This is a genomic window from Pseudarthrobacter sp. lyk4-40-TYG-27, assembly GCF_030209295.1.
Lineage (GTDB): Bacteria > Actinomycetota > Actinomycetes > Actinomycetales > Micrococcaceae > Arthrobacter.
On sequence record NZ_JARVSH010000004.1, the window covers coordinates 1 to 114,795 of the forward strand.

110 protein-coding genes (1 of these 110 only partly in view) are annotated in these 114,795 nt (G+C 64.4%); 42 read left to right on the forward strand and 68 right to left on the reverse strand.

All coding sequences use genetic code 11. The annotated features are described in order from the left end of the window. Positions 1-161 precede the first annotated feature (161 nt). Together guaB and QRM96_RS07600 are read right to left on the reverse strand one after the other, a co-directional pair. Entirely contained in the window at positions 162-1,673 is a 1,512-nt protein-coding gene (guaB, locus tag QRM96_RS07595; RefSeq protein ID WP_018760372.1) for an IMP dehydrogenase, read from the reverse strand. Positions 1,674-1,875: 202 nt separating this feature from the next. Continuing rightward, the gene (locus QRM96_RS07600) at positions 1,876-3,948 is read right to left on the reverse strand and encodes an acyltransferase family protein (RefSeq protein ID WP_285319072.1); all 2,073 of its coding nucleotides are present in this window, start codon (positions 3,946-3,948) and stop codon (positions 1,876-1,878) included. A 170-nt stretch (positions 3,949-4,118) separates the two neighbouring features. On the opposite strand from QRM96_RS07600, the gene QRM96_RS07605 reads away from it, so the two are divergent. Beyond that, complete coding sequence (locus tag QRM96_RS07605) at positions 4,119-5,042, forward strand: DUF389 domain-containing protein (protein WP_285319073.1); 924 nt, start codon at positions 4,119-4,121, stop codon at positions 5,040-5,042. 38 nt (positions 5,043-5,080) lie between these two features. On the opposite strand, the gene QRM96_RS07610 is transcribed toward QRM96_RS07605, so the two are convergent. Continuing rightward, positions 5,081-6,604: an ATP-dependent DNA ligase gene (locus QRM96_RS07610; protein ID WP_285319074.1), complete on the reverse strand. Its 1,524-nt coding sequence runs from the start codon at positions 6,602-6,604 to the stop codon at positions 5,081-5,083. Between the two features lie 68 nt (positions 6,605-6,672). Here QRM96_RS07610 and QRM96_RS07615 point away from each other — a divergent pair, with 68 nt between their 5' ends. After that, positions 6,673-7,275, forward strand: a complete 603-nt coding sequence (locus QRM96_RS07615) for a dihydrofolate reductase family protein (protein ID WP_109044405.1) — start codon at positions 6,673-6,675, stop codon at positions 7,273-7,275. A gap of 74 nt (positions 7,276-7,349) precedes the next feature. Here the strand turns inward: QRM96_RS07615 and groL are convergent, their stop codons facing one another. The 3 genes from groL to QRM96_RS07630 all read right to left on the reverse strand — a co-directional run bounded on the left by groL (position 7,350) and on the right by QRM96_RS07630 (position 9,959). Continuing rightward, positions 7,350-8,960 (reverse strand): chaperonin GroEL, encoded by a 1,611-nt coding sequence (groL, locus tag QRM96_RS07620; protein ID WP_018760377.1) that lies wholly within the window; start codon positions 8,958-8,960, stop codon positions 7,350-7,352. A 79-nt stretch (positions 8,961-9,039) separates the two neighbouring features. After that, positions 9,040-9,333, reverse strand: a complete 294-nt coding sequence (groES, locus tag QRM96_RS07625) for a co-chaperone GroES (protein WP_003805290.1) — start codon at positions 9,331-9,333, stop codon at positions 9,040-9,042. 245 nt (positions 9,334-9,578) lie between these two features. Continuing rightward, complete coding sequence (locus tag QRM96_RS07630) at positions 9,579-9,959, reverse strand: hypothetical protein (RefSeq protein WP_285319076.1); 381 nt, start codon at positions 9,957-9,959, stop codon at positions 9,579-9,581. Between the two features lie 53 nt (positions 9,960-10,012). On the opposite strand from QRM96_RS07630, the gene QRM96_RS07635 reads away from it, so the two are divergent. Continuing rightward, positions 10,013-11,269 (forward strand): THUMP-like domain-containing protein, encoded by a 1,257-nt coding sequence (locus tag QRM96_RS07635; RefSeq protein ID WP_285319077.1) that lies wholly within the window; start codon positions 10,013-10,015, stop codon positions 11,267-11,269. Positions 11,270-11,295: 26 nt separating this feature from the next. Here the strand turns inward: QRM96_RS07635 and QRM96_RS07640 are convergent, their stop codons facing one another. Further along, complete coding sequence (locus tag QRM96_RS07640) at positions 11,296-12,126, reverse strand: shikimate 5-dehydrogenase (RefSeq protein ID WP_269208823.1); 831 nt, start codon at positions 12,124-12,126, stop codon at positions 11,296-11,298. A gap of 40 nt (positions 12,127-12,166) precedes the next feature. Then, positions 12,167-13,618, reverse strand: coding sequence for a glycoside hydrolase family 3 N-terminal domain-containing protein (locus QRM96_RS07645; protein ID WP_285319600.1), 1,452 nt, complete (start codon positions 13,616-13,618; stop codon positions 12,167-12,169). A 368-nt stretch (positions 13,619-13,986) separates the two neighbouring features. Here QRM96_RS07645 and QRM96_RS07650 point away from each other — a divergent pair, with 368 nt between their 5' ends. Further along, positions 13,987-15,138, forward strand: a complete 1,152-nt coding sequence (locus QRM96_RS07650) for a glutamate--cysteine ligase (protein WP_018760383.1) — start codon at positions 13,987-13,989, stop codon at positions 15,136-15,138. Between the two features lie 117 nt (positions 15,139-15,255). Here the strand turns inward: QRM96_RS07650 and tsaD are convergent, their stop codons facing one another. The 6 genes from tsaD to QRM96_RS07680 are packed head-to-tail and all read right to left on the reverse strand — an operon-like array spanning position 15,256 to position 20,525. Beyond that, the gene (tsaD, locus tag QRM96_RS07655) at positions 15,256-16,347 is read right to left on the reverse strand and encodes a tRNA (adenosine(37)-N6)-threonylcarbamoyltransferase complex transferase subunit TsaD (RefSeq protein WP_285319082.1); all 1,092 of its coding nucleotides are present in this window, start codon (positions 16,345-16,347) and stop codon (positions 15,256-15,258) included. Continuing rightward, positions 16,344-16,850 (reverse strand): ribosomal protein S18-alanine N-acetyltransferase, encoded by a 507-nt coding sequence (gene rimI, locus QRM96_RS07660; RefSeq protein ID WP_043423681.1) that lies wholly within the window; start codon positions 16,848-16,850, stop codon positions 16,344-16,346. The genes tsaD and rimI overlap by 4 nt, the downstream gene beginning before the upstream one ends. 5 nt (positions 16,851-16,855) lie before the next feature. Further along, positions 16,856-17,527, reverse strand: coding sequence for a tRNA (adenosine(37)-N6)-threonylcarbamoyltransferase complex dimerization subunit type 1 TsaB (gene tsaB, locus QRM96_RS07665; RefSeq protein ID WP_285319084.1), 672 nt, complete (start codon positions 17,525-17,527; stop codon positions 16,856-16,858). Beyond that, positions 17,521-18,144, reverse strand: a complete 624-nt coding sequence (gene tsaE, locus QRM96_RS07670; protein ID WP_285319085.1) for a tRNA (adenosine(37)-N6)-threonylcarbamoyltransferase complex ATPase subunit type 1 TsaE — start codon at positions 18,142-18,144, stop codon at positions 17,521-17,523. The genes tsaB and tsaE overlap by 7 nt, the downstream gene beginning before the upstream one ends. Beyond that, a complete protein-coding gene (gene alr, locus QRM96_RS07675) occupies positions 18,141-19,379 on the reverse strand; it encodes an alanine racemase (protein WP_285319087.1) in 1,239 nt (412 codons plus the stop codon). The genes tsaE and alr overlap by 4 nt, the downstream gene beginning before the upstream one ends. A gap of 54 nt (positions 19,380-19,433) precedes the next feature. Continuing rightward, entirely contained in the window at positions 19,434-20,525 is a 1,092-nt protein-coding gene (locus QRM96_RS07680; protein ID WP_026264285.1) for a carbohydrate kinase family protein, read from the reverse strand. A 91-nt stretch (positions 20,526-20,616) separates the two neighbouring features. On the opposite strand from QRM96_RS07680, the gene QRM96_RS07685 reads away from it, so the two are divergent. The 4 genes from QRM96_RS07685 to QRM96_RS21005 all read left to right on the forward strand — a co-directional run bounded on the left by QRM96_RS07685 (position 20,617) and on the right by QRM96_RS21005 (position 26,335). Then, entirely contained in the window at positions 20,617-22,071 is a 1,455-nt protein-coding gene (locus tag QRM96_RS07685; protein WP_285319089.1) for a 6-phospho-beta-glucosidase, read from the forward strand. Between the two features lie 64 nt (positions 22,072-22,135). After that, a complete protein-coding gene (gene mshA, locus QRM96_RS07690; RefSeq protein ID WP_018760391.1) occupies positions 22,136-23,401 on the forward strand; it encodes a D-inositol-3-phosphate glycosyltransferase in 1,266 nt (421 codons plus the stop codon). A 120-nt stretch (positions 23,402-23,521) separates the two neighbouring features. Next, the gene (locus QRM96_RS07695; RefSeq protein ID WP_285319091.1) at positions 23,522-25,198 is read left to right on the forward strand and encodes a formate--tetrahydrofolate ligase; all 1,677 of its coding nucleotides are present in this window, start codon (positions 23,522-23,524) and stop codon (positions 25,196-25,198) included. An 813-nt stretch (positions 25,199-26,011) separates the two neighbouring features. Then, positions 26,012-26,335, forward strand: a complete 324-nt coding sequence (locus QRM96_RS21005; RefSeq protein ID WP_350224061.1) for a putative endonuclease domain-containing protein — start codon at positions 26,012-26,014, stop codon at positions 26,333-26,335. Between the two features lie 216 nt (positions 26,336-26,551). Here the strand turns inward: QRM96_RS21005 and QRM96_RS07705 are convergent, their stop codons facing one another. The 8 genes from QRM96_RS07705 to glmS all read right to left on the reverse strand — a co-directional run bounded on the left by QRM96_RS07705 (position 26,552) and on the right by glmS (position 39,429). Then, positions 26,552-27,637 carry an inositol-3-phosphate synthase gene (locus tag QRM96_RS07705; protein ID WP_285319093.1) on the reverse strand — a complete coding sequence of 362 codons (1,086 nt, stop codon included), beginning with the start codon at positions 27,635-27,637 and terminating at the stop codon, positions 26,552-26,554. Between the two features lie 184 nt (positions 27,638-27,821). Continuing rightward, complete coding sequence (gene mgrA / locus QRM96_RS07710; RefSeq protein ID WP_285319095.1) at positions 27,822-28,862, reverse strand: L-glyceraldehyde 3-phosphate reductase; 1,041 nt, start codon at positions 28,860-28,862, stop codon at positions 27,822-27,824. Between the two features lie 96 nt (positions 28,863-28,958). Next, positions 28,959-30,725 carry a malto-oligosyltrehalose trehalohydrolase gene (treZ, locus tag QRM96_RS07715; RefSeq protein WP_133830297.1) on the reverse strand — a complete coding sequence of 589 codons (1,767 nt, stop codon included), beginning with the start codon at positions 30,723-30,725 and terminating at the stop codon, positions 28,959-28,961. Continuing rightward, positions 30,722-33,049, reverse strand: a complete 2,328-nt coding sequence (treY, locus tag QRM96_RS07720) for a malto-oligosyltrehalose synthase (RefSeq protein WP_285319096.1) — start codon at positions 33,047-33,049, stop codon at positions 30,722-30,724. The genes treZ and treY overlap by 4 nt, the downstream gene beginning before the upstream one ends. Then, on the reverse strand, positions 33,046-35,352 hold the full coding sequence (glgX, locus tag QRM96_RS07725; RefSeq protein WP_018760398.1) for a glycogen debranching protein GlgX: 2,307 nt from the start codon (positions 35,350-35,352) through the stop codon (positions 33,046-33,048). The genes treY and glgX overlap by 4 nt, the downstream gene beginning before the upstream one ends. Positions 35,353-35,421: 69 nt before the next feature. Further along, the gene (locus QRM96_RS07730) at positions 35,422-37,017 is read right to left on the reverse strand and encodes an NAD(P)H-hydrate dehydratase (RefSeq protein WP_285319098.1); all 1,596 of its coding nucleotides are present in this window, start codon (positions 37,015-37,017) and stop codon (positions 35,422-35,424) included. Positions 37,018-37,032: 15 nt separating this feature from the next. Then, positions 37,033-37,380 carry a holo-ACP synthase gene (locus QRM96_RS07735; RefSeq protein WP_018760400.1) on the reverse strand — a complete coding sequence of 116 codons (348 nt, stop codon included), beginning with the start codon at positions 37,378-37,380 and terminating at the stop codon, positions 37,033-37,035. A 156-nt stretch (positions 37,381-37,536) separates the two neighbouring features. Then, a complete protein-coding gene (gene glmS, locus QRM96_RS07740) occupies positions 37,537-39,429 on the reverse strand; it encodes a glutamine--fructose-6-phosphate transaminase (isomerizing) (RefSeq protein ID WP_285319100.1) in 1,893 nt (630 codons plus the stop codon). A gap of 105 nt (positions 39,430-39,534) precedes the next feature. Between glmS and coaA the strand changes: the two genes are divergently transcribed. From coaA to QRM96_RS07760, 4 genes are all read left to right on the forward strand, one after another. After that, positions 39,535-40,530 (forward strand): type I pantothenate kinase, encoded by a 996-nt coding sequence (gene coaA / locus QRM96_RS07745; RefSeq protein WP_285319101.1) that lies wholly within the window; start codon positions 39,535-39,537, stop codon positions 40,528-40,530. 5 nt (positions 40,531-40,535) lie between these two features. Then, entirely contained in the window at positions 40,536-41,378 is an 843-nt protein-coding gene (locus QRM96_RS07750) for a M15 family metallopeptidase (RefSeq protein WP_285319103.1), read from the forward strand. 93 nt (positions 41,379-41,471) lie between these two features. Then, entirely contained in the window at positions 41,472-41,876 is a 405-nt protein-coding gene (gene mscL, locus QRM96_RS07755; RefSeq protein WP_018760404.1) for a large conductance mechanosensitive channel protein MscL, read from the forward strand. A 109-nt stretch (positions 41,877-41,985) separates the two neighbouring features. Next, positions 41,986-43,155 (forward strand): glycosyltransferase 87 family protein, encoded by a 1,170-nt coding sequence (locus tag QRM96_RS07760; protein ID WP_109044384.1) that lies wholly within the window; start codon positions 41,986-41,988, stop codon positions 43,153-43,155. Here the strand turns inward: QRM96_RS07760 and glmM are convergent. Continuing rightward, complete coding sequence (gene glmM / locus QRM96_RS07765; RefSeq protein ID WP_026264289.1) at positions 43,145-44,506, reverse strand: phosphoglucosamine mutase; 1,362 nt, start codon at positions 44,504-44,506, stop codon at positions 43,145-43,147. The genes QRM96_RS07760 and glmM overlap by 11 nt on opposite strands. 146 nt (positions 44,507-44,652) lie before the next feature. On the opposite strand from glmM, the gene QRM96_RS07770 reads away from it, so the two are divergent. The 3 genes from QRM96_RS07770 (at position 44,653) to QRM96_RS07780 (ending at position 49,185) form a co-directional block, all read left to right on the forward strand. Beyond that, entirely contained in the window at positions 44,653-45,756 is a 1,104-nt protein-coding gene (locus tag QRM96_RS07770) for an acyltransferase family protein (RefSeq protein ID WP_018760407.1), read from the forward strand. A 112-nt stretch (positions 45,757-45,868) separates the two neighbouring features. Beyond that, positions 45,869-47,107: a bifunctional glycosyltransferase family 2/GtrA family protein gene (locus QRM96_RS07775; RefSeq protein WP_285319106.1), complete on the forward strand. Its 1,239-nt coding sequence runs from the start codon at positions 45,869-45,871 to the stop codon at positions 47,105-47,107. A 152-nt stretch (positions 47,108-47,259) separates the two neighbouring features. Continuing rightward, a complete protein-coding gene (locus tag QRM96_RS07780; protein WP_285319108.1) occupies positions 47,260-49,185 on the forward strand; it encodes an ArnT family glycosyltransferase in 1,926 nt (641 codons plus the stop codon). A 130-nt stretch (positions 49,186-49,315) separates the two neighbouring features. On the opposite strand, the gene rpsI is transcribed toward QRM96_RS07780, so the two are convergent. Further along, positions 49,316-49,819, reverse strand: a complete 504-nt coding sequence (gene rpsI, locus QRM96_RS07785) for a 30S ribosomal protein S9 (RefSeq protein ID WP_018760410.1) — start codon at positions 49,817-49,819, stop codon at positions 49,316-49,318. A gap of 38 nt (positions 49,820-49,857) precedes the next feature. Continuing rightward, positions 49,858-50,301: a 50S ribosomal protein L13 gene (gene rplM, locus QRM96_RS07790; RefSeq protein WP_015937805.1), complete on the reverse strand. Its 444-nt coding sequence runs from the start codon at positions 50,299-50,301 to the stop codon at positions 49,858-49,860. A 293-nt stretch (positions 50,302-50,594) separates the two neighbouring features. Here rplM and QRM96_RS07795 point away from each other — a divergent pair, with 293 nt between their 5' ends. The 20 genes from QRM96_RS07795 (at position 50,595) to QRM96_RS07890 (ending at position 66,930) form a co-directional block, all read left to right on the forward strand. Continuing rightward, positions 50,595-51,260: a prepilin peptidase gene (locus tag QRM96_RS07795; protein WP_285319109.1), complete on the forward strand. Its 666-nt coding sequence runs from the start codon at positions 50,595-50,597 to the stop codon at positions 51,258-51,260. Positions 51,261-51,538: 278 nt separating this feature from the next. Beyond that, positions 51,539-51,739, forward strand: a complete 201-nt coding sequence (locus QRM96_RS07800) for a Flp family type IVb pilin (protein WP_026264290.1) — start codon at positions 51,539-51,541, stop codon at positions 51,737-51,739. Between the two features lie 153 nt (positions 51,740-51,892). Further along, on the forward strand, positions 51,893-52,093 hold the full coding sequence (locus QRM96_RS07805) for a Flp family type IVb pilin (RefSeq protein ID WP_018760413.1): 201 nt from the start codon (positions 51,893-51,895) through the stop codon (positions 52,091-52,093). Positions 52,094-52,220: 127 nt separating this feature from the next. Then, entirely contained in the window at positions 52,221-52,559 is a 339-nt protein-coding gene (locus QRM96_RS07810; RefSeq protein ID WP_255414760.1) for a TadE family protein, read from the forward strand. Then, entirely contained in the window at positions 52,547-53,563 is a 1,017-nt protein-coding gene (locus QRM96_RS07815) for a pilus assembly protein TadG-related protein (RefSeq protein WP_018760415.1), read from the forward strand. Before QRM96_RS07810 ends, QRM96_RS07815 begins: the two co-directional genes overlap by 13 nt. Positions 53,564-53,585: 22 nt before the next feature. Beyond that, entirely contained in the window at positions 53,586-54,365 is a 780-nt protein-coding gene (gene cpaB, locus QRM96_RS07820; protein ID WP_285319112.1) for a Flp pilus assembly protein CpaB, read from the forward strand. Next, positions 54,362-55,567, forward strand: coding sequence for a CpaE/TadZ family protein (locus QRM96_RS07825; protein WP_285319113.1), 1,206 nt, complete (start codon positions 54,362-54,364; stop codon positions 55,565-55,567). The genes cpaB (QRM96_RS07820) and QRM96_RS07825 overlap by 4 nt, the downstream gene beginning before the upstream one ends. After that, positions 55,564-57,045 carry a TadA family conjugal transfer-associated ATPase gene (locus QRM96_RS07830; RefSeq protein ID WP_285319114.1) on the forward strand — a complete coding sequence of 494 codons (1,482 nt, stop codon included), beginning with the start codon at positions 55,564-55,566 and terminating at the stop codon, positions 57,043-57,045. The genes QRM96_RS07825 and QRM96_RS07830 overlap by 4 nt, the downstream gene beginning before the upstream one ends. A 2-nt stretch (positions 57,046-57,047) precedes the next feature. Further along, a complete protein-coding gene (locus tag QRM96_RS07835) occupies positions 57,048-57,998 on the forward strand; it encodes a type II secretion system F family protein (protein WP_018760419.1) in 951 nt (316 codons plus the stop codon). Positions 57,999-58,007: 9 nt separating this feature from the next. Beyond that, positions 58,008-58,883 (forward strand): type II secretion system F family protein, encoded by an 876-nt coding sequence (locus tag QRM96_RS07840; protein WP_018760420.1) that lies wholly within the window; start codon positions 58,008-58,010, stop codon positions 58,881-58,883. Positions 58,884-58,892: 9 nt separating this feature from the next. Then, the gene (locus QRM96_RS07845) at positions 58,893-59,108 is read left to right on the forward strand and encodes a Flp family type IVb pilin (RefSeq protein ID WP_018760421.1); all 216 of its coding nucleotides are present in this window, start codon (positions 58,893-58,895) and stop codon (positions 59,106-59,108) included. Positions 59,109-59,368: 260 nt separating this feature from the next. Then, positions 59,369-59,575, forward strand: a complete 207-nt coding sequence (locus QRM96_RS07850) for a Flp family type IVb pilin (protein ID WP_285319118.1) — start codon at positions 59,369-59,371, stop codon at positions 59,573-59,575. An 82-nt stretch (positions 59,576-59,657) separates the two neighbouring features. Continuing rightward, positions 59,658-60,032 carry a TadE/TadG family type IV pilus assembly protein gene (locus tag QRM96_RS07855; protein ID WP_285319120.1) on the forward strand — a complete coding sequence of 125 codons (375 nt, stop codon included), beginning with the start codon at positions 59,658-59,660 and terminating at the stop codon, positions 60,030-60,032. Further along, a complete protein-coding gene (locus QRM96_RS07860) occupies positions 60,020-61,072 on the forward strand; it encodes a pilus assembly protein TadG-related protein (protein WP_285319122.1) in 1,053 nt (350 codons plus the stop codon). The genes QRM96_RS07855 and QRM96_RS07860 overlap by 13 nt, the downstream gene beginning before the upstream one ends. A gap of 22 nt (positions 61,073-61,094) precedes the next feature. Then, positions 61,095-61,844, forward strand: a complete 750-nt coding sequence (cpaB, locus tag QRM96_RS07865; protein WP_285319123.1) for a Flp pilus assembly protein CpaB — start codon at positions 61,095-61,097, stop codon at positions 61,842-61,844. Continuing rightward, the gene (locus QRM96_RS07870; RefSeq protein ID WP_285319124.1) at positions 61,841-63,034 is read left to right on the forward strand and encodes a CpaE/TadZ family protein; all 1,194 of its coding nucleotides are present in this window, start codon (positions 61,841-61,843) and stop codon (positions 63,032-63,034) included. Before cpaB (QRM96_RS07865) ends, QRM96_RS07870 begins: the two co-directional genes overlap by 4 nt. Then, positions 63,034-64,536 carry a TadA family conjugal transfer-associated ATPase gene (locus QRM96_RS07875; protein WP_285319125.1) on the forward strand — a complete coding sequence of 501 codons (1,503 nt, stop codon included), beginning with the start codon at positions 63,034-63,036 and terminating at the stop codon, positions 64,534-64,536. Before QRM96_RS07870 ends, QRM96_RS07875 begins: the two co-directional genes overlap by 1 nt. After that, positions 64,533-65,465 (forward strand): type II secretion system F family protein, encoded by a 933-nt coding sequence (locus tag QRM96_RS07880; RefSeq protein WP_285319127.1) that lies wholly within the window; start codon positions 64,533-64,535, stop codon positions 65,463-65,465. Before QRM96_RS07875 ends, QRM96_RS07880 begins: the two co-directional genes overlap by 4 nt. Positions 65,466-65,472: 7 nt before the next feature. Beyond that, complete coding sequence (locus QRM96_RS07885) at positions 65,473-66,360, forward strand: type II secretion system F family protein (RefSeq protein ID WP_285319129.1); 888 nt, start codon at positions 65,473-65,475, stop codon at positions 66,358-66,360. A 93-nt stretch (positions 66,361-66,453) separates the two neighbouring features. After that, on the forward strand, positions 66,454-66,930 hold the full coding sequence (locus QRM96_RS07890; protein ID WP_285319130.1) for an Hpt domain-containing protein: 477 nt from the start codon (positions 66,454-66,456) through the stop codon (positions 66,928-66,930). Positions 66,931-66,938: 8 nt separating this feature from the next. On the opposite strand, the gene QRM96_RS07895 is transcribed toward QRM96_RS07890, so the two are convergent. Next, entirely contained in the window at positions 66,939-67,724 is a 786-nt protein-coding gene (locus QRM96_RS07895; protein WP_285319131.1) for a response regulator transcription factor, read from the reverse strand. A gap of 252 nt (positions 67,725-67,976) precedes the next feature. Between QRM96_RS07895 and QRM96_RS07900 the strand changes: the two genes are divergently transcribed. Then, positions 67,977-69,644: a sensor histidine kinase gene (locus tag QRM96_RS07900; protein WP_285319132.1), complete on the forward strand. Its 1,668-nt coding sequence runs from the start codon at positions 67,977-67,979 to the stop codon at positions 69,642-69,644. Here the strand turns inward: QRM96_RS07900 and QRM96_RS07905 are convergent. From QRM96_RS07905 to QRM96_RS07940, 8 genes are all read right to left on the reverse strand, one after another. Next, positions 69,641-70,534 (reverse strand): tRNA pseudouridine synthase A, encoded by an 894-nt coding sequence (locus QRM96_RS07905; RefSeq protein ID WP_285319134.1) that lies wholly within the window; start codon positions 70,532-70,534, stop codon positions 69,641-69,643. The genes QRM96_RS07900 and QRM96_RS07905 overlap by 4 nt on opposite strands. A gap of 32 nt (positions 70,535-70,566) precedes the next feature. Then, positions 70,567-71,142 carry a 50S ribosomal protein L17 gene (rplQ, locus tag QRM96_RS07910; RefSeq protein ID WP_109044358.1) on the reverse strand — a complete coding sequence of 192 codons (576 nt, stop codon included), beginning with the start codon at positions 71,140-71,142 and terminating at the stop codon, positions 70,567-70,569. A 67-nt stretch (positions 71,143-71,209) separates the two neighbouring features. Continuing rightward, positions 71,210-72,220 (reverse strand): DNA-directed RNA polymerase subunit alpha, encoded by a 1,011-nt coding sequence (locus tag QRM96_RS07915; RefSeq protein ID WP_013601812.1) that lies wholly within the window; start codon positions 72,218-72,220, stop codon positions 71,210-71,212. Between the two features lie 130 nt (positions 72,221-72,350). Continuing rightward, complete coding sequence (gene rpsK, locus QRM96_RS07920; RefSeq protein WP_018760435.1) at positions 72,351-72,752, reverse strand: 30S ribosomal protein S11; 402 nt, start codon at positions 72,750-72,752, stop codon at positions 72,351-72,353. 54 nt (positions 72,753-72,806) lie between these two features. Next, positions 72,807-73,181 (reverse strand): 30S ribosomal protein S13, encoded by a 375-nt coding sequence (rpsM, locus tag QRM96_RS07925; RefSeq protein WP_003803743.1) that lies wholly within the window; start codon positions 73,179-73,181, stop codon positions 72,807-72,809. 184 nt (positions 73,182-73,365) lie between these two features. Then, complete coding sequence (rpmJ, locus tag QRM96_RS07930) at positions 73,366-73,479, reverse strand: 50S ribosomal protein L36 (protein ID WP_009358722.1); 114 nt, start codon at positions 73,477-73,479, stop codon at positions 73,366-73,368. Positions 73,480-73,549: 70 nt separating this feature from the next. Continuing rightward, a complete protein-coding gene (gene infA / locus QRM96_RS07935; protein ID WP_009358723.1) occupies positions 73,550-73,771 on the reverse strand; it encodes a translation initiation factor IF-1 in 222 nt (73 codons plus the stop codon). A gap of 167 nt (positions 73,772-73,938) precedes the next feature. Continuing rightward, complete coding sequence (locus QRM96_RS07940; protein WP_208294348.1) at positions 73,939-74,913, reverse strand: P1 family peptidase; 975 nt, start codon at positions 74,911-74,913, stop codon at positions 73,939-73,941. 216 nt (positions 74,914-75,129) lie between these two features. Here QRM96_RS07940 and QRM96_RS07945 point away from each other — a divergent pair, with 216 nt between their 5' ends. Genes QRM96_RS07945 through QRM96_RS07955 form a run of 3 tightly spaced genes read left to right on the forward strand, consistent with a single transcriptional unit; the run spans position 75,130 to position 78,414 of the window. Then, positions 75,130-76,089, forward strand: a complete 960-nt coding sequence (locus tag QRM96_RS07945; protein ID WP_208294349.1) for a carbohydrate ABC transporter permease — start codon at positions 75,130-75,132, stop codon at positions 76,087-76,089. After that, complete coding sequence (locus QRM96_RS07950; RefSeq protein WP_018760439.1) at positions 76,086-77,006, forward strand: carbohydrate ABC transporter permease; 921 nt, start codon at positions 76,086-76,088, stop codon at positions 77,004-77,006. Before QRM96_RS07945 ends, QRM96_RS07950 begins: the two co-directional genes overlap by 4 nt. 58 nt (positions 77,007-77,064) lie before the next feature. After that, positions 77,065-78,414 (forward strand): ABC transporter substrate-binding protein, encoded by a 1,350-nt coding sequence (locus QRM96_RS07955; RefSeq protein ID WP_285319137.1) that lies wholly within the window; start codon positions 77,065-77,067, stop codon positions 78,412-78,414. A gap of 105 nt (positions 78,415-78,519) precedes the next feature. On the opposite strand, the gene map is transcribed toward QRM96_RS07955, so the two are convergent. The 23 genes from map to rpsJ form a co-directional block, all read right to left on the reverse strand. Then, positions 78,520-79,347, reverse strand: a complete 828-nt coding sequence (gene map, locus QRM96_RS07960; RefSeq protein ID WP_285319139.1) for a type I methionyl aminopeptidase — start codon at positions 79,345-79,347, stop codon at positions 78,520-78,522. Positions 79,348-79,419: 72 nt separating this feature from the next. Beyond that, positions 79,420-79,989 carry an adenylate kinase gene (locus tag QRM96_RS07965; RefSeq protein WP_018760442.1) on the reverse strand — a complete coding sequence of 190 codons (570 nt, stop codon included), beginning with the start codon at positions 79,987-79,989 and terminating at the stop codon, positions 79,420-79,422. Between the two features lie 5 nt (positions 79,990-79,994). Further along, positions 79,995-81,305, reverse strand: a complete 1,311-nt coding sequence (gene secY, locus QRM96_RS07970) for a preprotein translocase subunit SecY (RefSeq protein ID WP_026264301.1) — start codon at positions 81,303-81,305, stop codon at positions 79,995-79,997. Positions 81,306-81,516: 211 nt separating this feature from the next. Beyond that, positions 81,517-82,002 carry a 50S ribosomal protein L15 gene (gene rplO / locus QRM96_RS07975; RefSeq protein ID WP_013601817.1) on the reverse strand — a complete coding sequence of 162 codons (486 nt, stop codon included), beginning with the start codon at positions 82,000-82,002 and terminating at the stop codon, positions 81,517-81,519. Continuing rightward, complete coding sequence (rpmD, locus tag QRM96_RS07980) at positions 82,003-82,209, reverse strand: 50S ribosomal protein L30 (protein ID WP_018760444.1); 207 nt, start codon at positions 82,207-82,209, stop codon at positions 82,003-82,005. Positions 82,210-82,211: 2 nt separating this feature from the next. Then, on the reverse strand, positions 82,212-82,928 hold the full coding sequence (rpsE, locus tag QRM96_RS07985) for a 30S ribosomal protein S5 (protein ID WP_018760445.1): 717 nt from the start codon (positions 82,926-82,928) through the stop codon (positions 82,212-82,214). Further along, positions 82,925-83,308 carry a 50S ribosomal protein L18 gene (gene rplR / locus QRM96_RS07990; RefSeq protein ID WP_018760446.1) on the reverse strand — a complete coding sequence of 128 codons (384 nt, stop codon included), beginning with the start codon at positions 83,306-83,308 and terminating at the stop codon, positions 82,925-82,927. The genes rpsE and rplR overlap by 4 nt, the downstream gene beginning before the upstream one ends. Positions 83,309-83,310: 2 nt before the next feature. After that, positions 83,311-83,847, reverse strand: a complete 537-nt coding sequence (rplF, locus tag QRM96_RS07995) for a 50S ribosomal protein L6 (protein ID WP_018760447.1) — start codon at positions 83,845-83,847, stop codon at positions 83,311-83,313. A gap of 18 nt (positions 83,848-83,865) precedes the next feature. After that, on the reverse strand, positions 83,866-84,264 hold the full coding sequence (gene rpsH, locus QRM96_RS08000) for a 30S ribosomal protein S8 (protein ID WP_018760448.1): 399 nt from the start codon (positions 84,262-84,264) through the stop codon (positions 83,866-83,868). A gap of 82 nt (positions 84,265-84,346) precedes the next feature. Further along, positions 84,347-84,928, reverse strand: coding sequence for a 50S ribosomal protein L5 (rplE, locus tag QRM96_RS08005; RefSeq protein ID WP_018760449.1), 582 nt, complete (start codon positions 84,926-84,928; stop codon positions 84,347-84,349). Further along, positions 84,928-85,290 carry a 50S ribosomal protein L24 gene (rplX, locus tag QRM96_RS08010; protein WP_018760450.1) on the reverse strand — a complete coding sequence of 121 codons (363 nt, stop codon included), beginning with the start codon at positions 85,288-85,290 and terminating at the stop codon, positions 84,928-84,930. Before rplX ends, rplE begins: the two co-directional genes overlap by 1 nt. Positions 85,291-85,293: 3 nt before the next feature. Next, the gene (gene rplN / locus QRM96_RS08015; RefSeq protein ID WP_003803789.1) at positions 85,294-85,662 is read right to left on the reverse strand and encodes a 50S ribosomal protein L14; all 369 of its coding nucleotides are present in this window, start codon (positions 85,660-85,662) and stop codon (positions 85,294-85,296) included. Between the two features lie 483 nt (positions 85,663-86,145). Next, positions 86,146-86,451: a 30S ribosomal protein S17 gene (rpsQ, locus tag QRM96_RS08020; RefSeq protein ID WP_018760451.1), complete on the reverse strand. Its 306-nt coding sequence runs from the start codon at positions 86,449-86,451 to the stop codon at positions 86,146-86,148. Then, a complete protein-coding gene (gene rpmC, locus QRM96_RS08025; protein WP_018760452.1) occupies positions 86,448-86,777 on the reverse strand; it encodes a 50S ribosomal protein L29 in 330 nt (109 codons plus the stop codon). The genes rpsQ and rpmC overlap by 4 nt, the downstream gene beginning before the upstream one ends. 2 nt (positions 86,778-86,779) lie before the next feature. Beyond that, complete coding sequence (gene rplP / locus QRM96_RS08030; protein WP_015937848.1) at positions 86,780-87,196, reverse strand: 50S ribosomal protein L16; 417 nt, start codon at positions 87,194-87,196, stop codon at positions 86,780-86,782. Next, on the reverse strand, positions 87,197-88,027 hold the full coding sequence (rpsC, locus tag QRM96_RS08035) for a 30S ribosomal protein S3 (protein WP_018760453.1): 831 nt from the start codon (positions 88,025-88,027) through the stop codon (positions 87,197-87,199). Continuing rightward, the gene (gene rplV / locus QRM96_RS08040; RefSeq protein ID WP_009358304.1) at positions 88,028-88,393 is read right to left on the reverse strand and encodes a 50S ribosomal protein L22; all 366 of its coding nucleotides are present in this window, start codon (positions 88,391-88,393) and stop codon (positions 88,028-88,030) included. Between the two features lie 38 nt (positions 88,394-88,431). Further along, positions 88,432-88,713 carry a 30S ribosomal protein S19 gene (gene rpsS / locus QRM96_RS08045; protein ID WP_003803803.1) on the reverse strand — a complete coding sequence of 94 codons (282 nt, stop codon included), beginning with the start codon at positions 88,711-88,713 and terminating at the stop codon, positions 88,432-88,434. 12 nt (positions 88,714-88,725) lie between these two features. Continuing rightward, a complete protein-coding gene (rplB, locus tag QRM96_RS08050; protein WP_026264302.1) occupies positions 88,726-89,565 on the reverse strand; it encodes a 50S ribosomal protein L2 in 840 nt (279 codons plus the stop codon). 29 nt (positions 89,566-89,594) lie between these two features. Beyond that, positions 89,595-89,900 (reverse strand): 50S ribosomal protein L23, encoded by a 306-nt coding sequence (gene rplW / locus QRM96_RS08055; protein ID WP_011692807.1) that lies wholly within the window; start codon positions 89,898-89,900, stop codon positions 89,595-89,597. Beyond that, positions 89,897-90,517: a 50S ribosomal protein L4 gene (gene rplD, locus QRM96_RS08060; RefSeq protein ID WP_018760455.1), complete on the reverse strand. Its 621-nt coding sequence runs from the start codon at positions 90,515-90,517 to the stop codon at positions 89,897-89,899. The genes rplW and rplD overlap by 4 nt, the downstream gene beginning before the upstream one ends. Positions 90,518-90,521: 4 nt before the next feature. Continuing rightward, positions 90,522-91,172, reverse strand: coding sequence for a 50S ribosomal protein L3 (gene rplC / locus QRM96_RS08065; RefSeq protein WP_013601833.1), 651 nt, complete (start codon positions 91,170-91,172; stop codon positions 90,522-90,524). 17 nt (positions 91,173-91,189) lie between these two features. Beyond that, positions 91,190-91,498: a 30S ribosomal protein S10 gene (rpsJ, locus tag QRM96_RS08070; protein ID WP_003803825.1), complete on the reverse strand. Its 309-nt coding sequence runs from the start codon at positions 91,496-91,498 to the stop codon at positions 91,190-91,192. Between the two features lie 395 nt (positions 91,499-91,893). On the opposite strand from rpsJ, the gene QRM96_RS08075 reads away from it, so the two are divergent. Next, positions 91,894-93,330, forward strand: coding sequence for a GH1 family beta-glucosidase (locus QRM96_RS08075; RefSeq protein WP_285319140.1), 1,437 nt, complete (start codon positions 91,894-91,896; stop codon positions 93,328-93,330). Between the two features lie 21 nt (positions 93,331-93,351). Here QRM96_RS08075 and QRM96_RS08080 read toward each other — a convergent pair whose 3' ends face one another. The 10 genes from QRM96_RS08080 to QRM96_RS08125 all read right to left on the reverse strand — a co-directional run bounded on the left by QRM96_RS08080 (position 93,352) and on the right by QRM96_RS08125 (position 112,415). Then, positions 93,352-94,602, reverse strand: coding sequence for an Nramp family divalent metal transporter (locus QRM96_RS08080; RefSeq protein ID WP_018760457.1), 1,251 nt, complete (start codon positions 94,600-94,602; stop codon positions 93,352-93,354). 105 nt (positions 94,603-94,707) lie between these two features. Continuing rightward, positions 94,708-94,833 carry a hypothetical protein gene (locus QRM96_RS08085; protein WP_285319142.1) on the reverse strand — a complete coding sequence of 42 codons (126 nt, stop codon included), beginning with the start codon at positions 94,831-94,833 and terminating at the stop codon, positions 94,708-94,710. A 29-nt stretch (positions 94,834-94,862) separates the two neighbouring features. Beyond that, positions 94,863-99,065 carry a hypothetical protein gene (locus tag QRM96_RS08090; RefSeq protein WP_285319143.1) on the reverse strand — a complete coding sequence of 1,401 codons (4,203 nt, stop codon included), beginning with the start codon at positions 99,063-99,065 and terminating at the stop codon, positions 94,863-94,865. A gap of 149 nt (positions 99,066-99,214) precedes the next feature. Next, positions 99,215-100,405, reverse strand: a complete 1,191-nt coding sequence (tuf, locus tag QRM96_RS08095) for an elongation factor Tu (protein ID WP_018760460.1) — start codon at positions 100,403-100,405, stop codon at positions 99,215-99,217. A gap of 264 nt (positions 100,406-100,669) precedes the next feature. Beyond that, positions 100,670-102,784, reverse strand: coding sequence for an elongation factor G (fusA, locus tag QRM96_RS08100; RefSeq protein WP_018760461.1), 2,115 nt, complete (start codon positions 102,782-102,784; stop codon positions 100,670-100,672). Positions 102,785-102,853: 69 nt separating this feature from the next. Beyond that, a complete protein-coding gene (gene rpsG / locus QRM96_RS08105) occupies positions 102,854-103,324 on the reverse strand; it encodes a 30S ribosomal protein S7 (protein WP_003803829.1) in 471 nt (156 codons plus the stop codon). Between the two features lies 1 nt (position 103,325). Further along, complete coding sequence (rpsL, locus tag QRM96_RS08110; RefSeq protein ID WP_009358312.1) at positions 103,326-103,700, reverse strand: 30S ribosomal protein S12; 375 nt, start codon at positions 103,698-103,700, stop codon at positions 103,326-103,328. A 388-nt stretch (positions 103,701-104,088) separates the two neighbouring features. Continuing rightward, on the reverse strand, positions 104,089-107,988 hold the full coding sequence (locus QRM96_RS08115) for a DNA-directed RNA polymerase subunit beta' (RefSeq protein WP_018760462.1): 3,900 nt from the start codon (positions 107,986-107,988) through the stop codon (positions 104,089-104,091). A gap of 145 nt (positions 107,989-108,133) precedes the next feature. Continuing rightward, a complete protein-coding gene (rpoB, locus tag QRM96_RS08120; RefSeq protein ID WP_018760463.1) occupies positions 108,134-111,643 on the reverse strand; it encodes a DNA-directed RNA polymerase subunit beta in 3,510 nt (1,169 codons plus the stop codon). Between the two features lie 298 nt (positions 111,644-111,941). Then, complete coding sequence (locus tag QRM96_RS08125) at positions 111,942-112,415, reverse strand: hypothetical protein (RefSeq protein ID WP_018760464.1); 474 nt, start codon at positions 112,413-112,415, stop codon at positions 111,942-111,944. Between the two features lie 266 nt (positions 112,416-112,681). Here QRM96_RS08125 and QRM96_RS08130 point away from each other — a divergent pair, with 266 nt between their 5' ends. Together QRM96_RS08130 and QRM96_RS08135 are read left to right on the forward strand one after the other, a co-directional pair. Further along, the gene (locus tag QRM96_RS08130) at positions 112,682-113,881 is read left to right on the forward strand and encodes an acetyl-CoA C-acetyltransferase (RefSeq protein ID WP_285319145.1); all 1,200 of its coding nucleotides are present in this window, start codon (positions 112,682-112,684) and stop codon (positions 113,879-113,881) included. Further along, positions 113,881-114,378 carry an aminoacyl-tRNA deacylase gene (locus QRM96_RS08135; protein ID WP_285319147.1) on the forward strand — a complete coding sequence of 166 codons (498 nt, stop codon included), beginning with the start codon at positions 113,881-113,883 and terminating at the stop codon, positions 114,376-114,378. The genes QRM96_RS08130 and QRM96_RS08135 overlap by 1 nt, the downstream gene beginning before the upstream one ends. Before the next feature lie 79 nt (positions 114,379-114,457). Here QRM96_RS08135 and rplL read toward each other — a convergent pair whose 3' ends face one another. Beyond that, positions 114,458-114,795, reverse strand: partial view of a 50S ribosomal protein L7/L12 gene (rplL, locus tag QRM96_RS08140; RefSeq protein WP_018760467.1) — the 3' portion only. The gene runs 40 nt beyond the window's last position; 338 of the gene's 378 nt are visible here — the last part of the coding sequence; its start codon lies off the right edge, out of view; the stop codon is at positions 114,458-114,460.

Genomic DNA, 114,795 nt, shown 5'->3' on the forward strand with positions numbered 1-114,795 from the left:
CAACAGAGGCAGAAACACCCTCCATCACCACCGCCAGATCCGCACCGATTCCCATGGAAACATCATCCAACCAGGGTCCGACATTCAAAGACGACAAGGCCTGCCGCGGAAAACAAAAGGAGGCAGGGCCGAAACCCTGCCTCCTTTGTTGACTCCTGTGCCTACCGCGAACCGTAGTTCGGTGCTTCCACCGTCATCTGGATATCGTGCGGGTGCGATTCCTTCAGCCCGGCGGAGGTGATCCGGACGAACTTGCCACGGGCCTTCAGCTCGGGGATGGTCGGCGCGCCGGTGTAGAACATGGTCTGGCGCAGGCCGCCCACCAGCTGGTAGGCCACCGAGGACAGCGGGCCGCGGTACGCCACGCGGCCTTCGATGCCTTCCGGGATCAGCTTGTCGTCGCCGGAAACGTCCGCCTGGAAGTAGCGGTCCTTGGAGTAGGACGTGTTCTTGCCGCGCGACTGCATGGCACCCAACGACCCCATGCCACGGTAGGACTTGAACTGCTTGCCGTTGACGAAGATCAGCTCACCCGGGGACTCGTCGCAGCCGGCGAGCAGGGAACCGAGCATGACGGTGTCGGCACCGGCCACCAGGGCCTTGCCGATGTCGCCGGAGTACTGCAGGCCGCCGTCGGCGATCAGTGGAACGCCGGCCGGGATGGCCGCCTTGGCGGACTCGTAGATGGCGGTGATCTGCGGAACACCCACACCGGCCACCACGCGGGTGGTGCAGATCGAGCCGGGCCCAACGCCCACCTTGATGCCGTCGGCGCCGGCGTCGATCAGTGCCTGGGCGCCCTCGCGGGTGGCGGCCTGGCCGCCGATGATGTCCACGTGCGCGGCAACAGGATCGGACTTCAGCCTGCGGATCATATCCAGCACACCCTGGGAGTGGCCGTTGGCGGTGTCCACGAACAGGGCGTCCACCCCGGCGTCCACCAAGGTCATGGCGCGCTCCCAGCCGTCACCAAAGAAGCCGATGGCTGCACCTACGCGGAGGCGGCCTTCGTCGTCCTTGGTGGCCAGCGGGTACTGTTCGGCCTTGGTGAAGTCCTTGGTGGTGATCAGGCCCTTGAGCCGGCCCTGCTCGTCCACGAGCGGGAGCTTTTCGATCTTATTGGTGGCCAGCTTGTGGGAGGCTTCGTCGCGGCTGATGCCCACGTGGCCGGTGACCAGGGGCATCTTGGTCATGACGTCGCTGACCAGCCGCAGCGGGAAGTCGGACTCCGGTACGAAGCGGGTGTCGCGGTTGGTGACGATGCCCAGCAGGCGGTTGTCCTCGTCCACCACGGGAAGGCCTGACACGCGGTAGTGGGCGCAGAGGTCATCCAGTTCCCGGAGCGTGGCCTCGGGGCGGATGGTCAGCGGGTTGGTGATCATGCCCGATTCACTCCGCTTGACCCGGTCCACCTGGTCCGCCTGGTCGGCGATGGAGAGGTTGCGGTGCACCACGCCCAAGCCACCCTGGCGGGCCATGGCGATGGCCATGCGGGACTCGGTGACGGTGTCCATGGCTGCCGATAGCAGGGGGGTCTGCACGCTGATCCGTTTGGAGATCCGCGATGAGGTATCGGCCTCGGAGGGGATGACGTCGGTGTGGCCCGGCAGGAGCAGGACGTCGTCGTAGGTCAGGCCAATGAAGCCAAAAGGATTGTGTTCGGGCTCGGTCATGAGTGCGCCTCTTACCTTGGTTGCTGGGTCACGGGTAGGGGTTGCAGCCGATGACCAGCCCGTTATTACGGAACTGGCCTGTGCAGACGTTCTTGCGGGACCACCGTGGGATACGGCGTTCCGGGCGCAGAAAGTGTTGACTAAATATTAGAACCTCCGGCCCGATCCCCCTATTCCAGGCCCGCAATGTGAGCAACCGCACTCAGCTCCATCCGGTTGCGGCCAGCAGGCGTTGCTCGAACATGGGGATCATGGTCTCCACATAGGTCCGGGTCAGGTGGTTGTCGTCCTTGTAGACGTAGACGTTCCCGACGACGGCAGGGCAGACGCCGCGGGCGCAGATGAAGTCGCTCATATCCATCAGGTGAAGGCCCGGTACCTTGCCGCGGTAGTTCTCCAGCGGCGAGGGCTCCACGAGGGACTCGGCCAGCGACGGGTTGCACTCCGGCGCGTCGGCGCCGTTGCGTTGCGCACACTCGGGCATGTTGAACGTGAACCTGGGGTTGTCCCGGATGCCCACGATCTCGATGCCCGCCTCGGCGAACGGAGCGACTCCTGCAAGGTAGCCGGGCACCTCCGTTTCGAAGGGCGCGTCCTCATGGGTCAGCGACGCCACTGTGAAGACAGCATCCGGACGATGTTCCAGGACGTAGGCGGAACTGGCCCTGTTGTAGGCGTTGCATTCCGCGTTGCGGGTTTCCGATTCCGCGCCGAACCGGCACGCGGGCATGAGCAATGTCACCAGTTCCCAACCGCGTGCAGCGGCCACCGGAGCCAGGGCGGCAAGGTACTGCTGGGCGTGCGAATCCCCCAGCACCACGATGCGTTTGGTGGCCGGTTCTTCCGGCAGCTCCTGGCGGCACCCCTCCAGGATGGGGTCGTCCGTGGCGTTTGAACCCGTGCAGGGCGAGTCGATTCCGGCCCAGTCGTTGTCCAGTGCAGTCGGGCCGGGAATGGTCCTTGCCCGGGGAGCCGGCACGTTTTCGTTCTCCGGGGTGAGCGCCAACGCACCCGGCGTCAGCTCCCGGGGCTGTGCCGCCGTCGCGCTTTCCTCCGCGGTGAGCGATGTCTGCCAGACGGCGACGGGACCGGCCAGCAGCGCACCGCAGGCAACAATGACGACGGCGGTGCGCCACGCCCGGAGCTTGGGCCAGTGCCAGTCACGCAACGGTTTTTCAACGAAGCGGGTGGTCAGGAAGGCAAGTACGACGGCGGCTGCAACGATCCCGAGGCCCTGCTTGAGGTTCGGCGCCTCCACCCCTGTGGCCGCCAGGGCCAGCACCAGCAGGGGCCAGTGCCAGAGGTAAAGGGCGTAGGAGTTGTCGCCCAAGGCGACCGCCGGGCGGCTGCTCAGGAGCCTGTCCACGCCGAAGCGGCTGCCGGACTGCCCGGCGACGATGATGGCGGCGGCGGCCAGTGTGGGCCAGAGGGCGACAAAGCCGGGAAAGGACCTGTCGACCGTGAGGAGCAATCCGCACGAGACCATGCCGGCGAGCCCTGCCCAGCCCAGGACCATCCTCAGCGCGCGGCCGGGCCGCAGGTACGGCAACGCCAGCGCCAGCAGCGACCCGAGGGCAAACTCCCAGAGCCTGGCGCCGGTATCGAAGTATGCGTAGGCCTGGTTGGTGGCCGTCTGGTCAATCGAGTAGGCCAGGGACGCGGCGAACACCACGCCAAAAACCACGGCCAGCAGGCCCCGGTAGGCCACGTGGCGCAACAGGGGGATCCGGCGGGCGGCGGGCAGGAGCGCGGCGGTTGCGGCGAAGATCAGCGGCCACAGGATGAAGACTTGCCCCTGGATGGACAAGGACCAGAAGTGCTGCAGCGGGCTGGCTCCTGCGTGGTCCTGGGCGTAGTAGTCCACCGCGGCGTCAGCCAGTACCCAGTTTTGGCTGTACAACAGCGAGGCCCAGGCTTGGTCCAGGATCTGCGGCCAGCGGCTTTGGGGCAGGATCAGCCATGTGCCGGCCAGCACCCCGAGGATCACCACGACGGCGGCCGGCAGGAGGCGCTTGAAGAGGTGCAGCCAATGGGCCATCAGCCGGAAGGGCTGGCCGGACTCTGCCTTGCGGACAAAGGAGAGCGTGAGCAGGAAGGCCGAGATCAGCAGGAATACGTCCACCCCGCCGGACACGCGTCCCAACCAGACGTGATAGGCCACGACCATGAGGACCGCCAGTGCACGCAGTCCCTGGACCTCTGGCCGGAAGGTCGGTTTACGGTCGCGGCCGGGGGCTTGTCCCGCTGGATGCGGCGCTGTCCGGGTTCCTGTCATCGACACTCCAAAACCCCTCACGCCGCCGGCCAGCCAAAACATTAAGCCTACGCACCGGGGTTTGGAAGGGCCAATCCGGGGTCCGGCGCGAACTAAGCTGGGCCGAGGTGTGGAAGGGAGCCGGCGTGATTGTCCAATTGCGGATTTGCGTGCCCAAAGAATTGTCCGAGGTGACGGTGCAGACTTGCCGGGACCAGGTGGGAACGGCGGGGGTGGCGTTGGTTCCCGGCGCGTCCGTGGTGCCGGCGGGCGACGTCATCGAGGTCCAGGTCGCCAGGGAATCCGTGGAGGAACTCCTGGAGAAGCTCCAGGTCCTGAAGATCCGCGACGTGGGATCCGTGGCCATGACGACGCCGGAGTTCGTGCTCTCCAGCAGTGCCGACCGGGCGGAGCATGCCGCTCCCGGGGACGGCGCGGACGCGGTGATCTGGGACGACGTAACGCGCCAAACCGGTGAGGACTCCAGGCTGACTTGGAACTTCCTGGCCTTCCTGGTGCTGGCAACCCAGCTCGCCGGAATCGGCATCGTGACCGATTCGCCGATCGCAATTGTGGGTGCCATGGCGGTGGGACCGGAGTTTGGGCCGCTGGCCGCCCTCGCCGTTTCGCTGGCCACCCGGCAGTGGAAGCTTGGCCGCCGCGCCGCCATTGCCTTGGGGGTCGGGTTCCCCGTGGCCATGCTGCTGGCGGCATTGACTGCATGGCTGTCCATCCCGCTGGGACTCTTCCCGCGCAATGCCCTGGATACGGGTTCGGCCGTCGAATTCATCTACCATCCAGGCCCTTATTCACTGATCGTTGCCGTGCTGGCGGGTATCGCGGGCATGCTGTCGATTATCGGCAGGCGCTCGGCGGCACTCATCGGCGTATTCATCTCGGTGACCACGGTCCCGGCCGCAGGGTACGTTGCAGTTGCCTTGGTGCTGGGTGAATACCCGAAGGCGGCCGGCTCGGCCCTGCAGCTGTTGCTGAACCTCGTCGGCATTGTCGTGGCCGCGGTCGCGGTCCTTCTCTTCTACCGGTTGGTGGCCAGGCGGCGGCCCGCGGCAGCGGCGCACAGCGTGCGGGGCCAACGGAGCGGCCTGCGCCACTGACCGCCCCAGCACCCGCACAGCCGACAAGGCACAGTCCGCTAGGGACGCAGCAAGGCCCGAAGGGTCCGGATGGTGTCGGCTTCGGCCGGCGATTTGTCGTCCCGGTAGCGCTTCACCCTGGCGAACCTCAGGGCGATCCCGCCCGGGTAGCGCGGTGACTGCTGGACGCCGTCGATGGCGATTTCGACGACGGTGACCGGCTCAACCCACACGGTGCCGGCGGTGCGGCGCACCTCGAGCTCCTGGAATTTCTCCGTCTGCCAGCGGAGCAGCTCATCGGTGAGCCCCTTGAAGGTCTTGCCCACCATGACATAGCCGCCTGGTTCGCCGAAGTCCCCGTCCGGGTCCAGTGCGCCGAGGTGCAGGTTCGAGAGCAGCCCGGTCCGGCGGCCAGACCCCCATTCACAGGCAAGCACCACCAGGTCGTAGGTGAGCACCGGCTTGACTTTCACCCAGTTGGATCCCCGCCGTCCGGCGGCGTAGGCGGACCCGATGGCCTTCACCACCACACCCTCGTGACCCGCAGCCAGCGCCTCGCGGGACACCCGTTCAGCAACCTCCGGGTCCGCCGTAATTTCGCCCGGGATCCGATGCTCCGGGGCAACCCGTTCCAACGCGTCGATCCGCACCGACAACGGTTCGTCCAGCAGGTCCCGCCCGTCGATGTGCAGAACATCGAAGAACCAGGGGTGCAGTACCGTTTCCCGCACGGCATCCGCGCCGAACCGGGCCATGGTTTCCTGGAACGGCCGCGGGCCGCCGTCTTCATCGAGGGCCAGGGTCTCGCCGTCGAGGATCACATCCTGCACCGGCAGCCCGCGGACCAGGTCAACCACCTCCGGGAGGCGGTGCGTGACATCGGCGAGGTTGCGGGTGTAGATGCTGACCTCGGCGCCGGACCGGTGGACCTGGATCCGGGCGCCGTCGAGCTTGTATTCCACCGAGGCTTCTCCCGTGGTTTCCAGGGCTTCGCCTGGACTGGCCGCCGTGGCGGCAAGCATGGGCTGCACGGGGCGGCCGACGACGAGGCCCACCGCCTCCAGCTCGGCTGCTGTCCGGGTCATGGCGAGCAGGGCGGTCCCGCCGAGATCACCGGAGAGCATCGCGGCACGCCGTACGGCGGCAACGGGCCTGTCCGCAGCGCGGGCCACGGCATCGGCCAGGACGCCGTCGAGGGCGCCGGTGCGCAGCTCACCCAGCAGGACGCCGGAGATGAAACCCTGCTCCCCCGCCGTCGCAGCCCGCATCAGGTTCCCGAGCGTCGCGGCGCGACCGGCCGCCGAACCTGCCCCCGCGGTGGCGAGCAGCGTGTCCAGGGCCGCGTCGAGGTCGGCCACAGTGAGGCTTGCTTCCGGGGCCGGTTCGGCCTTCGAAGCCGCGACGCTGCGCCATCCGACACCAACACGGCCCTGCCGGGGCTTCGCCGCCAGCAAGCCCACCGCCGTCGGAATCTCCGCCGGTTCAAGCCGGCGCAGCAGGTCCGCCAGTGCATCCACCTTCGCCAGGCGGGAGCGGGTGGACGCCACGGCGTCCGAGGTTTTGACGAGCTCGAGGAGCAGCATGGCACCATCCTGCCACGCGCCGGCTCCCTGCTCTGGACAGCGCCCAAGGCCCCTCCCACACTGGACGCATGGGATTCATAGTGGCAAACCTGTTCATCACCCTCGACGGCGTCTACCAGGCTCCCGGCGGCCGGGAGGAAGACACCTACGGAGAGTTCGCCTTCGGCGGTTGGCAGGCACCGGTGTCCGACGACGAGGGCGGCGCCGCCATTGCCGCAGAGATTGGCCGCATGGATGCCCTGCTTCTCGGCCGGCGGACCTACGACATCTTTTCGGCCTACTGGCCGCACCAGGCAGGGGACATTGCTGATGCACTCAACCGGGTACCGAAGTTCGTGGTCTCGCGCACGCTGTCCGGGCCAGGCTGGGCCGGCACCACAGTCCTGCCGGATGAACGGGCTGCAGGACGCCTCGGTGACGAGTTTGGGGAGGTGCACATGTTCGGCAGCGGCGTCCTGATCCGCTCGCTGCTGGCTGCGGATGTCCTGGACCGGCTGCACCTCTGGCTCTATCCGGTCACGCTGGGCCAGGGCAAACGCCTGTTCGACGCCGGCACTGTCCCGGCGTCGTACCGCCTCGCCGAGCCGGTACGCAGCTTCCCGAAAGGGGCTGTCTCGCTGGTGTACGAACGCGCGGGCGGGGTTGAAACGTCCGAGATGGCCGCAACCTGATCCGAGCCCCTGGTGCACAAAAAACCGGCCCAGCAGATGCTGGACCGGTTTTCTGCAGGTGAAGACGGGCAGGATCAGTGGCTGTGGCCTGCGTGCTCGTCCTCTTCGGCCGGCTTCTCCACGACCAGGGTCTCGGTGGTGAGAACCAGGGCGGCGATGGAGGCCGCGTTGCGGAGGGCAGCACGGGTGACCTTGACGGGGTCGATGACACCGGCAGCGATCAGGTCCTCGTACTCGCCGGACTTGGCGTTGAAACCGTTGTTGGTTTCGAGGTCGGCCACCTTGGAGGTGATGACGTAGCCGTCGAAGCCGGCATTCTGGGCGATCCAGCGCAGCGGCTGGACCAGGGCGCGGCGGACGATGCCCACGGCAGCAGCAGCGTCGCCTTCGAGTGCCTTGACGGACGGGTCCTCATCCAGTGCCTTCAGGGCGTGGATCAGGGCTGAGCCGCCACCAGCCACGATGCCTTCTTCGAGGGCAGCGCGGGTGGAGGAAACGGCGTCCTCGATACGGTGCTTCTTTTCCTTCAGCTCAACCTCGGTGGCAGCACCCACCTTGATGACGCCGATGCCGCCGGCCAGCTTGGCCAGGCGCTCCTGGAGCTTTTCACGGTCCCAATCGGAGTCGGTGCGGGTCAGCTCGGCGCGCAGCTGCGCGACGCGGGCCGCAACGTCTTCGGCCGAGCCTGCGCCGTCGACGATGGTGGTGTTGTCCTTGGTGACGGTGATGCGGCGGGCGGTGCCGAGCACCTCCAGGCCCACGGTGTCCAGGCTCAGGCCCAGTTCCGGGGACACAACCTGTGCGCCGGTGAGGGTGGCGATGTCCTGGAGCATGGCCTTGCGGCGGTCACCGAAGCCCGGTGCCTTGACGGCCACGACGTTCAGGGTGCCGCGGATGCGGTTGACGATCAGCGTGGACAGGGCCTCGCCGTCGACGTCCTCGGCGATGATGAACAGCGGCTTGGAGCTCTGCAGCGCCTTTTCCAGCAGCGGCAGGAATTCCTGGATGGAGGAGATCTTGCCCTGGTTGATCAGGATCAGGGCGTCCTCGAGGACGGCTTCCTGGCGTTCTGCGTCGGTGACGAAGTACGGGGACAGGTAGCCCTTGTCGAACTGCATGCCCTCGGTGAGGACCAGTTCGGTCTGGGTGGTGGAGGACTCTTCGATGGTGATGACGCCATCCTTGCCCACCTTGCCGAAGGCCTCGGCGAGGAGTTCGCCGATTTCGTCGCTCTGCGCCGAGATGGCGGCAACGTTGGCAACCTGGGTGCCCTCGACGGGGCGTGCGTTCTCCAGCAGGCGGGCGGCGACGGCTTCAACCGAAACCTCGATGCCGCGCTTGATCTGGCCGGGGGCAGCACCGGCGGCAACGTTGCGCAGGCCTTCCTTGACCAGGGCCTGTGCCAAGACGGTGGCGGTGGTGGTGCCGTCACCGGCAACGTCGTTGGTCTTGGTGGCGACTTCCTTGGCCAGCTGGGCGCCAAGGTTCTCGTAGGGGTCGTCCAGTTCGACTTCGCGGGCGATGGTGACGCCGTCGTTCGTGATGGTGGGGGCGCCCCACTTCTTGTCCAGGACGACGTTGCGGCCGCGGGGGCCGAGCGTCACCTTGACGGTGTTGGCGAGCTTATCGATGCCGGCCTCGAGGGCCCGGCGTGCAGCGTCGTCAAACGCAAGCTGCTTTGCCATGGTTTTGTCCTTTCAAAGACAGAAACCCCGCACTGCCGGCCAGCATAAGCGTGGCCGGCGGCACGGGGATCCGAAAGAGTTACTTGACGACGATCGCCAGGACGTCGCGGGCGGACAGCACGAGGTACTCGGTGCCGCCGGTCTTGACTTCGGTTCCGCCGTACTTGGAGTAGATGACGACGTCGCCAACGGCTACGTCGACAGGAACGCGGTTGCCGTCTTCGAAGCGGCCGGGGCCTACTGCAACAACTTCGCCTTCCTGCGGCTTCTCCTGTGCGGAGTCCGGGATGACCAGGCCGGAAGCCGTGGTCTGCTCGGCTTCGAGCGGGCGGACAACAATACGATCCTCAAGAGGCTTAATAGAGACCGACACTCGGACCTCTCCTTTTCGTCAGCAAATTCGTGGACTGGAAAGCTTTCCGCCGTGGCTGGCAAACCGTCGTCGCGGTGCCGGCAGCAGCCTGGCTGGCAGCTCTTCATGTGTTAGCACCCTCCGGGGGAGAGTGCTAATTGAAACTCTATGTAAGGGTTAGCACTCGGTCAAGGCGAGTGCCAGTTTTTCGTCATCGGCGTATTCCGTTGGGCGCGGTTTCGGAAGCAGCGGGGGCCCAGGCAGCTTCAGCGGCCCAGATCGTCGAAGTCCACGTCCTCGCCGCCGTCGGCATCACTGCCACCCTGCTTCCGGCTACGGAACAGCACCCAGCCCGCAGCGGCCGCGGCGAGCAGTGCGGCCACCAGGAAGAAGATGCTCCCTGCCCGCGCGCCGTCGTACAGTCCGCGGATGTCGCGGGCTTCCTGCGTGTTGTCCGAGATGTCGTTGCCGCCCACCGAGTAGACAGTGGCGTTGAATGTGTCCAGGACAAAGATGATCACCAGAAGCGCGATGCACACCAGTGCCGCCACGGCCGCGGCGATCAGGACCGGGCGGGCAAACCGGGCAGGACCCCGTTCCTTGGGGTCGTGTTCGCCGGTGCCCCCGGGGGCTGCGGTTTCATCCATGGTGTCCACACTATCGGCAACCCCGCATGCGCTCCTCCACTAGGCTGGAACCCATGGCTCACGCTCCCCAGGACCAGATCGCACCGCTGCTGACCCCCGAAGGCTGGGAGCTGTTGGCCTCCCTGGGCCCCTACCGGGACGAGGATTCCTTCGAACTCAACTCCGCGCTCCGGAAGGCCGGCCATCCTGCCGGGCTGGTCTCCGCCGTCCTGACCCAGTCGCGGCTGCGCACCAAGGCCGAGGCGAAGTTCGGTGAGTTCGCCCGCCAGATGCTCTTCACCCAGGCAGGCCTGGAGCAGGCCACCCGCCTGAACGTCGCGGCGCGCCACGCACAGCGGTTCGCCGCCGCCGGGATCAGCCATGTGGCGGACCTGGGCTGTGGCCTGGGCGCCGATTCCCTGGCCCTGGCATCCCTTGACCTCACAGTGACCGCCGTCGAAATGGACGAGACCACGGCGGCCTGCGCCACGGTGAACCTGATCCCCTTCCCCAACGCCACCGTGGTGCACGCGGACGCGGCAGCGGTGCCGCTGGAGGGGGTCGACGGCGTGTGGCTGGATCCAGCACGCCGGGTCACCTCCACGTCCGGCACCAAGCGGATCTGGGACCCGGAAGCGTTCTCACCGCCGCTGTCCTTCGTTGAATCGCTCGCGGCGTCCGGGAAGGCGGTGGGCGTCAAGATGGGGCCCGGCATGCCGCACGAATCCGTGCCCGCCGGCTGCGAGGCCCAGTGGGTGTCGGTAGCCGGAGACGTCACCGAAGTAACCCTGTGGTTCAACGCCGTCAGCAGGCCGGGGGTGCGCCGCGCCGCCCTGGTCCTTGGCCCGGAAGGTGCGGCCGAACTGACCAGCGGCAACGAATTCGGTGCCGGCCCCACCGCACCGGTGGGACCGGTGGAGGGCTACCTGTACGAACCCGACGGCGCCGTGATCCGGGCCGGACTGGTGGCGGATGTCGCGCTGGAACTCGGCGGCCACCTGGTGGATGAGCACATCGCCTACATCTGTGCGCCGGAACTGGTGGCCACGCCGTTCGCCCGCGCCTACAAAGTGCGGGAAGTGATGCCCTACAACGTCAAGGCGCTCAAAGCCTGGGTGAAGCAGGAGGGCATCACCGTGCTGGACATCAAGAAGCGGGGCACTGCCGTCACCCCCGAAGAACTGCGGAAGCAACTGCTGCCGGGCGGAAAGGCGGCCGGCAAGGGTTCCGGAAAGAAGGCCGCCGGCAAGGCCGCCACCCTGGTCCTGACCCGGATTGGCGAGGACCGGGTGGCCGTCGTGGTGGAATCCGTCCCGACCGGCATGCCCTAGGGCCGGCCGGGCGGGCCGCCCGTCCGCTACTGGGCGCGCATGAACTCCTCGGCGGCCCGCACCTGCTCAGCCGTGGGCCGTACCCCGGTGTACAGGACAAACTGTTCGAGGGCCTGGATGGTGGCCACTTCGGCACCGGTGATGACCGGCTTGCCGGCTGCACGGGCGGCCCGGATCAGCGGCGTCTCGGCGGGCAAGGCCACCACGTCGAAGACCAGGCGGGCCGCTTCGATTGCCTCCGCCGGGAACGACACGGTCTCTGCGTCCGCCCCGCCGGCCATACTCCCTGCCATTCCGATGGGCGTGACGTTGATGATGAGGTCAGCCGTCCTGCCGTCGAGCGCTGCCCGCCACTGGAAGCCGTACTGGTCCGCGAGCGCCCGGCCGGAGGCCTCGTTCCGGGACACGACCGTGACGTTGGTGAAGCCGGCGTCCCGCAAGGCCGCCACCGTGGCCTTGGCCATGCCGCCGGATCCCTGTACCACCACGGAGTAGCTGGTGGGGACCTCGTTGGAGGCCAGGAGCTGCTCAATGGCCGTGTAGTCGGTGTTGTACGCCTTGAGGTGGCCATCGGTGTTCACGATCGTGTTCACGGAGTCGATGGCCTTGGCGGAGGGGTCCATCTCGTCCACCAGGGCTATGACGTCTTCCTTGTAGGGCATGGAGATGGCACAGCCCCGGATGCCCAGGCCCCGCACGCCGGCGATGGCCTGTTCAAGGTTGGTGGGCGCGAACGCCTTGTAGATCCAGTTCAGGTCCAGTTGCCCGTAAAGGTGGTTGTGGAACCGGGTCCCGTTGTTGCTGGGGCGGGCGGAGAGCGAGATGCAGAGGGTCATGTCTTTATTCAGAATGGGCACCCGACCATTAAACGCGCTCCCTGCTGCTCCCGCTCGCAAGTCACGGAGTGCAGCCGGTTCCGGCAGGATAGGGCCCGACGGCGGCAGGCAGCTTTCCGGGCGCCGTTGCCTTCCCTGCCAGGACGGCGGCGAGGGCGTCGAAGGCGGTGTCGTTGCGGCCGTAGAGCGCCAGCTTGATCGGTGCGTTGGAGTCCTGCAGCGGCCAGGGCGCGTCCAGGGCTACCGCGATGTCTCCCGCTCCCGGTGTGCCGCCGAAGCCGATGAGGTTGACCACGGGGCCGGAGCCGACGGCCAGGCCGGCACGGGCGGCAGCGGCTTCGAAGCGTTCGCGGTCCCCCGGGCCACCGCCTTGGACGCGTACCGAACCCGGCACCAGCGGTCCGTGGCAGGGGCCGGAGAGGACTGTCACGGCGGATGCCGAGACCTTGGCTGACAGGGCTGCGCCACTGCCGGCCGGAGCACCCGCACCGGGGGTCCCCGCGGGGGCCGCTGTGCGCGCATGCCACATCATCATGGTGGCAACCCGCCTCGCGGCGTCATCGAGCCGTGCGGCCGGGAGGCTGCCAGCTGCGAGGGCTTGCAGGATGGCGGCATGCGCCTGTTCCACGTCCTCGGGCATCAGCAGCAGGTCGGCGCCGGCGGCCAGGGCCTTCACGGCGGCCGCGCCGGCCGGATACTGCTTTTCCACGGCTCCCATATTGAGGGCGTCCGTCACCGCTACGCCCTGGAATCCCAGGTTCCGCAGTGCCGCGTAGCTGGGCGCGGAGAGCGACGCCGGCACGCCGGGTTCCAGCGCGGGCACGGCGATGTGCCCGGTCATGACGACCGGCAAGCCGGCGGCCACGGCGGCCTGGAACGGTTTCCAGTCCCTGACCCGGAGCTCGTCGATGGAGGCCGGCTGGACGGGGAGGTTGAGGTGGGAATCGGTCGTCACCGAGCCGTGCCCGGGGAAGTGCTTGACGGTGGGGAGGATGCCTGCGTCCAGCATGCCCCGGGAGAACGCCACGCCCTGCGCTGCCGCCACTGCCGGATCGGCGGACATCGAGCGGGCACCGATGGTGGGGTCCTTGGGGCCGATGGTCACGTCCGTGTCGGGCGCGAAATCGAGGTCGAACCCCAACGGCAGCAGCTCGGCGGCCAACGCCTTGCCGGCCTGGCGGGTCAGGTCTTCGCTGCCCGCGGCGCCGTAGCTCATGGGCACCGGCCATTCGGTGAGCGGGGCGCCCAGGCGGGCCACTGCGCCGCCTTCCTGGTCCACGCCGATGATCCCGGGCCATGGCCGGCCGTCCGCGGTAGCGGCCTGACGCAGCCGCTGGTTCACGGCCCCCATCGCGGCCACGTCCACCTTCCCCTGCGGGTCGCGCGGGACGTTGTCGCCCATGATGATGGACCCGGCCAGGTGGAGGCGCTGGATGAGCGCCGCGTGGGCTTCCACCTGGTTGCCCTTGAAGAACGGGAGCAGGACCTGGCCGGCTTTTTTCTCCGGCGTCATGGCCGCCACAGCCGCCGCGGCGGCGTCCTGGTCCCGCTGCTCGGGGCCCCACCCCAGGGGCCGGGAACCCGGATCAGGTGACGGGGAAGCCAAAGGGGGCGCCGGCGTCGTACTTTCCGCGGCGGACGCGCTGGGCGCAGGTGCCGTGGACGACGGCGGCGCGGCGCTGGGCGGGGCGGTGCAGGAGCCCAGGGCAACGGCTGACAACGCGAGGATGAGGGGAAAGGATTTGGCGGGACTGTGACGCAGCGGGAACGAGGCCATCAGTACGATGCTACCCCTGGACTAGACTTGGACCATCCGTTCGCCTGCCGGCTGCAGCCTGTGAGCGGCACCAGCCAGCGGCAAACCGGACAGTAAGGAATTGTGTGAAGATCGACTTCGCGTCATCGAGGCAGTCAACCCTCGGTGTTGAGTGGGAGCTCGCTTTGGTGGACGGAAAGACGGGCGAGCTCGCCTCCGTCGCCAACCAGGTGCTCCGCGGGGTGTCCTCCCGGCACCCGGAACTCAACGAAGACGACGAGCACCCGCACATCAAGCAGGAACTCCTGCTCAACACCGTGGAACTCGTCACCGGGATCTGCGAAACGGCCGCCGAAGCCAAGGCGGACCTCAGCCGGTCCGTGGCCGCGGTCCGCGAAATCACCGATCCCATGGGCGTGGAGTTGTTCTGCGCGGGCAGCCACCCGTTCAGCCCGCCGCAGCTGCAACCGGTCACGGACAAGGCACGCTATGCCAAGCTGATCGACCGGACCCAGTGGTGGGGACGGCAGATGGTCATTTACGGCGTCCACGTCCATGTGGGACTGGACCGCCGGGACAAGGCGCTGCCCGTCCTGGACGGACTGGTCAACTACTTCCCGCATTTCCAGGCGCTCTCTGCCTCCAGTCCCTTCTGGGGCGGTGAGGACACGGGCTACGCGTCCCAGCGGGCCTTGATGTTCCAGCAGCTCCCCACCGCGGGGCTGCCCTTCCAGTTCAGATCCTGGGCGGAGTACGAGTCCTACGTCCAGGACATGTTCACCACCGGTGTCATCGACACCATTTCCGAGATCCGGTGGGACATCCGGCCAGTGCCGGCCCTGGGCACCATCGAAATGCGCATCTGCGACGGCCTGGCCACGCTGGAGGAAGTGGGTGCCATCGCCGCCCTCACCCAGTGCCTGGTGGATGAGTTCTCCACCACCCTGGACAACGGCGGCACCATCCCCACCATGCCGCCGTGGCATGTCCAGGAAAATAAGTGGCGCGCCGCCCGCTACGGCATGGATGCCATCATCATCCTGGACGCCGCAGGCAAGGAACAGCTGGTCACGGACCACCTTCTGGAGACGCTGAACCGGCTGGAGCCCGTGGCAGCCAAGCTGCGCTGCTCCGACGAGCTCGCCGACGTCGAGAAGATCATCCGCCGCGGCGCCGGATACCAGCGCCAGCGCCGGGTGGCAGCCGAAAACGGCGGAAACCTGCAGGCTGTGGTGCTGGACCTGGTCAAGCAGATGCGCAACGGCCCCACCGCCTAGTCTGCTTCTGCAGAGGTGGGGAACTTCGGCACGGACACGCCGGCCGCCGTCGTGATGTACGACGGCGGGGCCGCCAAAGCGCCCCGCGGCGGTTCGCTTTCGCCGGGCCCCCTGCCGTCAGGCCGGCAGCGACACCGAGGTGACCGGCAGCGACGAATCCGGGGCGAAGCCGATTCCGCTGGGTTCCACGCCGGCCATCACCAGTTGCGCACCGAGGGCCGCCACCATGGCGCCGTTGTCGGTGCAGAGATCCAGCGGGGGAACGTGCAGCCGGATCCCGGCCGACGCGCAGCGTTGCCCGGTCAGTTCCCGCAGGCGTGAATTGGCCGCCACCCCGCCGCCCAGCAGGACGTCTTTGATTCCGTGCTCGCGGCAGGCCAGCACCGCCTTGGACGAAATCACGTCCACCACCGCTTCCTGGAAGGCGGCAGCGATGTCAGCCACCGGGATCTCCTCCCCGCGGGCCTCGAACTGCTCCACGCAGCGGGCCACGGCGGTTTTGAGGCCGCTGAAGGACCAGTCATACCGGTGCGGCCCCGGCTGGTCCGCCGTGCCCATGTACTTGGGCTGGCTCAGTCCGCGGGGGAAGCGGATGGCTTTGGGATTACCGTTGCGGGCCACCTTGTCGATGGCCGGCCCACCGGGGTAGCCCAGGCCCAGGATGCGGGCCACCTTGTCGTACGCCTCACCGGCGGCGTCGTCGATGGTGGCGCCCAGGAGCTCCACATCGCTGGTGATGCTGTTGATGCGCAGGATCTCCGTGTGGCCGCCGGACACCAGCAAGGCGCCCAGGTTGGCCGGCAGGTCCTGCGTCCTGCCGGTTGCCCGGTCATCCAGGAGGCCGACACCAACGTGGGCCACCAGGTGGTTGATCGCGTACAGCGGCTTCCCGGTGGCGACGGCGAGCGCCTTGGCGGCGCAGACTCCCACCATGAGTGCGCCCGCGAGCCCAGGGCCTGATGTCACCGCGATGGCGTCCACGTCGGCAAGGCGCACGTCCGCGTCCGCCAACGCCTGCTGCAGGGTGGGAACGAAGGCGTCCAGGTGTGCACGGGAGGCAATCTCCGGGATAACCCCGCCGAACCGGACATGCTCGTCCATCGAGGAGGAAACGGTGTTGGCCAGAAGGGTGGTGCCGCGGACAACCCCCACGCCTGTCTCATCGCAGGAAGATTCGATCCCCAGGACCAGGGGCTGCGTACGGTTCATTGCCTGCCTGCTTCCGTTGCGTCGTCACCGGCGGTTTGAGCGGCCAAGGGGAGCCGCATGATCAGGGCGTCCACGCCGTCGCGGTAGTAGCGGGGACGGATATGGATCTGCTCGAAACCGAACCGCAGGTACAGCTGCTGGGCCCGAGGATTGTCCGCCCGGACTTCGAGCAGAACGTCGGCCGCGCCCCGCCGTCGGGCCTCTCCGATGAGCCGGGTGAGCAGGTCGCTGCCGATGCCGCGCCCTTCGTACTCCGGGACGACGGCGATGGTCTGCACGTCTGCAATCGGCTCGATGCACATCAGGCCGGCGTAGCCCACGATGCCGTCACTGCCCTCCGCCACCAGGTAGCGGCGTGTTTCCGGCTGGGACAGCTCATCCAGGAACATCTGCACTGGCCAGGCATCGATCGGGAACAGCCGGTGTTCGAGGAGTCCGACGGCGGGGACATCGTCCAAGGTCATGTCGCGGACCGTGATTCCCGCCGACCGCGGATCCTGCATGGTGTTCACAGTGCCCTCTTCCGTGGTCCGGGGACCTGGGCGTCGGATTCGCGGAGGTACAGGGGGGTGGAGTCCAACAGGGCTTCTCCGGAGGCCAGCCTGGCGAGGGCGAACTGGCCAAGGTAGAGCGCGTCCGGCTGCTCGGCCGCGAATTCCGGGTGGGCATCCAGGACGTCGCCGTAGAGCCCGGCACCGGCACCGAACGCGGGCAGTTCGGGAAGGTCCGCGGCGAAACTGACGTGCGGACCGTCCTGGAGCAGGGGCAACTGGCCGTCGGCCAAGCTGTAGCGGGCCCAGTAGACCTCCTTGCGCCGGGCGTCGGTGACCACCAGGAATTCCGGGGCGGCAGCGGTGGATTCGGCCACTTCCAAGGCCACGGCGTCGAGGCTCATCAGCCCATGCAGGGGCTTGCCCCAGACGAACGACAGTGTGCGGGCCGTGGCAATGCCCGAACGCAGCCCCGTGAACGGTCCGGGGCCGACGCCCACCACCAGGGCGTCGAGGTCAGCGCCGTTGACCCCGGCCTCGGACAGCATGGCGTGGATGCCGGGCGCGAGCACCTCGGCGTGGCTGCGGGTGTCCGCCGTCGCGAAGCTCGCGAGCACGCTTTCAGGGGCGTCGTCGGACACCAGGGCGGCGCTGGCCACCGCCGAGGTGTCGATGGCGAGGATCAGCATGGGAGTCCTCCTTTAAAACCGCCCAGCGCCGGTGGCGTCGCCCAGCGGGGCCCGTATCCGCGCACCACGATGGTGCGCGGTTCGTCGGTGTCGTCGTCAAAGTTGAGGGTTGCGGACGGGCCGCCCGTGGTGCCGGCATCACCTGCGGCTTCCGCGGCGGCTTCCGCGGCGGTGCCAAGACCGATGGCACGGTGCAGGTCGATCTCCAGGCGGCTCTCGCTCAGGTGCTCCACCCGGTCATGGCCCCACTCCACCACGGTCACAGAGGAGTCCATCGTGTTCTCGAGGTCGATGTCATCGATCTCCGCCGCAGATCCCAGGCGGTAGGCATCCACGTGCACCAGGTCCGGGCCGCCGGGCCGCGGACCGTCCGGCAGGTTCGGGTGGATGCGGACCAGGACAAAGGTGGGCGAGATGATGCCAGCGCGGACACCCAGCCCCTCCCCCAGGCCTTGGGTAAAGGTTGTCTTTCCGGCGCCAAGTTCACCGGAGAGGACCAGCAGGTCTCCTGCCTGGAGCACCTCCGCAATATGCCGGCCGAGCGCCTGCGTCTGCTCCGCCGTCGTCGCAGCCAGCGTCACTTCCCAGTTGGCGGCCGGCCGCCCTGTGCCGCTCATGCCGCTCCCGCTTTACCGGGTACTCCCGCCAGGCCGGGGCTGCTGCCGGCCGGCTGGTCCTCGTTGATGAAGCGGCGCGGAACCCGCGCGCTGATGCGGGTGACCACCTCGTAATTGATGGTTCCTGCCGCCTGTGCCCAGTCGTCAGCCGTGGGACCGCCGTCGGCACCGGTCCCGAACAGCACCGCTTCGGCACCGAGCAGGCCGGAATCCCGGGCCTCCGGCCCAAGGTCGATGACCATCTGGTCCATCGCGATCCGCCCCACCACCGGGTAGGTCTTCCCGGCCACGCGGACGGGGCCGCCGGTGGCCACGCGCGGGACACCGTCGGCATAGCCCAGCGGAATCAGTGCCAGTGTGCTGGCCTCCCTGGTCCGGTAGTGCAGGCCGTAGGAAACGCCCTGCCCGGCCGGAACCCCTTTGCACTGGGACACCAGTGTGCGCAGCGTCATGGCAGGGCGAAGGCCAAGTTCCGCGGACGTCTGGCCTTCGAACGGCGAGAGCCCATAGATACCCAGGCCAACCCGCACCAGGTCGAAGTGGGTATCCGGCCGGGACAAGGTGGCGGGGGTGTTGGCCAGGTGCCGCACTTCCGGGTCCACGCCCGCGTCCTCGGCAATGGCGAGGGCTTCCCTGAACGCCGCCAACTGGTCATCAGTTTCAGGGCGGTCCGGTTCATCGGCCACGGCCAGGTGGGAGAAGATTCCCACCACGCGCAGCAGTCCCTGGTCCTGGTATTCCACGGCTTCGCCCACCAGGCGGTCCCAGGCTTCGGGGGTGGCACCGTTGCGCCCCAGGCCCGTGTCCACCTTGAGGTGCACGCGTGCCGGACGCTCCTGTTCGCGGGCCGCGGCAACGATCCGTTCCAGTTCCCACCCCGAGCAGCCAATGTCGACGCCGGCGGCAACGGCGGCGCCAAAGTTGCTGTCGGTGGTGTGCAGCCAGGCCAGCAGCGGTGCGTCGATACCGGCGGCGCGCAGCGCAAGGGCCTCGGAAATGTGGGCCACCCCCAGCCAGGCCGCACCCGACTGCAGGGCCGCACGGGCCACGGGAACGGCGCCGTGCCCGTAGGCATCGGCCTTGACCACGGCCATGACTTTCGCGGGGGACGCGGCGTCGGCCAGCCGGCGGACATTGTGCCGGATGGCATCCAGGTCGATCACCGCGGACCGTTCGTGGCGGGGGTCCGGCCCGGAGGCAGCACTGAAATCACCGATTGTTGCGGGGTAAGTCACCTAAGTGATTCTAGTGCGGGCACTTCGCGCCGAATAATCGGCGACGGCCTGGCCTCAGGCGTCCGACAGGTGGGCGATGGTGGCGGCCGCCCGGCGCTGGGCAGCGAGCGGTACGTCCTGGACGATGTCCGCGAGGAAACCGAAGCGCCGCAACCACTGGCTCGTCTGCCGTTCGGGGCGGGCGTTGGCGCGTTTCCACCAGTCGGCGATGTCGCCCCAGCCCGGGGCTGCCAGCGATCCGCCCACCTCCTGTACCGCCAGCGATGCGCACAGGTTGGCGAACCGCAGCCGGTCCCCGAGCGGCCACCCGGCCAAGGTACCCACGATGAACGCGGCGTCGAAGCAGTCGCCGGCACCGGTGGGGTCATGCGCCTTGACCGGAAGGGACGGCACCCATTCCTCCTCCCCGGTTTGGGAATCGACCGCCATGGCGCCCTGGGCGCCGAGCGTCACCACAGCCACCGGAACCCGGTCCGCCAGCGCGTAGAGGGCGCTCCAAGGGTTGTCCTTGCCGGTGAGCGCCATGGCCTCGCGCTGGTTGGGCAGGAAGGCGTAAAAGTGCTGCAGGTTCTCGAGCCGCACCGGCGCCCACTCCCCGCTGGGATCCCAGCCGACGTCGCCGAAGAGCCGAACTCCCGCCGCGTGGGCCGCTTTCGCCCACGGTTCCACTTCCACACCCAGTTCCGCGATGCCGGCCAGTGCCCGGGGCGGGTCCCCGATCAGCTCGGAGTTGGTCACCGGTGCCGAATGCCCGTGGGTGACCATTGAGCGGTCCTGGTCCACGCACAGGGAGACCGTCACCGGGGAATGCCAGCCCGGGACGCGGCGGGAGAGGCTGAGGTCCACGTGTTCCTGGCTGGACAGGATCTTCCAGTTGAAGTCGCCGTACCCGTCATCGCCGAAGGCTGCCGCCAGTCCGGTCCGCAGGCCCAGCCTTGCGGCGGCGATGGCCTGGTTTGCCACCCCGCCCGGACAGCTGCCCATGCCGTCGCTCCAGACTTCCGTCCCGGGCTCCGGCCCGTGCGGCAGTCCGGTGAAGATGATGTCCTGGAAAACGGTCCCGGCCAGCAACAGATCGAATCCCGGCTCGACGGGTGAACGGACGGCGGCCAAGGGATCGAACGGGCGTGCGGGAATCGCGTCCATGTTCGGCACAATACGCCGTGGCGCCATGCGGCGGTAGGGGCGCAGGAACGCTGTGGACAAGCTGGCCGGCACGGGTCCTAGACTGCATGGTATGCGGCTTATGATTGCGGGCGGCGGGGGTTTTCGCGTGCCCCTGATATACCGGGCCCTGACGTCCGGCCGCTATACCGGGCTGGTCACCGAGGTGGTGCTTTACGACGTCGATCCTGCCCGGCTCGAAGCCGTCACCGCAGTCCTGGCCAGCATGCCCGGCGGCTCGGGTGCCGGGCCCGCCGTGCACGCCACTACGGATCCCGCCGGGGCCCTCGAAGGCACTTCCATGGTGTTCGCCGCGATCCGGCCCGGCGGCACCGCGGGCCGGATCACCGATGAAAAGGTGCCGCTGGGCCTGGGGTTGCTCGGCCAGGAAACGACAGGAGCCGGCGGGATTTCCTACGCCCTGCGGACCATTCCCCCCATGCTGGAGCTGGCCCGGCTGATGCGGGAACACTGTCCGGACGCGTGGCTGATCAATTTCACCAACCCCGCGGGCATGGTGACGGAGGCGCTGCTCCCCGTGCTGGGGCACCGGGTCATCGGAATCTGCGATTCAGCGGCCGGCCTGGTGCAGCGGGCTGCGTCGGCCGCCGGCGTCCCCCTGCCGGAGGGGCGATTGGGCGGCGTCGGCTACTACGGGCTGAACCATCTTGGCTGGCTGTACCGCCTTGAAGCCGGCGGCCGGGACGTGGTCCCGGACCTGCTCGCCAACGCGCCGGCCCTCCAGTCGTTCGAAGAAGGCAGGCTTTTCCCACAGCCGTTCCTGGCCAGCCTGGGCATGCTCCCCAACGAATACCTGTACTACTACTACCGGCGCGACGCCGCCCGGCAGGCCATGGACGCCATGGCGCAGACCCGCGGCGAGGCCATCCACAGCCAGCAGCAGGAGTTGTATCCCCGGCTTGCCGCGGCCGGCCCGGACGCCTACCGGCTGTGGGAAGAGGCCCGCAGGTCCCGGGAAGAGGGATACCTGGCCGAGGCCAGGGGAGCCGGCGAGCGCCGGAACGAGGAAGATTTGGCCGGCGGCGGCTATGAACGCGTTGCCCTGGCCGCCATGCGCGCCCTCGCCGGCGGCGGGGACACGCAGCTGATCCTCAACACCCGCAACGTCCTCCCGGCCGCCGGCGAAGCAGCCGAAACGGCCCCGGAACGTCCCGCTCCCCAGGCCGCCACGGCAGATTCGGCTATTCCCCAACCGGCCATCCCCGGCCTGCCGGCGGACGCCGTCGTCGAAGTTCCCTGCACCGTCACCCCCGCCGGCGCCGCCCCGCTGCCCCAGCAAGCGCCTGCCGGACCGCAGCTCGAACTGATCCGGCAGGTCAAGGACGTCGAACGGCTCACCGTCCTGGCCGCTGCCGAGGGCAGCCGCGACGCCGCCGTGCAGGCCTTTGCCCGCCACCCGCTCGTGGCTTCGACGGACCTGGCCGCCAGGCTGCTGGACGGATACGAGCAGGCGTTTCCGGCACTGGGGAAGATCTGGGCGGGCGGCGGGCGTTGGGTGAAGGAGTAATGTTTTATCGAATGTGCACTCGACCGGCTCCGCTCACGCGCGCCGGCGGCCGGAAGGAGGTCCCGTGGCGCTGATCCGCAGGGTCGCTTTGCTCTCCCTCCACACCTCCCCCATGGAACAGCCCGGTTCCGGCGATGCCGGCGGAATGAACGTGTACATCCGTGAGCTGGCTTCGGCGCTGGCGGAAGCCGGTGTTGAGGTCGAAATCTTCACCCGCGCCACCTCCCCCGACCAGCCCGCCGTCGAACACCCGGATCCCGGCGTCTGCGTCCACAACGTCCTGGCCGGACCGCCCACCAAGGTCCCCAAGGAGGAGCTTCCGGGACTGCTGCACGCCATGGTGGCGGAAATCGAGCAGATCCGCCGCCGCCAGCCGCACGGCCGGTATGACGTCATCCATTCGCACTACTGGGTGTCCGGGATCGCCGGGCTTGAGCTGTCACGGCTCTGGGACGTGCCGCTGGTCCACACAATGCACACCATGGCAAAGGTCAAGAACCTGCTGCTGGAGTCCGGCGAACAACCCGAACCCCGCCGGCGCGAGCTGGGCGAGCACCGCATCGTGGAGGGCGCGGCCAGGCTCATCGCTAACACCAGTTCCGAGGCCGCCGAACTCGTGTCCCACTACGGCGCCACCTACGACCGGATCGACATCGCGCCGCCCGGCGTGGACCTGAGCACCTTCACCCCGGCTTTCCGGGCGCGGGCCAGGGCAGAGCACGGCGTTGGCCCCAACACCTTCCATCTGGTGTTTGCCGGCCGGATCCAGCGGCTCAAGGGTCCCCAGGTCCTGGTCAAGGCAGCGGCACTGCTGCGCAAACGCCGCCCGGACATCGACCTTCGGGTCACCATCCTGGGCGCCTTGAGCGGCAACAAGGAATTCAACCTCCGCTGCCTGGTGGCGGAGGCGGGAATGGACGACGTCGTCACGCAGCTTCCGCCGGTGAAGGCACCTGAGCTTGCATCCTGGTTCCGCGCGGCGGACGTGGTGGTGATGCCTTCCTTCAGCGAGTCCTTCGGACTGGTGGCCCTTGAGGCCCAAGCCTGCGGGACGCCCGTGGTGGCCACCCGGGTGGGCGGCCTGTCCCGCGCAATCTTCCACGGCCGGACCGGGCTCCTGGTGGACGGACACCATGCGGCGGACTGGGCGGATGCGCTCGAAGCCCTGTACGACGATCCCGCCACGCGCGAGGACCTGGGCCGGGCGGCCGCCATCCGTGCCCAGAGCTCCGGCTGGCAGCGCACGGCCGCCATCACGCTCGAAAGCTACCACGCCGCCGTCGACCATTACTCGGGGCACCGCCTCGCCCCGGCCGTGCCGGCCTCCTGACAACCCTCCGCCCTTGCTTCGGAGGCCACTCCCGTTGACGGCTGTTCCCTCGGAGCCGGCCCGGGTGCTGTTAGCTTAGGGGCAGGTGTCCGGCGCCGGCCGGTACAGGAAAGGACAACGATGTCTGGTCTTCCTTCTGATCTTGAGATAGCCCGGGCCGCCCGGATCCGGCCCATCGGGGAAATCGCTGCAGCGGCCGGGATCAACGCCGACGCCCTGGAGCTCTACGGGCGGTACAAGGCGAAGATCGATCCGGCCAGGCTCGAGGCACCGGCACCATACGGCAAGGTGGTGCTCGTGTCCGCCATGTCCCCCACCCCGGCTGGAGAAGGCAAATCCACCACCACGGTGGGACTGGCCGATTCGCTCGCCCGCGCCGGCCACAAGGTGATGATCGCGCTGCGGGAGCCGTCCCTGGGACCCGTGCTCGGGATGAAGGGCGGCGCTACCGGCGGAGGTTACTCGCAGGTGCTGCCCATGGACGAGATCAACCTGCACTTCACCGGCGACTTCCATGCCATCACCTCGGCCAACAACGCGCTCATGGCGTTGGTGGACAACCACATCTACCAGGGCAACGCCTTGAACATCGATCCGCGCCGGATGACGTTCAAGCGCGTCCTGGACATGAACGACCGGTCCCTGCGCGAGGTTGTCATCGGGCTGGGCGGACCAACACAGGGGGTGCCGCGGCAGGACGGCTTCGACATCACGGTGGCGTCCGAAATCATGGCCGTCTTCTGCCTGGCAACGGACCTGTCGGATTTGCGGACGCGGTTGGGCCGGATCACGTTCGGCTACACCTACGACCGGACGCCGGTGACGGTGGCGGACCTGGGCGTGGAGGGTGCCTTGACCCTGCTCCTGAAGGAGGCGGTCAAGCCCAACCTGGTGCAGACCATCGCGGGGACTCCCGCTTTGGTGCACGGCGGGCCGTTCGCCAATATTGCGCATGGCTGCAATTCGCTCATCGCCACCCAAACCGCGCGGCGGCTCGCGGACCTGGTGGTGACGGAAGCCGGTTTCGGTGCCGACCTGGGGGCAGAGAAGTTCATGGACATCAAGGCCCGGTACGGCGGCCTGGCCCCGTCCGCCGTCGTGGTGGTGGCCACCGTGCGGGCGCTCAAAATGCAGGGCGGCGTGGCCAAGGACGCATTGACGCGCCCGGACCTGGCCGCACTTGAGGCCGGCGTGGCGAACCTGCGCCGGCATGTGCACAACGTGGAGAAGTTCGGGGTCACCCCGGTAGTGGCCATCAACAAGTTCTCCTCCGATGCGCAGGAAGAACTGGACTGGCTTCTGGCTTGGTGCCATGCGGAGGGCGTGCAGGCCGCCGTCGCGGACGTATGGGGCCGCGGCGGAGGAGGCGACGGCGGTGACGAGCTCGCGGCGCTGGTGGCGAAGGCGGTGGACGCTCCCGGCAAATTCCGGCACTTGTACCCGTTGGATTTGTCTGTGGAGGACAAGATCCGGACCATCGCCCAGGAGATCTACGGGGCGGACGGGGTGGACTTCTCCGTGCCGGCCTTGAAGCGCTTGGCAGATATCGAACGGAACGGCTGGAGCGGGTTGCCCGTGTGCATGGCCAAAACGCAGTATTCCTTCACGGACGACGCCTCCCGCCTCGGCGCCCCGAAGGGCTTCACCATCCACGTCCGGGACCTGCTGCCCAAAACCGGGGCAGGCTTCATCGTCGCGCTGACGGGTGCCGTGATGACTATGCCCGGCCTGCCGCCCGTCCCGGCTGCGCTCCGCATGGACGTGGACGCCGACGGCAACCCTGTGGGCCTCACCTGAAACCCCCGCTCACTTCTTACCCCTCTCCAATCAACCCCCGCTCACTTTCGACCGGCCTCCAACGAACCCCCGCTCACTTCTTACCGCTCTCCAACGAACCCCCGCTCATTTTCGACCAAACCGAATGAGCGCCTGTGGATAACTTCCGACGGGCTCCGGCTGCTTGAATAAGAATGCAGTATGCGATCCCAGCCGCCCCTGCCCTCCCACTTGGCAAGCAGTCCGTTCACCCTCGAAAGTTCCAGGCGCGCAGGGCTGCACTACAGCCGCTTACGGCGCGCAGATGTTGAGCATGTAAGCCGTGGGCTTTACCGTCCGGCCGGTTGGGATTTCTGTCTGGAGGAGGCCGCCCGCAGCCTGTCGGAGGCTTCGCCTGGCGCGTGGATTTCCCATGTCACCGCGGCTCGACTCCGGAGTTTCCTCCTTCCGCCTTGGCTGTCAGACTCCAACGAGCTGCACCTCAGTAAACCCAGTGCCCTTCCCGGCGCACGCAGGAGGGGAATCCACGGCCATCGGGTCATTGTGAAGCCTGGCGAGATTGAGTGCGTTGAAGGGATGTGGCTCAGCACCCGTGCCCGGACGTGGCTGGATTTGGCACGGCTACTCCCATTGAACGATTTGGTGGCTGCGGGAGACCAGCTCATCCGGATACCACGGCCTGACCTCGAAGGCAGAGAGGGCGCGTACTCAACACTTGAGGAACAACGGGCTTTGGTCGGCCGACATCCAAATCTTCAAGGCGTTGTCCGCGCCCGGCAAGCACTGGACCTTATGCGGGTAGGGGCGGACTCTGCGCCGGAGACATTCCTTCGATTGTCCATGCTGGACGCCGGTCTTCCTGAACCGGAGCTGCAGATAGAACTTCGTCCGGGGGACCCCCGCTCGCCATCGGCTGACCTCGGCTTTCGTCTGCCCAGAGTTGCTATTCAGTACGACGGCGGCCATCACCTTTTCGAACCGCAGCAACAGATCGATCGGCGCAGGAACAAGGCCTTCGAACGAGCCGGCTGGACCGTCATCATCGTCGTAAAGGCCGATCAGGAGGACGGTTTTGCGGGAGCGCTCAAGAGAATCAGGCATGCCCTAAGGAATTCCGCCGCCAATCCTGTGGCCGCCTCGGGCTTCGCCAACGAGTGAACCCCGCTGGATAGAGGATCGCACCCTCAGCTAATCGCGGAAAACACGTCAAACGTGAGCGGGCGTTCCGGCGAAACACGTCAAACGTGAGCGGGCGTTTCAGGAAAACACGTCAAACGTGAGCGGGCGTTAGGGGGAAACCTGTCGAAGGTGAGCGGGGGTGGTTAAGCAGGAACGCTCCCCCACCTGTACGGGTGAGGGAGCGTTCGAGGGGTGCTAGCGTTCGAGGTCGCCGCGGATGAAGGCTTCGACCTTTTCGCGGGCGAGGTCGTCGTTGAACTGCTCCGGCGGGGACTTCATGAAGTAGCTCGACGCCGAGAGCAGCGGGCCGCCGATGCCACGGTCCAGGCCGATCTTTGCCGCACGGATCGCGTCGATGATCACACCGGCCGAGTTCGGGGAGTCCCAGACCTCGAGCTTGTACTCCAGCGACACCGGGGCGTCACCGAAGTTCCGGCCCTCCAGGCGCACGAACGCCCACTTGCGGTCATCGAGCCACTGCACGTAGTCCGACGGGCCGATGTGCACGTCCTTGGCAGCCAGTTCCGCCTCAACGTTCGAGGTCACGGCCTGGGTTTTGGAGATCTTCTTCGACTCGAGCCGATCGCGCTCGAGCATGTTCTTGAAGTCCATGTTCCCGCCGACGTTCAGCTGGTACGTGCGGTCCAGGGTCACGCCGCGGTCCTCGAACAGCTTGGCCATGACGCGGTGCGTGATGGTCGCACCGATCTGGCTCTTGATGTCGTCCCCCACGATCGGCACGCGCGCGGCGGTGAACTTGTCGGCCCACGCCTTGGTGCCGGCAATGAAGACCGGCAGCGCGTTGACGAAGGCCACGCCGGCGTCAATGGCGGCCTGCGCGTAGAACTCTGCCGCCTTCTGCGAACCCACAGGCAGGTAGCAGACCAGGACATCCACCTTGGCGTCCTTGAGCGCCTGGACAACGTCCACGGGTTCTTCGGTGGATTCCTCGATGGTCTCGAGGTAGTACTTGCCCAGCCCGTCCAGGGTGTGGCCGCGCTGGACCGTCACGCCCGTGGGCGGAACGTCAGCGATTTTGATGGTGTTGTTCTCGCTCGCCAGGATGGCGTCGGAGAGGTCAACGCCGACCTTCTTGCCGTCGACGTCAAACGCGGCAACAAATTCAACGTCGCCCACGTGGTACTGGCCAAACTCAACGTGCATCAGGCCCGGAATGGTCTCCGCGGGATCGGCATCCTTGTAGTACTGGACGCCCTGCACCAGCGAAGCGGCGCAGTTGCCCACGCCAACGATTGCAACACGGATCGGATGTGAAGACACAAAACTCCTTTGGGAACAAACGTCAGCCGGCCGGGTATGGCTCCGCAGGAAGTCCGACGGCGGCCGGCTGGCACGGCGCCGCACGGCGCCTTTTCATACTACCCAACGCAGCGGGACCCGGCGCTGCTGCGCCGGGTCCCGCTGCGTAAGAAAGCTTCGTCAGCGCTGTCCGTTGAAGTGGACGTTACGACTCCTGCTTCCAGAGGTTGATATCGGACTCCACGGCGAACTCGTCGATGGCGGTGAGTTCGTCGGCGGAAAACTCGAGGTTGTTGATGGCGGAGAGTGTGTCCTCGAGTTGGCTGACGCTGGAGGCGCCCACCAGGGCAGAGGTGACCGGTGAGCCCTTCGGCTGGTCGCGCAGGATCCAGGCGATGGCCATTTGGGCCAGTGACTGCCCGCGGCCCTCGGCAATGCGCCGCAGCCCGCGGACCCGGTCCAGCTTCTCTTCAGTGATGGAGTCCTCGGAAAGGAACCGGGCCTTGGCGGCACGGGAATCTTCCGGGATGCCATGGAGGTAGCGGTCGGTGAGCATCCCCTGGGCGAGGGGCGAGAATGCGATGGATCCGGCGCCCACCTGGTCCAGCGCCTCGTACAGGTTGGGCGATTCGTCCTCGGTCCAGCGGTTCAGCATGGAGTAGCTGGGCTGGTGGATGAGCAGCGGCGTTCCCATCTCTTTCAGGATCCGGGCTGCCTCAAGCGTCTGCTCAGGAGTGTAGGAGGAGATGCCGGCATAGAGTGCCTTGCCGGACCGGACCGCGTAGTCCAGGGCGCCCATGGTCTCTTCCAGCGGCGTCTCGGGATCGGGCCGGTGGCTGTAAAAGATGTCCACGTAATCAAGGCCCATGCGTTGCAGCGACTGGTCGAGGCTGGAGATCAGGTACTTGCGGGATCCCCACTCGCCGTACGGGCCGGGCCACATGTAATAGCCGGCCTTGGTGGAGATCACCAGTTCGTCCCGGTAGGGCTTGAAGTCGTCCTTGAGGTGGCGGCCGAAGTTGGTTTCGGCGGAGCCGTCAGGGGGCCCGTAGTTGTTGGCGAGGTCGAAGTGGTTCACGCCGAGGTCGAAGGCCCGGCGCAGGATGTCCCGTTGCTCTTCAAAGCGCTTGTCGTCGCCGAAGTTGTGCCAGAGGCCCAGGGAGATGGCAGGGAGTTTGAGTCCGCTGCGGCCGACACGGCGGTAGGGCATGGATTCGTAGCGGTTGTCCGCTGCTGAATAAGTCATGGGTTCCATCCTGCCAGTTGTGACGCGCTGCACATCATGTGTTAGCGCTCAGCAGAAAAGTTACGCCGCGGATGCCCGCGGCGTAACTTCTCGTTCCTAGGACGCGAGGATGGCCGCGCTCCACGGAGCCAAGGCCAGGTAGCCGCCGTCCAGGCCGGTCCCGTCATCCGTGGCCAGCAGGACGTTCCCCGAAGCGTCGAGGCGTACCTTCGCGTCGGTGAAATTCACCAGCACCTCAACGGAACCGCGGCGGAACCGCAGCCAGCCGGCGTCGTCGTCGAACTCCACCTGCGTGCCGTCAAAGCCAAGGCCTGCCAGCTCCGGATGGGAGCGGCGCAGCGCCGTCAGCGACCGGTACAGCTCCAGCAACCGGGCGTGCTCGCCCGTGGTGGCCTCGGCCCAGTCCAGCGTGGACCGGCGGAAGGTTTCCGGGTCCTGCGGATCGGGCACGACGGCGGGATCCCACCCCATGCGCTCGAACTCCCTGATGCGCCCTTCCGCGGTGGCTTTCCCAAGCTCGGGTTCCGGGTGGGAGGTGAAGAACTGCCACGGCGTGGTGGCACCGTATTCCTCGCCCATGAACAGCATGGGCGTGAACGGCGAGGTCAGGGTGAGCACCGCGGCCACGGCCAGTTGTCCGTAGGACAGGGACTGCGAGAGCCTGTCCCCCGTGGCCCGGTTGCCGATCTGGTCGTGGTTCTGGTTGCAGACCACCAGTGCCTCCGGGTGCACCAGGGCACCGTTGATAGGCCGCCCGTGGTGCCGGCCTCGGAAGCTGGAGTAGCTGCCGTCGTGCAGGAACCCGTCCTTCAGCACCTTGGCCAGCACGGCCAAGGACTCGAAGTCGGAGTAGTAGCCGGTGGTCTCGCCACTGACATTGACGTGTACCGCGTGGTGGAAGTCGTCGCTCCACTGGCCGGCCAGGCCGTACCCGTTGGCGTCCCGGGGGTAGATCAGGCGCGGATTGTTCAGGTCCGATTCGGCAATGAGGGTCTTGGGCAGCCCGGTTTCAGCCGAGACAGCGTCGCCCAAAGCGCCCAACTCCTCAAGGATGTGGACTGCGCGCTCATCCCGCAGCGCGTGCACGGCATCGAGGCGGAGTCCGTCCACATGGTAGTCGCGCAGCCAGAGGGCCGCGTTGTCCAGGATGTATTCGCGCACCACATCCGAACCTGGCCCGTCCAGGTTCACCGAGTCGCCCCACGTGTTGGCATCGCCCTGCTTCAGGTACGGGCCGAACTTGGGCAGGTAGTTGCCGCTGGGTCCCAGGTGGTTGTACACCACGTCCTGGATGACGCCGAGCCCGGCGGCATGGGCGGCATCCACGAACCGCTGGTACGCGGCCGGCCCGCCGTAGCCCTCGTGCACCGCGTACCACTGGACGCCGTCGTAGCCCCAGTTGTGCGTTCCGTTGAACCCGTTGACCGGCAACAGCTCCACGAAGTCGATGCCCAGGTCCACCAGGTAGCCCAGCTTGTCCACCGCGGCATCCAGGGTTCCTTCGGGAGTAAAGGTGCCCACGTGGAGTTCGTAGATCACGGAACCCTGCAGATCCTTGCCGCGCCACCCCGTGTCCTGCCACGCGAAGGAGGCAGGATCGTAGGTGCGGGACAGCTTGTGCACACCGGCGGGCAGGCGGCGCGACCTTGGATCCGGGACGGGAGTGGAGTCCCCGTCCAGCAGGTAGCCGTAGTCCACCTCGCCGCCGGCCGGGGCGTCAGGTGCGGTCCACCATCCCTCGGATCCGGGAGCCGTGTCCATTTTCTGCATGGGGTATGCACGGCCATCGGCCTGCAGGACCACCGATGAAGCGTCCGGCGCCCACACATCGAACCGCCCGGGGCCAGCGTTGACGAGCGTCATTCGTTCCCTCCATCCACGGGGACCAGCAGGGCCACCGGGTAGGTGCCCAGCAGCTCGGACACGGCAACCGGGCCCGGTCCGTAGCCGGCGCCCGTCAGTTCGTCGCGCATGGCGGTGGAAAGGTCGACGGCGGTGTCCCGCCAGCCGCCGCCGGCTTCCAGTCCGGCCGGGAGCCGGGTAGCAAGTGCCAGCACACCGGAGGAGGCCTCGGTTCCGCGGGAGAACGCGAGCAGGTGATCTGCTGCGGCCCCGGTGGCGGCCACGGGAGCGTAGCCCTGGAACAGCTCGGGCCGGTCCCGCCGCAGGCGCAACGCCCGCGAGGTGACCAGGAGCTTGCTGGCTTCCGTGCCCGCGGCCGGCAACTGTCCGGCGTCGAGCTTTGCCAGCTCCGCCTGCCGGACAGCAAAGTCCACTGGCCGGCGGTTGTCCGGGTCCGTGAGTGACCGTTCCCAGAACTCGCTGCCCTGGTATACATCCGGCACACCCGGCATGGTCAGCTGGACCAGCTTTGCCGACACCGAATTGGCTGCGGAAAAGGAGTCGATGCGGGCCACGAAGTCCGCGACCACCTTGGCAACCTTCGCGTCGTCGAACACCGCATCCACGGCGGCCTTCACCTTGGACTCGAAGTCCTCGTTGGGATCGGTCCACGTGGTGGAGTTGCCCGCCTCCCGGGCGGCCTTTTCCGCATACCCCTGCAACCGCTCACGGCTGGCGGGCCAGGCGCCGATGATTGCCTGCCACAGCAGGTTCTCGTACGGGCCGTCGGGGATCGGCGCCAGGCCACGCAGCGTGTCCAGCGTTTCCGCCCACTCCCGGGGCAGTTCGGCGATGACCGAGATCCGGGCCCTGGCGTCCTCGCTGCGCTTGGTGTCGTGGGTGGACAGGGTGGTCATGGACAGCGGCAGGTCCTGCTGGCGCCGCTGCATCCGCCGGTGGAATTCCTCCGGGGCCACGGCGAATTCGGTGGGTTCGGCGCCCACCTCGGTCAGGGTGCCCAGCCGGGTGTAGCGGTAGAACGCGGTATCCTCCACGCCCTTGGCCATAACCATGCCGGAGGTCTGCTGGAACCGGATGGCGATGGGGTTGGCAGGGTCCAGGAGCAGCGGGAGGAGGGTGCCCACCGCGACGTCCAGGTCCGGCCGGTGCGCTGCGGCGGATTCGCAGGCTTCCTTGAGGACGTCGGCGCCTACCGGCAGGTAGGACCGGTACACCGGGAAGGATGCGATGATCTCGGCGATGGCGTCGGCTGCCTGGTCCACGCTGAGCCCATACGACCCGGGAACCAGCCGGGCCAGCCGCAGCACCTCCGAACGCAGGATGCCGTCGGCAATCATGCGCTTGGTGCTGCGGATCATGGCTGCATAGTCCGCCGGTTCCGCGGTCCCACGCAGACCGGAATCCAGGGCGTCGAGGGCCTGTTGGCCTGCCGGGTCCACGAAGACCCTGTCCACGTCGGCCAGCGCGTCATAACCGGTGGTGCCCTCGCAGGCGAACTCCTGGGGCAGGACTTCACCCGGTTCCAGGATCTTTTCCACCAGGACGTAGGCACGGCCGCTGAGGTCCTTGAGCCACCGGAGGTAGCCGGCGGGATCCGCGAGGCCGTCCGGATGGTCCACACGGAGCCCGTCCACCAGGCCCTCGGTGAACCAGCGGCCTACCTCCGCATGCGCCTGTTCGAAGACGGAAGGTACCTCGACCCGGATCCCGGCGAGGGTGGTCACCGCGAAGAAGCGCCGATAGTTCAGCTCGGCATCGGCACGGCGCCAGTCCATCAGTTGGTAGTGCTGGCGGGCGTGGACGTCCTGCGGGGAGTCCCCTTCGGTGTACGTGCCCTCGGCCAGCGGAAACCGGTGGTCGTAGTAGCGGAGTTCGCCGTCTTTGACCTCAAGTTTGTCCAGGTCGGCGTCCGATCCCAGCATGGGAAGCCGGACTTTTCCGCCGCCCAGTTCCCAGTCGACGTCGAAGGCTTCGGCGTAAGGGGACTCGCGGCCTTCCTTCAGCAGCGACCACCACCACGGGTTCTGTGGCGGTGAGGCCACGCCCACGTGGTTCGGCACGATGTCCACCAGGACGCCCATGCCGTGCTCGCGGGCCGCCTTCGAGAGGGCCAGGAGGCCTTCGGGGCCGCCGCGTTCAGGGTCGACGGCAGAGGGGTCGGTTACGTCGTAGCCGTGGTCCGAGCCCTCCTCCGCCGTAAGGATGGGAGACAGGTACACCCAGTCCACGCCGAGGTCCTTCAGGTACGGGACCTTCTCTGCGGCGTCGAAGAGGGTGAAGCTGCTCCGGATTTGGAGCCGGTAGGTGGAAGTCGGCGTCCTCATTTGTCGGTTGCCTTTGTGGCACCCGTTTCGGTTGCCTTTTCGTCAGCTGCGTCGGCGGCTTCGGTGGCTTCGGTTGCCCGCGCCTCGCTCGCCTCCGCTGCCTTGGTCTGGGCCTCCACCATCTCCCCCTGGGCCTCTTCGTGTTCTGCCATGGAGGCCAGGGACGCGGCTGCCGAGGTATCCACTTCAGTCTCGGGGCCTGAGTAGGCGCGCAGTACCACCATCGACTTGGCATCCAGCGCCAGGGTTGCGCCGGCTTTGAGCGGTTCGTAGGCTTCGGCCTGCGCTGCCGTATCGATCAGGACTTCCCAGTACTGGGAGTATTCGTCCGAGGGCAGGCAGAAGTCCACGACATCGTCGTGGGCGTTGAACGCCATGATGAAGCTGTCGTCGGTGATGCGGCGGCCGCGTGAATCCTGCTCCTGGATGCCGTCGCCGTTGTAAAAGACGCCGATGGTCCGGCCGAAGCCGCTTCCCCAGTCTTCGGGCCGCATCTCGGTGCCGTCGGTCTTCAACCAGACGATGTCCGGGAGCTTTTCGCCCTCACCACGGACTACCGGGCGGCCGTCGAAGAAGCGGCTGCGCCGGAACGTGGGGTGGTCGTGCCGGAGCTTGTTGACGAACGCGGTGAATTCCACCAGCGGCTGGTCCATGGCTTCCCAGTGGATCCAGCTGAGCTCGGAGTCCTGGCAGTAGGTGTTGTTGTTGCCCTGCTGCGTGCGGCCCAGTTCGTCGCCGTGCAGCAGCATTGGCACGCCCTGCGAGAGCATCAGGGTGGCGATGAAGTTCCGCTGCTGCCGGGCCCGCAGGGTCAGGACCTTGTCGTCGTCAGTGTCGCCTTCAACGCCGCAGTTCCAGGACCTGTTGTGCGATTCGCCGTCGTTGTTGCCTTCGCCGTTGGCCTCGTTGTGCTTCTCGTTGTAGGAAACGAGGTCGCGCATGGTGAAGCCGTCGTGAGCGGTGACGAAGTTGATCGACGCCACCGGGCGGCGGGCGGAGCTTTCGTAGAGGTCTGCGGACCCGGTCAGGCGGGATGCGAATTCGCCCAGGGTGGCCGGTTCGCCGCGCCAGAAGTCGCGGACGGTGTCGCGGTACTTACCGTTCCACTCCGTCCACTGCGGCGGGAAGTTCCCCACCTGGTAGCCGCCGGGGCCAACGTCCCACGGCTCGGCGATGAGCTTGACCTGGGAAACGATCGGATCCTGCTGGATGAGTTCGAAGAACGTTGAGAGCTTGTCCACGTCGTAGAACTCGCGGGCCAGGGTGGAGGCGAGGTCGAACCGGAAGCCGTCCACGTGCATCTCGGTGACCCAGTAGCGAAGGGAGTCCATCAGCAGCTGGAGGGAGTGCGGGTGGCGTACGTTCAGCGAGTTGCCCGTGCCGGTGTAGTCCATGTAGTGCTTGAGGTCGTTGTCCACCAGGCGGTAGTAGGCCTGGTTGTCGATGCCCTTGAAGGACAGCGTGGGGCCAAGGTGGTTGCCTTCGGCGGTGTGGTTGTAGACGACGTCGAGGATCACTTCAATGCCGGCCCGGTGCAGGTCGCGGACCATGGCTTTGAACTCCTGGACCTGGTGCCCGACGTCGCCGGTGGCGCTGTAGGTGTTCTGCGGGGCGAAGAACCCGATGGTGTTGTAGCCCCAGTAGTTGTTGAGCCCCTTCTCCACCAGGGTTCCGTCATTGACGAACTGGTGGACCGGCATGAGCTCAATGGCGGTGACGCCAAGCTTCTTCAGGTGCTCAATCACGGCCGGATGCGCCACGCCGGCGTAGGTGCCGCGCTGCTCTTCGGGAATCTCCGGGTGGAGTTCGGTCAGGCCCTTGACGTGGGCTTCGTAGATCACGGACTGGTGGTAGGGAATCCGCAGCTGGCGGTCGCCGTCCCATTCGAAGAACGGGTTGATGACCACGCCGTGCATGGTGTGCGGGGCGGAGTCGGCGTCGTTGCGGGAGTCCGGGTCGCCAAACTCGTAGGAGAACAGGGCCGGGTCCCAGTCGATCTGGCCCTGGATGGCCTTGGCGTAAGGATCCATCAGCAGTTTGTTCGGGTTGAAACGGTTTCCGCTGGCGGGGTCGTACGGACCATGGACGCGGTAGCCGTACTTCTGGCCGGGCTGGATGTGCGGCAGGTAGCAGTGCCAAACATAGCCGTCCACCTCGGTCAGTTCGATCCGGGTCTCGGTCAGGTCATCAGCCAGGAGGCAGAGTTCGACCCGCTCGGCCCGCTCGCTGAACAGGGCGAAATTGGTGCCGGTGCCATCAAAGGTCGCTCCCAGCGGATAGGCAGTTCCAGGCCAGACTTCCATCGTGCTCCTCATTTTGTGGTCAGCAGCAGAGGGCATCGGAACGCCCCTGCTGCTGGTGCGAACTAATGCCTACCGTAGTGGTTGGCTGTGACTATTACGTTTCCAGGCTCCATATTTACTAAGCATGCTGACTTTACCCCAAATTTCAGGTATACCCTCCGCGATGCGGGCCGCCGTGATGGGTCCGCCCGCCACGGACTCCGACGCGGCCGTCCCGGCGCGCCCATGCAGCGCGGCTCCGAGTGCGGCCAGGGCTGCCCAGCGGTCGTCGTCGTCCAGGCCCAGCTGGCGGAAAGGTTCGACGGCGGACCCCGCCTGGGCGAGCAGCGCGCCGATGACACCGGCCAGGACGTCCCCGCTCCCGGCGGTGGCCAGCCAAGGGGTGCCGTCCGCCTGGCTGAAGGTCTGGCCGGATGGCGAAGCCACCAGCGTGGTGGCGCCCTTGAGCAGGACGGTGGCACCGGTACGGTCGGCAGCGCGGCGGACAGCGTCGAGGGTACCCGCTTCCACGGCCTCCCGGTCTTCGCCGCCACCGAGCCGCTGGAACAGTGAGGCAAGCTCCCCGGCATGCGGGGTCAGCACCACATGCGGCGCCAGCGTGTCCGGGAGGGCAGGCAAGGCGCCGGCGTCAGCCACGACCGGCAGGCCGGACGTGACGGCATCGCCGGCGCGGGCCAGTTGGTCATGGTCCTTTGGGCCCATGCCGGAGCCCACCAGCCAGGCCTGCACGCGGTTTTCCGCGACGCTCCCCGTGCTGCACACGACCTCGGGGCAGGATTGGCGGACCAGGTGGGCCACTGACGGCGGACCCAGGTACCGGACCATGCCCGCGCCTGCGGCCAGCGCCCCACGGCAGGCGAGGACGGCGGCACCGGGATAGTCTTCAGAGCCGGCCACCACTCCCAGCACACCCCGGGAGTACTTGTGGGCGCGCCGGGCGGGGTGCGGCAGCAGGCCTGCCATCTCGGCACCTTCAAGTCTGCGCAGGGACGGCTGCGGAAAGTGCTCTTCAATCCCGATCGGTACCACCAGGACGCGGCCTGCATAGTCGGCTCCGGGATCGGCCATAAGCCCGGACTTCGCTCCCCCGAACGTCACCGTCAGGTCCGCCATGAGCACCTCGCCGGCGGTCTCTCCGCTGTCCGCGTCGACGCCGCTGGGGAGGTCGCAGGCCACCACCAGGCCTTGGGCGCGGCCGGCTGTCCGCGCGCCCGCAAGGGCCTGGACGAAGTCTGCGGCGAGTCCCCGAAGGCCGCCCTTGGCGCCGGTTCCCAGAACGGCGTCTATGACGACGTCGGCGCGCGCGGCTTCCGCCGCCAGCTCCGGAAGTGCCTCTTCAGTGAGGCGGTTCACCCGGCCGCCGGCCCGCTCGAATGCACCGAGCCCACCCGGATGGGCGGCATCCCCGGTGAGTACCGCCGTCGTACGCATTCCCCGGGCGGCGAGGAAGGCAGCAGCGTAGAGCCCGTCTCCACCGTTGTTGCCCTTTCCCGCCAGCACCACCACGTTGGCGCCGTACAGGCGGGCACCGCGTGAACGAAGCTCATGGACGACGCCGGTGGCCAGGCCGTGCGCGGCGCGGAGCATGAGTTCCTCTCCGCGCCCGGCGGCCAGGAGGGGTTCTTCGGCTGCGCGGACCTGGGTTCCGGTATAGGCGGTGATCATGCGGCGGCCGCCGGGTCAGCCTTCGGCCAGTACCGTTGCGGTAGCGATGCCGCCGTCGTGGCTGATGGACAGGTGCCAGCGCTTGACGCCCTTGGCCTCGGCAACCGCCAGAACGGTGCCCTTCACCTGGACAGTGGGCCCGTTCTGGTCAAGGCCAATCCAGCAGTCCTGCCAGTTCATTCCGGCGGGCGCGCCGAGGACCTTGGCCACGGCTTCCTTGGCCGCGAACCGGGCAGCCAGGGACCGGGTGTTCAGTTCCCGCTCCGCGGGGACGAACAAGCGGTCCCTCAGCCCGGGTGTGCGCTCCAGCTGGCGGCCGAACCGCTCAATGTCTACTACGTCTACCCCAATGCCAACGATCATGGGCTCATTCTACGGTGGGACCATCCCCCGCACGCCCGGGTGCAGCACCGTTGGCGTGGGTTCTTTCCGTTGTCCGCCGATAGCGCAATTGCGTGGCTTAACGCTGGAAGCCCCGGGCTTGTGGGCCCGGGGCTTCCCGCGGTTAGGGAGTCACCGCTACTCGACAGTGACGCTCTTGGCCAGGTTGCGGGGCTGGTCCACGTCGTACCCCTTCGCTGCGGCCAGCTCCGCCGCGAAGATCTGCAGCGGAACCGTGGTCAGCAGCGGCATGAGCAGGGTGGGGGTCTCCGGTACGTAGAAGACATACTCGGCGTAGGCCTTGACGGCTTCGTCGCCTTCCTCGGCGATGACCAGGGTGCGGGCGCCGCGGGCACGGACTTCCTGGATGTTGGAGACCACCTTGGCGTGCAGCGAATCGCGTCCGCGCGGGGACGGAACCACGACGAACACCGGCTGGCCTTCGTCGATCAGGGCGATGGGGCCGTGCTTGAGCTCACCGGCGGCGAAGCCCTCGGCGTGGATGTAGGCGATCTCCTTGAGCTTCAGCGCACCTTCAAGGGCCACAGGGTAACCCACGTGGCGGCCCAGGAACAGCACGGACTTCTCGTTGGCCATGCTGCGGGCCAGTTCGCGCAGCGGCCCGGCGTTGTCCAGGATCTTCTGGATCTTGGCGGGGATCTTGTTCAGGTCCGCCAGGACGTCCTTGATTTGGCCGGAGAAGATGTTGCCGCGCAGCTGTGCGAGGTACAGGCCCAGCAGGTAGGCGGCGGTGATCTGCGCCAGGAAGGCCTTGGTGGAGGCGACGGCGATTTCCGGCCCGGCGTGCGTGTACAGGACGGCGTCGGATTCACGCGGGATGGTGGAGCCGTTGGTGTTGCAGATGGAGATGGTCTTGGCGCCCTGTTCGCGGGCGTAACGGACCGCCATCAGGGTGTCCATGGTCTCGCCGGACTGGCTGATGGACACCACCAGGGTGTTCTCGTCCAGGATGGGATCGCGGTAGCGGAACTCGTGTGCCAGTTCCACCTCGGTGGGAATCCGGCACCAGTTCTCGATGGCGTACTTGGCCACCATCCCCGCATAGGCGGCGGTGCCGCAGGCCAGCACAATGATCTTGTTGACCTGCTTCAGCAGCTCCGGGTCGATCCGCAGCTCATCCAGGGTCAGTTTGCCCTTGATATCCGAGCGTCCCAGCAGGGTCTGGGCCACGGCGTCGGGCTGGTCGTTGATCTCTTTCTCCATGAAGGAGGAGAAGCCGCCCTTTTCCGCCGAGGCCGGGTCCCAGTCAACGTGGTACTCCTTGCCCTGGGCCGGGTTGCCGTAGAAGTCGGTGATATCCACCGAGTCCGCGGTGATGGTCACGATCTGGTCCTGGCCCAGCTCCACGGCCCGGCGGGTGTAGTCGATGAACCCGGACACGTCCGAGCCCAGGAAGTTCTCGCCGTCGCCCAGGCCCACCACCAGCGGTGAGTTGCGGCGGGCGGCCACGACGACGTCAGGCTGGTCCGCGTGCACGGCCAGCAAGGTGAAGGCGCCTTCGAGGCGCTGGCAGGCCAGCTCCATGGCGTGGGTCAGTCCGCCGTTCGCGGTGTCCCCGCCCAGCTTGTTCCGGAGGATATCTGCCAGCAGTGCAGCGGCCACCTCGGTGTCCGTTTCGGAGAGGAAGGTGACGCCCTTTTCCAGCAACTCGAGCTTGAGCTCAGCGAAGTTCTCGATGATGCCGTTGTGGATCACGGCCAGCTTGCCGCCATCCGCCAGGTGCGGGTGCGCGTTGCGGTCCGTGGGACCGCCGTGCGTCGCCCAGCGGGTGTGCCCGATCCCGGTCACCGTCTCGGGCAGCGGGCGCGCCTCCAGCTCAGCGATCAGGTTGCTCAGCTTTCCGGACTTCTTCCGCGACTCGATGGCGCCCTCGGACACCACTGCCACACCGGCAGAGTCATAACCGCGGTACTCCAGGCGGCGGAGCCCCTCAAGGACAACGTCCAACGCGCTGTGACCATCAATTGCACCGTCGGTCGAACGGCCTACGTAACCCACGATTCCACACATAGGCACAAGACTATCGGCAGCGTGCCGGTTGCTCTAAACCGGTAAGCGCCGCCGCGCGGCCCACGTGACGCAGCTCGCCGCGCTGAGCAGGGGCGTCATTTCGCGATGCGCCTGGCGGGGGGCAGAATCTTTAGCGTGACTTCGCAACGCAATGAAGCGAACGGGGAGGGTGCCTCGCCGTTCGTGGAGCTGGACCGGCATACCTGGTCCCGGCTCGCAGCCCAGATGGAACAGCCCCTTAACGAAGAGGATGTGCTGCGCCTTCGCGGGCTCGGCGACCCCTTGGACATGAACGAAGTCCGCGACGTCTACCTCCCCCTCTCGCGGCTCCTGCACCTGTATGTGGAGGCAGCCGGGCAGCTGCATGCAGCCACCACCACCTTCCTGGGTGAGCAGACCCAGCGCACGCCGTTCGTGATCGGGGTGGCCGGTTCAGTGGCGGTAGGCAAGTCCACCATCGCCCGCGTGCTGCGCGAGATGCTGCGCCGCTGGCCCGGTACCCCCAATGTTGAACTGATCACCACCGACGGTTTCCTGTATCCGCTGGCTGAACTGAAGCGCCGGCAACTGCTGGACCGGAAGGGGTTCCCCGAGTCCTACGACCGCCGGGCGCTCCTGCGCTTCGTGAGCGAAATCAAGGGCGGGGCCGAGGAAGTGCGGGCCCCCTGGTACTCGCACGTCACCTACGACATCGTGCCGGAAAAAGAAGTGGTGGTGCGCCGGCCGGACGTGCTGATCGTGGAGGGCCTGAACGTGCTGGCCCCGGCCCGGCCCCGGCATGACGGACGCCAAGGGCTGGCGCTGAGCGACTTCTTCGACTTCTCCATCTATGTCGATGCCAAGACCTCCTACATCGAGGAGTGGTACGTGGACCGATTCCGGAAGCTGCGGAGCACCGCCTTCGCGCAGCCGGAGTCCTACTTCCACCGTTACGCCACCCTCTCCGATGAGGAAGCCGAGAACACCGCGCGGGACATCTGGAAGCGGATCAACGAGCCCAACCTGGAGGAAAACGTCCTGCCCACCAGGGGCCGGGCGCAACTGGTGCTGACCAAAGAGGCTGACCATTCCATCCGCCGCATGCTCCTGAGGAAGGTCTAGCACACGTGTGCTACGAATGCGGACCGGCCACGCGCCGCAGCTTTGCCCGCTTCCTCGCGGCGGGGGCAGGGCTGACGCTCCTGGCAGCCTGCACGCCGGCGGCACCTCCGGCTGAGCCGGCGTCGTCCGCTGCTCCATCCCCGTCCCCCTCCCCTGCCGCCACCACGACTCCGGATGTGGCCACCGTGGGCCAGTCGCCGGAAGCACAGTCCCCCACTCCATCGCCGTCCACCACGTTGGCGCGGCAGTTCTCGCTGGACGACCCCGCGAGCCAGTGGGTCATCGTCAACAAGCACCGGCCGCTGGCGCCCGCGGACTATGCGCCGGCTGACTTGGTGCGTCCCGCCGTCGCCATTTCCGCCTCGGGTGAAGCGGCCCTGCTGAACAGCACGACGGCGGCAGCGGCCGAGGCGATGTTCGCGGCTGCGGCGCGGGATGGCGTGGCGATGGTCCTGGCCAGCGGCTACCGCTCGTACAGCACCCAGGTGACCACCTACAACGGGTACGTCGCCGCGCGGGGACAGGCCGACGCCGACACCGCCAGTGCGCGGCCCGGCCACTCGGAGCACCAGACGGGATGGGCCTTCGACATCGGGGACGGCGGCGGGGCCTGCAGCTTCGAGCCATGTTTCGCAGACCAGCCGGCGGCCACCTGGGCGAAAGCGAACGCCTACAGGTACGGCTTCGTCGTGCGCTATCCGTGGATGCTACACCCCATCACGGGCTACTACTACGAGCCCTGGCACCTTCGGTTCGTAGGGGTTGAGGCTGCCACTGACATGGCGAAGCGCGGCATCGGCACCTTGGAGGAATACTTCGGCCTGGAAGCGGCGCCCGCCTACCCGTGAGGGACGCACCAGGCTCTTGCCGGGCCTGACACGCAGCGGGAATTTACCTCGGCGTCATCCGGAGGCCTGCGGCTGTGGGCTAGCGTGGTTCCCATGCTGACAGGATTCAAGAATTTCATCATGAAAGGCAACGTCGTTGACCTTGCCGTCGCGGTTGTCATGGGTACTGCCTTCGGTGCAGTGGTGACGGCGATGGTGAACAAGGTGCTCATGCCATTCATTTCCGGCCTGGTGGGTGCGCCGAACTTTGACAGCTTTGCGAGGGTTGAACTGAATGGCAACGCGATCGAGTTCGGTGTGCTGCTGACCGCGATCGTCAACTTCCTGCTGATTGCGGGCGCCATCTACTTTGTGGTGGTCATGCCCATGAACCACATGATCGAGCGCCGCAACCGCCGGCTGGGCATCGACAAGAACGTCAAGGAGGAGGCTGCTGAGGATCCGCAGGTTGCGCTCCTGACCGAAATCCGTGACGCACTGAAGGACCGCACCGTCTAGGTCCTTCCTTAAAAGCCAGTGGCCCGCTTCCCTTCCGGGAGGCGGGCCACATTTGGTTGGTTTCCTAATAGCGTTGACATATCGGCGTTCCTCACCAAATGATGGCGCAATGGGGGACGCCATAACCAAGCAAACGGAAGTGCCATCAAAAACTCTGCGCCGGACAACTCCGCCGGCGGTTACGGTCCTGCTCGTCGTCATGGCGCTGGTTGCCCGTGTTCTCTTAGTTCCGTATGAAAGTGAAGATGCCGCCACTTTTCTCCTACCTTGGATGGAACAGTTTCGAGACCACGGCGTCTGGGCTCTCGGCGGGGACTTCTCGAATTACAACTTCCCGTACTTGTTCCTACTGTTCTTGGTCAGCTTCCTTCCAATTGACCCGCTCATCGCGATAAAAATTGTGTCCATCGCGGGCGATGTTTCACTCGCCTTGGCGGTGGCGGCATTGGCAAAGGAGCTCGGTCCATCACGGCTGGCACCGCGCACAGTAGCGGTGATATCGCTTTTGGCACCCACGGTGCTCGTCAACGGCGCGATGTGGGGACAGTGCGACTCCATCTATACCGCGTTCCTTTTGTTGTCGGCACGGAGCCTGCTTCGGAACAACTACAACTGTGCCTGGTCCTTTTGGGGGGTCGCTGTCGCGTTCAAACTCCAGTCTGTATTCTTTCTTCCAGCCTTGGCGGCAATCTCGCTACGCGGGCGCTTCAATATTCGAGGCGTGTTCATGGCTGGCTTCGTTTGGTTGGCGCTGAGCCTGCCGCCTGTGATCTTTGGGCGGTCTTGGGAAAGTACGCTCACTATCTATGTCAGACAAACACAGGACAACCGATTGGTATCCGGGGCAGCCAACATTTTTGCTATGTTCCCAAACCTGGGCATCGCTGAAGGAAGATGGTGGGGCATCATGCTCTGCGCCGTCGCCATCGGGATCGCAGTGTTCGCCTACTGGCGTGGTGAAGACGTTTCGGAGCGTCGCCTTCTCTTATGCATCACGACGGTCGCCGTGTGCCCCCTGCTGCTGCCCCAAATGCATGACCGTTACTTCTTTGCGGCTGAAGTTATGTCGTTGCTTCTCTTGAACTGGTCACGGCTACGTTTGGTTCCTTGCCTACTGGCCACCACAGGAGCGTTTGTCTATTTCTTGTACTTTGCAAAGAACAGCTACGCGTTGCCTCTTTCGATCGCCTTCCTCGTCCAAACCGTAGCCGTCATCCTCCTGTACCGGGCTCTCATGAGGCACAGCGAGAACGCATATAGGGGCTCAGTCATTCACTAATAAGTTCCAGGGCGAGTTCTGCCCGGACAACTTGCGCCAAGTGCTCGGCGATTGACTGGGCAGTTTCCTCGTCGGCGGCCTCGACCATCACCCGGACAACGGGTTCGGTTCCGGAGGGCCGGAGGAGGACGCGGCCGGTATCGCCGAGCGCCGCTTCCGCAGCCCCCACCGCTTGGGCCAGCACGTCGTTGCTGCCAACCTTGCTGCGGTCCACACCCTTGACGTTGATGAGGACCTGCGGGAGCTTGGTCATCACGGTGGCCAACTCCTTGAGCGGCTTCCCGGTGAGGGCCACCTGTGCGGCGAGCTGCAGGCCGGTGAGGAGGCCGTCACCGGTGGTGGCGTAGTCGGAGAAGATCACGTGGCCGGACTGTTCGCCGCCGAGGTTGTAGCCGCCGTCGCGCATGCCTTCGAGGACGTAGCGGTCCCCCACTGCCGTTTCCATGATGGTGATTCCGGCATCGCGGAGTGCGAGCTTGAGTCCCAGGTTGCTCATCACCGTGGCCACCAAGACGTCGTCCTTGAGCTTCCCGGACTTCTTGAGCGCCACCGCGAGGATGGCCATGATCTGGTCGCCGTCCACTTCGTTGCCTTCGTGGTCAACGGCCAGGCAGCGGTCGGCGTCGCCGTCGTGGGCGATTCCCAGGTCTGCCCCGTGCTTGATCACGGCTTCCTTGAGGGGACCCAAGTGGGTGGAGCCGACGCCGTCGTTGATGTTCAGTCCGTCTGGATCGGCGCCGATGACGATGAGGCGCGCGCCGGCGTCCTTGAAAAGCTGGGGTGAGCATCCGCTGGCGGCGCCGTTGGCGCAGTCAAGGACCACCGTGAGGCCGTCCAGGCGGTGCGGCAGCGTACGCAGGAGGTGGACGATGTAGCGGTCCTCCGCGTCGGAGAAGCGCTGGATGCGGCCCACGTCGGCTCCGGTGGGCCGGACAGCTTCCTTGCCCATCTGGGCTTCAATGGCGTCCTCGACCTCGTCCGGCAGCTTTTGCCCGCCGCGGGCGAAGAACTTGATTCCGTTGTCCGGCGCCGGGTTGTGGGACGCGGAAATCATGACGCCAAAGTCCGCATCGAGGTCCGCCACCAGGTAGGCCGCCGCCGGGGTGGGCAGCACACCGGCGTCATAGACGTCGATGCCCGAGCTGGAGAGTCCGGCCTCCACTGCGGCGGCGATGAATTCGCCACTGGCGCGCGGGTCACGTGCCAGCACCGCGCGCGGGCGGGAGCCGTTGGAGTTGCGGTCATGGCCGAGCACGACGGCGGCCGCCTGGGCCAGCTGCAGGGCCAGCTCAGCTGTCAGCAAGCCGTTGGCCAACCCCCGGACACCATCAGTTCCAAATAATCTAGACACCGGTCAAGTGTAGAGGATGGGGCGTGGGGCCCGGATTCCGGGAGGCAGCCGGAGAAGGTTGACGCTATCTTGAGCCTGGAAGACTGGCTTCTTGGATATGCTCACCGCAACAAGCTACATCACGCGGCTTAATTGGGGGCAGGACGATGCCGGCATCTGAACTGAAGTTGCCCAGCCTGACAGGGCTTCGTTTCTTTGCGGCGCTGGCCGTGGTGCTCTACCACCTTAGGATTTACTTCTCGCCAATCGGCGACGGCCTTGCCGTATTCGGCTATGGGTTCACGGCGGTCAGCTTCTTCTTTGTGCTTTCAGGTTTCGTGCTGACGTGGTCCCAAAAAGGCGACGTGAAGGCCAGTCGCTTCTACCTCCACCGATTCGCCAGGATTTGGCCGCTTCATTTATTGACGATGCTTTTGGCCATCTGGGCCCCGGCACTGCCCACCTCCTCCGGCGCATCCGTGCTGAGTGCTCTGCCTGTCGCCACACTCACCCAAGCTTGGATTCCTGCGAGTCCATCCCTTAACGCCTTCAATGGGGTCTCTTGGTCGCTGTCCTGCGAAGCATTCTTCTACTTGCTGTTTCCGCTGTTGTTCAAGAATCTCAGGCGCAGTAGCCCCAAGTTCCTGGTCTTGTTCATTGTGCCGATCAGCGGCGTTGTTCTATTTGGGGTCTTGGCGTCAATCACGTCCGTACCGGCAGCGGATTATCTGCTGGTGCCTATGCCGCTGTTTCGACTTGGAGAATTTGTCCTTGGAGTTTGTCTTGCCCGACTAATGCAGGCCGGCTGGCGGCCAAGACTTTCTTTGCTGACGGCGTTCGCTCTGCAGGTAGTCCTGACTGCTGGCCTTTTTGCCGCGTCGTTTGTCCTGAATGCTAATGCAGGACCGATACCGGCGACACTCGCGAATTTGATCATGGTCCCCGGATTTCTGTCAGTCATAGCAGCATGTGCCAAGCAGGACATCGAAGGTAGAACCGGAATAATAGGGTCCCCAGCCTTGACCAGACTCGGACAATGGTCATTTGCACTGTACTTGATTCACGAGGTGGTGCTCCGTGTGATCAGGCCATGGACTGAGTCCGCGTCCGTCCTGGAAGTATCTGGACTGGCCGCCTCTGTGATTGTGATATCCGTCGCCGCCGCCGGCGTGCTTCACGAGTTTGTGGAGAGGCCGCTCGAAAGGAACATCCGGTCGTGGCCGGCACGTCTCGGGTCGTTCAACAAGTACTCCACTCACGGGAGCAGGTAGTGACCGCGCCTTCAAGCTGCCCGGGCTAACGACTACTTGGATTTCAGTGATGAGTACCTGTCTTTCCTGAAAGGCCTCGCCCCGGCCCTACGAGCGCTCCTACGATCCATGCATGACACCTAGCTATGGGGGCTTGGCGCTCGAAATTGTAGTACCGGTTTTCAATGAGGAAGCCGTACTCGAACACAGCATCTCAAGACTCTCCGAATATCTCTCACAAGAAATGCCGTCGACATGGAAGATAACCATTGCCGACAATGCGAGCACCGACAGGACTCCGGCTATTGCTGCCCGGCTCAGCGAGAAACTGCCAAATGTCGAGTATCGCCGCCTCGAGGTCAAAGGGCGTGGTTTCGCGCTTCGCGATGCTTGGAGCGCTTCGGAGGCAAAGGTTCTGGCCTACCTGGACGTGGACCTTTCCACAGATCTTGCCGCACTCCCGCCGCTGGTAGCGCCCCTTTTGTCAGGGCATTCGGACATTTCCATCGGCACGAGGCTGGGTCAGAGCTCACGCGTCAGTCGCGGTCCAAAACGGGAATTTATCTCCCGCTCTTATAATTTCCTGCTCCGCCGGACCATGCAGGTCCGGTTTTCCGATGCGCAATGCGGATTCAAGGCAATACGGGCCGATGTGGCCAAGCGTTTGCTCCCGCATGTGGAAGACAACGGCTGGTTCTTTGATACTGAGTTGCTGATCATCGCAGAGCGCTCGGGGCTGCGGATCCACGAAATCCCGGTCGACTGGATTGATGACCCCGATAGTCGGGTCAACATTAAGCAAACAGCGGTGGACGATCTTCGCGGGATGGTGCGCGTCGCCGGTTCCCTGGTGAGAGGTTCGATTCCCGTCCAGGCAATTTATGCCGAGCTCGGTCGCGGGCCGATAGCCCCACCGGGCCGTCCCAGCTTTTTCGGCCAAGTGGTCAGGTTCGGGCTCGTTGGCGTATTTTCAACCATTGCATTCGCATTGTTGTATTTGGTTCTCCAAGGGCCCTTTGGCGCGCAACAGGCCAACTTCCTCGCCCTGCTGCTGACGGCCGTTGGCAACACTGCCGCGAACAGGCGGTTCACTTTCGGCATTAGCGGCCCAGCGAAACTGTTTACCCAGCAATTCCAAGGGCTCGTCGTCTTTCTTTTGGCTTGGGCCATCACATCCTCGGCACTGATGGTCCTGCACGCGGCTAATCTCGACTCAGCTCCAAGCACCGAACTTTTGGTCCTGACCGCTGCCAACGTCTTCGCCACATTGCTGCGGTTCGTCCTTCTTCGCCTCTGGGTATTTAGGGTTCGCCGTGCTGACGAGCGTTCAGCCATTCTCGCCTTCCGGCCCGTTGGACAGCCAGTTCGTTGAGCATCGACAGGGCGCACCACATCCCTGCCTCCTGTCGAGTAAGCGCACCGCCTATTTCGGCTGCAGCAAATGATAGTTAAAGAAATTTCTCTCGGCCGGGACCCAGCCATTACCACCAGGGTGGGTTCAGTCGAATTTCAAGGGGGAGACCATTGACGGCGTCACCATCTACGACCTTCGGTGCTGGCTACGGAGCAGCAGCCGGACGGTCCCTCCAAGGCCTGTTGAAGGGGCGCACTCAGGATCCAGCGTGGGAGCGGCCGATCCTGTTGCTCATTCTCGCCCTCAATGCCACTCTCTACTTCTGGAACCTCGGGATCAACGGATGGGGTAACTATTTCTACAGCGCCGCAGTCCAGTCCGGCACGCAGAACCTGGTCTCCGCCTTTTTTGGCTCTTCCGATTGGGGTAATTCCATTACCGTTGATAAGCCGCCACTTAGTTTGTGGGTCATGGAGATTTCCACCAAAATCTTCGGCTTCACTCCCATCGGAATATTGGCACCTCAAGCAATTATGGGAGTTGCATCAACACTTCTCATCTACCTCATCATTCGCCATGAATTCGCAGCAGTACCTGCACTTCTTGCCGCCACCATATTCTTTACGACTCCGATCGTGGTTCTTATGTCGAGGTACAACAACCCCGACCCCCTCATGCTTCTACTGATGCTCGTCTCGGTATATGCGGTCCAGCATGCGATCGAATCCGATCGAGTGAGATACCTGATTCTCTTAGGGGCAGCAGTTGGGTTGGCATTCATGACCAAGCAGCTTCAAGGACTCCTGGTGCTTCCGAGCGCCAGTGTTGCGTATCTGCTGTGGAGTAACGCGGGATGGACCAGGAAACTGAAACATGCCGGCATTTCAGGCTCCGTGATGGCGGTCACCGGCGGCGCCTGGATGACCGCGGTGGACTTGATACCGGCAGAGGCGCGGCCCTTCGTGGGAGGATCACATTCCAACAGTGTGTTGGAACTGACCTTGGCCTACAACGGCTTGGACCGCATAGTTGGGACCGAGGAAGATCCTGTTGCTAACCTCATACCTGCACAATTCAGGCAGGTGGATTCGGACGCAGGGCTTCTGCGGCTCCTGAATGCAAACTACGGCCAGGAAATCGGATGGATCCTGCCTGCGGCCGTGGTCGGCACGCTACTGATATGTCTCGGATGGAAGCTGTTACCCCCCGCACGGGGTGTAAGGGCCCTCGCCTTTGTGGCCATCACCTGGTTCCTGGGAACCTACCTCGTGTTGAGTTTCATGGGCAATCAAATTCATACCTATTACACGGAGGCGCTCTCGGCACCGCTGGCCCTCACCGTAGGCGTGGCCAGTGCACTTTACATCAGGCACCGACGGCTGCTGGTTGTGAGAGTCCTGGCGGCGCTCGGCATCCTGTCAACGGCAGTGTGCTCTTGGCTTATTCTGAGCAGCGTTGTTGGCTGGCCGGAATGGATAGGCAGCGGGATCTTGCTGCTGGGGACTCTTGGAGCAGCACTGTCTGTGGTTAGGCCCCCGACGCGGTGGCTGGAGGTGTGCGCCGCAAGCATGGCGGTTGCAGCATTACTGGCGGGGCCGCTCCTAACGTCTGCGCTCAATACAACACTCCCCCAGAACGGTTCCAACCCCGTATCTGGTCAACTGAGCAAAAGTCCTGCCAGCATCAATCGCTTCCTCGACAACATGAAACACGGGAACCCCGCTTGGGCTTACGACGTTGCCTTTGGCCAAACCCCGAACGCTTCCATCCTCGACAAACTGGCGGCCTCAGAAACGTGCCTGTGGGCGGCTGCCACTTCAGCCTCGCAGACAGCTGCACGGCTGCAAATTGAGGCCAAGCGGCCGATCATGCCGCTCGGTGGGTTCGCTGGATCCGACCCGTCCCCCACCCTCCAAGCCTTCAAGGACAAGGTCGCTGGCGGACAAATTTGCTACTTTCTTCCCCAGGATGAGTTTCTGGCAACCCAGCCAAAGGCAAGCACCGTCGCTGAAATTACCGACTGGGTAAAAACCCACTTTCAGCTTGAGATGGTAGGCGGGCAAGGCATCTACGACTTATCAAAACCGATTTCGTGAGCCCAGGGGGCCTCTTCGGACACTCGTGTAGCGGCTATTAGAGGCGCGTCCGACGATTCCCCTGAGGGAATTACCGCACGCAAAAAGCCCGCCCCACCAAAAGGTGGGACGGGCTTCTGTGCAAGCGGATTTAGCGCTTGGAGTACTGCTGGGCCTTGCGGGCCTTCTTGAGACCGGCCTTCTTACGCTCGATGACACGGGCGTCGCGGGACAGGTAACCGGCCTTCTTCAGGGTCGGGCGGTTGTTCTCGACGTCGATCTCGTTCAGCGAACGAGCGATGCCGAGACGCAGGGCGCCTGCCTGGCCGGAGATGCCGCCACCGTGGATACGGGCGATGACGTCGTAGGCGCCTTCGAGATCAAGGATCTTGAAGGGCTCGTTGACGTCCTGCTGGTGCAGCTTGTTCGGGAAGTAGTTCGCCAGCTCGCGGCCGTTGATGGTCCACTTGCCGGAGCCGGGCACAACGCGCACGCGTGCAACGGCTTCCTTGCGGCGGCCAACAGCTGCGCCGGCAACCGTCAGGGCCGGGCGTTCCTTCTTGGGAGCAGCTTCGGAAGCTGAGCTCTCAGAGGTGTAGCTGGTCAGGTTTTCCTCGGCCTCGACGGCCTCGGTGGTCTCTTCGTTCTGAGCCACGATTCTCCTTGTATAGATAAGTTGTTTGGTGGCCAGGACTACTGGGCGACCTGGGTGATTTCGAAAGTCTTGGGCTGCTGGGCGGCGTGCGGGTGCTCAGCACCGCGGTACACCTTCAGCTTGCCCAGCTGCTGTGCAGCGAGGGAGTTCTTGGGGAGCATGCCCTTGATGGCCTTCTCAACGGCGCGGACCGGGTTGGATTCCAGCAGTTCCGCGTAGTTGACGGAGGTCAGGCCGCCCGGGTAGCCGGAGTGGCGGTATGCGCGCTTCTGCTCCAGCTTGGCGCCGGTGAGGGCAACCTTTTCAGCGTTGATGATGATGACGAAGTCGCCCATGTCCATGTGGGACGCGAAAGTGGCCTTGTGCTTGCCGCGCAGCAGGATTGCGGTCTGGCTTGCAAGACGACCAAGGACAACGTCGGTGGCGTCAATGACGTGCCACTGGCGGTTGATATCGCCGGGCTTCGGGGTGTACGTACGCACGGTGTTTGCCTCGTTCTTGTTCTGGCGTTCTTGTTTAGGTGTCGCTAGCTCGCGCACCTACTGTCTGCGCGCTACCGGAACAGAGGTGAGGGCTCCATGTAACCAGTCATCCTGAAGTTCCGAATGTGCACGTTGAGTAGTTATCCTGCAACCGGATTCTCAAGCGGGCACGCACCATCGGAATAGGACACGCACAACGACTACCTAGATTAGCGCGTCAGGTGGTTCAGGGTCAAAATGGGGTAGCGGCGGTTGGCTCGTCATGCGCCAACCCCATCAACGCAGGGGGCGCAGTGGTATCAGCAGAGGGCGGAGGCTCGGCGGCTTGGCTCCTTGTCGTTGCCATAGGCCTGTTGGGGTGTTTCCTCTCCCCCGCAGCTGAGATCCTGATTGCGCGGCTGCTGCCGCGACTGGGTGCGCTGCCGGCGCCGCGGGTTCGGATGACGACGGCGGCCGTCACCGGCGCCGCGTGCGCCGCCTTCGTCCTGCGCTTTGGCAATATACCGGGCCTGCCGGCCCTAATCCTCCTGGCAGTGCTAGGCGTTCAACTTTCAAGGGTGGACATCGCCCTGCATTTATTGCCCAACCAGCTCGTATTTATTCTCTTAGTCGCCGGCATTGTCCTGTTGGCAGCTCCGCTGATATTTGGTCAGCAAGCTGACGATTTCATCAGAGCTCTCGTTGGCGCGGTCATTTTGTTCGCTGCCTACCTTATTTTGGCGTTGATTTCGCCTGGCGGCATCGGAATGGGCGATGTGAAGCTGGCCGCGCCCGTCGGCCTTTACCTGGGGTACCTAGGTTGGAGCCAGCTGCTCTACGGTGGCCTCCTGGGCTTTATCGTGAATGGAATCACAACAGCAATGCTCCTCGGTGGAAAACGCCGGAATATGGCCAAGGAAGTGCCACACGGCCCCGCCATGCTTGGCGCCTTGGCCGTCACTGCCCTGCTCATCCAGTAGCACGGACTGCAGCCGAGCGACACCTTGCGCTCGGGTTGAAGCGCGCCCATCCAAGTAGTCAATGGAACAGGCTGATCGCGCCCTAGGTACCTTTCCGAGTATTCGAGTACGTCCTTTCAGCGCGCCGCCTAAAAGTCGAGTACCACTACGCATTGTTGCCCACCGGCGTAAATGACAATCTCTTCTTAGCGAAGTCCAGCCGCTAAGGATTTATGGGGGCAGCTGGAAATTCGTTGAAATCAAAATCACTTCAATTTCACCGAATTAAGGAAAATACAATGACTTCTCTTATGGTCTCGATGATGGCTTTCGTCGCCGGCGTCAAGGATCGCTTCTCCTCCGAAAAGGGCGCGACTGCCACTGAGTACTCGCTGCTCGTGGCCTTCATCGCTCTGATCATCATCGTCGGCGTCACCGCCTTTGGCGGAGCCCTCAACACCTGGTTCACCAGCCTCGGCACCAAGGTCGGCACCTGGTAGGTGGCACCCTCCCGAGTGCGCCGCGTCCTTGCAGTCCAGCAGGCGCGGCGCACTTCGTGGCAGCGGCAAAGCTTCCAAAGCTGCCAGTCAGAGATCGCCTGGGGCGACCAGCCGGCGCATCAGCGACCGAGCCAAATCAAGTTAGGAACAGAAATGACTTCATTCATGGTCTCCGTACTCGCCTTCGTGGCGGGCTGCAAGGAGCGCATCTCCTCGGAAAAGGGTGCAACCGCGACAGAATACTCGCTCCTCGTGGCCTTCATCGCACTCATCATCATCATTGGCGTCACTGCCTTCGGCACGGCGCTCAACACCTGGTTTACCAGCCTGGGCACGACAGTCGGCACCTGGTAGCCAGCCCACTTTCGGTTGTGCCGCGCACCAACCGCGGCACAACCGAAAAACGCAATCGACCTCGGGGGATCCGTTGAAAAAGATCCGCAAAGCAAACACGGAACACAAGAGCCGCGGCGCAGTAGCTGTGGAGTTTGCACTGGTGGCTCCCATCCTTCTGTCCGTAGTCGTAGGAATCGTCGAGTTCGCGAACGCCTACAACGCCCAAATTTCCGTGACCCAGGCAGCCAGGGAGGCCGCTCGGACCATGGCCGTCAAGAACAGCCAGACCGATGCGAAAGCCGCAGCAGTCGCCGGTGCCCCCGGAGTCAACTCCGCAGCTTTCGCCTACACCTTCAGCCCCGCGGCTTGCGCGCCAGACACCACGGAAAAGGTAACCATCACCTATTCCGCGACGACTCTGACAGGGCTTTTTGGTAGTTCCGTAACCGTCACCGGAGTGGGAGCAATGCGATGCAACGGCTGACGCGGCGAACCACCGACCGCGACCGCGAGCGCGGGGCCGCTGGCGTCATGGTTGCCGTCATGATGGTGGTGCTCATCGGTGCAGGCGCCCTGGCTGTCGATACCGGACAAATCTACGCAGAGCGGGCCCAGTTGCAGAATGCTGCAGACGCGGGAGCGCTTGCAGGCGCGGACATGTGCTCCGCTACCGGCGGCTGCACCCAGGCCGCCGTGAATAGCGTTGCCTCGACCCTGGCGAACAACAACTCCAACGACAACAAATCCACGGTTGAGTCAGTCGATCTCTCGGTCCCGGGCCAAGTGTCTGTGACTACGTCCACGAAGGACGGTGTCACCAACGCCGGTTTCCTGACCAAGATGTTCGCCAGCGCCTTGAACGCACCGCCGGCCAAAGTGGGTGCTACGGCCACGGCGAAGTGGTTGTACCCCACGAAGGGAGTTACCGTTCTCCCGCTGACTTTTGCCCCCTGTGAATTCAAGGATGACGGTCTGCCTCACAAAATCCTCATCCAGGGTGGCGCGCAGGACTGCAATGGGCAGAATCCTTCAAATCAGATCATCCCCGGCGGCTTCGCCTGGCTCAAGCCAGACGGAAACACTGGCTGCAAGGTTACAGCCGAAGTTGGACAGTGGAGCATGACGAGCACAGGTGCCTCAGTCCCAACGGGATGCATCGATCTCTTCAACCCGACACTCAATCCATCACTGCCGAATTCCACGGTGGCGCTTCCGGTTTACAAGTACACGTGCGCCGGGATGTCAACGGCACAATTCGGTTCATGCAGCGGCAGTTCCGTGCAGTACTTCATCGAAAAGTGGGCCGGCTTCAAGATTCAGGCATGGAACCTCGGCGGCCAGGCCAAATACGACCCAACCAACGTGTTCACGTCAAGCGAGAAGGGCCTGTACGGAACCTTCGTCGGTTATTCCGCAGATCCCAGCCTCTTCACCGGAGGCACAACAACGTCCACAGGCAACGTCGTTGTCCTTGGGCTGATCAAATAAAAATCACCTAAAGGGGAAGAAAGTGAAAGCACGCCTACTGGGAGGCATCGCCGCGCTAGTCATCGCGATAACCGGCACCGTCCTTCTTATTACATACGTACAGAGCGCGGATGCCCGTGCCATGGCCGGAACCGAAACATCGGAAGTGTTTGTGGTTCAGTCCGCCGTTCCAGCGGGGACAGCAGTCAACGATTTGGGAGGGTCGGTAGCCAAGAAGCCGCTCCCCAAGTCAGCGCTCACCGCTGACAGCGTGACCGACCTGAACTCCCTGGGCTCGAAGGTCACAGCCGTTGCCCTGGTTCCCGGTGAGCAACTGCTGTCGAGCCGACTGGTGGAAAAGGAATCATTCCTAGGACCGTCACGAGTCGCCGTTCCCGATGGAATGCAGGAGATCTCCCTCAAGCTCCCCATCGAACGCGTAGTTGGCGGAAAGATCTCCGCCGGCGACACGGTGGGCATCTTCATCTCCCTCACCGAATCATCCACCAACGGGGCAGGGCAGACGGCTACGCAGTCTGCGGGCACCCAGCTGACCTTCCACAAAGTACTTGTCACTGCCACCCAGTTGAGCAACGGCAGCCCGGCCCAGCAGGATTCGACCCAAAAGTCGGAAGGATCCCTCAACTCCGGGAGCAATACTCAAAGCGACGGAAACTACCTGATCACAGTCGCCCGCAACTCGGTTGACGCCGAACGCCTCGTTTACGCAGCAGAATTCGGCAAGATCTACATGTCGAAAGAGCCCACCGGGGCTACGGAAGGCACCACCGGTGTCGTGGACAAGACGAAGGTATTCCGATGAGCCGCTTTGTCCTGATCACTCCAAACACGGAGTTCGAGCGCAAAGTCCGTCTGGCCACGGCAGCCATGCCGGGAACCCTTCAATACTTCCAGGCTGACTATCTTCCCCAAGGTCCCGAGGAAGTCCTGACGCAGCTCCTCGGCGAACCGCCGGAAGTTTTCGTCCTCGGGCCCGGGCTCCCGGCCGACGAGACCTTGAAGTTCGCCGCGGTCATGGATCTGCAGTATCCGGAGATCAGCATGATCCTGGTGACCGATGAATCTTCCGAAGTGGCAATCCAGGCCATGCGGGCGGGCATCCGGGATCTCTTGGATCCGGCCGCAGAAGTTGACCACATCCGAATCATCGTCGAGCGGGCAAGCCTTGCCTCCGCCGGACGGCGGCGCGGCCTGTCCCCAAGCAGCTCCGAACATCATGAGCACGCCGCGGGGGGCCGGATCATCGCCGTCATCTCACCCAAGGGAGGGGTAGGCAAGACTACCGTGGCGACGAACCTGGCCGTGGGGCTGGGAAAGATCGCCCCAATGGGGGTGGTCATCGTGGACCTGGACCTGCAGTTTGGAGACGTCGCCAGCGGGCTGATGCTGGAACCTGACCACACCATCACGGACGCCGTTGTGGGTGCCGCGAGCCAGGACTCCATGGTCCTCAAGACGTATTTGACCGTGCACCCTGCCGGCATTTATGCCCTGTGCGCCCCAAAGAACCCGGTGGAAATGGACCGGATCACGGGAGAAAACGTCAGCCACCTGCTTACCCAGCTGCGGCAGGAGTTCCAGTACGTCGTCGTGGATACGGCGCCGGGGCTCGGCGAACATGTACTGGCGACTCTTGACCTGGCTTCGGACGCCGTTTGGATCTGCGGCATGGATGTTCCGAGCATCCGGGGCCTTCGCTCCGGAAACCAGATCCTCTCCGAACTGAACCTCTTGCCGGAAGTCCGCCACGTGGTCCTCAACATGGCGGACCGCCGCAGCGGGCTGACGCTCCAGGATGTTGAAGCCACCATCGGGGCCCCGGTGGATGTGGTGCTCCCCCGCTCGCGGACCCTTCCGTTCTCAACCAATAAGGGGATCCCGCTCCTGCAGGACGGCAGCCGGGATCCCGCGCAAAAAGGTCTCCGACAACTGGTGAAGCGGTTCGAACCCAACTGGGAAGCAAGACCCCACAAGAAGTTGCACAGAAGGGCGGTAGTCCAGTGAACCTCTCACGCAGGCTTGAAAAGGCACGCGGCACCGAGCCGAGCTTGGCAGTCGTCGACGAAAAGCACGATCCGTTCGTGTTGGCCAAGGACGCTGCTGAACCAGCCACGTTGGGCCGCATCCACGACGTCAAGACCGCCGAAACAGCGCAAGCGGCCGAAGTCATCGAGCTGAGCCCCACTGCGGCTGCGGCGAGTGGCGCGCTGAGCGCACTCAAAGAGCGCGCCAGTACGGCCCTCTACGAGCGGCTTGGTGCCCGCATCACTGACTCTTCCCTCGAAGAGAGCGAGCTCCACCAATTCGTCAAGGACGAGTTGAAGCTCGTCGTCGACGAGGAACAGGTTCCGCTGACTTCGTCCGAGCGCCAACGCCTTATCCGCGAAATCATTGATGACGTCCTTGGCCATGGTCCAATCCAGCGGTTCCTGGACGATCCGTCCGTCACCGAAGTGATGGTCAATCGTTTCGACCAGGTTTATGTGGAACGGGCCGGCAAGTTGACGTTGACAGACACCAAGTTCGCCTCCGACGACGCACTGAGGAGGGTGATCGAGCGCATCGTGTCGAAGGTTGGACGCCGCATCGACGAGTCCTCTCCTCTCGTGGATGCACGTCTCGCGGACGGATCGCGCGTCAACGCCATCATCCCGCCGCTTGCTGTCAACGGCCCCGCGCTGACTATCCGAAAGTTCGGCGGTGATGCCCTCACGGTACAAAAGCTCATTGCCTTCGGCAGCCTCTCCCCCGAGATGGCCGAATTGCTTCAAGCCTGCGTCCTGGCCAGGATGAACATCATCGTTTCCGGCGGTACAGGCACCGGCAAGACGACGCTTCTCAATGCCTTGTCTTCCTTCATTCCCGCATCGGACCGCATCGTCACGATTGAGGACGCGGTGGAACTCCAGCTTCAGCAGGACCATGTGGTGAGGCTGGAAAGCCGGCCGGCGAACATTGAAGGAAAAGGCGAGATCGCCATTCGCGACCTCGTGCGAAACTCGCTCCGCATGCGGCCCGATCGCATAGTAGTCGGCGAAGTCCGCGGCGGCGAATGCCTTGACATGTTGCAGGCCATGAACACCGGCCACGACGGCTCCCTCTCCACAGTCCACGCCAATTCCCCCCGCGATGCCATAGCCCGCCTTGAGACCCTGGTATTGATGGCCGGGATGGATCTGCCGCTCCGCGCTGTACGCGAGCAGGTGGCCTCCGCGGTGAACCTTATTGTTCATATCTCCAGGCTGAGGGACGGCACCCGACGCGTGACGCACATCACCGAGGTTCAGGGCATGGAGGGCGATATCGTCACCCTCCAGGATGCGTTTATCTTCGATTTTGCTGCGGGAGTCGACTCGAACGGAAGGTTCCTTGGTAAGCCAGTGCCAACTGGTGTTCGGCCACGGTTCACGGACCGGTTCGCGGACCTTGGCATCCACGTTTCGCCGCACATCTTTGGCGCTGAAACGGGCCGAGGTAGATAGCCATGACGCCGTCTGTGCCAGTTGCCCTCTTCATGACGGGCCTGTTCCTGGTCTACACGTCGCTCGCCCTGCTTTTCGTATTCGTTTGGAAGGGACGCCCAGGCGTCCCCCTTTCCAGGCGACGCCCCGAGATCGCGCAACAATCCTCCAACCTGACACGCCTGACCAATCAAGCCGTCGGCGCCCTGAACCGCGGCCTGAAGAAGCGCCCTACGTCGATCTTCAACCGCGAAAAGTTGGAGCAGGCAGGCCTTAACAAAGAGCCTGGGGATTACCTCCTGATCGCCGGAACAGTCACTTTGGTGTCAACGGTGGCGGCATTCCTCCTCGGCGGCATCGGCATGAGCATCCTGGCCCTGGTTGTCACGCCTTTCCTCCTTTATCTGGGCCTAAACTTCCTTATCTCCCGGCGCAGAAAGGCCTTCGACGCACAGGTTCCGGACACGCTGCAAATGTTCTCCGGCGGTCTCCGGGCGGGCCACAGCCTCTTGAGGGCTATCGACGCAGCAGCGCAGGAAAATGATGGACCGATGGCGGCGGAGCTCACCCGAATCGTCAACGAAACCAGGATCGGGCGCGATTTGGGTGAATCGATGGCGGATGTCTCCCGGAGGACAGCAAGCGAGGACTTTTACTGGATAGCACAAGCCATTGAGATCCACCGCGAAGTTGGTGGGGACCTGGCAGAAGTCCTGGACCACGTGGGTGAGACCATCCGCGACCGAAACCAAGTTAAAGGCCAGGTCAGGGCACTCAGCGCAGAAGGGCGTATCTCGGCATTGGTCCTCATGGCCCTGCCGATCCTGATGTTCATCGGCCTCGTGCTGTTCAACCCAACCTACTCGCGGGTGTTTACCACGACATTCGTCGGATTCGCGATGTTGGGTGCGGCGATCATCCTCTTGTCCGTTGGCGGGCTCTGGCTCAGCCGCATCATCAAACCGAAGTACTAGGGGGATGACATGCAACCCATCGCATTAGCAGCAGTATTGGCCATCGTCGTGCCGATTTCGGGCATGGTTTGGTTGTCGTTCACAGGCGACCGGGCTGCCCTGCGTCGCATCAAGGCCAACCTGGGCGGCCGTTCCGCGCAGGCATCACAGTCACTCAACATCAGCCAACAATTCTCGAGCCTGTCCAAGCGGATTACACCCCGCGGCTACGAGGGCTGGCTTGACAAACAATTGTCGGGCGCGGGTCGACCAAAACAATGGCCGCTGTCCCGGATCCTTATGATCAAGCCAATGCTGGCTTTCGGCGGCGCCCTCCTGGGCCTTCTGGTCTTCATGGGCGCACCCTCGGCCGGGAGGTTCTTCATTGCCTTTGTGATTGTCGCACTGGCCTATTTCCTTCCAGACATCCTCTTGCGGAACTTTGCCCAAAAGCGCCGGGAAGCAATCAGGTTGGAGCTCCCGAATGCCTTGGATCAAATGCTGATTTCGGTTCAGGCGGGCCTCGGATTCGAAACCGCCATGGGACGTGCCGGTGAGAATGGCAGGGGGCCTCTTGCGGATGAACTAATCAGGACTCTTCAAGACATTCAGGTAGGACGCTCCCGCAAGGAGGCGTACCTGGCTCTCTCGGAACGAGTTGACGTTCCCGCAGTGCGGACGTTCGTTCGGGCCGTGGTACAGGCCGATACCTACGGCATTGCCATCGCCGGCGTGTTGAAGGCACAGGCGAAAGACATGCGCATTAAACGCAGGCAGATGGCCGAAGAACACGCCATGAAGATGCCGGTCAAGATGCTCTTCCCGCTGATCTTCTTCATCCTGCCGACGCTCTTCATCATTTTGCTGGGGCCTGCTGTCCTTCAGATCATGGCAGTTTTCTCTTAGGGGGCAGCCATGTTGAATTGGTTCCTTGGTTTTATAACCCGACGCGCCGAAGCTCTGCGTACGTTGATGATGGACCAGCGCGGAGCGACAGCCACCGAATACGGGATATTGGTCGCATTCCTTGCAATGGCTCTGGTTATCGGCATCACCGCTTTTGGCCAGGCCCTGAACCTCCACTACCAGAACCTCGCGACAACATTGAGCTCGGCTCTGGGAATCCCCTGATCCCTCCACCAACAGCGCAGCTTGCGCCCATAGTCCGGACCCCCTCGGCACCCAGAACCGAGGGGGTCCGTTTTTGTGTGTTGACGTCCCTGAATCCCACCGCCAACCGAGTAAAAGCCCAGCATTTGCGCAGGACGCAGGCAACAGGGAAAGGCTTTGCGCAGGATGTTGCAAGATCCGGTCAAGACGGCAAAACCCGTTGCTAACTTCAATTCAGTGCTGGTGCAGGGCCAGCCAATCCGTCTCGCTCAGGAGTCAAAATGCTTTCTCTCTACACCAACCTCATGATCCGCCTTCGCAGCGAAGAGAAGGGCGCCACCGCAGTTGAATATGGCATCATGGTCGCCCTTATTGCAGTCGTCATCATCGTCGCTGTAAGCACCCTCGGAGGCCAGCTCCAGACGATGTTTACGAACGTCACGACTGACATCGCGCACCCGGCAACCACCACTGTGCCCACGCCGTAACTGCTGGTAATCCGGCGCGAAACCGTCAGAAAGTCAGCAGACGTAAGCATCACGAAGACATTCCGGGAGGAGGTGCAGCAGGGTGAAAAACGATTCGGAACGCGGAGCAGCCGCAGTCGAATTCGCCATCCTGTTGCCCCTCCTCTTGATGTTGGTGCTGGGTACCATCGAGTTCGGCAGGGCTTACAACGCCCAGATCACGCTGACCAACGCCGCCCGAGACGGTGTGCGTGTGATGGCGATCAACAACAACCCAACTGCCGCCAGAACTGCAACCCAGACTGCGGCGGCCTCCGTCAGTTCCACGATCCCCGCCTCTGCCATCACGGTGAGCCCCAGCACGTGCAGCACCGGAACCCAGGTCACCGTCACCATCAAATACACGCTCTCCACCATTACCGGCATCGCGGGACCGTTCGCGATGACCGGCAAAGGAGTTATGTTGTGCGGCGGCTAAGGGCAACTCAACCAGTTGGCAGGACAACAGGCGAGCGCGGTGCCATATCAGTCATCGTCGCCATCATGCTGGTGGTCCTCCTCGGCTCCGCCGCGATTGCCGTCGATGTCGGCGTGTTGTACTCGGAACATTCACAGCTTCAAAGTGGTGCGGACGCCGCCGCCATCGGCATGGCCCAAAAATGCGCACGCAACTCAGCTGATCCAATGTGTTCCACAACGTCCACGTTGGCCGTCTCACTCGCCAATCAGAACGCACTGGACGGCATGAGCAATGTCCGCTCCATCGCCTTGGACACAACGGCACGCAAGATCACCGTTAGCACCACGGCAAAAGAAACCGGCGCACCCGCAGACTCTGTCTCCCTCTTCTTCGCGGACGTCCTCGGTATTCCTACCGCCAAAGTCGGCGCAAGTGCCTCCGCTGCCTGGGGGAGCCCCAAAGCCGGCCGAACAGCCTTTCCACTGGCCTTCTCCATCTGCCAGGTCAAGGGCAACATCGACGGATCCCTACAGCTTCTGCAGGACCACGGCCAGAACGCCAACCCCTCCTGCAACTATGGACCATCGGGCGCTGCAGTTGCAGGAGGCTACGGCTGGCTGGCCCAGGACACCGGAAAATGCGGTGCCACCATAGACGTCGCGGTGAGTGAGGGTGGCAGCGACCCGGGCAACAACGCTCCCGGTAATTGCGATTCCACTCTGAACAAGTGGGGCGCGGACATCACTGCCGGACGTAAAGTCATTGTCCTGCTACCCGTCTTCAACAAGATCACCGGCACCGGCTCCGGAGCAATTTACAGCTTGATAGCCTTCGCGGCCTTCGACATCACTGGTTGGAAATTCAGTGGCGGCACCGGCCTCCCTTATGAGTTCCAGAGCACCAAATCAACAGCCACTGGCGTCACCACAGCAACCCAGTGCACCGGAAACTGCCGAGGGGTCATCGGAAAGTTCGTCACCTACGTCTCACTCGCGGACGGCTACACCCTCGGCCCAGTGGACCCTTACGGCGCCACCATCGTCCGCCTTACCGTCTAGAACCACCAAACCAGGAGTAAAAGTGAAATCTCGCATGCTTGCCGGAACGGCTGCGGTCGCCTTGGCGCTTGTGGGAGCCCTCCTCATCATCGTCTACGCCCAGGGAGCCGACCAGCGTGCGATGGCAACCACGAGTCCCCAAAAAGTGCTGGTCGTCCAAAAAGCCGTACCGGCAGGAACGTCCGTGAACGATATGGCAGCATCGCTGGTCATCGAGGACGTTCCGGCTGCGGGAATCGCACCCAGCGCTCTGAGCTCACTGGATGGAAAGGCCGGCAAGATCGCCGCCGTAGACCTCGTTCCCGGCGAGCAGTTGCTCGCCGAACGGCTCGTTGACCCGGTAGATGCAAAGTCCAGCGGCTCCGTTAAGGTGCCCGCAGGCATGCAGGAAGTCACCTTCGAACTGGAAGCCAAACGCGTGGTGGGCGGCCGGATCGAAGCCGGAGACCACGTTGGCATTGGATTCAGCTTCGCCGCAGGCGCCGACAAGACCAAGACAGGCGAAGCCACAACCCAACTCACCCTCCGCAAAATCCTGGTCACCGCCGTCCAGCGTGCCCCGCAACCAAGCGCAAAGCCCACGGACGGCACCAACCCGCAGGACACCACCCTCCCGCAGGGATCGTTCATGGTCACCGTTGCCGTCAGCGACATCGACGCCACCAAGATCATCTATTCCTCAAACAACGGCGATCTCTGGCTCACCAAGGAACCCCTCGACGCCCAGGACAACGGCGGCTTCATCGCCAGGAAGGACACGGTATACAAGTGAGCCGCTTCGTCCTCCTCTCCCCCAACGGCGACTTCGACCAGAAGCTGCGCGCCGCCGTCGCCAACGGCCTGCGCGGCACCGTCCAGACCATCTCCAGCGATATCCTCCCGGCGGGCCCGGCGGAACTGTTCGCCCTCCTCAACCAGGAGCAGCCCGAGGTGCTCATCATCGGCCCGGATGTCACGTACGAGGAAGCACTCCGGTTCGCCAAGGTCTTCGACGTCCAGCTGCCCGGCCTCAGCCTGGTCCTCGTCAGCGACGTTGACCCTGCCGGCCTGCTGCACGCCATGCGGGCGGGTATCCGCGACATCCTCAGCCCCCTGGCGGACGCCGCCGAAATCCGGGTACTGCTGGAACGCGCCTGCCAGTCGTTCGCCACCCGGCACCGCGGCCCCGAGGCGCAGCAGCCGGGAGACGGCAAGGGCCTAATCATCGGCGTCTTCTCCCCCAAGGGCGGCGTCGGCAAGACCACCCTGGCCACCAACATTGCCATCGGCCTGGGCCAGGTGGCACCCATGAGCGTGGTCATCGTGGACCTTGACCTGCAGTTCGGCGACGTCGCCTCCGGCCTGTACCTCAACCCCGAACACACCGTCACGGACGCCGTCACCCCGGCCGCCGCCCAGGACTCCCTGGTCCTCAAGGCCTTCCTCACCGTGCACCCGGCCGGCATCTACGCCCTGTGCGCCCCGCCCAACCCGGTGGATGCGGACCACATCACCCCGGACCAAGTCAGCCACCTGCTGGACCAGCTGGCCCAGGAATTCCAGTACGTGGTGCTGGACACCGCCCCCGGCATGCCGGAAATCGGGCTGGCCGCCATGGAAAAATGCACTGACGTGGTCTGGGTCAGCGCCATGGACATCCCCAGCCTGCGCGGCCTCCGTTCCGGCCTGGAAGTCCTCCGCCAACTGGACATCATGCCCGAGTCCCGCCACGTGGTCCTGAACATGGCCGACGCCAAAGCCGGCCTGAACGTCCGCGACGTCGAATCCACCATCGGCGCCCCGGTGGACGTCAGCGTCCCCCGCTCCCGGGCAGTGGCATTGTCCACCAACCGCGGCATCCCCGTCCTCCAGGACTCCAAGAAGGACCCGGCCGTCAAAAGCCTCCGCCAACTCGTCCAGCGCTTCAACCCGGCATGGCGCACGCAGGCCCAGCGGAAGCTTCACCGAAGGGTGGTTATCTGATGAAACTCTCCGAACGCATCAACGCGGCCCAGGGCCGTCCCCCGGCACCGGCCGGTACCGCGCTGCTGGAGCCTCCACACCCTGCCCCCGCGCCCGCCCCGGCCGCCGCCGACGGTACGGACAAACGCCTTCCCGCCCATGCCGCCGTCGTGCATTCAACGCACGACGCCGGCACTTCCTTTGTGCCCAAGGCACCCGGCGTGGACGTCTTCGCAGCCATGAAGGACAGGGCGGCCACCGCCCTGTTCGAACGCATGGGAGCCCGCTTCAACGACGCCGCCGTCACCGAGCAGGAACTGCGGAGCACCGCCAAGGATGAGCTCACCCGCATCATCGATGCAGAGCAGGTTCCGCTCAGCGCGGAGGAACGCGCCCGCCTGGTCCGCGACGTGGCCGACGACGTGCTGGGCTACGGTCCCCTGCAGCGATTGCTGGACGACCCCGCCGTCACCGAAATCATGGTCAACCGGATGGATCAGATCTACGTCGAGCGGAAGGGCAAGCTGACGCTCACCGAATCCCGCTTCAGCTCCGAGGAACACCTCCGCAAAGTCATCGAGCGGATCGTATCCAAGGTGGGCCGCCGCATCGACGAGTCTTCCCCCCTTGTGGACGCACGCCTGGAGGACGGCTCCCGCGTCAACGCCGTCATCCCCCCGCTGGCCGTGGGCGGCTCCTCGCTGACCATCCGGAAGTTCTCCAAGACCCCGTTGACGGTCCGCAACCTCATTGACTTCGGCACGCTCACCCCGGAAATGGCCGAGCTGCTCAACGCTTGCGTCAAAGCCAAGCTCAATATCATCGTTTCGGGCGGCACGGGTACGGGCAAAACCACCCTCCTGAACGTGTTGTCCTCCTTCCTGCCGCACGATGAACGGATCGTCACCATCGAGGACGCCGTGGAACTGCAGATCCAGCAGGACCACGTGGTCCGGCTGGAAAGCCGGCCGCCCAATACCGAAGGCAAGGGCGAGGTGACCATCCGTGAGCTCCTCCGCAACTCGCTCCGTATGCGTCCGGACCGGATCGTGGTGGGCGAGGTCCGTGGCGGCGAATCGCTGGACATGCTGCAGGCAATGAACACCGGCCACGACGGTTCCCTGTCCACGGTGCACTCCAACTCGCCCCGCGACGCCGTTGCCCGCCTCGAAACCCTGGTGCTGATGGCCGGCATGGACCTTCCGCTGCGGGCCATCCGTGAACAGATCGCCTGCGCGGTGAACCTGATCGTGCAGATTTCCAGGCTCCGCGACGGGTCCCGCCGCATTACCCATGTCACCGAGGTCCAGGGGATGGAAGGCGACATCGTCACCCTCCAGGACGCGTTCGTCTTCGACTACTCCGCAGGCGTGGACGCCCAGGGCCGCTTCATGGGCAAGCCCGTAGCCACCGGCATCCGTCCCCGGTTCATCGACCGGTTCGAGGACCTTGGCATCCATGTCTCGCCGGGGGTTTTCGCCGGTCCGCTGTCACCGGGCGCGAAGCAGGGGCAACACTCATGATCATCGGCATTGGAGCCGTCATCCTGCTGGCGGCCATCTGCCTGCTCGGCGTCGCAGTCCTCCTGCCGGGCGCCCCCTCGGTGCCGCTGGACCGCCGTCGTCCCTTTGAACCCCAGCCGCCGTCCTCCCTGACGCGCCTGGCCCTCTCGGGAGTCAAGTCCTTCGAACGGCTGCTTGCCGGCCGGCAAGTGAAACTCTTCTCCCGGGCGGAACTGGAGAACGCGGGGCTGCGGCTGAGCCAGGCGGAATTCTTCCTGCTGGTGGGGATCGGAGCCTGCGTGGGAATGCTGGTGGGCATTGTCACCGTGGGACCCCTGGCAGGGCTGCTCCTTGCGCTCCTGGCACCGTTCGCCGGCAAGCTTGTCCTCGGATTCCTGGCGGGCAGGCGCCGCTCGGCGTTCGATGGCCAGCTCGGCGACACCCTGCTACTTCTCTCCGGCGGCCTGCGCGCCGGCCACAGCATCCTGCGCGCCATCGACGCCGCGGCCATGGAATCGCAAAAACCCACCTCGGAAGAGATGCGCCGCGTGATCACCGAGACCAGCCTGGGCCGCGACCTTTTGGCAGCACTGAACGACACCGCCGAACGGATGAAGAACGAGGACTTTGTGTGGATCTCGCAGGCCATCCAGATCAACCGTGAGGTGGGCGGCAACCTGGCCGAAGTGCTGGACCAGGTGAACGAGACCATCCGCGAGCGCGCGGAGATCAAGGGCCACATCAAGGCATTGGCCGCCGAAGGCAAGTTCTCGGCCTACATCCTCATCGCCATGCCGTTCGGCATCGTGGCCATGCTGCTGGCCGTCAGCCCCAACTACATGAATTCAATGTTCACCCACCCCCTGGGCTGGGTGATGATCGGTGCCTCGTTCGTCCTGATGACCATCGGCGCGCTGTGGATGCGCAAGATTATCGACCTGAAGTTCTGAGGAAGCCATGAACCTGACCGTCGTACTCTCGATCCTGCTGGTCTGCCTGCCCCTGGGCGCATTAACCTGGTCCGTCCTGACCGTGGACAAGCAGGGCCGGATCGCCGCCGCCGAACTGCTCTCGCGTGGCGCACCGCCCGCGGCCGCCGCCCCCGCCGGAACAGGGCCGGGACTCCTTGAGGCGTTGGGCAGGCGCCTGACTCCCCCAGCTTACGTCGCCTTCCTTGACCGGCTCCTGGCCCTGGCCGGCCGGCCCGCATCCATGCCGCTCGGAAAGGTACTGGGGTCCAAGCTCGGACTTGGCGTGGCCGGCGCGGCCGGCGGCCTGTACCTGACCTCGATCGGCAGCTCACCGATCATGAAGCTTGCCGGCCTCTTTATCCTGGTTCTTGGCTACTTCATCCCGGACCTCCTGCTGTACAGCAAAGGGTCGGAACGGCAGAAGGCCATCCAGCTGGAACTTGCCAACACCCTGGACCAGATGCTCATTTCGGTGGAAGCCGGGCTGGGCTTCGAAGGCGCCATGGCACGGGCCGGTGAAAACGGCAAAGGCCCCCTTGCCGACGAACTGGTGCGCACCCTGCAGGACATGCAGGTGGGGCGCAGCCGCCGGGAATCCTACATCGCCCTGGCCGAGCGGACCAGCATTCCCGAACTGCGCAGCTTCGTGCAGGCCGTGGTGCAGGCCGACACGTATGGAATCGCCATCAGCCGGGTACTGCGTGTCCAGGCCAAGGTCATGCGCGTCAAACGGCGCCAGCGGGCCGAGGAAAAGGCCATGAAACTGCCCGTTATGATCCTTTTCCCCTTGTTGTTCTTTATATTTCCGGTGCTCTTTATTGCCATTCTGGGGCCGGCGGTCATTAATACCATCGCCACGTTTACTGGCCAGTAGGGTTGCTCAGCATGGCGGCAAGGTTGCCTCAAGGTTTACACAGAATCATCCGAAACAGCTCACCGAAGGATTTCCAGGAAGTAGCCTTGGACAATGCACAATCCCGATCCCGGCTCCAGCGGAAACAGCCCCGCTGCGGATGTGCCGCCGGCCGGGATCGCGCCGCCGCCCATTCCAGCCGCAGGTGCGGCCCATTCGCTGAAGGCGGCCGCTCTCTTGCCTCTCATTGATGCATCCGTGCTCGATGAACTCGACGATGAACTCGCAGGGTCCGGACTGGCCCGGCGCTTCGCCCGGGATTACGCCGCCATGTGGGACACACGCCTGGCCCGGCTGGGAACAGCCGTGGACAGCCAGGACGAGGCCTCAGCCTTGGACGCGGTGATCAGCCTCAAAATCAGTTCCGCAATGGTGGGCGGTATCCGGCTGGCCAAGCTCGCCGAGGTCCTCGAAGCCCTGATCCGGCAAGGCGACTTCGTCCAGGGGCAGGCCATGATGGCCGGCGTTGCCCATGACGGCGCGCGGACGGTGTCCGAGCTCCAGTCAACCTTCATCCTCGAACAGGGGTAGCGGTCCGGTCAGGCGTCGTCGGGCCGGCGGGGCGCGAGCCTGTACCCCACCCCACGGACCGTCTGGAGCCAGCGCGGGGCGAGCTGGTCCTCCTTGAGCTTGCGCCGCAGGTTTCCCACATGGACTTCGACGGCCCGCTCGTCCGCTTCGCTGATGTACGTGTCGTGGTCGTAGAACTCCCCGCGGACCGCCCGCACCAAGTCAGCCCTGGTACACACGGCGCCGCCACCTTTCAGCAGCACATGGAGCAGGTCGAATTCGCTGCGCGTCAGGCCCAGCGGTTCCCCCCTGACTTCCACGGTGCGCGTCCGGTGGTTCAGGCGAAGCCCGTTGTGCTGCAGGACACCGGACTCTGCACCCCCGGCGCCAGGAGCCGCGGCTTGGCCCCACGCGGCAGGGGACGGGCGCAGCCCGCTGACCTCCTGGCGTGGCCTGCGCATCATCGCCGCCACCCGTGCGCGGAGCTCCCTCGGCCTGAACGGCTTGGCGATGTAGTCATCAGCCCCGGTGTTCAAGGCTGACAAGAGGTCCGGTTCCTCAGTCCTCCCCGTCAACATCACCACGTAGGCGTTGCTGAACGTCCGGATCCGCCGCAAAACCTCGAACCCGTCAATGTCCGGCAGCCCGATATCGAGAGTCACAACGTTGGCCTGCTTGCTGCGGACCACCTCTACCCCGGACCGCCCATCATCAGCTGTATGCACTTCAAAGCCCGCCTGGGTCAAAACACCTTCAAGGAGGTTCCGCACGTCGGCGTCATCTTCGATGACAACAGCTACACCAAGATCGTCCATTGCTATCCCTGCGCCAGGCGGAAATGGCCCCCCATTGGCCCAGCGCCAATGCCATACCCGCTCCAACCATTTATACGCTACTAGTAAGCCCTGCTGATGACATCCGCAACAGCCCTAAAAATTGAGAAGTCAATTATTATGACAAGACATGTGCAATATGGGCGGAAAGGGGTACCTGCCCGGTATGGGAGCCGTAAAGAAAGCCTCCCGGGCACTTTGCTTTCCACAGGTAAAGGGGTACGAGTCAGAAACATGGCTGAGCCATTGTTCCACCGGGGACCCGGCCGCATCTTCCGCAGGCTGGGAACCCGCGCCCAAGTGGCGCTGTGCCAACTCCCCATCACGGTCATTGTGGCCATCATTGCCATAGCCACACCCTTCGCCTGGCCCTCGCTCACGCACAGCACCCTGTACCTGGCCGGCATTGCGTTGCACGGGATCCTGTTCTTTGCCTGTTTCCTGGTCCCTTGGGAACGCCTGGCGCACCGGGCCTACCTGCTCATCCCGGTCCTGGACTTCGCGGCCATCGGGTTCCTTCGCAACGGTGCCGCACCGCTGCTCCCTGGCCTGGCCGTGCTGGTGGTCTTCCCGGTGATCTGGCTGTCCGCCTCAGGAATGCTGACCCGGACCAGCCTGGTGCTCAGCTTTGTGGGCCCTTTCCTGATCATGGTCCCGCCAACCGTGACCCACCTCCCGTCCGTCACGGCCTCGGACCTCACCACCGTGGTCCTCTTCCCCCTCATGATGCTCGCCGTTTCCCTGGCCATCCGCTTCGCGAGCGTGAACCTGCGGCTGCAGCAACGCGAACTCGCCGAAAAGGACCGGGAACTCCGTGAGCTGCTGGCCGCAAGCCGGGAACGGGAGAAGCTGCTGGAAACGGTGCTGGACGCCACCGACGTCGGCATAGCCGCCGTCGACCGCTCAGGCCACTTCCTGGTCTCCAACAGCCGGCAGCGCAACTTCCGCCGGGTCACGGGCGCCGACGACGAATTCCCCGGCCGGGGTCACCAGCTGATCTACGGCCAGGACCGGCGGACCCTGCTTCCACCGGACCGGCGGCCCATCAGCCGGGCGATGGCCGGGGAATCATTTGCCGACTACCTGGTGTGGGCGGGCGAGGGCCCGCAACAGCGGGCAGTCTCCACCGCGGCCCGTCCCCTGGTAAGCGAAGACGGCAAGCTCACCGGCGCCGTGGTGGTGTACAGCGATGTGACGGGCTGGGTCGAGTCGCTGGCGGCAAACCAGGACCTGGTGTCCAACGTGTCGCATGAATTCAAGAACCCGCTGAACTCGATCATCGGCAACGTGGACCTGGTGCTCGACGACGTCGCCGACCTGCCGCCGCACGCAGCCAAACGCCTGCTGGTGGTGCAGCGCAACGCGGAGCGGATGATCGACCTCGTGGCTGACCTGACGGCCTCCGCATCCACCACCATGAACGTCCACCCGAAACGGACCGACCTCGCCAGCCTGGTGGAGACCAGCCTCGGTTCGGCGCAGGCGTCGGCGCAGCGGTCCCACGTGGAGTTCGCCGCGGACGTCCCTTCACCGCTCTGGGCCTACGCGGATCCGCTCCGGATCGGCCAGGTACTGGACAACCTGGTGTCCAACGCCATCAAATACTCGCCCGACGGCGGCACGGTGAGCATCAGCGCCGAAGCGGACGCCCAGTGGGTCTCACTCAGCGTCAAGGACACCGGCATGGGGATGTCAGCGGAGGACGCCGCCAGGGTGTTCAACAGATTCTTCCGCGCCGAATCCGCACGTCAGGCCGCCATACCCGGTGCCGGGCTCGGCCTGTCCATCACCCGAATGATCGTGGAGCGGCATGGCGGCACCATCACGTGCCAGAGCGGCGAAGGCCAAGGCAGCACCTTCACGGTGACGTTGCCGGCCGAGGGCCCACCGCCGTCGTTCTAATGTTGGCGCAGGGCCCGTGTCTGTTCCGCGCGGGCCAGCAAATCATCGTCGGACGGGTACGCCACTTCCTCCAGCACCAGCGGGTGCGGGGCGGCCAAAACTGACTTGGCGTCCCGTTTCTGCAGGAGCAACCGTTCGTGCAGCCAGCCCGGTTCCACGGTGCCCTCCCCCACGTAAAGGGCCGAACCCACCAAGGCCCGGACCATGTTGTGGCAGAACGCATCGGCCTGCACGGTGGCCACGATGACGCCGTCGTCACCGCGGGCGAACTCGAAGCGCTGCAGCTCCCTGATGGTGGTGGCACCTTCGCGCGGCTTGCAGAACGACAGGAAATTTTGCAGGCCCAGCAGCTGCGAGGCACCCTGGTTGAGCAGGCCAACATCCAGCGGATTCTTGTGCCACAGCGTGAAGTACCGTGCCAGCGGATCCCAGAGGGCTGGTCCGTCCGCGATCCGGTAGCTGTAGCGCCGCCAGAGGGCCGAGAAGCGGGCGTCGAAGCCCACAGGCGCCAGGGCGATGTCATGGACTTCGACGGCGCCGTGGAGATCGCCCAGGGCACGGTTCAGCGCGCCACGGAGCCGGCGCAGCAGGGCGACGGCGGGATCGAGCTCGTGCCCGCGCGGCAGTGCCAGCCATTCAGCTTCAGTGAGGTCCAGGTGGACCACCTGGCCGCGGGCGTGAACGCCGGCATCGGTACGGCCGGCCACGGTGACCCGGACCGCGCGGCGCACCACCAGCTCGATCGCTTCCTCAAGGACTCCCTGGACAGTCCGCAGGCCCGGCTGCAGCGCCCACCCGCTGAAGGGACCGCCGTCGTACGAAAGATCGAGCCGGAGACGCAAAAACCCGCCGCCCCCTAAGACGGGGGCCGCGGGTTTTTGGTGGTTCACAGACCTAAGTCTATGCGAAGCAGGTCAGCGAATTACTTCGCGTCCTTCTCCTCGGCAGCCGGAGCTTCCTCAGCGGCCGGAGCCTCTTCGGTTGCGGCGTCCTCGGCAGCAGGTGCTTCTTCGGTTGCGGCAGCTTCCTCAGCGGCGGGAGCCTCTTCGGCAGCCGGAGCGGCAGCGGCAGCTTCCTTCTTGTCGGCGTCGCGCTTGGCGGCAGAGGTAGCCTCGGCTACTACGGCCTGCTTGGCGGAAACCGGCTCCAGGACCAGTTCGATGACAGCCATGGGAGCGTTGTCGCCCTTGCGGTTGCCGATCTTGGTGATGCGGGTGTAGCCGCCGTCACGGTTCTCCACTGCCTGGGCGATGTCGGTGAACAGCTCGTGGACGACGCCCTTGTTGCTGATCAGGCCGAGAACGCGGCGGCGGGAAGCGAGGTCGCCACGCTTGGCGAAGGTCACCAGGCGCTCTGCGTACGGCTTCAGGCGCTTGGCCTTGGTCACCGTGGTGGTGATCCGCTTGTGCTCGAACAGGGATGCTGCCAGGTTCGCGAGCATGAGGCGCTCGTGAGCCGGGCCGCCTCCGAGGCGCGGACCCTTAGTGGGGGTAGGCATAATTGTTTCTCCTCATGTGGAAGCCGTGGGCGGCACACCATGGTGCTGCCCGCGGCCAAGGTCTGGTTTAGAGTTCGTCGTCGCCGAAGGCGGCGTCGTCCTCTTCGATTGCTGCGGCGCGTGCTGCGAGGTCAAAACCGGGAGGCGAGTCCTTGAGGGACAGGCCCAGTTCAACCAGCTTTGCCTTGACCTCGTCAATGGACTTTGCACCGAAGTTGCGGATGTCCATCAGGTCGGCCTCGGAGCGGGCAACGAGTTCACCCACGGTGTGGATGCCCTCACGCTTGAGGCAGTTGTAGGAACGGACGGTGAGGTCCAGATCCTCGATCGGCAGTGCCATGTCGGCTGCCAGGGCAGCGTCGGTAGGCGACGGGCCGATCTCGATACCTTCAGCTGCGGTGTTCAGCTCACGGGCCAGACCGAACAGTTCCACCAGGGTGGTGCCTGCGGAAGCGACGGCATCGCGCGGGGCGATGGCCTGCTTGGTCTCGACGTCGACAATCAGCTTGTCGAAGTCGGTGCGCTGCTCAACACGGGTTGCTTCCACGCGGAAAGTAACCTTCAGGACCGGCGAGTAGATGGAGTCGACCGGGATACGGCCGATCTCTGCGTCGCCGGACTTGTTCTGAGCTGCCGAAACGTAGCCGCGGCCGCGCTCGATGGTCAGTTCAAGTTCGAACTTGCCCTTCGAGTTCAGCGTGGCGATGTGCAGATCCGGGTTGTGGAATTCGACGCCGGCCGGCGGAGCGATGTCCGCGGCGGTGACGACTCCGGGGCCCTGCTTGCGCAGGTAAGCCACGACGGGCTCGTCGTGCTCGGAGGAAACCGACAGGCTCTTGATGTTAAGGATGATCTCGGTGACATCTTCCTTGACACCCGGAACCGTGGTGAACTCGTGCAGCACACCATCGATCCGGATGCTGGTTACGGCAGCACCGGGGATGGAGGAGAGCAGGGTACGGCGGAGGGAGTTTCCGAGGGTGTAGCCGAAGCCCGGTTCCAGCGGTTCGATGATGAACCGCGAACGGTTTTCGGAGACTACCTCTTCGGAGAGGGTGGGGCGCTGTGCAATGAGCACTTAGGTTTCCTTTCGGCGAGCATCCGCTATATGACGCAACACAGGTGGTGGAAATTCGGTCTGAAGACTTAACGCGCTGGGCTTGCCCGGGCCATCACTGGTCCGGGCAAGCTCCTGCTGCGGAAAAGAATTAGACGCGGCGGCGCTTCGGCGGGCGGCAGCCGTTGTGCGCTGCGGGGGTGACGTCCTGGATGGAGCCAACCTCGAGGCCTGCGGCCTGCAGCGAACGGATTGCGGTTTCGCGCCCGGAACCCGGTCCCTTGACGAAAACGTCAACCTTGCGCATGCCGTGCTCCTGCGCACGCTTGGCAGCGGCTTCGGCAGCCATCTGGGCAGCGAACGGGGTGGACTTGCGCGAGCCCTTGAAGCCAACCTCGCCAGAGGAAGCCCAGGAAATAACAGCACCGGAGGGATCCGTGATGGAAACGATGGTGTTGTTAAAGGTGCTCTTGATGTGCGCCTGGCCAAGCGCGATATTCTTCTTGTCCTTCTTACGCGGCTTGCGAACCGCGCCACGAGTCTTCGGGGGCATTTTTTCTCCTACAGAAAGTTATTGGGGAAAGTCCGTAAATCCCGAGCGGGGATTTTAACGGGCCTTCTTCTTGCCGGCGACGGTACGCTTCGGGCCCTTGCGGGTACGTGCGTTGGTCTTCGTACGCTGACCGCGTACGGGCAGGCCCTTGCGGTGGCGCAGGCCTTCGTAGCTGCCGATTTCAACCTTGCGGCGGATATCTGCTGCTACTTCGCGGCGAAGGTCACCCTCAACCTTGTAGTTGCCTTCAATGTAGTCACGCAGCTCAACCAGCTGGGCGTCAGTCAGGTCCTTGACGCGAACGTCAGCGCTGATGCCCGTGGCAGCCAGGGTTTCGTGTGCACGGGTCTTGCCCACGCCGTAGATGTAAGTAAGCGCAATTTCCAGCCGCTTTTCGCGGGGAATGTCTACGCCAGCGAGACGAGCCATAGTGGCAGTACTCCTTGATAAACCGGAGGTCGTAGGCAGTACACCCGCACATTCCGTACGGCCCCAGCCTCCGACCGGGGGTTAGCTGTCCGGACTCTTTCGAGCTCAATGTTCCAGATCAGCTTGTGCTGCCTTTATTTACTTGCGTGGGTTAGCAACCCAGGATTTCCTTCAGGGAAGGAAATTAGCCCTGGCGCTGCTTGTGGCGCGGGTTCTCGCAGATCACCATGACCCGGCCGTTACGGCGGATCACTTTGCACTTTTCGCAGATCTGCTTGACGCTCGGCTTGACCTTCATGGCGTTCCTTTGCGTGTAACAGTTGGTCAGCTGGAGCAGCAGTCAGCATGCGCTGCAGCTGCCCAGCAATTTACTTGTAGCGGTAGACGATACGACCACGGGTGAGGTCGTACGGGCTCAGCTCCACCACTACGCGGTCCTCGGGGAGGATCCGGATGTAGTGCTGACGCATCTTTCCAGAGATGTGTGCCAGAACGATGTGCTTGTTGGTGAGCTCAACGCGAAACATCGCGTTAGGCAGCGCCTCGGTCACAACGCCTTCGATCTCAATGACCCCGTCCTTCTTGGCCATACCCTCCGCTAACTGTTGTTGCCGCAGCCCCGCCGGATTGCACCGGACATAACTACGAACGTTTTTGTTGGATCGATTGCCATCTCCAAGCCCAAAAGGGCGCGGCAGTCCAGACAACCAACAGACAACACTACGCCATCTGGCGGCGAAAGTTAAATCCAGCCATGCTAGCGCATCCGGTCGCCGTATGCACCATACGCACCCGCAGGAGTGGTCACGGCCTCTGCGCTGGCCACGCCGTCCAGGACGGCCAGGCGGACGACGTCGGCTGCCGCGCTTTGCAGCGAAATGAGGCTGGTTTGCCGGGCGGCTTCGTCCGTGCGGTCCAGCGCCAGGGTGCCGGTTGCGAGGCAGAATACGGTATCCCCGTCGGCGAGGGTGTGGCTCGGATTCAGGGCCCGGGCAATCCCGGCGTGTGAGGCAGATGCCGTGCGCTTGCACTCCGCCGCATCCAGCACGGCATTGGTGGCCACGACGACCAGGGTGGTGTTCAACGGCGCCGGACGTCCCGGCTTGTCCTCCCGGTGATGGAGCCTGTCGGAATCCAGGGTTCGGTTCTCGACAAGCCCACCCACGGGGAGCCCGAGTGCGTTGACTATGGCCAGCGCACCCACAACTACGCCGTTCTCCAGCATGACCGATGCTGTTCCCACGCCACCTTTGAACTGTCCCCTGCCGATGAGGGCTCCGGTGCCGGCACCGACGTTGCCGCGCTCGACGTCGTGCCCTTCCGGTTGAGCCGACGCGGCGGCGGCTGCCGCGAAGCCCATGTCCGACGTCGGCCGTGCGGCGAAGTCGCCGCCCCTGCCAAGGTCGAAGATCGCGGCTGCCGGAACGATGGGCACGACTCCCCCGGGCACGGCGAACCCGCGGCCGTTGGCCTCGCACCAGGCTTGGGCGCCGGCGGCGGCGGCAAGCCCGTAGGCGCTGCCACCGGCCAAGACCACCGCATCCACGGTGCTGACCAGCGTGGTGGGGTCGAGCGCATCCGTTTCGTGGGTGGCGGGGCCGCCGCCCTGGACGTCCACCGACCCCTTGGTGCCCGGCGGCGGCAGGACCACCGTGACTCCGGTCAGCCAGCCATCGCCGGTCCGCTGGTAGTGGCCTACCCGGACGCCCGGGACGTCTGCAATGGTTCCCATGCCCCTATTCTCCACGTCGCGGGCGCGCCCCTGCCGCAAGGGCAAACTTTATGCGAGACTGCATCCAACACAGCGTTAACGGGCGACGAAGCCTCGGATAACAGTCCTTCGAGAAGGGCAAATGCGGGCTTCAGCCCACTGACGGTCTGGTGTAGTTAGTCCCTAGATTCAGCCAGTGCCCGCCACGAGCAGGCTCCCGACCCGGGAGAGACACGCATGACCCGTCAACTCGCCCCGCATCCGTCCGCCAAGCCCAAGCGGCCGCCAGGACCCGCAGCGAAAATTCCGCACCGGCGGTGGACCGCAAGGAACCGCCGGGACTTCTTTGTTTTCCTTGCCATGGCGCTGCCCAACCTGGTGCTGATTGCCGTCTTCACCTACCGTCCGCTGATCAGCAACATGTACTACTCCACGCTGGACTGGACGCTGGGTTCCCCCACCGCCACCGTCGTGGGCCTGGCCAACTACGCCACCTTCTTCACCAGCAATGACGCCCCCAAGGTCCTGGGGACCACCGCCGTGTTCACCGTGGTGACGGTGGGCGGATCCATGCTGCTGGGCCTGCTGGTGGCGGTGGCGCTGAACGGGAAGATCCGTGGCACCACGTTTGCCCGGTCCGCCGTGTTTGCGCCCTACGTGCTCTCCGGCGTGGGCGTAGGCCTGGTGTGGCTGTTCATCTTCGACCCCGGCTACGGCGTCCTCGCCTGGCTGCTGCGCGGCATCGGCCAGCAGAGCCCACAGTGGATCAACGACCCCCAGTTGTCGCTGGTCATGGTGATCCTGGTGTACGTCTGGAAGAACCTTGGCTATTGCGCCGTGGTGTACCTTGCCGGGCTGCAGTCCCTGCCGAAGGACGTCATGGAAGCTGCATCCCTCGACGGTGCGAACGGGTTCCGGCGTTTCCTGAGCATCTCGCTGCCGCTGTTGTCCCCCACCACGTTCTTCCTCCTCATCACCACCATGCTCAGCTCGTTGCAGGCCTTTGACCTCATCCGCATCATGACGCCGCTGGGCGCCGGCACCAGCACCCTGATCTACGAGGCCTACCTCCAAGCGTTCGGGGCGTACAACCGGGCCGGCTATTCGGCAGCCATTTCCGTGGTGCTGTTTGCCATCCTCCTGGTGATCACCGTGCTGCAGCTGCGCTTCGTGGAACGAAAGGTGCACTACTCGTGACGTCCCTATCACCGGTCAACCCGGACCCGGCGGCCCCGGCGGTGTCGACGCCGGATCCGGCCCTCCGCCCCGACCGCCCCTTTTCGCGCCGAAACCTTGTCCAGACGATTGTTGGCGGCTACCTGCCGCTGCTCATTGCCACCCTGGTGGTGTTCCTGCCCCTGCTCTGGATGGTCCTCAGCTCCTTCAAGTCCTCCGGCGAGATTGTCACCACGGACCTGAAGATCCTCCCGGAGAGCCTGAACCTGGAGAACTATCGGACCGCCATGACCACCGTCCCGTTTGGACAGTTCTTCCTGAACAGCACCATCGTTACCCTGGCGGGGGCCACCATCAAGGTGCTGCTCGCGATCCTGACGGCGTACGCGCTGGTCTTTGTCCGCTTCCCGTTCCGGAACTTCATCTTCCTGTTGATCCTGGTGGCCCTCATGGTGCCGCCGCAGGTCTCCATCCTGCCCAACTTCATCCTGATCGCCGGGATAGGCGGAAAGAACACCCTGTGGGGCATCATCCTGCCGGGCCTCGGCACCGCGTTCGGTACCTTCCTGCTGCGCCAACACTTCCGGACCCTGCCCGCCTCCATCCTGGAATCGGCGGAAATGGACGGGGCCGGGCACTGGCGCCGGCTGTGGCAGATCGTGGTTCCGGTCTCGGTCCCCTCCATTGCCACGGTGGCACTGGTGACCATCGTGACCGAATGGAACGACTACATCTGGCCGCTGATCATCACAGACCGGCCGGAGACCATGACCCTCCCGGTGGGCCTGACGCTGTTGCAAAACAGTGAGAGCAACGCCGCCGGCTGGGGCGTGCTCATGGCCGGCGCCGTCCTGGTCATCGTGCCCATCCTGATCATCTTCGCGGCCCTGCAGCGCTACATCGTGGCGGGCCTCACCCAAGGCAGCGTGACCGGCTAAGCTGCCGGCCGCCGTCGAACTTCCACCTTCCACAAGGCAACAACCGAAAGGAACTCTCATGGCATTGCATCTGGACCGGAGGCATTTCCTGGGCCTGGCAGGGGCTACCGCCTCCGCGGCCGCCCTGGCAGCATGCGGCGGACCCTCCACCACCGGCGGCGGCCAGGCCACGTCCCAAGCGGCCGACATCGACTTCAGCGGGGTAAAGCCTGCGGCCAAGATCGACTTCTGGTCCAGCCACCCTGGCCAGTCCCAGGACGTCGAAAAGAGCCTGATCGACAAATTCCACGCCCAGAACCCGGACATCACGGTCAACCTGGTTACGGCCGGCGCCAACTATGAGGAGATCGCCCAGAAATTCCAGACCGCGCAGGCGGCCAAGTCGGGCCTCCCCGGCGTCGTGGTCCTGTCCGACGTCTGGTGGTTCCGCTATTACACCAACGGCAGCATCATCCCCGTCGACAGCCTCACCAAGCAGCTGGACATGAAGATGGACGATTTCCAGAAGTCCTTGGTGGACGACTACAAATACGACGGCAAGCAGTGGGCCCTCCCCTACGGCCGCTCAACGCCCCTGTTCTACTACAACAAGGATCACTTCGCCGCCGCGGGCCTGCCCGACCGCGCCCCCAAGACCTGGGACGAGTTCGGGGAATGGGCACCCAAGCTGAAGGCGAGCTCCGGCGCCCAGTACGCCTACATCTACCCGGCCCTGGCCGGCTATGCGGGGTGGACGCTGCAGAACATGCTGTGGGGCTGGGGCGGCGGCTGGTCCAACGAATGGGACATCACGTGCGACTCAACCGAGTCCGTGGCGGCGCTGCAGTGGGCCCAGGACTCGATCTACAAGGACAAGTGGGCGGGCGTCTCCTCCAAGGAAGCCGCTGACGATTTCTCCGCCGGCCTGACCTCCACCACTATTTCCTCCACCGGCTCGCTGCTGGGAATCCTGAAGTCCGCCAAGTTCAATGTGGGCGTAGGCTTCCTGCCGGGCGGCCCGAAGGCGCAGTCCAACGTATGCCCCACCGGCGGCGCCGGCCTGGGCATTCCGAGCGGGATCACCAAGGAGGAACAGCTGGCCGCGGGTACGTTCCTGAAGTTCATCACGCAGCCGGAGAGCACCGCGGAGTTCTCTGCCGCCACCGGCTACATGCCCACCCGCAAGTCTGCCGACATGACGGCGGTCCTGGCCAAGACGCCGCAGATCAAAACGGCAATGGACCAACTGGCCGTCACGAAGGTCCAGGACAACGCCCGGGTGTTCCTGCCGGGCGCAGACCAGGAGATGGCCAAGGCTGCCGCGAAGATCCTCACCCAGCAGGGCGAGGTCAAGTCCTCCATGACGGACCTGAAGAGCACCCTGCAGGGAATCTACGACCGGGATGTGAAGCCGAAGCTGAAGGCTTAGCGCTTTTCGACACGCGAAAGCCCTGGCGAACGCCGTTTTGGGTTCGCCAGGGCTTTTGTGTGTCGCTGAGGAAGACACGCGTCGTACCGCTCTTGGCGGGTCGGGCTAAGGGATGGGGACGGGTGTGACGCCCAGCGGCACCAGGTGCTCCGCGCCGCCGTCGGGGGCCGAAAGCACCCAGATGCCCTTCTCGTGCACAGCAACCGAATGCTCCCACTGGCAGGACCGCTTGCCGTCGGTGGTGACCACGGTCCAGTCGTCCTCCAGGACCGCGGTGTCGATGCCGCCACGGACCAGCATGGGTTCGATGGCAAGGCACAGGCCCGGCTTGATCTTCGGTCCCCGGTGGTTGGTGCGGTAGTTCAACACGTCCGGGGCCATGTGCATCTCGGAGCCGATGCCGTGGCCAACGTAGTCCTCCAGGATGCCCAGGGGCTTGCCCGGAACGGAAGAGACGTAATCGTCGATGGCGGCACCGATATCGCCCACATGGCTTCCCGTAGCCAGCGCCGCGATGCCACGCCACATGGCTGCCTCGGTGACGTCGGAGAGCCGCTGGTCTTCCGGATCCGCTGTGCCCACGATCACGGACCGCGCGGAATCGGAGTGCCAACCGTTGACGATTGCCCCGCCGTCGATGGAAATGATGTCACCGTCCTGCAGGACCCGGCTGCCCGGGATACCGTGGACCACTTCCTCGTTCACGGACGTGCAGATGGCGGCCGGGAAGCCGTGGTAGCCCAGGAAGTTGGATTTCGCGCCCGCTTCGTTGAGGACCGCTGCAAAGACGTCGTCCAGGTGCTTGGTGGTGACACCGGGCACCGCGGCGGCGACGGCGGCGTCCAGCGCGCGGCTGAGGACCAGTCCTGCTTCATGCATGGTGCGCATCTGGGCGTTGTTCTTGAATTCGATGCGGGGTTGGCCGAAGGCCATGGTGTGTCCTTTCAAATGGCTGAGGCTCCTCCCGGATTCCGGGAGGAGCCTCGATAACCGTGGCGCCTTGGGTCAGGCTGCCTGTGCGGCCTTGATGGCCTGCATCACGCGGTTGGTTACTTCGTCGATGGGACCGATCCCGTCCACCTGGGTCAGGATGCCACGCTCGGCATACTTCGCCACTACGGCCTCCGTCTGCTCGTGGTAGAGGTCAAGGCGGTGGCGGATGACGGCTTCGTTGTCGTCGCTCCGGCCCGTTTCCTTGGCCCGGCCCAGGAGGCGGTGAACCAGTTCCTCGTCGTCGGCCGTCAGCTGCAGCACCACGTCGAGCTTCTCGTCGCCGTCGGCGAGGATCTCGTCAAGATAGTCCACCTGCGCGGTGGTGCGCGGGTAGCCGTCCAGCAGGAAGCCGTTTTCGACGTCGGATTCGCCCAGCCGGTCGCGGACCATCTTGTTGGTCACGCTGTCCGGCACGAAGTCACCGTTGTCCATGTACTTCTTCGCCTCGATGCCGAGCGGGGTTTCGCCCTTCACGTTGGCGCGGAAGATGTCGCCGGTGGAGATGGCCACAACGCCAAGGCGTTCTGAAATCCGCTCCGCCTGCGTTCCTTTTCCGGAACCGGGAGGTCCAATAATCAGCATTCTCGTCATCGCAAAAGCCCTTCGTAGTGACGTTGTTGTAGCTGCGCATCAATTTGCTTGACGGTCTCCAGGCCAACGCCCACCATGATCAGGATCGAGGTGCCACCGAACGGGAAGTTCTGGTTTGCGTTGATCAGTACCAGTGCCACCAGTGGAATCAGTGCCACGAAACCCAGGTAGAGGGCGCCGGGCAGGGTGATTCGCGAGAGCACGTACTGCAGGTAGTCCGCGGTCGGCCGGCCGGCGCGGATACCTGGAATGAAGCCGCCGTACTTCTTCATGTTGTCCGAGACTTCTTCAGGGTTGAAGGTAATCGCGACGTAGAAGTAGGTGAAGAACACGATCAGGAGGAAGTAAACCGCCATGTAGATCGGGTGGTCACCGCGGGTCAGGTTGTTGTTGATCCATTCAACCCACGGCTGGAGCTGCTCGCCGTTTCGAGGCTGGTTGAACTGTGCGATCAGCCCTGGAATGTAAAGCATGGAGGAAGCGAAGATCACCGGAATGACGCCGGCCATGTTCACTTTGATGGGAATGTAGGTGCTGGTTCCGCCCACGGTCCGGCGGCCGATCATCCGCTTGGCGTACTGGACCGGAACGCGCCGCTGGGACTGTTCCACGAAGACCACCAGGGCAACCGTGAGAAGGCCCACCACCAGGACGAGGAAGAAAGTCCCCGGTCCCTGGGAGGTCCAGATCGCGCCGAGCGAGGTGGGGAACTGCGCTGCGATAGAGGTGAAGATCAGCAGCGACATGCCGTTGCCCACACCCTTTTCGGTGACGAGCTCGCCCATCCACATGATCAGGCCGGTGCCGGCCGTGAGGGTGATGATGATCAGGATGGTGGTGATGATGCTCGTGTCCGGGATCACCGGGAGCTGGCAGCCCGGCAGAAGCTGGCCGGAGCGGGCCAGGGACACCAAAGTGGTGGCGTTGAGCAGGCCCAGGGCGATGGTGAGGTAGCGGGTGTACTGGGTCAGCTTGGACTGGCCCGATGCGCCCTCGTCGTAGAGCTGCTGGAACCGGGGAATGACCACCCGGAGCAGCTGGACGATGATGCTGGCCGTGATGTACGGCATGATGCCCAGGGCGAAGATGGACACCTGGAGCAACGCGCCGCCGCTGAAAAGGTTGACGAGCTGGTACAGCCCGCCGGCAGTCTGACCGTTATGCAAGCATTGCTGGACATTCTGGTAGTTCACACCGGGCGAGGGAATGAAAGCACCCAAGCGGAAGATGGTGATGATTCCCAGCGTGAACAACAACTTGCGTCGCAGATCAGGCGTGCGAAAGGCCCGGCCAAATGCGCTAAGCAAGCGTCCTCCTGTGGTGTCAATAAGAGTGGGGTTGCGGAACTTGATGAATCCCGACATCCGAGTCTAACGGTTGGATGCGCCATGCGAACAATCCATCCCGACCGGGGTGCGCCGGAAGGCAGGAAAAATTCGCCCGGCGGATATGGAAAACTCCCGGTATCCGGGGCCAAAGCCCGCGGATACCGGGAGTTCAACAGCTGGCGCCGTCCCTTTAGAGGGCGGTGGTGCTTCCGCCTGCTGCGGCAATCTTTTCTGCGGCGCTGGCCGAGAATGCGTGGGCGGTGACGTCAACCTTGACGGTGATGTCGCCGGTGCCCAGCACCTTGACGGGCTGGTTCTTGCGAACGGCACCCTTTTCGACCAGGTTCTCCACGGTGACTGCGCCACCTTCCGGGAACAGCTCGTTAAGCTTGTCCAGGTTTACAACCTGGAACTCAACCCGGAACGGGTTCTTGAAGCCGCGCAGCTTCGGCAGGCGCATGTGCAGCGGCAGCTGGCCGCCGGCAAAGCCAGCCTTCACCTGGTAGCGGGCAGCCGTACCCTTGGTACCGCGGCCGGCGGTCTTACCCTTGGATGCCTCACCACGACCAACACGGGTCTTGGCGGTCTTGGCACCCGGAGCGGGACGCAGGTGGTGAACCTTCAGGGCGTTCTGCTTCTCAGCAGCCTGTGCCTTATCAGCAGTGTTCTCTGCCATTTACTTCGCCTCCTCTACCTTTACCAGGTGCGGAACCGTGTTGATCATCCCGACGGTCACGGCGTCGGCGGTGCGGACAACGGTGTGTCCGATCCGCTTCAGGCCGAGCGACCGCAGGGTGTCGCGCTGGTTCTGCTTGCCGCCAATGGCGGACTTGATCTGAGTGATCTCCAACTGAGCGTCGGAGGGGACCAGGTTCTTAGCCATGACTAGGCACCTGCCTTCGGGGCGAGAAGGGCCTTCACCAGTGCCTGGGGAGCAACCTCGTCCAGCGGCAGGCCGCGGCGTGCTGCCACGGATGCCGGCTCTTCGAGGCGCTTCAGGGCATCAACGGTCGCGTGAACGATGTTGATGGCGTTGGAGGAACCGAGCGACTTGGAGAGGATGTCGTGGATACCCACGCACTCCAGTACTGCACGGACCGGACCACCGGCGATAACACCGGTACCGGCGGAGGCCGGACGCAGCATTACGACGCCGGCAGCGGCTTCACCCTGAACACGGTGCGGGATGGTGCTGCCGACGCGGGGAACGCGGAAGAAGGACTTCTTGGCCTCTTCAACGCCCTTGGCGATAGCAGCGGGAACTTCCTTGGCCTTGCCGTAGCCGACGCCGACCATGCCGTTACCGTCACCAACGACCACCAGAGCGGTGAAGCTGAAGCGACGACCACCCTTGACGACCTTGGAAACGCGGTTGATGGTGACAACGCGCTCTACGAACTGGTTCTTTTCGGCTTCACGGCCACCGTCGCGGCCGCCACGGCCACCGCGGTCGCCGCGGCCCTGGCCACGGTCTCCACGCTCGCCGCGACGGGCGCCACCACGGCGGTCCTCGGCAGCGGGGGCAGTGGTCTCAGCAGCTGCGGCTTCGGGCGCCTTCTGATCTGCAGACACAGTGTCCTTTTCCTTGTTTGCTTCGGTCACAGTGACAGCCCACCTTCGCGTGCACCGTCGGCGACGGCGGCGATCCGGCCGTGGTACTTGTTACCACCACGGTCGAATACGACAGCCTCGACACCGGCAGCCTTGGCACGTTCGGCAACGAGCTCGCCGACGCGCTTGGCCTTGGCAGTCTTGTCACCGTCGAATGCACGAAGGTCAGCTTCCAGAGTGGACGCGCTTGCTACGGTCTGGCCAATGCTGTCATCGACAACCTGGACAAATACGTGGCGTGCGGAGCGGTTGACCACCAAACGGGGGCGGGCAGCCGTACCGGCAATACGCTTGCGGATACGAAGCTGGCGGCGGCTGCGTGCAGCTGCCTTGCTCTTGTTCGTACGCTTCTTGTTAATGGCGATGGCCATGGTTACTTACCAGCCTTTCCGACCTTGCGGCGGATGACTTCGCCGGCGTAACGGATGCCCTTGCCCTTGTAGGGGTCAGGCTTGCGCAGCTTGCGAATGTTGGCAGCAACTTCGCCGACCTGCTGCTTGTTGATGCCTGAGACAGAGAGCTTGGTCGGACCCTCTACTGCAAAGGTGATGCCGGCCGGAGCGGAAACGCTGACCGGGTGGCTGAAGCCGAGAGCGAACTCAAGGTCAGATCCCTTGGCCTGAACGCGGTAACCGGTACCGACGATTTCAAGCTTCTTCTCGTAGCCTGCGGTGACGCCCTGGATCATGTTGGCGATCAGGGTGCGGGTCAGGCCGTGGAGTGAACGGGAGGCGCGCTCATCGTTCGGGCGGGTAACGGTCAGGGTGTTCTCGTCCAGGGCAACCTCGATGGGGCTGGCCACAGTGTGGCTAAGCTCCCCCTTGGAACCCTTGACGCTGACGACAGAGCCGTCAACCTTGACCTCAACGCCGGCAGGAACGGTGATGGGGAGACGTCCAATACGTGACATTATTCTCTTCCTTTCCCGTTACCAGACGTACGCGAGGACTTCGCCGCCCACGCCCTTCTTGCCGGCCTGCTTGTCAGTCAGGAGGCCGGAAGAGGTGGACAGGATTGCGATACCCAGGCCACCGAGCACGTGCGGGAGGTTGGTGGACTTCGCGTAAACGCGGAGACCCGGCTTGGAGATCCGGCGTACACCGGCGATGGAACGCTCGCGGTTCGGACCGAACTTGAGTTCGAGGGTCAGCTTCTTGCCAACCTCTGCGTCCTCTTCCTTCCAGCCGGCGATGAAACCTTCGGCCTTGAGGATGTCGGCAACGCGTGCCTTGAGCTTGCTGTACGGCATAGTCACGGAGTCGTGGTACGCCGAGTTTGCGTTACGCAGGCGCGTAAGCATATCTGCGACAGGATCTGTCATTGTCATGTGGGCTCATGCCCTTCCTCATAACGGTTTCCGCCATTCCGTCCCCTGGGGAGCGGAGCAGCCGGACCTTTTACGTAGTTAATTAAGCTTCGGTTTTGAACGGGAAACCAAGCGCCTTGAGCAGCGCACGGCCTTCGTCGTCGGTCTTCGCAGTGGTGACAACCGTGATGTCCATACCGCGGACGCGGTCGATCTTGTCCTGGTCGATTTCGTGGAACATAACCTGCTCGGTCAGACCGAAGGTGTAGTTGCCATTGCCATCGAACTGCTTGCCACTGAGGCCGCGGAAGTCGCGGATACGGGGCAGGGCCAGGCTGACCAGGCGGTCCACGAATTCCCACATGCGGTCGCCACGCAGGGTTGCGTGTGCACCGATGGGCATGCCTTCGCGCAGCTTGAACTGTGCGATCGACTTGCGGGCCTTGGTAACCTGCGGCTTCTGGCCGGTGATCTGGGTGAGGTCGCGGACAGCGCCGTCGATCAGCTTGGAGTCCTTGGCGGCATCTCCAACACCCATGTTCACAACAACCTTCACCAGACGGGGTACCTGGTTCACGTTCGAGTACTTGAATTCATCCTGCAGCGCAGCCTTGATGGATTCGGCGTACTTGGTCTTCAGACGAGGAACGATCTTCGTTGCCGGGGTCTCGATAGTCTCGGTCATTAGATGTCCTTCCCGGTGCTCTTGGACACGCGGATGCGGACGGTCTTCTTGACGCCGTTCTTCTCCACAGTGTCGAGGCGGAAGCCCACGCGGGTCGGCTTCTTGGTCGACGGGTCAACCAGGGCCACGTTGGAAACGTGAATCGGGGCCTCTACAACCTCGATGCCGCCGGTCTTGGTGCCGCGCTGCGACTGTCCAACCCGAGTGTGCTTGGTGACGCGGTTAACGCCCTCAACCAGCACGCGGTTGGTGTCGGTGAAAACGCGCAGAACCTTGCCCTGCTTGCCACGGTCGCCGCCGCGCTCAGCCTTGGCGCCAGTGATGACCTGAACCAGGTCACCCTTCTTGATCTTTGCAGCCATGGACTAGAGCACCTCCGGAGCCAGAGAAACGATCTTCATGAACTTCTTGTCACGCAGTTCACGACCAACCGGTCCGAAGATACGGGTACCGCGGGGGTCACCGTCGTTCTTCAGGATCACAGCTGCGTTCTCGTCAAACTTGATGTAGGAACCATCCGCACGGCGGCGTTCCTTCTTGGTACGGACGATAACGGCCTTGACCACATCGCCCTTCTTTACGTTGCCGCCCGGGATTGCATCCTTGACGGTGGCGACGATGACGTCGCCGATGCCTGCGTAGCGACGGCCGGATCCACCGAGAACGCGAATGGTAAGGATTTCCTTAGCACCCGTGTTGTCGGCGACCTTCAGTCGCGACTCCTGCTGAATCACTATTTACTCCTTGCGTCGCGCCGGTTCTCAGGCCGTGGTCTTGCTACGGAATGAGCCTTGCGGAACGGTTGATCGGGGTGTCTCTTGACCTGCCTGGATTTTGCCAGACCAGGCCTAAACGCCCGTGCCAGAAGCAGTTGCTCCCATCCGGTCCGGGACGGATCCCGGGCGCACAGGGGCACTATGCTGTGGCACGCTTGTTTACGAGGTTGATGACGGCGCACAGAAGGCGCCATACAAACTCAATATCCTAGCACGTTTTCCGCCAGTCCCCATATCACCCCTCGCATCCGCACCGCAAGACGGACGACGGCGTCACGCACGGCAGCCTTTCGGCCCACCCATGGTGCCTGTCCCCGGCCGGCCCAGGCGCCGGCGTCGTCCGCGGCGTCCGAAGGGTGCCTGGCGTGACACTGCCGGCCCTTTAAACGAGGAAGCCCCCACTCCCGGAAGGGAGCAGGGGCAACAGCTAAGCAGCAGGTGCTACTTGGCCTTCTCGAGGATTTCCACGAGCCGCCAGTTCTTGGTGGCGGACAGCGGACGGGTCTCGGCGATGACAACGAGGTCGCCGATACCGGCGGTGTTCTCTTCGTCGTGTGCCTTGACCTTGGAGGTACGGCGGATAACCTTGCCGTACAGGGCGTGCTTTACGCGGTCCTCAACCTCAACAACGATGGTCTTTTCCATCTTGTCGGAGACCACGTAGCCGCGACGCGTCTTGCGGTAACCGCGCTCCCCAGCCTTGGCGGCGGTAGCAGTTTCCGTCACGTTCTCGTCCTTTTCACTCACTTGGCATCCTCCTCGGTCTCAACCGTTTCAGCCTTTTCGGCCTTCTTGGTTGCAGCCTTCTTGGACTTCTTTTCTTCCTTGGCTTCCACAACCGGTGCGGCAACCTCGGCACGAATGCCCAGCTCGCGTTCGCGGAGAACGGTGTAGATGCGGGCAATGTCCTTCTTTACTGCACGCAGGCGACCGTGGTTCTCCAGCTGTCCGGTGGCGGACTGGAAGCGCAGGTTGAACAGCTCTTCCTTGGCCTTGCGGAGTTCTTCAACGAGACGCTCGTTGTCGAAACCGTCCAGCTGTGCGGGAGCCAGATCCTTGGATCCTACTGCCATTTCTACTCACCACCTTCGCGACGCACAATGCGTGCCTTCAACGGCAGCTTGTGGATTGCCAGGCGCAGGGCCTCGCGAGCTACCTCTTCATTGACACCGGAGAGTTCGAACAGAACCCGGCCCGGCTTGACGTTGGCGACCCACCATTCCGGCGAACCCTTACCGGAACCCATGCGGGTTTCGGCAGGCTTCTTGGTCAGGGGACGGTCCGGGTAGATGTTGATCCAGACCTTACCGCCACGCTTGATGTGGCGGGTCATCGCGATACGGGCAGATTCGATCTGGCGGTTGGTGACGTATGCCGGGCTCAGAGCCTGGATACCCCACTCACCGAACGAGACCTCGGTGCCGCCCGTTGCAGCGCCGGAACGACCCGGGTGGTGCTGCTTACGGTGCTTGACTCGACGTGGGATAAGCATTTAAGCCTGTCCTCCTTCTGCTGCTGCAGGTGCAGCTTCAGCTGCCGGAGCTTCAGCAGCAGGAGCTGCGTCAGCGGCCGGGCGGTCGTTGCGACGGCGGCGGTCACCGCGGTCGGCGCCACCCGGACGGCCGGGACGGTCGCCACGGTTGCCGCGGGACGGTGCCGAGGCAGCCTGGGCGGCCAGTTCCTTGGCAGTGACGTCGCCCTTGTAGATCCAGACCTTCACACCAATGCGGCCGAAGGTGGTCTTGGCTTCGTAGAAGCCGTAGTCGATGTTCGCGCGGAGGGTGTGCAGGGGCACACGGCCTTCGCGGTAGAACTCCGAGCGGGACATTTCAGCGCCACCGAGACGGCCCGAGCAGGCGATACGGATGCCCTTGGCACCTGCACGCTGTGCGGACTGCATGGCCTTCTTCATCGCACGGCGGAATGCCACGCGGGAAGTCAGCTGCTCTGCAACGCCCTGGGCCACAAGCTGGGCTTCCATCTCGGGGTTCTTGACCTCGAGGATGTTCAGCTGGACCTGCTTGCCGGTGAGCTTTTCGAGCTCGCCGCGGATGCGGTCTGCTTCTGCTCCACGGCGGCCGATGACGATGCCGGGACGGGCCGTGTGGATATCCACGCGGACACGGTCACGGGTGCGCTCGATCTCGACCTTGGCGATACCGGCGCGCTCCATGCCCGTGGACATGAGCTGGCGGATGCGGATGTCTTCGCGAACGAAGTCCTTGTACCGCTGGCCGGCCTTGGTGCTGTCAGCGAACCAGTGCGATACGTGATCGGTGGTGATGCCGAGTCGGAACCCGTGCGGGTTTACTTTCTGTCCCACTTAGCGAGCCTCCTCTTTCTCCGGGGTAGCGACTACCACGGTGATGTGGCTGGTGCGCTTCTTGATCTGAAATGCACGACCCTGGGCACGCGGCTGGAACCGCTTCATGGTCGGGCCTTCATCAACAAACGCTTCGCTGATGATGAGGTCACCTTCGTCAAACGCCACGCCGTCGCGGTCCGCGAGGACCCGGGCGTTGGAGATTGCCGACTGAACTACCTTGAATACCGGCTCCGAAGCTGCCTGGGGGGCAAACTTCAGAATTGCCAGAGCCTCATTCGCTTGCAATCCACGAACAAGGTTGACGACGCGCCGGGCCTTCATAGGCGTTACGCGGATGTGGCGCGCAATTGCCTTGGCTTCCATTGCTTTCCTTCTCTCGTCTTTGACGTAAACGCAGGCGCCTAGCGGCGCTTGCCCTTACGGTCGTCCTTGACATGGCCGCGGAATGTCCGCGTGGGAGCGAATTCGCCGAGCTTGTGCCCGACCATCGACTCAGTGACAAACACCGGGATGTGCTTGCGTCCGTCGTGTACGGCGATCGTGTGCCCGAGCATGTCGGGGATGATCATCGAACGGCGGGACCAGGTCTTGATGACGTTCTTGGTGCCCTTTTCGTTTTCCCTGGCGACCTTCACAAAGAGGTGCTGGTCAACGAAAGGACCTTTTTTCAGGCTGCGTGGCATGTGTCCAGGCTCCTATCGCTTGTTCTTGCCAGTACGACGGCGACGCACAATAAGCTTGTCGCTCTCTTTGTTCGGGCGGCGGGTGCGGCCTTCACGCTTACCGTTCGGGTTGACGGGGTTACGTCCACCGGATGTCTTACCCTCACCACCACCGTGCGGGTGGTCAACCGGGTTCATGGCGACACCACGGACGGTCGGGCGGACGCCCTTCCACCGCATACGGCCGGCCTTGCCCCAGTTGATGTTCGACTGCTCGGCGTTGCCGACCTCGCCGACGGTTGCGCGGCAGCGCACGTCAACGTTGCGGATTTCGCCGGACGGCAGGCGCAGCTGGGCGAAACGGCCTTCCTTGGCAACGAGCTGGATGGATGCACCGGCGGAGCGGCCCATCTTGGCGCCGCCGCCCGGGCGCAGTTCAACTGCGTGGATGACGGTACCCACCGGGATGTTGAGCAGGGGCAGGTTGTTACCGGGCTTGATGTCTGCACCGGCACCTGCCTCCACAACGTCACCCTGGGAGAGCTTGTTGGGGGCGATGATGTAACGCTTGGTGCCATCAACGTAGTGCAGGAGGGCGATGCGAGCCGTGCGGTTCGGATCGTACTCGATTTCGGCAACGCGGGCGTTGACGCCGTCCTTGTCGTGGCGACGGAAGTCGATCAGACGGTACTGGCGCTTGTGTCCACCACCCTTGTGGCGGGTGGTGATCTTACCGGTGTTGTTACGGCCGCCCTTCTTGGGCAGCGGACGTACCAACGACTTTTCCGGCGTCGACCGCGTGATTTCGATAAAGTCCGCTACGCTCGAGCCACGACGGCCCGGGGTAGTCGGCTTGTACTTACGGATTCCCATAATTTATTTCCTCGTTAAAGTGGTCTCCGCTACGCGAGCGGACCGCCGAAGATGTCGATGGTGCCTTCTTTGAGGGTGACAATCGCACGCTTGGTGTTCTTGCGGGTACCCCATCCGAATTTGGTGCGCTTGCGCTTACCGGCACGGTTGATGGTGTTGATCGATTCGACCTTGACGGAGAAGATCTTCTCCACGGCCAGCTTGATCTCGGTCTTGTTCGAACGGGGGTCCACCAGGAAGGTGTACTTGCCCTCGTCGATCAGGCCGTAGCTCTTTTCCGACACGACGGGTGCAAGCACGACGTCGCGGGGATCCTTGATGGTGGCTGCACTCACTTGGCATCCTCCTCGTTCTTAGCTGCCTTGGCGGCTACGAATGCTTCGTAGGCTGCCTTGGTGAAGACAACGTCATCGGAGACGAGAACGTCGTAGGTGTTCAGCTGGTCTGCGTACAGAACGTGAACGCCGGCGAGGTTGCGCACGGACAGTGCGGCAACGTCGTTGTCGCGCTCGATGACGACCAGCAGGTTCTTGCGGTCGGAAACACCGCGGAGCGTTGCCAGTGCGGTCTTGGCGGAAGGCTTGGTGCCTTCAACCAGTTCAGCGACAACGTGGATGCGTCCGTTGCGGGCCCGGTCGGAGAGTGCGCCGCGCAGTGCAGCAGCAATCATCTTCTTGGGGGTCCGCTGGCTGTAGTCACGCGGGGTGGGACCGTGGACAACGCCACCGCCGGTCATGTGGGGAGCACGGATGGAACCCTGACGGGCGCGGCCGGTGCCCTTCTGCTTGAACGGCTTGCGTCCTGCACCGGAAACTTCAGCGCGGGTCTTGGTCTTGTGGGTTCCCTGGCGGGCAGCAGCGAGCTGGGCAACGACAACCTGGTGCAGCAGCGGCACGTTGGTCTGAACGTCGAAGATCTCTGCAGGCAGGTCAACCTGGACAGTGTTAGCCATTGAACTAGGCTCCCTTCACGGCGGTACGTACGAGGACGACCTGGCCGCGGGCACCGGGAACGGCACCCTTGATCAGGAGCAGCGACTTCTCGACGTCAACCGCGTGAACGGTGAGGTTCAGCGTGGTGTGACGAACGGCGCCCATGCGGCCGGCCATTTTCATGCCCTTGAAGACGCGGCTCGGGGTGGATGCGCCACCGATTGAACCGGGCTTACGGTGGTTCTTGTGGGCACCGTGGGAAGCTCCAACGCCGTGGAAGCCGTGACGCTTCATAACACCGGCGAAGCCCTTACCCTTGGTGGTGCCGATGACGTCGATCTTCTGGCCGGCTTCGAAGACCTCTACGGAGAGCTCCTGGCCCAGCTCGTACTCGGCAGCATCTGCGGTACGGAGTTCGACGACGTGGCGGCGAGGCGTGACGCCTGCCTTTTCAAAGTGACCAGCCAGCGGCTTGGTGACCTTGCGGGGATCGATCTGGCCGTAGCCGATCTGGACGGCGACGTAGCCATCGGCCTCAGCGTTGCGCAGCTGGGTGATGACGTTCGAATCTGCCTGGACCACAGTGACGGGGATGAGCTTGTTGTTCTCGTCCCAGACCTGGGTCATGCCGAGCTTCGTGCCCAGCAGGCCCTTTACGTTACGGGTTGCGGTCATAGTTTCTCAGCACCTCCCTACAGCTTGATTTCGATGTTCACGTCAGCCGGCAGGTCGAGACGCATGAGCGAGTCGACGGCCTTCGGCGTGGGATCGATGATGTCGATAAGACGCTTGTGCGTGCGCATTTCAAAGTGCTCGCGGCTGTCCTTGTACTTGTGCGGAGAGCGAATCACGCAGTACACGTTCTTCTCCGTCGGCAGCGGCACGGGGCCGACTACCGTTGCGCCTGCGCGCGTGACCGTCTCAACGATCTTCCGTGCTGAAACGTCAATGACCTCGTGGTCGTATGACTTCAGCCGGATGCGGATTTTTTGTCCCGCCATGTCGCCTGACTCTCTTTCAGTCTGTGCTTCCCCGGTTTAGGGCTGCCCTGTTCACTTACCTGTTGTATGGCTGCCGAAGCATTTGAGGTCGTAACCACCATCCGCCGCACAAACTGAATCCGGATAAATCCGGGTTCCTCACCTTGCCGGCGTAACCGACCCCCGCGGTCGGGCGTGTCGCGCTGGGCGCGCATATGAATCCGCAGTTCCATGGGGGTGGGTTATGTTTGGTCTTCAGCTTGGACCCTGCACCCGGCATTATCCGGATCGGGACGCGAAGAAGCGCTTGAACAACTCATCTAGTATGCCGGAAAACCCTGCCAGATGCGAATCGCCGCTTTTCAGCCCCATGAACTGCCATTGCCGTGGACCGGAAGCCACTGGATGATAGGGGCATGACCATGGAAGGCACGGAATCGGTGACCGAACTGGCCGGGCGGGTGCCGCCGTCGTTCACCCTGGGTGTTGCGGCTGCGGCGTTCCAGATCGAAGGCTCCCTCAAGGCGGATGGCCGGGGACCCTCCGGGTGGGACGCCTTCGCCGAAAAGCCCGGGGCAATCCTGGACGGCCACTCCCCCGCCGTCGCCTGCGACCACTACAACAGGTTGCCCGAAGATGTGGCGCTGCTCAAGGAGCTCGGCGTTGGCTCGTACCGCTTCTCGCTCTCCTGGCCCCGCATCCAGCCCGACGGCCAGGGCAGCTTCAACGCCCAGGGACTGGATTTCTACGACCGGCTGATCGACGAACTCCTCGGGGCCGGCATCTCCCCCATGGCCACTCTCTACCACTGGGACACTCCTTTGCCGCTGGAGCACCGGGGCGGCTGGCTGAACCGGGACACGGCGCATCGCTTCGCCGAGTACGCCAGGGCGGCCGGCGAGCGGTTCGGGGACCGGGTGCCGCAGTGGGTCACCCTCAATGAGCCCGTATCGGTAACCCTGAACGGTTATGCCTTAGGGGTGCATGCACCTGGACGCCGCCTGATGTTCGATGCCTTGCCCGCCATCCACAACCAGCTCCTGGCGCACGGATTGGGGGTTCAGGCGCTGCGGGCCGCCGGAGTTGTTGGCGGCATCGGACTGACGAACCTGCACTCACCGGTCAGGCCAGCGTCCCGGAAGATCGGCGATCGGATGGTCGCCCACCTGTACGACCTGCTGATGAACCGGCTGTATGCCGACCCCGTCCTGCTGGGCCGCTACCCGTCCCTGCCGTTGTATGCCAGGCCGTGGTTGCGTTCTATCGGCAGGATCTCCGACGCAGACCTGAAGACCATCCACCAGCCGCTGGATTTCTATGGGCTCAACTACTATTTCCCGGTCAAGGTGGCGCTGGGGCCCGGCATTACGCCCCTGCCGGCGGACATGCACCAGGAACTGGCCAAGCTTCCCTTCCACGAAGTGGGGTATCCGGAGTACGGCAGCACCGGTTTCGGCTGGCCGGTGGCGCCACACCATTTGGGGATCCTGCTGCAGGAAATGCGGGACCGTTACGGCGATGCCCTGCCGCCGGTGTACATCACCGAGGGCGGGGCCAGCTTCCCCGAGCCCGACCGCGTGTCCGAGACTTTGGACGACGCCGACCGGGTGGACTACCTGGCGACGCACCTGGGAACTGCGCTGGAGGCCACGGCGCCCGGCGGTATTGCGGAGGGCGTGGACCTGCGCGGCTACTACGTGTGGACCCTGATGGACAACTTCGAGTGGGCAGCCGGCTACTCGCAGCGCTTCGGCCTGGTGCATGTGGACTTTGAGACCCTTGAACGGACCCCCAAGAAGTCCTTCTACTGGTACCAGGCCCTCTCGCGGGCCCGGGCACGCCGGGACAGCTAGCGCAGGGCTGCCGGCGCCGGCTCAGCTATGTCCGGACACCGTGAGGACGATCAGGACACAGTTCAGTCCGACGATCAGCGCGGCACTGGTCCAACCGGCAAGCCGCAGCGGCTTGGAATCCACGTGGATGCCCATCACTTCGCGGCTGCCGGTGAGCCGGATCAGGGGGATCAGCGCGAATGGAATCCCGAAGCTGAGGAGCACCTGGCTCAAGACGAGGGCAAGCGTCGGCTCTATCCCGGCACCCAGGACCACCAGTGCCGGGATCAAGGTGATGATCCGCCGGACCAGGAGGGGCACCCTCACCTTCAGGAGGCCGCCCATGATCGTGGCTCCGGCGTAGCAGCCAACCGAGGTGGAGGCCAGGCCGGAGGCAAGGAGGCCTACGGCAAAGACGACGCCGATCACCGGCCCGAGTGCCGACGTCACAGCAGCATGCGCCCCGGCAATGGTGTCGGTTCCTTCCACCCCGCGGAGGCTGGTGGCGGCCAGCAGCAGCATGGCGATATTGACGATTCCGGCAAGAAGCAGGGCACCGGCGACGTCAACGCGCGTTGCCCGAATGAGCCTGGACCGGACCCCGGGATCAGGCGAGAAGCCATGGCGGTCCCGTGCCAGGGCCGAGTGCAGGTAGATCGCGTGCGGCATGACCGTTGCCCCGAGCATGCTGGCGGCCAGCAGAACCGTGTCTGTCCCCTCGAACCGCGGGACAAGGCCGGCCAGCGCACCGCCCGCGTCAGGCGGGCTGACGAACAGGCCCGAGACGAACCCCACCGCTATCACGCCCAGGAGCGTCAGGATGGCGATCTCGAAGGACTTCTGGCTGCGGTGCGATTGAAGGGCCAGCAACAGCATGGAGGCAACACCAATGATGAATCCACCGGCCAGCAGGGGCACTCCGAAAAGGAGGTTCAGCGCCACAGCGCCACCGATCACTTCGGCCATGTCCGTTGCCCCGGCCACAAGCTCTGCCTGGGCCCAGTAGGCGCGGCGGCGCCGGGTACCCAGGCGCTTGCCCAGGATTTCCGGCAGGCTCATGCCGGTGGCCAGACCAAGCTTCGCGGATTGGTACTGGATCAGCACCGCCATGGCGTTGGCGGCCACGAGGACCCACACCAGCAGGTACCCGAAGTTGGCCCCGGCCGTCAGGTTTGCGGCGACATTGCCCGGGTCCACGTACGCGATGGCCGCCACAAAGGCGGGTCCGAGCAGCAGGAGCCGGGACCAGGCCTTGGGGCCTGCAGGTCCGGCCGTCAGTGTGGGAGCAGCCATTACGTGTCCTCATCGTTGCGGGCATCTACAAGACGAGGATAGCGCGAATTTAGGTATACCGAAAAGTAGGACTACGGTGTACCAGCGAATCTGCTCCGCACGGTGTTACGGGTTCTTGTTGGACCTGTTGATCCGTTTGGCGCGATCGATCTCGTGCCGGAAATATCTTTTGGCCCAAAACGCCCCGGCGACGACGACAACCGCGATGATCAGGAAAATAAGCCACCCCATGATGGACTCCTTTCAGTGCTGAAACAGTATCAGGGCGCGTTCCCGGCCTTGTCCTCACCAGCGTTGCCACGGTTGAGGCGCCAGACCGCAATAGCAATAAGGCCGACGGCCACCACGGTCAGGAGCGCAAACGTGTACTGCCGCATTGCCCAAAGGACGCAGACGGCAATCCCAGCGGCGCCCCACCTGACAAAGAGCCTGTCACCAAGGACCAGCCCGGCGACCAGAAGCACGGCGAGCCACACCAGTACCCACAACTGCTGTGAGGCTTCACCCCCGAACACCGTGCCCGCCCCTGACAGGCTGAGCAGCGCCGCGGCGGCACACACGTAGCGCCGGCCGATGGTGCGACTGTTCGCCAGGTATCGCAGGCCAGCCAGCACGGAGGCCAGCAGCATGTACCACTGCGCCACCCAGAAGGGGTCCGCGTGGGAATCGGCTGGCCACGGCAGGAGTCCTTGGACTGCGCCGAACTCGAACAGGGCGGCCCGCTGGACAGCAGCCACGATCGCGAATGCCGCCAGCTCCGCTGCAGGCCGGTGCATGCGGGGTGTCGCTTCGGCGACAGCAACAGCGGCGGCGGCAACGAGGACGCCCACACCGGTCCAGGAAGTTCCATCACGGTAGAGGCCCGCAAGCGCTGCCAGGAGAAGGCCGGCGAAAGCGCCGCCGGCCAAGGACCAGCGCCGGAACGGATCATCCGTTAGGGCCCTGGACCGTGCCCGGCGCACGGCGTAGAGCCCCGCTGCCGCCACGCCTGGCCCTGCCAGCCATGGCAGGTACTGTGCCCACTCCCCCGGGCGATTGCCCTCGGATTCTCCCAGCCAGGCGGCCGCCAGCATGAAGGCTCCGCCGAGCACGGCGGCCGCAGCCGGCGGATAGAGGAGCGGCCTCGCTTCCACATGGGACGCCGTCAGCAGGACCGTTGCAACGGCAAGCACGGAAGCGCCCGGAACCCAGTGGGAAGCCTGGGGCGACACAGCCAACGCCGCAGCGGTGAACGTTCCTGCTGCGGCGAGCCACAGGCGGCGCTCCGGGCCCGTAGAGACACTGCGGCGCTGCCACTCCGGACCGGCGGCGGCTGCCGCAAGGCCCAGGAGCAGAAGCACAACGGCTGTCCCGGTGAAGCTGAAGGCAGCCACGTCCCCGAAAGCAACCACCGGGCTGAGGGACAATACGCCGAAGAGCAGCCCGTAAACGCCGAAGTACAGCGCACCCCGGGCAACGAACAGCCTGCGGGCCACGGCGGCCGACACCACCAGCAGCCCGAGCTCTAGAAGCAACACCCAACGGCCGGCGCCGTCCACCCCGGTTCCACCGCCCGGCAGCGGAGCACCAAGGGTCGGGCCAAGCCGCAACGCCCCGTGCTGCACGGCGTACACCAAGGGCAGCAGAGCCTGGCCTGCAAGGGTGATCCACACGGCGGCCTGCTGGAAGGGCACGGCAGCGAGCCGGAAACGCATCAACCAGCGAATGACATGCTGGGCAGCAAGGACGAGCGCAAACGTTACGGAAACAGCGGTGGGTGACGCCGTCACGTCGTCGCTGAGCACCAAGGCAAGGACGGCAGTCAGGACGCGCGCGGCAACGAAGTACCACCCTTTGCTCCGAGGCCGGGGCACCGCTGCCACCATGACGCCGGCAAACACCGCGAAGACACCCAGCAGAACCTCCATTGCCCGGGCATTTCCGAGCGACAGGCCCGCGAGAACAATGAAGGACACAGGGGCAAAGACTCCAGCGGCCGGCTCCGTCCGCAGGACGTAGGCAGTCAGTGCGGCGGAAACTGCAGCTCCGGACACGGCAGCAAGGTGCTGCCAGCTCCCGGATGCCTGGAGCGCCAGGACAGCACAGGCGGCGAGCTGCAGCACGATGACACCGGCAGCGTCGAAAACTACGCCCGACGGGGCCCGTCGCAGGATCTTCGCGCCCAACGGCAGGGACAGCTGGGCAAAGAGGGCGGCGACGAGAACGGTGGCCGGATGCAGCGCCTCCCCTCCGACAACGAGGCTGCCGGTGCTGTGCTGCAACTGGGAGGACGCCGTCAACACCAAAACGGTCCCTGTCGACCGGGCGACCCACCAATAAGCCCACCGGTGCCCCAGCGCCGGGAGCCTGGACGCAGAAGCCACCAGGTACGCCAGCAGCAGCAAGAGGACCACATTCCCGGCCCCCTCCGTCAGCCTGCCAAACGCGAACGCCGCAAGCATCGCGCCCACCACCGGCGCCAGTACCTCTCCGGCGCCGGGCCGCCAGTTGCGCCAGTCCGCAGGTTTGCCGGTCAACAAGAAGCCGGTCACGAGAGCAGCCGTGAGCAGGATCAGCGCTGACGCCCACACCAGCCCCTGGGACCCGAGGCCCGCGACTGACGAGAGGCTGGCGATGCTCCCGAGGCCGAGGAGCGTGAAGCCGACCAGGCTCATGCTGGGCGCCAGGGCCCTTATTCCGAAACGCTGCATCGCCGCAGAGAGAAGTTGCTGCACAGCCGCCGCGATCAGCAACGTGAACCACACGGCCCGGTTCTGCCCGGCGCCTTCGGTCAGGGCTGCTGCCAGCGCAGGAGCCAGCACCGTACAGGCCAGGCGCGCGTTGAGCACCATGCGGTGCCGCAGTGCCCCGTCCGCCACGTAGGCCCGGACTGCCCAAAAGACGCAGGCCAGGAACACCATCAGCGCAAACACGCCCTCACCGAGGTGATGGCTGACGAGGGCTGCCAGCAACAGTGCCGGGAGTGGCGCGATCTCCGCGCGGCCGCGAAGCCTGGCAGCCAGCGCGAAGCCTGTGACAAGGCTCAGTAGGACTGGAAGCCACAGTGGCACAGGACTTGCAGATATCCTGGCCGGGAGGAAGAAGCCCGCGACGACGACGGCCAGCGCGTAGCCGGCCGTGGCCGCGAACTGGATGCCGAACGTGACGAACGCGTCACGCCGCCAGCGTGCCGTGCCCGCCTGCGGGCCGGCGTCGACCGTCCGTTGGTGCCCGCCGGACCCGCTTGATGCCCGCGTGATCCAGCCTTCAAGGTGTCCGCCCATGAATGCCACTGCCACTGCCTGGGCGCCGACCACAACGGCAAGGGTGAACAGGGCGACCGTCCCGCGTCCTGACACGTGCCAGATCCCCACCGTGGCCGCGATTGTCAGAGCCACCCTCGCGGCGCTGAAATACGCCACCCGCAGACCAGCCGTCGTCACTGCAAACACGGCGAAGTATGCCCCGCAGGCGCCGACGACCAGCGCATACTCGGCCTTGGTCAATCCCGGGCCACCGGGCAGGAACGGCGATAACGTGGCCGCAACCGCGACACTTGGCACCACATAGGGGTGCAGTGCGGCAAGCGGCCCGGCGAAAATAGGCGGCAGCCGAGACGGGCGCCGATGCGACAACAACGTGAAGGCCACGGCCACGCTGATCATGGCCGCGAAATACCAAACGAGTGCTCCTCCGAGGACAGCAACCCCCGACCACGCCGTCGACACCACAAACGTCAACGAGAGGTAGGTCAGGACTTTACTGTCCAGCCTGATGGCGGCCGCCACATAAGCAGCGGTCCCCAGCAGGGACGTCAGCAACCAGGTGGCCGGCCCGTTGTGCCAGGCAAAGTTGTACAGTGCCAGGCCCGAAACCGGCACCAGCGCCAGCCCGGTGCCGGTGAAGGCAACGGCGGCCGGCCTCAACCGGGCGATCTTTGCATGCAGCCCGAAGCCCAGACAGTAGAACGTTGCGGTGACGGCTCCTACACCGGCGAAGCGCAGCATCGGGGGCAAACTGCTCCCGACGAAGAGTGCCGCAGCCGCCACCAGGAGCATGCTTGCGACGTAGAGCGTGATGTTGATGTTCTGCCGGTCCCGGCGTTCCCGGCGCGCCTGGCGCTCGGCCGGCGTGACGGCACGCGGCACGGCACGGGCACCCGATGGGACTGGCGCGGGGGGCCGCGGCGGTACCGCCCGTCCGGGGCCGGAGACATTTCCCAACCGGTCGGCGTCGGCCTGCCGGGTCAGTGCGGAGGATGCCGGTGCGGGCTGCCCGAAAGCGGCTGCCGCAGCGAGCGTTCCGGCAACTGGCGGAAGCACAGGAGGAGCCGCGTCCACAGAGACCCGCGCCGGGTTCACTTCCTGCGCCGCGGGTTGGTCCGCATTGGCCGGACGCCGCATTTGATCTACTTGAGCCATGGCGTCCAGCCACCCCTGCAGATGACCGGCGCGGTACCCTGCGGCATACGACTCGTCCCTCATGTCGGGCCTTCTTCCATAAGACAACGATCCCCATTTATTTATCAAACGACTGGATAAATGGTAGCAAAAGAAAACCCCGCTGCACTGGGCAGCGGGGTTTCCTGTGGATTACCGAATCAAGGATTCGGATGGTCCGTGATCAGCAGAAACTACTTGATGATCTTGGTGACACGTCCCGAACCAACGGTGCGGCCGCCTTCACGGATTGCGAAGCCGAGGCCCTCTTCCATTGCGATGGGCTGGATGAGCGCAACGGTCATCTCAGTGTTGTCGCCGGGCATAACCATTTCCGTGCCCTCGGGCAGGGTGATAACGCCGGTTACGTCCGTGGTGCGGAAGTAGAACTGCGGGCGGTAGTTGGAGTAGAACGGGTTGTGACGTCCGCCTTCGTCCTTGGAGAGGATGTAGACGTTGGCCTCGAAGTCGGTGTGCGGGGTGATGGAACCCGGCTTGACGACAACCTGGCCACGCTCGACATCGTCGCGCTTCAGACCGCGGAGAAGGAGGCCACAGTTCTCGCCGGCCCATGCTTCGTCGAGCTGCTTGTGGAACATCTCGATACCGGTAACCGTGGTCTTCTGGACCGGGCGGATGCCGACGATCTCGACCTCGGAGTTGATGGCGAGGGTTCCACGCTCGGCGCGGCCCGTAACAACGGTGCCACGACCGGTGATGGTGAAGACGTCTTCGATCGGCATCAGGAACGGCTTGTCGCGGTCACGTACGGGGTCCGGAACGGACTCGTCGACTGCAGCCATCAGGTCCTCAACGGACTTGACCCACTCGGGGTCGCCTTCCAGGGCCTTCAGGCCGGAGACGCGGACAACCGGAGCGTTGTCGCCATCGAAGCCCTGCGAGCTCAGGAGCTCGCGAACTTCCATTTCGACGAGGTCGAGGAGCTCTTCGTCGTCAACCATGTCGGCCTTGTTCAGCGCGACCAGCAGGTAGGGAACACCAACCTGGCGGGCCAGCAGAACGTGCTCGCGGGTCTGAGCCATCGGGCCGTCGGTGGCGGCAACCACGAGGATTGCGCCGTCCATCTGGGCAGCACCGGTGATCATGTTCTTGATGTAGTCAGCGTGGCCGGGGGCGTCAACGTGTGCGTAGTGACGCTTCTCGGTCTGGTACTCCACGTGGGAGATGTTGATGGTAATACCGCGCTGACGCTCTTCGGGTGCAGAGTCGATCGACGCGAAGTCACGCTTCTCGTTGAGAGTCGGGTACTTGTCGTACAGCACCTTGGAAATGGCGGCCGTCAGCGTCGTCTTACCGTGGTCAACGTGACCAATGGTGCCGATGTTGACGTGCGGCTTAGTCCGCTCGAACTTTGCCTTTGCCACAGGTTCCTCCTAGAACGTTTTCAAATGACATACCCTCCTGCCGCTCTTGTCGCGGCAGAAACTCAGGTAAGTCTACTTGGGGGGCTTTGGATTGGTGAAATTGCAGATTCAGGAACTAATACTAGTCCCTAGAGCCTGTTCGTGCAGATGGCCGGGAACCGGCTTGACCGGACGAATCCGACCGTGCCCCGGCCACCTGCACCGGCTGTGCTTTCCGTAACCGGCAAGCGCACCCGAGTTTTTCGCTGCGAAAAGTCCGAAGGACTACTCGCCGCGGGTCTTCTGGATGATCTCGTCGGCAACTGCCTTCGGGACCTCGGCGTAGCTGTTGAACGTCATGGAGTACACAGCACGGCCCTGGGTCTTCGAGCGCAGGTCACCGATGTAGCCGAACATGCCGGACAGCGGAACGTGCGCACGGATGACCTTGACGCCCTGTGCATCTTCCATGGACTGCATCTGGCCACGGCGGGAGTTGAGGTCACCGATAACTTCACCCATGTATTCCTCAGGGGTGCGGACCTCGACATCCATCAGCGGTTCAAGCAGAACCGGGTTCGCCTTGCGCGCAGCTTCCTTGAAAGCCATGCGGCCGGCGATCTTGAACGCCATTTCCGAAGAGTCAACATCGTGGTACGCGCCGTCAATCAGCGTGGCCTTGATGCCGACAACCGGGTAGCCGGCCAGGACGCCGTCGTTCAGCGCATCCTGGATGCCCGCGTCAACGGACGGGATGTACTCGCGGGGAACGCGGCCACCGGTGACCTTGTTCTCAAACTCGTACAGCTCGCCCTCGGCGGTGTCCAGCGGCTCGATCGCGATCTGGATCTTTGCGAACTGGCCCGAACCACCGGTCTGCTTCTTGTGCGTGTAGTCGTGGCGTTCGACGGCGCGCTTGATGGTTTCGCGGTAAGCAACCTGGGGCTTGCCCACGTTGGCCTCGACCTTGAATTCGCGGCGCATGCGGTCCACCAGGATGTCCAGGTGGAGCTCGCCCATGCCGGCGATGATGGTCTGACCGGTGTCTTCGTTGAGGGACACCTGGAAGGTGGGGTCCTCAGCGGAGAGCTTCTGGATGGCCGTGGAGAGCTTCTCCTGGTCACCCTTGGTGTTCGGCTCGATGGCAACCGAGATCACGGGCTCCGGGAAGCTCATGGACTCGAGCACGATCTGGTTGTTGGCATCGCACAGGGTGTCGCCCGTGGTGGTGTCCTTCAGACCGATGGCTGCATAGATGTGGCCGGCGGTAGCACCCTCGACGGGCATTTCCTTGTTGGCGTGCATCTGGAACAGCTTGCCGATGCGCTCCTTCTTGCCCTTGGTGGAGTTGACCACCTGGGCGCCTGCTTCCACGTGACCGGAGTACACGCGGATGAAGGTGAGCTGGCCGAAGAAGGGGTGGGCCGCAATCTTGAAGGCCAGAGCCGAGAAGGGCTCTTCCGAGGAAGGCTTGCGGGTCAGTTCCTTCTCTTCGTCGCGAGGATCGTGGCCGACCATCGGGGGGACGTCGAGCGGGTTCGGCAGGTAGTCCACCACGGCATCGAGCATCGGCTGGACGCCGCGGTTCTTGAAGGCGGAGCCACAGAAGATCGGGTACAGCTCGGAGTTGATGGTCATTTTGCGGATGCCGGCCTTGAGCTCGTCGATCGAGATCTCTTCGCCCTCGAGGTACTTCTCCATGAGTTCCTCAGAGGACTCGGCGACCGTCTCAACGAGGTTCGCGCGGTACTCTTCAGCCTTTTCCTGCAGGTCGGCAGGGATCTCGCGGATTTCGTACTTGGCACCCATGGTCACGTCGCCCTTGGCGTCGCCCGGCCAAACCAGGGCACGCATGTAAAGCAGGTCGACGACGCCGATGAAGTCGTTCTCGGCACCGATGGGCAGCTGCATGACCAGCGGCTTGGCACCGAGGCGGCTGATGATGGTGTCTACGGTGAAGTAGAAGTCAGCACCGAGCTTGTCCATCTTGTTGACGAAGCAGATACGCGGAACGTTGTACTTGTCAGCCTGGCGCCAAACGGTTTCCGACTGCGGCTCAACGCCTTCCTTGCCATCAAAGACGGCAACTGCACCGTCGAGGACGCGCAGGGAGCGCTCAACCTCAACCGTGAAGTCAACGTGGCCGGGGGTGTCGATGATGTTGATCTGGTTGTTCTCCCAGAAGCAGGTCACGGCGGCAGACGTGATGGTGATGCCGCGTTCCTTTTCCTGTTCCATCCAGTCAGTGGTCGAAGCGCCGTCGTGCGTTTCGCCGATCTTGTGGTTCACACCCGTGTAGAACAGGATGCGCTCGGTTGTGGTGGTCTTGCCGGCATCAATGTGGGCCATGATGCCGATGTTGCGGACCTTACTAAGGTCGGTAAGCACGTCCTGTGCCACGGGGTCTCCTTTTGGGATGGACTACACGTTCGCCGCCGGCTCTGTTGAGCCGGCGGCGCCCGGGGAGTATTACCAGCGGTAGTGTGCGAAGGCCTTGTTGGACTCGGCCATCTTGTGGGTGTCTTCGCGACGCTTCACAGCGGCACCGAGACCGTTGGACGCATCCAGGATTTCGTTCTGGAGGCGCTCGGTCATCGTCTTTTCGCGGCGGGCCTTGGAGTAGCCAACCAGCCAGCGCAGGGCGAGTGCGGTGGAGCGGCCCGGCTTGACCTCAACCGGGACCTGGTAGGTGGCGCCACCGACGCGGCGGGAGCGAACTTCAAGCGAAGGCTTGACGTTGTCCATGGCCTTCTTCAGCGCTGCGACGGGGTCGCCACCGGACTTGGCGCGTGCGCCTTCGAGGGCACCGTAGACGATGCGCTCTGCAGTGGACTTCTTGCCGTCAACAAGCACCTTGTTGATGAGCTGGGTTACCAGCGGGGAGCCGTAAACCGGATCCGAAACGAGCGGCCGCTTGGGGGCCGGACCCTTGCGAGGCATATTACTTCTTCTCCATCTTTGCGCCGTAGCGGCTGCGGGCCTGCTTACGGTTCTTCACGCCCTGGGTATCAAGGGCGCCACGGACGATCTTGTAGCGGACACCGGGGAGGTCCTTAACACGACCACCGCGGACGAGCACAATGGAGTGCTCCTGCAGGTTGTGGCCAACACCGGGGATGTAGGCGGTAACTTCCACGCCGCCGTTGAGGCGAACACGCGCCACCTTACGCAGAGCCGAGTTCGGCTTCTTCGGGGTGGTGGTGTAAACGCGGGTGCAAACACCGCGGCGCATGGGGCTGCCCTTAAGCGCGGGAGCCTTGGTCTTTGAGACCTTAGGCGTGCGGCCCTTGCGGACCAGCTGGTTAATCGTAGGCACTCTCGTGTTCTCCGTTTTATCCGGAGTGGCTGTTTCCGGCCACTCTCTTGTTGCGTTGCCCCGCCGCCCGAGCCCTGAAGAGGATCTTCATGGCGGCGAAGGCGAAGCCTTTAATAGTCGGATCGCATACCGGGAAGGAGCTTGCGATCCCATCAGTCCCTAGGCATGCAAAAATGTGGCATACGTTGCACAAGAACCCTGCAAACCGGAAACGTCGCTCTGGCCCAGCCTTTCAGCTGATACCGGCGCACTCATCCACTGCCACAATAACAATTGGTAACCAGTCTACCACGGACAGTGTCCAGGCCTTAATCGACGGGTTAAAGGGGGATGGTCCCCCACCGTGCGGTGCGGGACCATCCCTTTCGGCTAAGCCGGCTTCTGCTGGTTAGCGGAAGTCGTTGCCGAGGTCGTAGTCATCCAGCGGGATGGCGTGGAACTCGGGAGCTCCGTCACCGCCCAGGGTGTCGTACGAGAAATCGCTGAATGCGCTGGGGCCGGTGAACAGGTTGGCCTTCGCTTCTTCAGTGGGCTCGACCGTGACCTCCGTGTAGCGCGGGAGGCCCGTGCCGGCGGGGATCAGCTTACCGATGATGACGTTCTCCTTCAGGCCAAGCAGCGGATCGCTCTTGCCTTCCATGGCCGCCTGCGTCAGGACGCGGGTGGTCTCCTGGAAGGAAGCGGCCGAGAGCCAGGACTCGGTGGCCAGCGACGCCTTGGTGATGCCCATGAGCTCAGGACGTCCGGAAGCCGGAGTCTTGCCCTCGGACACAACGCGGCGGTTGGCCTCCTCGAACCGGCTCCGCTCGGCGAGCTCGCCGGGCAGCAAGTCCGATTCACCGGACTCGATGACCGTGACGCGCCGCAGCATCTGGCGGACGATAACCTCGACGTGCTTGTCGTGGATACCGATGCCCTGGCTGCGGTAGACGCCCTGGACCTCGTCCACCAGGAACTTCTGGGCGGCACGCGGACCCATGATGCGCAGGACCTGCTTGGGGTCCACGGGACCGTTGATCAGCTTCTGGCCAACGGTGACGTGGTCACCGTCTTCGATGAGCAGGCGTGAACGGCGCAGGACCGGGTAAGCGATCTCTTCCGTTCCGTCATCCGGGGTGATGACCAGGCGCATCTGGCGCTCGGACTCTTCGATGGTGATGCGGCCGGCTGCTTCGGCAATCGGCGCGACACCCTTCGGAGTACGGGCTTCGAAGAGCTCCTGGATACGGGGCAGACCCTGGGTGATGTCGTCGCCACCGCCGGCGGAAACTGCACCACCGGTGTGGAACGTACGCATGGTCAGCTGGGTACCGGGTTCACCGATGGACTGTGCGGCAATGATGCCCACGGCCTCGCCGATGTCCACAGTCTTGCCGGTGGCCAGCGAACGGCCGTAGCACAGGGCGCAGGTGCCGACGCTGGACTCACAGGTGAGGACCGAGCGGACCTTGACCTCGGTGATGCCTGCCTTGAAGAGTTCCGCGATGACGACGTCGCCGCAGTCGGTGCCGGCGGCTGCGAGGACATTGCCCTCGGAGTCCACGACGTCGACGGCCAGCGTACGGGCGTAGGCGCTGTTCTCGACGTTCTCGTCCAGGACGAGCTCACCGTTGGAATCGGCGACGGCGATGGGCGTGACCAAGCCGCGCTCGGTGCCGCAGTCTTCTTCACGGACGATGACGTCCTGCGAGACGTCCACCAGGCGACGGGTCAGGTAACCCGAGTTGGCGGTACGCAGGGCGGTATCGGCCAGGCCCTTACGGGCACCGTGCGTGGCGATGAAGTATTCCAGCACCGACAGGCCCTCACGGTAGGAGGACTTGATGGGGCGCGGGATGATCTCGCCCTTCGGGTTGGCCACCAGGCCACGGATACCCGCGATCTGGCGGACCTGCATCCAGTTACCACGTGCACCGGAGGACACCATGCGGTTGATGGTGTTCATCGGTGACAGGCTCTCGCGCATCACCGAGGCGATGTCGTTGGTGGCCTTGTTCCAGATCTCGATCAGTTCCTGGCGACGCTCGTCGTCGTCGATCAGGCCCTTGTCGTACTGGCCCTGGATCTTGGCGGCCCGTTCCTCGTAACCGGCAAGGATTTCCGGCTTGGCAGCCGGGACCTCGATGTCGGAGATGGCAACCGTGACGCCTGAGCGGGTGGCCCAGTAGAAACCGGCGTCCTTCAGGTTGTCCAGCGTTGCCGCGGTGACGACCTTCGGGTAGCGCTCGGCGAGGTCGTTGACGATCCGGGACAGCTCGCCCTTGTCGGCAACAGCCTCGACCCAGGGGTAGTCCTCGGGCAGGGTCTCGTTGAAGAGGACCTGGCCCAGGGAGGTCTGGACGAGAGCGGGCTGACCCTGCTCCCAGCCTTCCGGAGCTTCCCAGCCGGCGTAGGGCACGAAGCCTTCGAGCCGGATCTTGACCTGCGAGTTCAGGTGCAGCTCGCGGGCGTCGAACGCCATGATGGCTTCCGAAACCGAACCGAAGATGCGGCCTTCGCCGGCTGAACCCTTGCGCTTGGTGGTCAGGTGGTAGAGGCCGATGATCATATCCTGCGAGGGCAGGGTGACCGGGCGTCCGTCGGAGGGCTTCAGGATGTTGTTCGAGGACAGCATCAGGATGCGGGCCTCAGCCTGCGCTTCGGGGCTCAGCGGCAGGTGGACTGCCATCTGGTCACCGTCGAAGTCTGCGTTGAACGCGCCACAAACCAGCGGGTGCAGCTGGATTGCCTTGCCTTCAACAAGCTGCGGCTCGAACGCCTGGATGCCCAGGCGGTGCAGGGTAGGTGCACGGTTGAGCAGCACCGGGTGTTCGGTGATGATCTCTTCGAGAACGTCCCAGACCTGCGGGCGGTAGCGCTCCACCATCCGCTTGGCCGACTTGATGTTCTGGGCGTGGTTGAGGTCAACCAGGCGCTTCATCACGAACGGCTTGAAGAGCTCCAGGGCCATCTGCTTGGGCAGGCCGCACTGGTGCAGCTTCAGCTGCGGGCCGACGACGATGACCGAACGGCCGGAGTAGTCGACGCGCTTGCCGAGGAGGTTCTGGCGGAAACGGCCCTGCTTGCCCTTGAGCATGTCGCTCAAGGACTTCAGCGGACGGTTGCCCGGTCCGGTGACCGGACGGCCGCGGCGGCCGTTGTCGAAGAGGCTGTCAACAGCTTCCTGAAGCATGCGCTTCTCGTTGTTGACGATGATCTCCGGAGCACCAAGGTCAAGCAGGCGCTTGAGGCGGTTGTTCCGGTTGATCACGCGGCGGTAGAGGTCGTTCAGGTCGGAGGTCGCGAAGCGGCCACCGTCCAGCTGGACCATCGGGCGCAGTTCCGGCGGGATCACCGGGACGGCGTCGAGCACCATGCCGAGCGGGCTGTTGTTGGTGGTCAGGAACGCGTTGACCACCTTCAGGCGCTTGAGGGCGCGGGTCTTGCGCTGGCCCTTGCCGTTGGCGATGATGTCGCGCAGCAGGTCGGACTCAGCCTGCATGTCGAAGTTCTCAAGACGCTTCTTGATGGCCTCGGCACCCATGGAGCCTTCGAAGTACATGCCGTAGCGGTCGCGCAGTTCGCGGTACAGGCCTTCGTCACCTTCGAGGTCCGCGACCTTGAGGTTCTTGAAGCGGTCCCAGACCTGCTCGAGGCGCTCGATGTCGGCGTCGGCGCGCTTGCGCACGTTGGCCATCTGGCGGTCGGCGGAGTCGCGGGCCTTCTTCTTGTCCGCTGCCTTGGCGCCTTCGCCCTCGAGGCGTGCGATTTCGCCTTCGAGGTCGCGGGCGATCGCGGCGATGTCGGCGTCGCGGTTGTCGATCAGCTGCTTCTTCTCGATGTCGTGCTCAACCTGCAGGTTGGGCAGTTCCTCGTGGCGGGCGGCCTCGTCGACGCTGGTGATCATGTAGGCGGCGAAGTAGATGACCTTTTCGAGGTCCTTCGGAGCCAGGTCAAGGAGGTAGCCCAGGCGGGACGGAACACCCTTGAAGTACCAGATGTGCGTGACGGGAGCGGCCAGCTCGATGTGGCCCATGCGCTCACGGCGGACCTTGGCGCGGGTGACTTCGACGCCACAGCGCTCACAGATGATGCCCTTGAAGCGCACGCGCTTGTACTTGCCGCAGTAGCACTCCCAGTCCCGGGACGGGCCGAAGATCTTCTCGCAGAAGAGGCCGTCCTTCTCGGGCTTGAGCGTGCGGTAGTTGATGGTTTCCGGCTTCTTAACCTCGCCGTACGACCAGCCGCGGATGTCTTCCGCGGTGGCGAGGCCGATCTGCATGAGGCCGAAGGAGGATTCGCTGGACATATGGTCCCTGTTCTCTCTTGTTCTCTAAATTCTGAAGTCTTGACGGCGCCGGGGTTTCGACAGCTCAACCACCGGGCGCCCTGGGTGCGGGAGGAGGGAGGGGGCGTACGACGGCGGGTGGTCACCCGCCGTCGTCAGCCTCCTGCTAGACCTCTTCTACGGAGCTGGGCTCTGCGCGAGACAGATCGATGCCCAGTTCTTCCGCAGCCGTGAAGACTGCGTCATCAGAGTCACGCATTTCAATTGTGGTTCCGTCCGTGGAAAGCACTTCCACGTTCAGGCACAGCGACTGCATTTCCTTGATCAAGACCTTGAAGGATTCGGGAACACCCGGCTCGGGGATGTTCTCGCCCTTGACGATCGCTTCGTAGACCTTCACGCGGCCGTGGATGTCATCCGACTTGATCGTGAGGAGCTCCTGGAGCGTGTAGGCGGCGCCATAAGCTTCGAGCGCCCACACTTCCATTTCACCGAAGCGCTGGCCACCGAACTGTGCCTTACCACCCAGCGGCTGCTGCGTGATCATGGAGTACGGGCCGGTGGAGCGCGCGTGGATCTTGTCGTCCACCAGGTGGTGGAGCTTCAGGATGTACATGTAGCCGACCGAGATCGGATCCGGGAACGGTTCGCCGGAGCGGCCGTCAAACAGGCGGGTCTTGCCCGAGGAGTTGATCAGGCGGTCACCGTCACGGGTCACGTTGGTGGAATCCAGCAGGCCCGTGATTTCCTCTTCGCGGGCACCGTCGAACACCGGCGTGGCAACAGTGGTGGGGCCACTCTCGCGCGGCAGGTTCGGCAGCTGCTTGACCCACTCGGGCTCGCCTTCGATCTTCCAGCCGGTCTTGGCAACCCAGCCGAGGTGCGTTTCGAGCACCTGGCCCACGTTCATGCGGCCCGGAACACCCAGCGGGTTCAGGACGATGTCAACGGGGGTGCCGTCGGCAAGGAAGGGCATGTCCTCGACCGGGAGGATCTTGGAGATAACGCCCTTGTTGCCATGGCGGCCGGCGAGCTTGTCGCCGTCGGTGATCTTGCGCTTGGCAGCCACGTAGACGCGGACCAGCTGGTTCACGCCCGGGGGCAGCTCGTCGTCGTTGTCGCGGTCGAAGACGCGGACGCCGATGACGGTGCCGGACTCGCCGTGCGGCACCTTCAGGGAGGTGTCGCGCACTTCGCGGGACTTCTCACCGAAGATGGCGCGCAGCAGGCGCTCTTCCGGGGTCAGTTCGGTTTCACCCTTCGGGGTGACCTTTCCAACCAGGATGTCGCCTGCTTCAACCTCGGCACCGATGTGGATGATGCCGCGCTCGTCCAGGCCGGCCAGGACTTCCTCGGACACGTTGGGGATGTCACGGGTGATCTCCTCGGCACCAAGCTTGGTGTCGCGGGCATCGATCTCGTGCTCCTCGATGTGGATGGAGGAAAGGACGTCCTCGGCAACGATGCGCTGCGAGAGGATGATGGCGTCCTCGAAGTTGTGGCCTTCCCAGGACATGAATGCCACGAGCAGGTTCTTGCCAAGCGCAAGTTCACCCTGGTCCGTTGCCGGGCCGTCGGCGATGATGCCGCCGACTTCCAGGCGCTGGCCTTCGTTCACCAGGACGCGGTGGTTGTAGCAGTTGCCCTGGTTGGAGCGGGCGAACTTGTTGATGCGGTAGTTGGTCTCGGTGCCGTCGTCGTTGAGCATGATGACGAGCTCGGCGGAAACCTCGGTGACCACACCGGCCTTCTTGGCGATGACAACGTCACCTGCGTCAACGGCGGCGGCGCGTTCCATGCCGGTACCCACGAACGGGGCCTCGGAACGGACCAGCGGCACGGCCTGGCGCTGCATGTTGGCACCCATGAGTGCACGGTTGGCGTCGTCGTGCTCCAGGAACGGGATCAGGGCGGTTGCCACGGACACCATCTGGCGCGGGGAGACGTCCATGAACTCGACGTCGGCGGCGGGAACCAGGACGGGCTCGCCTCCACCACCACGGGCACGGACCAGGACAGTGTCCTCGGCGAACTTGTTGTTCTCGTCCAGCGGGGCGTTGGCCTGCGCGATCAGCACCTCGGCCTCGTCGTCGGCCGTCAGGTACTGGACGTCGTCGGACACGACGCCGTCCTTGACCAGCCGGTACGGGGTTTCGATGAAACCGAACGGGTTGATCCGGCCGTAGGACGCCAGCGAACCGATCAGGCCGATGTTCGGGCCTTCAGGAGTTTCAATGGGGCACATACGTCCGTAGTGGGACGGGTGCACGTCACGGACTTCCATGCCGGCACGGTCACGGGACAGACCACCCGGGCCAAGCGCGGACAGGCGGCGCTTGTGGGTCAGGCCCGAGAGCGGGTTGTTCTGGTCCATGAACTGGGACAGCTGGGACGTTCCGAAGAACTCCTTGATGGCTGCAACCACAGGGCGGATGTTGATCAGGGTCTGCGGCGTGATGGCCTCGACGTCCTGGGTGGTCATACGCTCGCGGACGACGCGCTCCATGCGGGACAGGCCGGTGCGGACCTGGTTCTCGATGAGCTCGCCGACGGCGCGGATGCGGCGGTTGCCGAAGTGGTCGATATCGTCGATTTCGACGCGCAGGTCCACTTCCTGGCCATCGCGGGTGCCCTTGATGGTCTTCTCGCCGGCGTGCAGCGCGACGAGGAACTTGATCATGGCAACGATGTCTTCAACGTGCAGGACCGAGGCTTCCTTGTCACCAAGGGAGCGGTCGATGCCGAGCTTGCGGTTGATCTTGTAGCGGCCAACCTTGGCCAGATCGTAGCGCTTGGAGTTGAAGTACAGGTTGTCCAGCAGGGACTGGGCAGCCTCGACGGTGGGCGGCTCGCCCGGACGCAGCTTGCGGTAGATGTCCAGCAGGGCGTCTTCGCGGGTCTCGGTGGCGTCCTTCTCCAGGGTTGCCCGCATGGAGTCGTACTGGCCGAACTCTTCGAGGATCTGGCCTTCGGTCCAGCCGAGGGCCTTCAGCAGGACGGTGACGGACTGCTTGCGCTTGCGGTCGAGGCGGACACCTACCTGGTCGCGCTTGTCGATCTCGAGCTCGAACCAGGCACCGCGGGACGGGATGATCTTGGCGGTGAAGATGTCCTTGTCGCTGGTCTTGTCAGCGGCGCGCTCGAAGTAGGCGCCCGGCGAACGGACCAGCTGTGAGACGACGACACGCTCGGTGCCGTTGACCACGAAGGTACCCTTCTCGGTCATCAGCGGGAAGTCGCCCATGAACACGGTCTGCTGCTTGATTTCGCCCGTGTTGTTGTTCATGAACTCGGCCTTCACGTACAGCGGAGCCGAGTACGTTGCGTCCCGGTCCTTGCACTCGGCCATTGTGTACTTGGGGTCAGCGAACTCCGGATCGGAGAAGCTCAGGGACATGGTGCCCTGGAAGTCCTCAATCGGGGAGATCTCTTCAAAGATGTCCGACAGGCCGGACGTGGTGGCGACGCTGAGATCGTTTTCTTCGACAGCCTTTGCCACGCGTGCCTGCCAGCGCTCATTGCCGACCAGCCAGTCGAAGCTGTCTGTCTGCAGGGCAAGCAGATTCGGAACGTCAAGAGGTTCGTGAATCTTTGCGAATGAGAGCCGGCGAGTGGCACCATCAGTGCTGTCGGCGGTGTTAGCGGTTTCGTTATTAGAGGTGCTCGAGGCGACCAAGAGGGATCCTTCCACAGACCTTCAGGCGTTTTCAGATCTCCCCCGCTGTGCACCCTGCGGAGTGACTCCGCAGCGCTACCATCCGGTTCCGCTATATGACCCGGGACCCGCGCTGACGATGCTGTGACGTTGTCACGGCACGTTTATTGCCAGCTGCCAGGCAAAGCCCACCGCTATATGAAGGCTGAAGGTAAACAGGGAAGACGCAAATATCTACGATACGGCAAAACAACCTACGTGTCTACCCCACATCCGGCCGGATTGCAAGCACCTGTTTTCACGCTGTGCACCGGGCACACTACAGGCGCAGCGTGACGCCTTCCGCCGTGCAGGTTCCCGAGTTGGCGAAGACGGCGTCACGCACGGCGTCCTTGGACTCCTGGGCGGGCGTGCCGCCGGACTCAGCGGCAGCCGAGTGGTCGATCGCAAGCAGGCTGAGCGAGGCGAAGAGTCCCTCAAGGTCGCCGGAAACCGTGGCTTTGGCATCTTGGGCCTTCAGGTAGACGTCCTCGTAGCCTTTTGCATCGGTGGGGGAAACGGCAGCATAGTCCGCGAACAATGTGTTGAAGAGTTCACAGGCTTCCTTGGTACCCGCAGCCGCGTTGCCGGCGCCTGTTGACGTTGCTGACGCACGGGGCGTGCTGCCATCGCTGGACCGGACCGAGGGCGAAGCGGACGGCTGAGTTGAGTCCGCCGGCGACGGTGTCGATACCGAGCAGCCGGTGAGCGCGGCAACGGCGGCAAGGGCTGCTGCGGCAAATGTCGTCTTCATGTTCTCGCTCCGTCCGTCACGGCCCCGGAACCGGTGTCCCCCTGGAAAGCCTCGCCCACCACCCTACGCAAGGCGCCGCCGTCGTGCACAATGCCGGGATGGGGACCTCTCCCCCGCCTGCCGCGGCCTCCCGCCCGGAGGGGAGGATTCCTGCCGCAACCGGGACGCCGGAATGCACACAGACGATTCGGCGTTTGAGTATATGGGTGACCAGGCTCACGATAGCCTTGGTGGCTTACACCTGAACCGGATTGAAAGTGATGACCATGGGCAACTCTCCTGACAACAGTGACGTTGTCATCCTTGCAGCAGCGCGGACCCCGCAGGGCCGCATCAACGGCCAACTGTCCAGCCTGACGGCGGTGGACCTCGGCGCCCACGCCATCAGGGCTGCCTTGGCGGCCAGCGGCATTGATGCAGCCGACGTGGAAGCCGTGATCATGGGCCAGGTACTGCAGGCGGGTGCCGGCCAAAACCCTGCGCGGCAAAGCTCCATCGGCGCCGGGATCGGCTGGAACGTCCCCGCCGTGACGGTCAATAAGGTATGCCTCTCCGGGCTCACCGCCGTGATCGACGCCGCCCGCATGATCCGGGCCGGCGAAGCAGCCGTGGTGGTGGCCGGCGGCCAGGAATCCATGAGCCGGGCACCGCACCTGCTCCCCGGGTCCCGCCAGGGATGGACCTACGGCTCCATCCAGGCACTTGACGCAGCCGCCCACGACGGTTTGACCGACGCCTTCGACGGCGAGTCCATGGGGTTGTCCACCGAGACGCGCAACCTCACCCTGGGCATCGACCGGACCTCCCAGGACAACGTGGCCGCACAGTCCCACCAACGCGCGGCCCTCGCGGCAAAGAACGGAACGTTCGACGGCGAAATCGCCCCGGTCAGTGTGAAGCAGCGGAAGGGCGATCCACTGGTGGTGGACACCGACGAGGGCGTGCGCCCCAACACCTCCGTGGAGTCGCTCGCCGGGCTGCGCGCCGCATTCGTTACGGACGGAACCATCACGGCCGGCAACTCTTCTCCCCTGTCCGACGGCGCCACCGCACTGGTGCTCGCTTCCCGCGCCTACGCCGACGAACACGGCCTGGAGTACCTGGCCGTCGTCGGGAAGCCGGGCCAGGTTGCCGGACCGGACAACTCCCTGCATTCACAGCCTTCGCACGCGATCATGAATGCCCTCGGCAAAGCCGGCTGGAGCACGGCCGACCTGGACTTCATCGAGATCAACGAGGCCTTCGGTTCCGTTGCCGTGCAGTCGCTCAAGGATTTGGACTACCCCCTGGAAAAGTGCAACATCCATGGCGGGGCGATCGCCCTGGGGCATCCGATCGGGGCTTCCGGGGCGCGGCTGGCCGCGCACGCCGCCCATGAGCTCAAGCGCCGCGGGACGGGCAAGGCCGCGGTGGCCCTGTGCGGCGGAGGGGGGCAGGGCGAAGCGCTCCTGCTCTACCGCGACTAATGGCGGGCCTGACCGCAAACGGAACGGACGGCGTCGGGCGGGAACGTTTCCTGGCCGACGCCGCCGCGCGCGGCCTGCACGTTGACGTCGTGGAACGTCCGCAGGCACGCAGCCTCGCCGAAGCGGCCGATATCCTGGGCATCCCGCCGGCCGACATTGTGAAGTCACTGGTGGTCAAGCACAAGGACGGTTCATTCCTGTTCGCGCTGGTTCCAGGCGACCGGCAGATTTCCTGGCCGAAACTCCGGTCCCTGCTGGGCGTCAACAAGCTCTCGCTGCCACCGGCAGACGTTGCCCTGGAAGCGACCGGCTACGAACGTGGCACCATCACGCCGCTGGGCAGCACTACCGCATGGCCTGTCTATGCCGACGCCACGATCACCGGCCGCGTGATCTCCATGGGCGCCGGAGCCCACGGCTACAGTGCGTTCGTTGACGCCGACTCGCTGACCGCAGCCCTGGATGCCGTAGTCGCCGACATCTCAGATCCCGGCTGACCCTTCGGCCCCGTTTAAAGCAGGAAACCCCGCCCAACTGGCTCGCAGTGGGGCGGGGTTTCCCGAGGAAAAGGCGTTGTTACTTGAGGGTAACGGTGGCGCCTGCAGCCTCGAGCTGCTCCTTGGCCTTCTCGGCAGCTTCCTTGTTGGCGCCTTCGAGAACAGCCTTGGGGGCGCTGTCAACCAGGTCCTTGGCTTCCTTGAGGCCGAGGGAGGTGATGGCGCGAACTTCCTTGATGACGGCGATCTTCTTGTCACCGGCAGATTCGAGGATGACGTCGAAGTCGGTCTTCTCTTCAACCTCTTCAGCAGCTCCGCCACCGGCGGGGCCGGCAACTGCAACAGCAGCGGCGGTAACTTCGAAGGTCTCTTCGAAGAGCTTGACGAACTCGGAGAGCTCGATGATGGTCAGTTCCT

Coding starts and splice junctions, on each gene's coding strand:
- guaB (WP_018760372.1), bottom strand. CDS start 1,673: ATGACCGAGCCCGAACACAATCCTTTTGGCTTCATTGGCCTGACCTAC.
- QRM96_RS07600 (WP_285319072.1), bottom strand. CDS start 3,948: ATGACAGGAACCCGGACAGCGCCGCATCCAGCGGGACAAGCCCCCGGC.
- QRM96_RS07610 (WP_285319074.1), bottom strand. CDS start 6,604: ATGCTGCTCCTCGAGCTCGTCAAAACCTCGGACGCCGTGGCGTCCACC.
- QRM96_RS07615 (WP_109044405.1), top strand. CDS start 6,673: ATGGGATTCATAGTGGCAAACCTGTTCATCACCCTCGACGGCGTCTAC.
- groL (WP_018760377.1), bottom strand. CDS start 8,960: ATGGCAAAGCAGCTTGCGTTTGACGACGCTGCACGCCGGGCCCTCGAG.
- QRM96_RS07630 (WP_285319076.1), bottom strand. CDS start 9,959: ATGGATGAAACCGCAGCCCCCGGGGGCACCGGCGAACACGACCCCAAG.
- QRM96_RS07635 (WP_285319077.1), top strand. CDS start 10,013: ATGGCTCACGCTCCCCAGGACCAGATCGCACCGCTGCTGACCCCCGAA.
- QRM96_RS07645 (WP_285319600.1), bottom strand. CDS start 13,618: ATGACGCCGGAGAAAAAAGCCGGCCAGGTCCTGCTCCCGTTCTTCAAG.
- tsaD (WP_285319082.1), bottom strand. CDS start 16,347: ATGAACCGTACGCAGCCCCTGGTCCTGGGGATCGAATCTTCCTGCGAT.
- rimI (WP_043423681.1), bottom strand. CDS start 16,850: ATGCAGGATCCGCGGTCGGCGGGAATCACGGTCCGCGACATGACCTTG.
- tsaB (WP_285319084.1), bottom strand. CDS start 17,527: ATGCTGATCCTCGCCATCGACACCTCGGCGGTGGCCAGCGCCGCCCTG.
- tsaE (WP_285319085.1), bottom strand. CDS start 18,144: ATGAGCGGCACAGGGCGGCCGGCCGCCAACTGGGAAGTGACGCTGGCT.
- QRM96_RS07680 (WP_026264285.1), bottom strand. CDS start 20,525: ATGGACGCGATTCCCGCACGCCCGTTCGATCCCTTGGCCGCCGTCCGT.
- QRM96_RS07685 (WP_285319089.1), top strand. CDS start 20,617: ATGCGGCTTATGATTGCGGGCGGCGGGGGTTTTCGCGTGCCCCTGATA.
- QRM96_RS07695 (WP_285319091.1), top strand. CDS start 23,522: ATGTCTGGTCTTCCTTCTGATCTTGAGATAGCCCGGGCCGCCCGGATC.
- mgrA (WP_285319095.1), bottom strand. CDS start 28,862: ATGACTTATTCAGCAGCGGACAACCGCTACGAATCCATGCCCTACCGC.
- treZ (WP_133830297.1), bottom strand. CDS start 30,725: ATGACGCTCGTCAACGCTGGCCCCGGGCGGTTCGATGTGTGGGCGCCG.
- treY (WP_285319096.1), bottom strand. CDS start 33,049: ATGAGGACGCCGACTTCCACCTACCGGCTCCAAATCCGGAGCAGCTTC.
- glgX (WP_018760398.1), bottom strand. CDS start 35,352: ATGGAAGTCTGGCCTGGAACTGCCTATCCGCTGGGAGCGACCTTTGAT.
- QRM96_RS07730 (WP_285319098.1), bottom strand. CDS start 37,017: ATGATCACCGCCTATACCGGAACCCAGGTCCGCGCAGCCGAAGAACCC.
- QRM96_RS07735 (WP_018760400.1), bottom strand. CDS start 37,380: ATGATCGTTGGCATTGGGGTAGACGTAGTAGACATTGAGCGGTTCGGC.
- glmS (WP_285319100.1), bottom strand. CDS start 39,429: ATGTGTGGAATCGTGGGTTACGTAGGCCGTTCGACCGACGGTGCAATT.
- coaA (WP_285319101.1), top strand. CDS start 39,535: ATGCGCCTGGCGGGGGGCAGAATCTTTAGCGTGACTTCGCAACGCAAT.
- mscL (WP_018760404.1), top strand. CDS start 41,472: ATGCTGACAGGATTCAAGAATTTCATCATGAAAGGCAACGTCGTTGAC.
- QRM96_RS07760 (WP_109044384.1), top strand. CDS start 41,986: ATGGGGGACGCCATAACCAAGCAAACGGAAGTGCCATCAAAAACTCTG.
- QRM96_RS07770 (WP_018760407.1), top strand. CDS start 44,653: ATGCCGGCATCTGAACTGAAGTTGCCCAGCCTGACAGGGCTTCGTTTC.
- QRM96_RS07775 (WP_285319106.1), top strand. CDS start 45,869: ATGACACCTAGCTATGGGGGCTTGGCGCTCGAAATTGTAGTACCGGTT.
- QRM96_RS07800 (WP_026264290.1), top strand. CDS start 51,539: ATGACTTCTCTTATGGTCTCGATGATGGCTTTCGTCGCCGGCGTCAAG.
- QRM96_RS07805 (WP_018760413.1), top strand. CDS start 51,893: ATGACTTCATTCATGGTCTCCGTACTCGCCTTCGTGGCGGGCTGCAAG.
- QRM96_RS07815 (WP_018760415.1), top strand. CDS start 52,547: ATGCAACGGCTGACGCGGCGAACCACCGACCGCGACCGCGAGCGCGGG.
- QRM96_RS07825 (WP_285319113.1), top strand. CDS start 54,362: ATGAGCCGCTTTGTCCTGATCACTCCAAACACGGAGTTCGAGCGCAAA.
- QRM96_RS07835 (WP_018760419.1), top strand. CDS start 57,048: ATGACGCCGTCTGTGCCAGTTGCCCTCTTCATGACGGGCCTGTTCCTG.
- QRM96_RS07840 (WP_018760420.1), top strand. CDS start 58,008: ATGCAACCCATCGCATTAGCAGCAGTATTGGCCATCGTCGTGCCGATT.
- QRM96_RS07845 (WP_018760421.1), top strand. CDS start 58,893: ATGTTGAATTGGTTCCTTGGTTTTATAACCCGACGCGCCGAAGCTCTG.
- QRM96_RS07850 (WP_285319118.1), top strand. CDS start 59,369: ATGCTTTCTCTCTACACCAACCTCATGATCCGCCTTCGCAGCGAAGAG.
- QRM96_RS07875 (WP_285319125.1), top strand. CDS start 63,034: ATGAAACTCTCCGAACGCATCAACGCGGCCCAGGGCCGTCCCCCGGCA.
- QRM96_RS07880 (WP_285319127.1), top strand. CDS start 64,533: ATGATCATCGGCATTGGAGCCGTCATCCTGCTGGCGGCCATCTGCCTG.
- QRM96_RS07885 (WP_285319129.1), top strand. CDS start 65,473: ATGAACCTGACCGTCGTACTCTCGATCCTGCTGGTCTGCCTGCCCCTG.
- QRM96_RS07890 (WP_285319130.1), top strand. CDS start 66,454: ATGCACAATCCCGATCCCGGCTCCAGCGGAAACAGCCCCGCTGCGGAT.
- QRM96_RS07895 (WP_285319131.1), bottom strand. CDS start 67,724: ATGGACGATCTTGGTGTAGCTGTTGTCATCGAAGATGACGCCGACGTG.
- QRM96_RS07900 (WP_285319132.1), top strand. CDS start 67,977: ATGGCTGAGCCATTGTTCCACCGGGGACCCGGCCGCATCTTCCGCAGG.
- rplQ (WP_109044358.1), bottom strand. CDS start 71,142: ATGCCTACCCCCACTAAGGGTCCGCGCCTCGGAGGCGGCCCGGCTCAC.
- rpsK (WP_018760435.1), bottom strand. CDS start 72,752: ATGCCCCCGAAGACTCGTGGCGCGGTTCGCAAGCCGCGTAAGAAGGAC.
- rpsM (WP_003803743.1), bottom strand. CDS start 73,181: ATGGCTCGTCTCGCTGGCGTAGACATTCCCCGCGAAAAGCGGCTGGAA.
- rpmJ (WP_009358722.1), bottom strand. CDS start 73,479: ATGAAGGTCAAGCCGAGCGTCAAGCAGATCTGCGAAAAGTGCAAAGTG.
- infA (WP_009358723.1), bottom strand. CDS start 73,771: ATGGCCAAGAAGGACGGGGTCATTGAGATCGAAGGCGTTGTGACCGAG.
- QRM96_RS07940 (WP_208294348.1), bottom strand. CDS start 74,913: ATGGGAACCATTGCAGACGTCCCGGGCGTCCGGGTAGGCCACTACCAG.
- QRM96_RS07945 (WP_208294349.1), top strand. CDS start 75,130: ATGACCCGTCAACTCGCCCCGCATCCGTCCGCCAAGCCCAAGCGGCCG.
- QRM96_RS07955 (WP_285319137.1), top strand. CDS start 77,065: ATGGCATTGCATCTGGACCGGAGGCATTTCCTGGGCCTGGCAGGGGCT.
- map (WP_285319139.1), bottom strand. CDS start 79,347: ATGGCCTTCGGCCAACCCCGCATCGAATTCAAGAACAACGCCCAGATG.
- QRM96_RS07965 (WP_018760442.1), bottom strand. CDS start 79,989: ATGCTGATTATTGGACCTCCCGGTTCCGGAAAAGGAACGCAGGCGGAG.
- rplO (WP_013601817.1), bottom strand. CDS start 82,002: ATGGCAGAGAACACTGCTGATAAGGCACAGGCTGCTGAGAAGCAGAAC.
- rpmD (WP_018760444.1), bottom strand. CDS start 82,209: ATGGCTAAGAACCTGGTCCCCTCCGACGCTCAGTTGGAGATCACTCAG.
- rplR (WP_018760446.1), bottom strand. CDS start 83,308: ATGGCCATCGCCATTAACAAGAAGCGTACGAACAAGAGCAAGGCAGCT.
- rplF (WP_018760447.1), bottom strand. CDS start 83,847: ATGTCACGTATTGGACGTCTCCCCATCACCGTTCCTGCCGGCGTTGAG.
- rpsH (WP_018760448.1), bottom strand. CDS start 84,264: ATGACAATGACAGATCCTGTCGCAGATATGCTTACGCGCCTGCGTAAC.
- rplE (WP_018760449.1), bottom strand. CDS start 84,928: ATGACCGAGACTATCGAGACCCCGGCAACGAAGATCGTTCCTCGTCTG.
- rplX (WP_018760450.1), bottom strand. CDS start 85,290: ATGGCTGCAAAGATCAAGAAGGGTGACCTGGTTCAGGTCATCACTGGC.
- rpmC (WP_018760452.1), bottom strand. CDS start 86,777: ATGGCAGTAGGATCCAAGGATCTGGCTCCCGCACAGCTGGACGGTTTC.
- rplP (WP_015937848.1), bottom strand. CDS start 87,196: ATGCTTATCCCACGTCGAGTCAAGCACCGTAAGCAGCACCACCCGGGT.
- rplV (WP_009358304.1), bottom strand. CDS start 88,393: ATGGAAGCCAAGGCAATTGCGCGCCACATCCGCGTAACGCCTATGAAG.
- rpsS (WP_003803803.1), bottom strand. CDS start 88,713: ATGCCACGCAGCCTGAAAAAAGGTCCTTTCGTTGACCAGCACCTCTTT.
- rplB (WP_026264302.1), bottom strand. CDS start 89,565: ATGGGAATCCGTAAGTACAAGCCGACTACCCCGGGCCGTCGTGGCTCG.
- rplD (WP_018760455.1), bottom strand. CDS start 90,517: ATGGCTAACACTGTCCAGGTTGACCTGCCTGCAGAGATCTTCGACGTT.
- rplC (WP_013601833.1), bottom strand. CDS start 91,172: ATGACCGCAACCCGTAACGTAAAGGGCCTGCTGGGCACGAAGCTCGGC.
- rpsJ (WP_003803825.1), bottom strand. CDS start 91,498: ATGGCGGGACAAAAAATCCGCATCCGGCTGAAGTCATACGACCACGAG.
- QRM96_RS08075 (WP_285319140.1), top strand. CDS start 91,894: ATGACCATGGAAGGCACGGAATCGGTGACCGAACTGGCCGGGCGGGTG.
- QRM96_RS08080 (WP_018760457.1), bottom strand. CDS start 94,602: ATGGCTGCTCCCACACTGACGGCCGGACCTGCAGGCCCCAAGGCCTGG.
- QRM96_RS08085 (WP_285319142.1), bottom strand. CDS start 94,833: ATGGGGTGGCTTATTTTCCTGATCATCGCGGTTGTCGTCGTCGCCGGG.
- QRM96_RS08090 (WP_285319143.1), bottom strand. CDS start 99,065: ATGAGGGACGAGTCGTATGCCGCAGGGTACCGCGCCGGTCATCTGCAG.
- rpsG (WP_003803829.1), bottom strand. CDS start 103,324: ATGCCTCGCAAGGGTCCGGCCCCCAAGCGGCCGCTCGTTTCGGATCCG.
- QRM96_RS08115 (WP_018760462.1), bottom strand. CDS start 107,988: ATGTCCAGCGAATCCTCCTTCGGCCTCATGCAGATCGGCCTCGCCACC.
- QRM96_RS08125 (WP_018760464.1), bottom strand. CDS start 112,415: ATGAAGACGACATTTGCCGCAGCAGCCCTTGCCGCCGTTGCCGCGCTC.
- QRM96_RS08130 (WP_285319145.1), top strand. CDS start 112,682: ATGGGCAACTCTCCTGACAACAGTGACGTTGTCATCCTTGCAGCAGCG.
- QRM96_RS08135 (WP_285319147.1), top strand. CDS start 113,881: ATGGCGGGCCTGACCGCAAACGGAACGGACGGCGTCGGGCGGGAACGT.